Origin of the sequence: Streptomyces sp. P17 (assembly GCF_032436805.1) — a bacterium.
In the GTDB taxonomy this organism is placed as follows: domain Bacteria; phylum Actinomycetota; class Actinomycetes; order Streptomycetales; family Streptomycetaceae; genus Streptomyces.
The window spans coordinates 1-112949 of sequence record NZ_JAVRBF010000013.1; the positions used below are offsets into that span (position 1 = coordinate 1).

Genomic DNA, 112949 nt, shown 5'->3' on the forward strand with positions numbered 1-112949 from the left:
GGCCCGGCTCTCGGACGCCGCGGGCCGATCCGTACGGGTGGCCGAGATCTACGGCCACCGCACCCTGGCGGAGCAGGCGACGCTGCTGCGACATGCCCGCGAGCGGGCCGCAGGACAGGCCCGTCCCGCCGACGCCTCCGTCGCCGACACGCTCCACGAGTCCGCCCGGGGCCACGGTGTGCCGGGCGCGGGAGTCGCGGTGTACGTGAACGGCACGCTGGAGCTGCTGCACCACGGTGTCACCGACACCAACTCCCGTATCCCGTACGGCCCCCGGACCCGTCAGCGTGTCACGTGCATCACCAAGGCCATGCTGGCCTTCGTCGCCCTCCGTCTCGTCGACCGGGGCGTTGTCGGCCTCGACGAGCCGCTCCACGAGCTGCTGCCCCAGGCATTCCGCCGCCGCGACGGCCGTACCGTCGAGGTCACCCTGCGGCAGCTGCTGTCGCACACCAGCGGCATCGACGACTCCTACGAGGTCTGGCACGACACCGACCTGCCCGACCTGGACGCCTACCTGGACACCTTGGGCGGCTACGGCCAACTCTTCGAGCCCGGTGAGGTGTTCGCGTACTCGGCGGTCGGCACCTCGATCGTCGCCGCGCTGATCGAGAAGCTCCTCGGGATCCCCTGGCGCCGCGCCGTCAACCAGCTCATGCTCACCCCGCTCGGCATCAAGGAGATCCCGGAGACCCGCACCGAGGACGGGCACTACGGGCGCGCCATCTCCACCGGCTACGTTTGGACCGAACAGGTCAAGCGGTACGTCCGCCACGACCCGCCGCCGCAGACCATCGCCGACGACGCCGCGGGCTCCTTCTCCGTCTGCCTCACTCTGGAGGAACTGGCGAAGATCGCCCTGCTCGCCCTCGACGACGGCGTCACCGAGGACGGCGAGCGGCTGCTCTCCGCCGAGCTCGCCCGGCAGATGCGCACCCCGCAGATCCCCGTCCCCGGCCACCACTTCATGCACGCCTGGGGCCTGGGCTGGCTGATGTTCGGCCCGACCGCCTTCGGCTTCAACTCCAACGGCAGCGGCCACCACAACTTCATCCAGATCTTCCCCGAGGAGCGCTCCTTCCTGCTCCTGCTCGCCAACGCCTACCCGTCGTTCGGCCTGTACGAGGACCTGCTGGGGGCCTTCACCGGCGAGGGACTCATCCGCACCGGGCGCCCGTTCGAGATGGACCTCGACGACTGCCCCGGGCTCTACGCCTCCGACGGCTACCGGCTCCAGGTGGAGCGCGGCGCCGGGCACCTGCGCTACGCCTACTCCGAACGGCAGCCGGACGGCGCGTGGCGGTGCCTCGACGAAGGGGACCTCGTCCTGTCCGGCGCGGGCGGATTCAGCTCCATGTCCGAGAAGAACATCCTCGCCGGCTCCATCTCCTTCATTCCCACACCCGGTACCGCCACCCCGGGCTGCGTCCGGATCGGCCAGCGGTTCGCGAGGAGGACCCGATGACAGACCCGCACCACCCCAGCGAACGGCACGTGGTCTTCGTGACCTGGAAGGCCGGCAACGCCCCGGCGTTCGAGGCGGCCAAGCGGCTCGGCCACCAGGTGACGCTCATCCGCTCCCTGCTCATGGAGCAGTCCCAGAACATCGACTTCGACACCTGTCCCTACGCCCGGTTCGTCGACCGGGTCCACGTCCTGAAGGACGCCACCGATCCCGACGCCCTGCGTGCCTGCGTCCGGGCCGTGCACCGGGAACGGCCGGTCGACGGGTTCATCGCCAGCGTCGACGCGCTGGTGGTCCCCGTCGCACGGATCGCCGAGGAGCTCGGGGTGCCGTTCACCGACGCCGCCGCGGCGGAGGCCGCCAAGCAGAAGGACCGCTGCCGGGATCTCCTCGCCGAGGCAGGCGTCGACAGCACCCGGCCCGCCGTCGTCGACGGCTTGGGAGAGGCCGCGGCCTTCGCGGACGCCACCGGCTACCCGGTCGTCGTCAAACCGGCCCGGGGCTCCGGCAGCGAGGGCGCCCATGTCGTCGCCGACGAGCGGCAGTTGGCCGACGTCCTCGGGCGGGCACAGGAGGGCGTCTACGCGGCGGGCATCCTCGTCGAGGAGTACCTGAGCGGGCGCTTCCTCTCCGCCGAGATCGGCCGCGCCCACGGCCGGTTCCTGCGGCTGGCCGTCAGCGAGCGCTCCACCTGGCACCGCCACGAGGCACTGGAGACCGGCACGACGATCCCCGCGGGCATCACGGCCGACGAACACGACCGCGTCATGGAGTTCGCCGAGGCCGTCGTCGGCGCGCTCGGACTGCGGCTCGGCATCTTCCACGTCGAGATCATGCTCGGCGCGGACGGCACGCCCCGGCTCATCGAGGTCAACCCGCGCATCATGGGTTCCTGCCTGCCGAACCTCTTCCGGCTCGCCGGCGGCGGGGACATCTTCGAACTCCTCGTGCGCATCCACCTGAACGAGCCGGTCGAGCGCGGCCCGAGCGCCTTCACCCACTACGCGACCGTCCGCTGGTTCGGCGCCGCCGACGCCGTGCCGAGGCCCGACCAGGTACCGGACCTCGGCTGGGCCGCCGCCGAGTACGGCGACAGTCTGCACTCGCTCACCGTCCGCTTCCCCGACGGCGACACGCTCCTGCCCTGCCGGGGCAACCTCGGCAACTTCGGCGAGGTCCAGGTTGTGCACGCCGACCGCGCGACCTCGATCCGCATCGCCGAGGACATCGTCGCCGGCATGGCCGGCCGACTCGGTTTCGAGGTGACCAGGTGATGGCCCCGACCACCTTCTACGACCAGACCCGCAGACAACTCGCCCGGCTGGGCCTGCCCCTGGGGGACCTGGACCGCATTCCCCGCTCGGACCGGACGTTCCCCGACGGAGGCCACTTCCGTATCGAGGTGCCCACCGTGAACTCCGTCCAGGCCGCGGAGACCCTGCTCCGCGAGAGCCGCCGCCGGGGCTTCACCATCAACCGGATCACCGAGACCCGCGGCATGTACCGGCACACGGCCCGCGAGATCGGCGAGTACGTCGCGCTCGGCACGGAGTACGCGACCGAGATCCTCATGTCGGTCGGGCCCCGCGCCACCTACGACATCGGCGGCGGCGTGCAGACCCCGGAGGGATCACGCATCGGCTACCGGCTGCGCGGCCAGGACCAGATCGTGCGGGCCGTCGAGGACGTCAAGCGCGGCATCGGCCTCGGCGTACGCGGCTTCGTCGTCTACGACGAGGGACTGCTGTGGGTGCTCGGGCGGCTGCGTTCCGCCGGTGAACTCCCGGACGACATCCATCTGAAGGTCTCCGCGCACTGCGGACAGGGCAACCCGGCCTCGGCGCAGATGCTGGAGATGCTCGGCGCGAACAGCTTCAACCCGGTGCGCGACCTGACCCTTCCCATGATCGCGGCCCTCCGGCAGGCGGTCGCCCTCCCACTGGACTGCCACGTGGACAACCCCCGGACCTCCGGCGGGTTCATCCGCACCTACGAGGCCCCCGACATCGTCCGCGCCGCCGCGCCCGTGCACCTCAAGACGGGCAACAGCGCCCTCGAAGGCCACGGTGTCAGCCCCACCCCCGCGCAACTCGACGACATCCTGCGGCAGGTCGAGATCGTCACCGAGTTCCTCGCCCGGCACTATCCCGAGGCCCGTCAGAGCGGCACCCGGTCCGCCGACTTCGCAGGTGCCGTCTCCGGGAAGGAGGCCTGACGCATGTGCCGGATCTACGGCTCCTTCGGGGACGAACGCGCCGACCTCGACGTACTCCACGCGGTCGCGGCGGCGATGTACCCGGGCGGGCCGGACGAACAGACCCTGCGGCGCCGCCACGGATGGGCGCTCGGCACCAACCGGCTGGCGATCCAGGGCATCGACTCCGGCCACCAGCCCTTCGTGCGCGGCGCGTTGTGCTGTGTGTTCAACGGCGAGATCTACAACCACCGGCAGCTGCGCGCCGAGTTGGCCGCCCGCGGGTACAGCTTCGACGGCGACTGCGACGGGGACGTCCTGCTGCCGCTGTACGAGCTGTACGGGGACGCGTTCACCTCCCGTCTGGAAGGGATGTTCGCCATCGCGCTCGTCGACGAGCGCGAGGAGCCCGCCCTGAAGCTGTTCACCGACCACGCCGGCATGAAGTCCCTCTACTACTACCTCTCCGCCGACGGCCGCCGACTGCGCTTCGCCTCCGAACTGCGGGCCCTGAGCCGGTTCCCCGACTTCCCCGACGAGCTCGACCCGCTCGCTGTCGACCGCTACCTCGGCGGCAAGGCCGTCTGGGGGCCGGGCACCGTCTACACCCGGGTCCGCACCCTGAAGCCCGGCTCGACCCTGCGCTTCGCGGGCGGACGTACGACCGTCACGCACACCGCACTGGAACCCGCCGAACCCCACTGGCCCGGCGGCGAACCGACCGTAGGGACGGCGGCGGAGCTGCTCGACGAGCTGCCCTTGAGCTGTCGGGCAGCGGAGGCGAGGCCGAACCCACCGTCGAGTCCGTTCCGCAAGGCCCGACCGACCTGGACCGCAGGATCCTCGCGTTGCTCCTGGCCGGTCTGACGGACCTGACGGCGGCGACCCAACTCGGTCTGTCCCCGCGCACGCTGCACCGGCGCCTGCGTCACCTCATGGACCTGGCCGGAGTCCGGACCCGGATGCAGCTCGGCGCCCACGCCGTGCGGCACGGCTGGGCGGAGCCGCTGTGAACGGGACCGTGACGTGGCCTAGACCTCGGGGCACTGCACGGTCGTTCCCTCGACGCGGCGGCCGTCCGCGCCCGTGACCGATACCGGTGCCGGTTCGGTCCCGGGTGTGGCGACGCGCTGCGCCGCGGTGGCCGTGCAGATGATCTGGGCCGCCGCGAGATCGGTCAACTCGCCTGCCGCCGGGGAGAGTTGCACGGAGACTTCGCCGTTGCGCTCGGTCACCGTCATGACGTCGGCCGGGCGGGACCTCTGTGGTGCGTCCGTGGCCGCGGCGGTCGGGGGCGGGGTGGGGACGCCCGGGAGCAGCGGCAGCTGAGTGGTGATCCGCTTGCTCTGCTCCAGATCGGTCGGGCCCACGAACAGCACCCGCAGCGCCTTCTCCACGTCGACCGGCGCGGCGGTCCGGCGGGGGACGCCGAGCAGGGCGTCGTCCACCACGAAGTAGACCCGGATCGTCGGCACGACCCCGCTCGCCGGACCGCCCGCCTCCACCACCCCGGTCGTGGGGATGCCGCAGGAGGTGAGCGCGCACAGGGTCGCGAGGAACCGCAGGGGTCTCATGACGGCCTCTCCGGGGCCGACTCGTCGTCGGGCAGGGGGAGTCGTACGGTGAAGACGGCGCCCCCTTCGGGCCGGCTCGCGGCGCTGACCGTGCCGCCGTGCATGCGGACGTTCTCCGCGGTGATGGCGAGGCCCAGGCCGCTGCCCTCGGTGCGGGTGCGGGCGGCGTCGGACTTGTAGAACCGTTCGAAGACATGCGGCAGCACGGTGTCGGGGATGCCGGACCCGCTGTCCAGCACCTCGATCACCGCGAGCCGATCCCCGCCCGCGTAGAGCCGCAGCCGGACGGGACGTGCGCCGTGCCGCAGGGCGTTGCCGACCAGGTTGGCGACGACGACGTCCAGGCGGCGCGGGTCGACACGGCCGCGCAGGGCGCCGGGTGGCGGCAGGTCACAGTCGACGAGGTCGGTCCAGGCACGCGCGGAGAGGGTGCGCCGGAGTGATTCGGCGAGGTCGATCTCGTCCAGGTGCAGGGTCGCGGCGCCCGCGTCGAAGCGTGAGATCTCCATCAGGTCGTCCACCAGGCGGGTCAGCTTCACGGTCTCCTCGCTGATCAGCCGGACCGCGGTGGCGGTGTCCGGGTCCAGCCGGGCGGCTTCCTCGTCGAGGACGTCGGTCACCGCGGACATGGCGGCCAGCGGGGTGCGCAGTTCGTGCGACACATCCGCGGCGAACCGGCGGGCCCGCGCCTCCATGCCGCGCAGTTCGGCGACCGACTCCTCCAGCGCGGCGGCCGTCTCGTTGAACGTGTGCGACAGATCGGCGAGTTCGTCGGACCCGTTGACGGCGAGCCGCGTGTCGAGGCGGCCCTCGGCGATGCTCCGGGTGGCGCGGCGCAGCGCCCGCACCGGCCGCAGCACCCCGCGCGCGGCGAGCAGCGCCAGCAGCACGGCGAGCGCCAGGGCGGGCACGGTGGCCCGCTCGACCGCGGAGACCAGGGCGTCGACATAGGCCTGTTCCGTGGTCTGCGGCACCGTCAGGAAGACCCTGACCCCGGAGTGGTAGGCGCCCCCGTCGGACGAGGTGAACATGACCGACATGCCGACGACCAGGGAGGTGTGGTCGCCGCTGTCCACCCGCTGGAAGACGGTGGCCATGCTGGAGCGCACGGCCTCGCGCAGGGCGGGGGTCGGTTCCTCGAAGGGGTCGTCCGTGGCGGAGGTGGCGCTGAGGTCGTCGTAGGTCGCCAGGACCCGCCATGTCCCGGAGGGGTCGGCGCGGGCCACGTCCGTCGCGAACCGCCGCAGTTCGTCCTCGTCCGGAGGGAAGGCGAGGTCCTCGGCGAGCCGGCCGACGTGGGTGCGCAGCAGCTGGATCACGGTGTCCTGGCTCTGCTGCAGCACGCCGGTGCGTGCCTCGCGGAACGTCAGGGCGCCGGTCGTGGCGGCGGTGAGGGCGGTGACCAGCGCGAAGGCCACCACCAACCGCATCCGCAGACCGCGCAGTTGCGGGAGCCGGGGCCGCCTCACCGCGCCGTGAACCGGTAGCCGAAGCCGCGCACGGTCTGGATGTAGCGCGGCTCGCGGGGCGGCTCGCCCATCTTGGCGCGCAGCCGCTTGACGCAGGCGTCCACCAGCCGCGCGTCCCCGTGATAGCTGTGCTCCCAGACCGCCTCCAGCAGCTGCTGCCGGCTGAACACCTGGCCGGGCGAGGCGGACAGGGTCAGCAGCAGCCGCAGTTCGGACGGGGCGAGCGCGATCGGCACGCCGCCCCGGGCGACCGAGAGCCCGGCCCGGTCGACGGCCAGATCCCCGTACGTGTCGATCTTCGGTATGCCGGTCTCGACGGGTGCTCCGGCCGCCCGGCGCAGGACGGCACGGATGCGTGCCTGAAGCACCCGGGCCTGCACGGGCTTGACCACGTAGTCGTCGGCTCCCGCCTCAAGGCCTACGACGATGTCCTCGTCGTCGCCCCGTGCGGTCGCCATGATGATCGGCAGGGTCTGGTCGAGGGCGCGTATCTCGCCGCACACGTCCAGGCCGGGCATACCGGGCAGCATCAGGTCCAGCACCACGACGTCCGGCCGGAACGACCGCACCCGTCCGAGCCCGTCCTCCCCGGTCTCCACGGCGGCGACCTCATGGCCCTGGCGGCGCAGGGCGAGTGCGACTCCCTCCCGCACGGCTCGGTCGTCTTCGATCAGCAGAACGCGTGGCATGCGCTCAGTATCCGTAAGACGTCCGGCCGCCTGGGAGTTTGTTACGGGATGATCACACAAACCTGCGGTGGATCATGCGTTATCGGTTCGTTATCGCTTGAGCCAGGTTCGATCACACAGCGATCACAACCTGGCCAACATGACCACGCGTAAACCTCGTTCCACCCGTGGCCGTCGGCGGGGCGGCCCGTCACATGCCTCTCCGAGCGGGCGGAAGGGAGCGCTGTGGGGAGGCCTGGTCGGACTGGCTGTTCTGGGGGCCGCCGGGTTCGCCGCGATGGGCGGCGGGAGCGGAGCGCACGCGGGCCGGGTCGAGCCCGCCGAGCCCCCCGGCCCGACGCGCGGCAGCACGCAGCCCTCGCCGTCGCCCTCGCCCGATCCGTCCACCAACTCGCCCGCATCCGACATCCCGTCCACGGGACCGGGCACCTTCACCACCGCGGCCGGCTCCGGTGAGAAGGCCGGGTCGGGCACGGCCCTGCGCTACCGGGTCGAGGTCGAGGACGGCATCGACCTCTCCGCCGCTGATGTGGCCCGGCGGGTGGAGCGCGTCCTGGCCGACCCGCGCGGCTGGACCGCGGACGGCCACTCGGCGTTCCAGCGAGTGCCGAGCGGTCCGGCCGACTTCGTCGTGAAGGTCGCGACACCCGGCACCGTGGACGAGATCTGCGGACAGTACGGCCTGGACACCGGCGGCGAGTACAACTGCAACGTGGCGCAGAACGTGATGGTGAACCTCGAACGCTGGCTGCTGGCGACTCCCGTCTACGCCAAGGACGTCACGGCCTACCGCGCGCTGATCATCAACCACGAGGTCGGTCACTTCCTGGGCCATGGCCACGTGGGCTGCCCGGGTCCCGGACAGCCCGCGCCCGCGATGATGCAGCAGATCAAGGGCATGCACGGGTGCAAGCCCAATGTCTGGCCGTACGACGACAAGGGGCGGTTCCTCACCGGGCCGGCCGCCCCCTGACCTCAGCAGTAGAGGTTGCCGCCGGGGCTGACGCCGAGGATGGAGGTGAACCGGTTGTACGCGTCCACCCGGCTCTGGACCTGCGCCGGGTTGCTTCCGTCGCACTCCAGTGAGCCGTTGATGGAGCGGATGGTCTGGCCGAAGCCGGCCTGGCTGACCATGGCGTTGTGCGGGGTCATGGTGCCGGGGCCGGTCTGGGTGTTCCAGTACCACAGGCCGGTCTTCCAGGCGACGGAGGCGTCGTTCTGCACCAGCCAGGGGTTGTTCAGCAGGTCCAGGCCGAGCGCGTCACCGGCGGCCTTGTAGTTGTAAGTCGGTTGAGGACACAGTGACGCGGCCGAGTGACGTGCCCCTCCCCCGAAGGTCACGTCACTCGGCCACTCCCCCGGCGCCGGACTTGTGGTCCGTCCGCCCGCGTGCGGCTGTACCCGTGCCGTTACCAGCACATCACCGCGGTTTCCCCCGATCCCCAGCTGGAGTACAGGCGCACACGGACGAAGTAGCGGCGGCCCTTGACGAGATGGGCCCTGATCGTGGCGTTGCCGGCCGTGCCCCCGTCGTCCTGGCCGGTGAGGTAGCGGGGTTCGCCGTCCCGCTCCTCGAAGACGACCACGACGGTGTCGCTGTCGCCGAAGGTGCCCACCGTGTACTCGCGGGTCTCCGGCGGCTCGACGACGAAGTCGGCCTGTTCACCCGGGCCGAGACCGATCGGCACCGAGCGGAACGGCACCAGCGCGGGCGGCCGCGGAGGGCCGGCCGGCGGGTACCAGCGCAGGACGTACTCCTTGTCGGCGGGCGAGAGCGTGCCGGGCGGGTTCAGACCCGCGCGGAACTGCTCCGGCTCCAGGATGAGCCCCGCCTCGAAGGGATACTCCATGATCGACTGCGGGTCCCACGCGGAGCCGTTGACCTCGTCCGGGTCCAGCTTGCGCAGGATGTTGAAGAACGTCGTCTCCCGGCTCCAGAAGTTCGGCGGGCCGGCGAGGTCCGCGAAGACGGCCTCGTCGTCCCAGTGGATGCCGGCGAACGGGCTCTGGTGCTCGTGCAGCATGCCGAGCGCGTGCCCGATCTCGTGCAGGGCCGTCCCGCGCTCCGAAGGCACGGTCAGGTCCCAGCCGAAGTTCATGGTGCGTTCGTTCAGACCGACCTGGAGCGCGTCCTTGCCCACGGTCGACCACGAACCGTCACCCAGCTGGAACCCGATCCGCAACTCGGCTTCCGAGCGGTCCGAGACCTCGGTGAACGACACCCCGATGCCGAGACCCTGCCACTCCTGGAAGCACTCGCGCACCACATCCTGCTGCTCCTTCGGGCCGACCCACGACACCCGCCGGGACCCCCCGGTCCCCGGTACGGGAATCACGGACGCGTCGCTGTCGCCGTCGAAGAAGTAGTAGTGCAGGACCGTGTGGTTGACCCACATCCGGCGTCCGCCGGTGAGCGCGCGCTGCCGCTCGGCGGTCAGCCCCGGTGCCAGAACGGGGGCCGACTGCTGCGCGAGGGAGCAGTAGCGAGCGGTCATGCGCCAAGGTTGCCGTCGGCGGCGGCCGGACGCCTGAGTCGGGGGCTACTCAAGTCCCGGTGTATCAGGTCTGAGTAACGGTGCTCCTGTAGGTGTGATGACATTCGAACGGGATGCGAAGACCCTGGAGCTGCCCTGGCCGTTCACCGGACGGGACAGCGAAGTCGAGCTGATCCGCCGGTCCCTGGCCGCCGGCCGGCACGGCATCGTGGTGACCGGACCCGCGGGCTGCGGCAAGAGCCGGCTCGTCGTGGAGGCCACCCGGGGCACCGAATGCGCCAAGGTGGCCGGCACGCCCGAGGCCCGCACCATCCCCTTCGCCGCCTTCGCGCACCTGCTGCCCGAGGCGGTCACCCTGCACCGGGCCGTACAACTCCTCTCCTCCGTAAGGCTGTTGCTCGTCGACGACGCACACCACCTCGACGACGCCTCCGCCGCGCTCGTCCATCAGCTGGCCGTACAGGGCCGCACCCGTCTCCTGGTCGTCGCCACCGACGGTGTCCCCGCGCCCGGCGCGATCTCCCGGCTGTGGACCGGCGAACTGCTGCCGCGCCTCGCCCTGGACGCGCTGCCCCCGGAGGAGACGGCGCACCTGCTCGGCGGCGGACTCGACCCCCTCACCGTGAACCGGCTGCACCGTCTGTGCCAGGGCGATCTACGGCTGCTGCGCGACCTGTTGGGCGCGGTGCGCGAGCGCGGACTGCTCACCCGGGTCCCGGACACGGACACCTGGGCCTGGCGGGGCCCGCTGCCGCTGACGGCGACCGTACGCGAGCGCACCGCGCACGTCCTGGACCGCGCCCACCCGGAGGAGCGCGAGACCCTCGAACGCCTCGCCTTCGGCGAACCCCTCGCCCTGGACATGGACCTCTTCGACCTGTGGGCCCTCGAACGCCTGGAAGCCGACGGCCTGATCCGCATCGACGACCAGGGCACCGTCCGCCTCGCCCACGCCCTGCACGGCGCGGTGCTGCGGGCCGCGGCCGGCCGGCTCCGGGCGAGGCGGCTGGCCCGCACCCCGGACCAGTGCGCGGCGGCCCTCGCCGCCGAGGCGGCCGTACTGGCACGCAGTGTCCGACTGGCCGACGTACGGGCGGTGTCGGCGCCCGTGGGGGAGTGGCTGGTGGACGAAGGGGCGCGGATCCCGGCCGGATACGCGGCCCTGCGCGCCCGGTTCGCGCGGATCGGCGGACGGCTGCGTGAGGCCGAGGCGTGGGCCAGGGAGGGTCTGCGGGACGCGCCGGAGGACCGGTACTGCCGCGATGAACTCGCCCTGGCCGCGGCGCAGTCGGGCGAGGTGACGGCCGTGGCCGGCGACGTCAGGAACGGCTGGCCCGCGGTCGCACGCGGTGACCTCGACGCCGCCCTGGCGACCGTGGAGCCGTACGACGCCGTACGCCTCGGCGCTCCCGAACGCGCCGCCGGACGCCTCGACGGCGTGTTCGCCCAGCACGCCGAGGCGCTCGCCCGGGGCGACGGGCCCGCCCTCGACCGGGCCGCCGAGGCGCTCCAGGAGCGCGGGCTGCTGCTGTACGCGGCCGAGGCGCACGCCCAGGCGGTACGGGCCCACCGCGACCCCCGGGCCGCCCGTACCTCCCGCACCCGCGCGGTCGCCCTCGCCCGCCGTTGCCAGGGCGCCCGCACCCCGGCCCTGTCCGGCCTGGTTCTCGGCGAACTCACCGCCCGTCAACGGCAGATCGTCACGCTGGCCGCCGCGGGCCTCAGCAACCGCCAGATCGCCGAACGCCTCACCCTGTCCGTCCGCACGGTCGGCAACCACCTCTACAGCGCCTACGCCCGCCTCGGTGCGAGCGACCGGGGCGCCCTGCCATGGCTGGTGGACCTGCCAACCGCACAACCGGCGTGACCGGCGAGGGGGGCGAACTGCTCCGGCGCGCGGATCTGCCGGCGGTGAGGGTCCATGCCGCTCCGGCGCGCGGAGCATCCGCCGCGGCCCGGGAGCGTGGTGGAGGGTCTGGGCGTGCCGGGGTCCCGCGCGCTTGCCTTGCCCGGGCGCGGGAGGCCGGCGCGGAGTGCCCGTTGTGGACCGGGTGGCGATGAGGGGGTGCTCGGTGTGCGGAGCATGGGCCGGGAGCCGGGAGCCGGGAGCGTGGTGGAGGGTCTGGGCGTGCCGGGGTCCCGCGCGTTCGCGGTGCCCGGGCGGCGGGGGGTCGGCGCCGAGCGCCCGTTGTGGACCGGGTGGCCGGGGGTCGGGGCGCCGTGCGGTCGCGGCACGTCTGAGCCACCGGTCGGGGCAGGCTGAGTGACCGTCGTCAGGCCGCCCCGAACGCCGAGAACGCCCACCCCGTCGCCTGGTGCACCGCGTCGCCGGGCAGGGCGGCGCGGGCGTCACGCAGGGCCTCGGCCAGGGACAGTCCGGCGCCCAGGCCCTTGTGCAGCGCGACCATCAGTGGCACCACGGCGGCGTCGTTGACGGGTGCGCTGCACGCCACCACGCCGGCCGTGCCCAGCGGGAGCAACGCGGTGACCAGGCCAAGGAGTTCGTCGGCGCCCACGGAGGCGAAGCGGGCCGTGTCGCAGCAGGAGAGGATGATGCGGTAGGGGCTGCGGTCGAGGCGTTCGAAGTCGTGCACGATCAGCGGGCCGTCGGCCATCCGCAGCGCGGAGAACAGCGGGCTGTCCGCCCGGAAGGTGCCGTGCGCGGCGATGTGCGCCAGCGCGGCCCCGTCCAGCCCCTCCAGCACGCGCGGCACACTCGCGTCGTCGTCCTCCAGCAGCGTCGGCGTGCCGTACCGTCCGGCCAGTTCGGGCACCTCCGCGCCCCCGGTGGCAAGACCGGGGCCGCGCACCAGCACCTGGCGGCCGCCCGGCGGCGGCTCGGTCTGGCGGGCGCGCAGCCAACTGCTCGCCGAGGGCGACACGCTGACCACCCGCTCCCGCAGCGACGGCAACAGCGCCCATGGCACACGGTGCAGCCGGCCGGGCGGTACGACGACGACAGGGCCGTTGCCCAGGTGTTCAGCCGCCGGGCCCAGCAGCAGCTCCTCAAGGCGTCGGCCCGCCGCCTCCACCACCGGGAGCCGCCCCTCGGCGCCCGGATGGGCCAGCCGCCGCAGCCCGGCCTGCACATGCTCGGCCTCGGTCTCCGCGTCGGCGAGCAGCCCGCCCTCGTACCGCCGTACCCGCCCCTGCCCGCACAGCAGCACCTGCACCCGCCCGTCGACCACGACCAGTTCGACGAGACGGATGTCGTCGCCCAGCTGTGTCAGCAGCCGCGCCGGATCGAAGCGGTCGCCGTCGTCGGGCGCCTCCCCGCGCATGTGCAGGGTCCGCGAGCGTATCTCCCGTTCCAGACGGCGCTGTTCGCGCTCCAGGGCGGGCACCGGACGGCCCTCCATACGGGCGGCCTCCGCGCGGGCCGCGATCTCCCGGAAGGCGGTGAGCCCGCTCTGCAGCGCGGGATCGGCGGGCGGCCGGGTCGGCGGTGCCGTGAGCACGGTGGCCCGCCATCGCTCGCTCCACACCAGCAGCCGCCGCGGCCCCCCGGAGTCGAGGCTCACCCGCTGCGCCAGCGCGGCGAGTTCGGCGCCCTGCGCGGTGGCCCGGGCCCTGAGCTCGGAGGCGCCCAGCGTCGTACGGTGATCGTCGAGCACGTCCAGGCCGCGCCGGCACGCCTCCAGGACGCCGCGCCCGGAACCCGCGGCCCGCGCCCGCAGCGCCTGCGCCGCCCAGCCCGTCATCCGCGCCAGCGGCGGCCCCGCGTGCCTGCTGCGGGCCGCGATGCCCAAATGCCGTTCGGCGTCCGCCCGCCAGCCCAGCGCGAGTGCGATCCGGCCCGCGAGCAGCGAGGCCTCGGGCGCGGCCGGAGCGCCGAAGGAGGCCAGCCGCTCGGCGACGGCGGCGGCGTCCGCGACCATACGCCCCGAGGCGCGTCCGGTGACGAGCCGTGCCTCGATCAGCACCAGCCGGGCGTGCGTCTCCCACCAGGTGCGCCGCTGCCCGGCGAACAGCCGGACCGCGAGCGCCGCGCGCGCGATGGCGGTGTGCGGATCGCCCGCGAGCCGGGCCGCCCGCGCGGCGACCAGCAGCAGCTCCGCCTTGCGCGTGGACTGGCCGCCGATCTCGTCGAGCACCCCGATCGCCGCGTCCGCCTCGGCGAGCGCCTCCAGGGCGAGCCCGGCGGCCATCAGCACCTCGCAGCGCCGGATGTCGAGCATGAAGGTCGGCGTACCGAGCTTGGCGTACCGCTCCTCGGCCTCGTCCAGCAGCCGCAGCGCCGCCGGGATGTCCCCGGACCGGTACGCGGCAAGGCCCCGGCTCTCCACGGCGTCCGCCTTGTCGTGCTCCTGGCCCGTGGTGTCCCACAGCACCTCGGCCGCCGTGAAGTCCGCGTCCGCCCGCTCCACCGCGCCGAGCGCCAGATGAACGGTGGCGCGCAGGGTCAGCGCCCGCGCCGTCCAGATCACGTCGTCCGCCTGCCGCAGCACCGGGATCGCCCGCCGGACGTCCTCCAGCGCCTCGCGGTGACGCCCGAGCACCCACCACACGTACGCCCGCCGGTAGAGCACCCGCGCGCGGGTGTGCCCGGTGCCGCGCTCGACGCCCCGCTCGAACGCGTCGAGCCCCTGCCGGGTACGGCCCGCGTGCACCAGCGCCACGCCGAGCGTGCCCAGCACGTCCGCCTCCCGGTCCGCCGACTCCGCGCGCGCCGCGAGATCGCGGGCCCGCCGCAGATGGTCCAGCGCGAGCCGCAGATCGCCGAAGTCCCGCTGCCAGATACCGATCACCTGATGGGCGACGGAGGCGTGCAGCGGCGAGGGATCGGCGCCGAGCACCTCTTCCGCCCCGGCCAGAGCCTCACCGGGCGCGGCGAACACCTTCGGCAGCAATTCGAGAACCGAGTCGCTTCCCGCTGTCACTTGACGGATGGTAGTGGTCCGACTTGCCGGCCACACAGGTTTGGCGCTGTATCAATCGACGGCTCCGAGGCTCTGACTGACGACTGTCGCCTCAGGGGGAGGACACGCCATGGCACCTCAGCGATTCCACGAGCAGTTCGACCAGATCCAACGCTCCATGCCCGACATCCCGTTGGCGATGGGGCCGGACGACTCCGCCGAGTTCCTCTACGAGAAGGGCGTCGTGCTGGCCAGGGACGGTGAGGAGGCCCGGGTCGTCGAGGACGCCGTGCGGGAGCACTTCACCGAGTTCACCGGCCTCACCGCCGACCGTGTGCGCCGGGCGAGCCCGGAGACCAACCGCTCCGGCATCACCCGGATCCAGGTCGGCGACCCCGGCCACGGCGACCGGCGCGGCGACCGGGCCGTCGCGGGCGCGCTCAGGGCCCTGCGCTCGGCGGAGGGCCGGGCCGGACGCCGCCTGGTCAGCCGTAACCATGTCGTGTCCATCGCCGTCAACGCCTGCCCGGGCGACGAGCCCGTACCGGCACCGCTCACCCAGCCGCCCAACCCGTCGGCGGCCGAAGGGCTGTACGACGCGGACACCGCCATCGGCGTCCTCGTCATCGACACCGGTCTGATGAAGGACTACCGCTCCTACCCGCTGCTCGCCCACACCGACGGCGACCTGCAGATCAAGGAGTGCGACGACAACGGGATACTCCAGCAGTACGTCGGACACGGCACGTTCATCGCCGGACTCGTCGCGGCCGTTTCGCCCAACACCGAGATCACCGTCCGCAACACCCTCAACGACGCCGGCGCGATCCTGGAGTCCGAGTTCGGCGACAAGCTCTTCGAGGCCGTCGACCGCGGTGGCTGGCCGGACCTCCTCAGCCTGTCCGCCGGCACCTCCAACGGCCGTACCGACGGACTGCTCGGACTCGACGCCTTCATGGAGGAACTGCGCGCCCAGCGCACCCTGTTGGTCGCCGCCGCCGGCAACAACGCCAGCGCCACGCCCTTCTGGCCCGCGGCCTACGCCGACCTCCCCGACTACGCCGACTCCGTGCTCTCGATCGGCGCGCTGCGCGGGGACGGCGAGTACGGCGCCTGCTTCAGCAACCACGGCGCCTGGGTGAAGGCCTACGCCCCCGGAGAGCGCCTCACCAGCTCGCTGACCGGCTTCGACGTGCCGGTTCCGTACGTGTACCAGCACTCCACGTACGACTCCTGCCGCTACGGCTTCGCCTATGTGTGCACCTGCCAGTCGCCGCGGCACACCGGCCTGTTGAGCGAGGAGCGGGCCGCGACCACCACCGGCAAGCCGGACCAGGTGATGTTCGAAGGGTTCGCGCACTGGAGCGGCACCTCGTTCGCCACTCCCGTGGTCGCCGGCATGGTCGCCGCGCACATGACCGCGCACAAGGAGACCGACCCCCGCGCCGCCCGCACCCAACTGCTCGCCGCGAACACCGAGTACGCCGAGGTGCGCGGGGCGCATGTGCCGGCGCTGCGCCCGCCCACCTGGCGCCCGGTCCCCGTCGTGCCGCTCACTCCTCCGGCATGAGGGTCAAAGCCGCCCCCTCCGCGGCGTACGATGACTTGCCGTACACGAGGGGTGGGGCCGTGGATCGTGCAGAGGTCGGCGCGCTCGTCCAGTCCGCCGTCGACGGTGAGGCGGCGGCCTGGAAGGCGCTGGTGGAAGGGCTGAGTCCGCTGGTGTGGTCGGTGGTGCGCTCCCACCGGCTCTCCGACGCCGACGCGCACGAGGTGTACCAGACCGTCTGGTTCCGCTTCGCCCAGCATCTGGGCCGTATCCGTGAGCCGGAGAAGGCCGGGTCGTGGCTCGCCAGCACCGCCCGGCACGAGAGCCTGAAGGTCCTGAAGAACCTGCGGCGGCTCACGCCGACCGACGATCCGCAACTGCTGGACCGGGTCAGCGAGGACCGTACGCCCGAGGAGTCGCTCCTGGACTCCGAGGAGGCGGCCGCGCAGAGCGAGCGCGTCCGGCGGCTGTGGCAGGAGTTCGAGGAACTCGGCGACCGCTGCCGTCAGTTGCTGCGCGTGCTGATGTCCACGCCGCCGCCCAGCTACCAGGAGGTGTCCGCCGCACTGGGCATCGCCGTGGGCAGCATCGGACCGCTGCGCCAGCGCTGTCTGCGCCGCCTTCGGGCCCGACTCGACGCACGGGGAGCGCTGTGAACGACGACGACATGAACGACGAGTTCGGGGAGTTCGACGAAGACGGCTTCGACGGCGCCCTGCTGGAGGAGGAACTCCGGCGGGCCGCCGCCATCCTGGACCCGGTACCGGCGGAACTGAGCCGCATCGCCGTCGACGCCTACGCGCTGCACGACCTCGACGCCCGGATCGCCGAGCTGACCTTCGACTCGGTGGTGGACGCCATTCCGGTGCGGGGAGCCACGGACGTGCCGCGGATGCTGACCTTCCGCGCGGGCGAGGTCACCGTCGACGTCGAGGTGACCGGTCAGGGCCTGATGGGGCAGGTACTGCCACCCCAGCCGGCCCGGATCGAAGTGCTCAGCGGCCCCCAGTCGGCGGCGCCCCTCACGGCGGACGCCATGGGCCGCTTCACCAGCGACGCCCCGCCCGCCGGCCCGTTCGCGCTACGGCTGCGGACCGGCGGGGAGGTGGTCGTCACGGAGTGGCTGCGCGCCTAGAAGTGTCCTGAAGATCTTGCTTGGGCCGCCCCGATCGCCCAGGTTCGCCCGCAAAAGTCGATTGGGGCAATCCGGTGCAAGTCGGGCGGGTTTTCAAGATTCTCAGTGGTCTCCTAGGGCCTGGTCACCAGGCGCAGGGCAGGGACTGCGGACCACGGATCATGGTCCTGCGGCGCCAGACGACCTCGTCGGGGGCCACCGCGAGCCGCAGTCCCGGCAGCCGGTCCAGCAGGGTGTCGAGCAGCAGCTCGGTCTGGAGGCGGGCGAGCACCGCGCCCGTGCAGTAGTGCGGGCCGTTGCCGAAGGCCAGGTGCGGATTGTCCGCGCGGTCCGGATCGATCCGGTCCGGATCGGCGAAGACCTCCGGGTCGCGGTTGGCGGCCAGGTAGGAGACGTACACCGGGTCCCCGGCCCGGATGCGCATACCGTGCAGGTCGACGTCCTCCAGGGCGATCCGGGCCAGGCCCACACTGCTGCGGTGCGGGATGAAGCGCAGCAGCTCGTCCAGGACGGCGCCCCGCTCCTCGGGCCGCGTCCGCATCCGCTCCATCAGCTCGGGGCGGGTGAGCAGCAGATACAGCATCTGCCCGCAGTTGTGGGTGACGGCCTCGCCGCCGATCTGCAGCGGTCCGGCGAGTCCGACGGCCTCGGTCTCGCTGATGTCACCGCGGTGCACGGCGGCCCCGAGCAGCGAGTACACGTCGTCGCCGGTGCTGTGGGCCCGGGCCCGGATGGTGTCGGTGATCCACCCGTACATGCCGTTCTTGGCGCGCTCGGCGGCCTCGGCGCCGCCGGAGGTGGAGATGATCTGCCGGGTCCAGGAGTGCACCCGGGCCCGGTCGGCGGCGGGCACGCCCATGACCTCGCTGACCACGGCGATGGGGAAGGGTTCCAGGACCCGCTCGATGAGATCGGCGGGCGGCCCCTCTCGTACGACACCCTCGACCAGCTCGTCCAGGATGCGCTGCGCGCGGGGGCGCAGGCGCTTCATCGCGCCGACGGTGAAGGCGCCGGCGACGGGCTTGCGCAGCCGGTTGTGGTCGGGCTGGTCGGCGAAGGCGAGCGAGCCGGGGCGGGGCTTGAAGTGCGGGGCCATCCGGGTCACCTGACGTGTGGTGACCTTCGCCCGGCCGAACCGGGGGTCGTTGGTGATCGCCTTCACGTCCTCGTACCGGGTCGCCAGCCACGCCCAGCCCTCGCCGTGCGGCAGCCGGATGCGGGTGAGCGGGCCCTCGCGCATGAGCTCGGCGAGAACAGGGTCGAAGTCCGTGCCGTCGAGGTCCAGCGCGGGCCAGTCCCGGACCGGGGGCGGGGCCTGCCCGGTGAGCGTGGTGGTCTCCTCAGTCATGCCCCCACCCTCACCGCTCCCCGCCCCGCTGTCGCCCGGGAGTGCTCCAGGCGGTGGTCACCCGGGCAGAGCGTCGACCAGCCGCGCGAGCGCCGACGCGAGCCGGGTGAGCCCCGGTCCGGCGGGCCCGCCGGGCTCGGTCATGTACGTGTCCCGCCGGATCTCCACCATCAGCGCACCGACCCGCGGATCGGTCCCGTGGAACTCCAGCGGCACATACGTCCCGCTGAAGGGGCTGTCGAGCCCGACGTCCCCCCACTCCGCGAAGGCCTCGCGCGCCGCGGCGAGCACCCCCGGCGGTGTGTGAAAGGAGTCGGTACCCAGGCAGACGGCCGGCCGGGGCCCGTCCCCGTGCAGCTCATAGGGCTGAGCCCGGCTCGGGTAGGAGTGCACATCGACGATGACGGCCCGCCCGGTGGCCGCGAGCCGTCCCGCGACGGCGTCGGTCATGGCCCGCGCGTAGGGCCGGAAGTACTGCGCGAGCAGCGGCTCGGGATCGCCGTCCCCCTCCCGCAGTACGTCCTTGTGCGTCGTCCGCGTGTATACGGCGCCCATGCCGACGGCGAGCATCTCCTCCCGCTCGTCGGGGAATCGCTCCGGGTCGACGACGAGCCGGGACAGCCCGTTGGCGAACACCCAGGGCCTGAGGGCACAGGCCGCGGCGGCCTCAGCGGCGATCCGGGCGGTGTGCGAGTCGGTGATGTGATCGAGCTCGCGGTCGAGCGCCACGTCGTCCAGCACGATGCCGGCCCGGACATCGTCGGGTATCTCCCGCGCGGAGTGCGGGACATGCAGGATCACGGGGGAGTGCTCGGCACCGGGTGTGAGGGCGAAGTTCATGGGTCGGTTCTACTGCCCCACCCGGCCGTCCACGCACTCGCGCAGGAGGTCGGCGTGGCCGCAGTGCCGGGCGTACTCCGTGCCGGCGGCGGCGCTGTCGAGCGGCAGCCGGGCCAGCTCGCGTCCGTCCCGGGCGTCCAGGACGACCCAGCACTCCTGCCAGGCTCCCTCTTCCGGCTCCAGCACGACATGCGCCCATACGAGCCGGCCGTCGTCGGAGACCCGGCACGACCCGTGTGCGAGGCCGCGGCACACCTCCTGCTCGTCCCCGCTGTGCGGATGTCCGGTCTCGGGCCCCCAGCAGCCGTGCCGGTACTCCCACAGCGTCCTCCCGCCGACGCCCACCGCCCGCACGGCACGTTGCCCCGAGAACACCGCGAACTCCCCACCGGGGCTCACGGAATGAACGCCGCGGTCCCAGCCGGGCCAGGGCAGCGGAAAGGCGGCGGCCGGTGCCAACTCCCCGTCGAAGACCTCGTACAGGTCGTAGACCTCCAGCTCGTGCCCGTGGGGCAGCAGCGCGCGCGGGGCCCTGCCCTCGCGGCTGTCCAGGGCGAAGCCGTTGACCAGTGCTCTCCCGCCCGGAAGTCTCACCGAGGCGCGCAGGTGTGCGGTGATCGCCATGGCTCCGAAAGTAGCGGACGGCACTGACAACGCGGCCGGGAGCGCCGACCCGGCCCCTTGAGGACGGAAACAGGCCCAATTCGTCTCTATGGTCGGCGTAGACACCCGAGTTCACCGGGAGGACGAGGAAGACCGAGCAGACCAGCGCCGCGCCCGAGGGCTACACCACCGTCGCCCCTTGGGTCGTCACCGACGACACGGGGGCCTTTCTCGACTTCGTCAGACAGGTGTTCGGGGGTGAGGAGCTCGCTCGGGTGGCCACCGAGGACGGACTGATCGGGCACGGTGAGATCCGCGCCGGCGACACCGTCGTACTCGCCTTCGACCGACGCGCCGACTGGCCCCGCATGCCGAGCCTGCTGCGCGTGTTCGTCGCCGACGCCGACGAGACGTTCTCGCGGGCCGTCGCGGCCGGCGGGCAGATCGTCACCGACCTGGGGGACAACGCCTTCGGACAGCGCGGAGGACGGATCAAGGACCCCTTCGGCGCAACGATCGTCTGGACATGCTGGACAAGGTCCCCTCCTACGCGAGCCGTACGGGTGTCTCCCGGGGCCGCGGCCCGATCGTAAGCATGATCGACGGCCGCGCAGGGCTGAACGAGATCGTCCGGTACACGGCGCACACGCGGACATGCCGAAGGGCCGGCACCCTCGTGGTGCCGGCCCTTCGGTCAGTCACTGCGAGCGTCAGCTCAGGGACGCCAGCGCCTCGTTCCACGTCGCCGACGGGCGCATGACCGCCGCCGCCTTCGCCGGGTCCGGCTGGTAGTAGCCGCCGATCTCGGCCGGGGAACCCTGCACCGCGTTCAGCTCCTCGACGATCTTCTGCTCGTTCGTCGAGAGCGTCTCGGCGAGCGGGGCGAAGGCCTTGGCCAGCTCCGCGTCGTCGGTCTGCTGGGCGAGCTCCTGCGCCCAGTACAGGGACAGGTAGAAGTGGCTGCCGCGGTTGTCGATGCCGCCGACGCGACGGGTCGGCGACTTGTCCTCGTTGAGGAAGGTCGCCGTGGCGCGGTCGAGGGTGTCGGCGAGGACCTGGGCGCGGGCGTTGCCCGTGGTCTTCGCCAGCTGCTCGAAGGAGGGGACCAGCGCGAAGAACTCACCCAGCGAGTCCCAGCGCAGGTAATTCTCCTTGACCAGCTGCTGGACGTGCTTGGGCGCGCTGCCGCCGGCGCCCGTCTCGAACAGACCGCCGCCCGCCATCAGGGGGACCACCGACAGCATCTTGGCGCTGGTGCCCAGCTCCAGGATGGGGAAGAGGTCGGTCAGGTAGTCGCGCAGGACGTTGCCCGTCACCGAGATGGTGTTCTCGCCGCGGCGGATGCGCTCCACCGACAGCTTGGTGGCCTCGACCGGAGCCAGGATGCGGATGTCCAGGCCCTCGGTGTCGTGCTCCGGCAGGTACTGCTTGACCTTGGCGATCAGGTTGGCGTCGTGCGCGCGGGTCTCGTCCAGCCAGAAGACGGCCGGGTCGCCGGTGGCGCGGGCACGGGTGACGGCCAGCTTCACCCAGTCCTTGATCGGCGCGTCCTTGGTCTGGCAGGCGCGGAAGATGTCGCCCGCGGAGACCGCCTGCTCGATGACGGCGTTGCCGTTCTGGTCGACAAGACGGACCGTGCCGGTGACCGGGATCTCGAAGGTCTTGTCGTGGGAGCCGTACTCCTCGGCCTTCTGCGCCATGAGGCCGACGTTCGGGACCGAGCCCATGGTCGACGGGTCGTAGGCGCCGTTGGCGCGGCAGTCGTCGATCACGGCCTGGTAGACACCGGAGTACGACGAGTCGGGCAGCACCGCGAGGGTGTCCGCCTCCTGGCCGTCCGGGCCCCACATGTGGCCGGAGGTGCGGATCATGGCCGGCATGGAGGCGTCGACGATGACGTCGGAGGGCACGTGCAGGTTGGTGATGCCCTTGTCGGAGTCGACCATGGCCAGCGCCGGGCCCTCGGCGAGCTCGGCGTCGAAGGAGGCCTTGATCTCGGCGCCCTCGGGCAGGCCCTCCAGGCCCTTGTAGATACCGCCCAGACCGTCGTTCGGGGTCAGGCCGGCGGCGGCGAGCTGCTCGCCGTAGCGGGCGAACGTCTTCGGGAAGAAGGCGCGTACGACATGGCCGAAGATGATCGGGTCGGAGACCTTCATCATCGTGGCCTTCAGGTGCACGGAGAACAGCACGCCCTCGGCCTTGGCCTTGGCGACCTGCGCGGTCAGGAACTCGCGCAGCGCGGCGACGCGCATCACGGAGGCGTCGACGACCTCGCCCGCGAGGACCGGCACCGACTCGCGCAGCACGGTGGTGGAGCCGTCGTCGCCCTTGAGCTCGATCCGCAGCGAGCCGGCCTCGGAGATCACGGCCGACTTCTCGGTGGAGCGGAAGTCGTCCACGCCCATGGTCGCCACGTTCGTCTTGGAGTCGGAGCTCCAGGCGCCCATGCGGTGCGGGTGGGTCTTGGCGTAGTTCTTGACCGAGGCGGGGGCGCGGCGGTCGGAGTTGCCCTCACGCAGGACCGGGTTGACCGCGGAGCCCTTGATCTTGTCGTAGCGGGCCTGGATCTCCCGCTCCTCGTCGGTCTTCGGGTCGTCCGGGTAGTTCGGCAGCGCGTAGCCCTGGCCCTGCAGCTCGGCGACGGCGGCCTTGAGCTGCGGGATCGACGCCGAGATGTTCGGCAGCTTGATGATGTTGGCCTCGGGCGTCTTCGCGAGCTCACCGAGCTCGGCGAGGGCGTCCGGGATGCGCTGGTCCTCGGCCAGGTACTCCGGGAACACCGCGATGATGCGGCCGGCCAGCGAGATGTCCCGCGTCTGGACGGCGACACCCGCCTGCGAGGCGTACGCCTGGACCACCGGCAGGAAGGAATACGTCGCCAGGGCCGGGGCCTCGTCAGTGTGCGTATAGATGATGGTCGAGTCAGTCACCGGGTGCTCCGCTCCACGTCTGCAACATTGCTCGACATCAAGATATCTCGTGACCGCCCCCGACTCGACAGGGGTCCGCACACGGGCGGGAGAGGCGGGACACAAGTTCCGGCCGGAAGTGCAACCTCCACTGCCGTTCCTGCGGTCATCCAGGTGGATCACTCATCCGAGGCGTTGGCCGGACCTGACCAGCCGGCCGCCCGAGCGAAAGCAGACCATGAGATATCGCACCAGAGTGACAGCCCCGGCCGCCCTCATAGGCACGGCTGCGGCCCTGACCCTGGCACCTTCGGCCCACGCCGCTGGGGGGAAGAGCGGCACCCCGGGCCCCGAGACCCTCGGTGACCCCGTCTACCCGGCCCTCGGGAACGACGGCTACCGCGTCTCGGCGTACCACCTCGACCTCGCCTACGACGCGACCACTCGGCTCGTCGACGCCACCGCCACCCTGCGCATCCGCACCACCCAGGCCCTGACCCGCTTCTCGCTGGACGCCCTCGGCCTGGACATCCGCGCCGTCCGGGTCGGCGGGCGGGCCGCGACCTTCGAGCAGGCCGGCGAGAAGCTGCGGATCACACCGGCCGCCACCCTGCCGGACAAGGCCAGGACCACGGTCTGCGTGGAGTACTCCGCCGACCCGCGCCGGGGCCTCCCGCACACCGGCTGGGTCCCCACCCCGGACGGGTTCGCCGTGGCCTGCCAGCCGGACTCCGCGCACACCGTGTTCCCCTGCAACGACCACCCGGTCGACAAGGCCGACTTCACCTTCCGGCTCACCGTCCCGGCGGGGCTGCGCGGTGTCGCGAGCGGACAGCTCGTGCGCATCGAGAACCTCGACGGCGGCCGGACCGCGTACACCTACCGCTCCCGCTCCCCGATCGCCACGGAGATCGTGCAGATCACCGTCGGCGACTACGTCATCAAGGAACGGCAGGGTCCGCACGGACTGCCGCTCAGGGATGTCGTACCGACCGCGCGGGCCGCCGCGCTGGAGCCGGCGCTCGCGCTCACCCCGGCCCTGGTCGAGTGGGTCGAGCGGCGCCTCGGGGCCTACCCGTTCGAGACGTACGGCCTGCTGCCGTGCAACTCCGATCTCGCGGAGCCCTTCGGCTTCACCGGCCTGGAGACCCAGACGCTCACCATCTACCGGCCGAAGTACCTCCTCCAGGAGGAGCAGAAGATCGGCTCGCACATGGTGCACGAGGTGGTCCACTCCTACTTCGGCAACAGCGTCAGCCCCGCCACCTGGGCCGACCTCTGGCTGAACGAGGGCCATGCCGACTTCTACGGGCTGCTGTACCGCTACGAGCGCGGCTGGCCCGACTCGCTCGGCATGACCACCATGGAAGCGCGGATGAAGGACACCTACGCCAAGGGCGACCAGTGGCGCAGTACGTCAGGGCCGGTGGCCGCGCCGAACGCCGTCAACCTCTTCGACTCCCAGCGCTATCTGGGCGGCGTCCTCGTCCTGTACGCCCTGCGGCAGGCCGTCGGCGAGGACGCCTTCAACGCGCTGGAGCGCGCCTTCCTGGAGCGGTACCGGGACTCGTCGGCGTCGACCGGGGACTACATGGCCGTCGCCTCCGAGGTGTCCGGGCAGGACCTGTCTGGCTTCCTGCGGGACTGGCTCTACGGCACCAGGACCCCGCGGATGCCCGGCCACCCGGACTGGACGGTCAACCCGGTGACGTCGTCGCCGAAGGCCAGTCCTCGCAGGCGGGACCGCCACCACGACAACTCGGCGACCCTGTAGGACGTCAGTCGAGCCGGGCGGAGGGGAGTTCGCCCGGCTCGTTCTCCGGGCCGCGCTGCTGCGGGATCGCCACGGAGCCCTGCTGGAGCGCCACCGTCCGCGCGGGCGCCGGGATGCGGATGCCCTCGCGGCGGTAGCGCTTGTGCAGGCGCTTGATGAACTCGTGCTTGATCCGGTACTGGTCGCTGAACTCGCCGACGCCCAGGATGACCGTGAAGCCGATCCGGGAGTCGCCGAAGGTGTGGAAGCGGATGATCGGCTCGTGGTCCGGGAGGGCGCCCTCGACCTCGGTCATCACCTCGGCGATGACCTCGTTGGTCACCCGTTCGACATGCCCCAGGTCGCTGTCGTAGGCGACGCCGACCTGGAGCAGGATCGTCAGCTCCTGCTCGGGGCGCATGAAGTTGGTCATGTTCGTCTTCGCGAGCTCCCCGTTGGGGATCACGACCAGGTTGTTGGAGAGGTTGCGGACGGTCGTCTGGCGCCAGTTGATGTCCTCGACGTAGCCCTCCTCGCCGCTGCTCAGCCGGATGTAGTCACCGGGCTGGACGGTCTTGGAGGCGAGGATGTGGATGCCCGCGAAGAGGTTGGCGAGCGTGTCCTGCAGGGCGAGCGCGACCGCGAGACCGCCGACGCCCAGGGCGGTGAGCAGGGGCGCTATGGAGATGCCCAGGGTCTGGAGCACGACGAGGAAGCCGATGGCCAGGACCAGGATCCGGGTGATGTTGACGAAGATCGTGGCCGAGCCGGCGACACCCGGCCGGGACTGGGTGACCGTCCGCATCACCCCGGCGATCCCGCGGGCCGCCGCCAGCGTCACGACGAAGATCAGCAGCACGGTCAGGATCTGATTGACGTTGTGCTGGACCGTCTTCGTCAGCGGCAGCGCTGCGCCCGCGGAGGCCGCACCGCCGAGGAACGCCGCCCACGGCACCACGGTCCGCAGCACGTCCACGATCAGATCGTCCCCGCTCCAGCGGGTCCGGTCGGCATGCTTGCCCAGCCACCGCAGCAGCATCCGCAGCAAGAACGCCGCCAGCAGACCCGCGGCCACGGCGATTCCGGCGATGAGCAGATCGTCCATGGTGAGATCCCGCTTCACCGGTCACCTCCGGGGCACGAAGCGGCGGCGAAATACTCCGCCGACGACCGGATGTGAAGTTTCGTCACGTTGTCACCTGCTCGAATTCCGGGCTGCACAGTCGCACGCCGAACGGGCGCGACGGCTCATCCTGCCGTATGCCGCACAGCAGTTCGTACCAGGTGCGGGGTCTTCGGCCGCCCGCGCCGGGAGGCGGGTGCTGAATCTGGCGGAGCGCGGACGGGGGACGGCCGTGCGCCCGCGTGCGTCCTGGTCCTACAGGTCTCCGAAGGCCCCGTGCCGCCCCGCCCCCGCAGCGAACCGCCCCGCCCCCTCCAGGCTCTCCGCCAACACCCCCACCCCGTGCCGGAGTTCCGCCCGCAACGCGGCCGTCTCGTCCAGGCCCTCCTGGTCGAGGACGGACGCCCGGTCCGCGCGCAAGCAGGACTGCGGGAAGCGCGCGATCCCGGCGGCCAGGGCCTCCGCCTCCGCGCGGGCCATGCCCGTGGGGACCACCCGATTGACCAACCCCATCTCGTACGCCTCCTGCGCCGCCACCGGCCGTCCCGTAAGGATCATGTCCAGCGCCCGGCTCGTGCCGATCAGGCGGGGCAGCCGTACCGTGCCGCCGTCGATCAGCGGGACGCCCCAGCGGCGGCAGAACACGCCGAAGACGGCGTCCTCCTCGGCGACCCGCAGATCGCACCAGAGCGCCAGTTCCAGGCCCCCGGCCACGGCGTGCCCGGCGACCGCCGCGATCACCGGCTTGGACAGCCGCATCCGGGTCGGGCCCATCGGGCCGTCGCCGTCCTCGGTGACCCGGTTGCTCCGCTCGGTGCCGGGCGCCTTCAGGTCCGCGCCCGCGCAGAACGTCCCGCCCTCACCCCACAGCACCGCCACCCGCGCCTCCTCGTCCGCCTCGAACTGCCGGAAGGCGCCGGCCAGTTCGGCGGCGGTCGGGCCGTCGACTGCGTTGCGGGCATCGGGGCGGGACAGGACGACCGTGGTGACGGGTCCCTGGCGTTCGACGCGGACGGGCATGGTGGAATCCCCTTCGGCGGGCGACAACCAGGGGAGTGTTCCATGGCGGTACGGGGTACGGACGCGTCGGTCGCGGTGGTGACCGGTGGCAACCGCGGCATCGGGCTCGAAGTCGTCCGGCAGCTCGCGGAGCGCGGATACCGGGTCGTCCTCGGGGCGCGGGACGAGGACAAGGGGCGGGCCGCTGCCGCGTGGGCCGATCCCGGCGGGGAGCGGGTGAGCGCCGTGCGGCTCGATGTCTCCGACGACGCGAGCGTCACGGCCATGGCCGCCCGGGTGACCGAGCATCTCGGGCGTACCGATGTCGTCGTCAACAACGCCGCGATCCTCTACGACACGTGGGCACGGGCCCGCTCCGCCGACCTCGACGAGGTCCGGCGGGCCCTGGACACCAATCTGTTCGGCGCCTGGCGGGTCACCCAGGCCCTGCTCCCGCTGCTGGAGCGCAGCCCGCATCCCCGGGTGGTCAACGTCAGCAGCGAGGAGGGCTCACTGGCCGGGATGCGTGGGGGCACCCCCGCGTACAGCGTCTCCAAGGCCGCGCTGAACGCCCTCACCCGGCTGCTCGCCGGTGAACTCGGGCCTCGGCGGGTGCTGGTGAACGCCGTCTGCCCCGGCTGGACCGACACCGACATGGGCCGCGGCGGGCGTCCGGTGTCCGAGGGCGCCGCCGGTGTCGTATGGGCGGCCACGCTGCCGGACGACGGACCGACCGGCGGCTTCTTCCGGGACGGCAAGCCGATTCCCTGGTGAGCGTCGGGTGCCTCACATGTCGGGGGCTCTCAGCCGTCGGCGCGCCTCAGATCACCTTCCAGCGCACCAGCACCCCCAGTGTCAGCGCCCCCGGCAGAATCGGCAGCCACACCGTGATGATCCGGTACGCCAGCACCACCGCCGTCGCCACGGCCGCCGACCCGCCCGCCGCCACCAGCGCCACGATCAGCGCCGCCTCGACGGAGCCGAGACCACCCGGGGTGGGGATCAGCGCGACCGCGACCGTGGCGGCGAGATAGGCGACCGCCATGTGCAGGGGCGGCACGTCGAGGCCGAGTGCCTCGCCCACCGCGACCAGCCCGGCCGCCTGGAGAGCCGGGAACGCGAAGGCCCCGCCCCACAGCGCCAGCGCCCGGGACGCGCGCGTGTGCACCGAGCGGGCCTCGCCGAGCGCGGTGCGCAGGAAGGAGAGCACGGCGGTGCGCACCCGGCGGATCAGCGCCAGGATGCCCGCCGTCACCAGTACGGCAGCCGCCACGCCCAGCAGCAGGGGGACCACCGCCCCCTCCGGCAGCAGGCTGCTGAGCCGCAGCGCGTCGGGGAACGCCAGGAGCAGCGCCGCCAGCAGGGCGACCCGGCCTATGGACTCGGCGAGGAGGTAGAGCGCGATGGCCGCCGAGGAGCGGGCCAGCGGCAGCCCGCACACCGTCATGAACCGCAGGTTGACCGCGCTCGCGCCGAGCCCCGTGGGCAGCAGATGGTTGGCGGCGCCCGCCGCGAACTGCGTGGCGAGCAGCCGGGCCGAGGGCAGCCGCTCGACCACGGCACCCTGCCGGCAGCAGGCCGCGGCCACCCAGGTCAGACAAGTGGCGCCGGCCGCCGCCAGCAGCCAGGGCCACTCGGCGGTGCCCAGATGCGTGAAGCCCTCGGCGAGCACGGCGCGGTGCTGCATCGCCACCACCGCGACCAGCACGAGCGGAAGCAGACACAGGATCTGCCGGACGGGGACGCGACGGGGGAGTCGTCCCTTGGGCGAGTCGGGGAGTTGTACGGCTGTCACACTCGGAGAGGTTTTCCGCGCCGCGCCAACGGCGGGTTGCGGAATCGGGGCTTCCGGCTTACGTCCGGTCATCGGGACCCTCGGCCCGGTCGGCGTCTTGACCTCAACGAAGCTTGAGGTTCTACGTTCTCTCCCATGAGCATGGAGACCACAGCGTGGACACAGCTGCACACCGTCATGAACGCCGAGCAGGAGCGCCGCCCGTTCGCCCGCGACACGCTGCGCCGCATCGGCGCCTTCGCCCGCCCCCACCGCAGACGCATCGCGCGGTTCGTGGTGCTCGGCGTGGTCACCGCGCTGCTCGCCGTGGCGACTCCGGTCCTCGCCGGCGGGGTCGTCAACGCGATCGTGGCGGGCGACGACGAGGGCAGAGTCGTACGGCTCGCCCTGCTGATCGCCTTCATCGCGGTCGTGGAGGCGGCGCTCGGCATCCTCGCCCGGCGGCTGTCGGCGACGCTCGGGGAGGGACTCATCCTCGATCTGCGGACGGCCGTGTTCGATCATGTGCAGCGCATGCCGGTCGCGTTCTTCACACGTACCCGTACGGGAGCGCTCGTCTCCCGTCTCAACAACGACGTCATCGGCGCCCAGCGGGCCTTCAGCAACACCCTCTCCGGAGTGGTGAGCAACCTCGTCACGCTGCTGCTCACCCTCGTCGTCATGCTCACCCTGTCCTGGCAGATCACCCTGCTCGCGCTGGTGCTGCTCCCGGTGTTCGTGATCCCGGCCCGCCGCATGGGCCGCAGGATGGCCCGGATGCAGCGGGAGGCGGCCACCCTCAACGCGGCGATGGGCACCCGGATGACCGAGCGGTTCTCCGCCCCCGGCGCCACCCTCGTCAAGCTCTTCGGCCGCCCCGAGCAGGAGTCCGAGGAGTTCGCGGCCCGGGCCCGCCGCGTCGCCGACATCGGGATCCGCACCGCCACCGCCCAGTCGGCGTTCATCACCGCCCTGACCCTGGTCTCCGCCCTCGCGCTCGCCCTGGTCTACGGCCTCGGCGGCTGGTTCGCCCTGCGCGGCAGCCTCGACCCCGGCGCCGTCGTCGCGCTGGCCCTGCTCCTGACCCGGCTGTACGCCCCGCTGACCGCCCTCGCCGGAGCGCGTGTCGAGGTGATGAGCGCCCTCGTCAGCTTCGAGCGCGTCTTCGAGGTGCTCGACCTCGAACCCCTCATCCAGGACAGGCCCGACGCCAAGGACATCCCCGAGGGGCCGGTCTCCGTGGAATTCACCGACGTCCGCTTCGGCTACCCGTCCGCCGACAAGGTCTCCCTCGCCTCCCTGGAGGAGGTCGCCTCCCTGGACACCCGCAGCGGCTCCGAGGTCCTGCGCGGCCTCTCCTTCCGTGCCGAGCCGGGACAGACGGTCGCGCTCGTCGGCTCCTCCGGCGCGGGCAAGTCGACGATCGCGAGCCTGCTGCCGCGGCTGTACGACGTCGACGGCGGCGCCGTACGTCTCGGCGGCGTCGACGTCCGCGAGGTGAGCGCCCGTTCCCTGCGCGCGACCCTCGGCATGGTCACCCAGGACGGCCATCTGTTCCACGACACGGTCCGTGCCAACCTGCTGCTGGCCCGCCCCGCCGCGAGCGACGGGGAACTGTGGGACGCCCTGCGCCGCGCCCGCCTCGACCACCTCGTGCACGCCCTGCCCGACGGCCTGGACACGGTGGTCGGTGAGCGTGGCTACCGCCTCTCCGGCGGCGAGCGCCAGCGGATGACCATCGCCCGGCTGCTGCTGGCCCGGCAGCGCGTCGTCATACTCGACGAGGCCACCGCCCACCTCGACAACACCTCCGAGGCCGCCGTCCAGGAGGCCCTCGCCGAGGCCCTGGAGGGCAGGACCGCGATCGTCATCGCACACCGCCTGTCGACGGTACGGGCGGCCGACCAGATCCTGGTGGTCGAGGACGGCCGGATCGTGGAACGCGGCACCCACGACGAACTGCTGGCGGCGGAAGGCCGTTACGCCGAGCTGTACCGGACGCAGTTCGAGGAGCGGTCCGGCGCGGCGACGGAGATCGAGGCGGCGGCGTAGACACACGGGACGGCAGCGGAGCGCTGCATTCGGCCAAGAACGGCCAACTCGCCACTCGGGAACACACAAAGACCGACAGCATCGTTGCTTCCCTTGGGTTCTCATCCTAGGGTTCGTTCGGTTTGCCAACAGCACCGAACAAGATCTGACGCTCCCTCACGCATTGCAGAGCCGCACTGTCGTCCCGAGGAAGGCCACGGTCATGCCGCACTCTCCCGAGTCTCCCGCCGGCCACCCGATCCGTCCCCTGTCCGTGAGTCGCCGCCGTCTGCTGGAGGGCGGAGCCGCCGTCCTCGGCGCGCTGGCCCTGTCCGGCCTGCCCGCCCCGGCGCGAGCGGCCGACGGAGCCGGGGCGGCTGCCGACTCCCCGGAGTGGAACGGCAACATCAGCCTCTTCGAGGTGGGCGCCGAACCGCCCCACACCACGCTCATGCCGTACGCGGACGTCAAGCAGGCCCTCACCGCCGACCGCACCAAGTCGCCGTACCGCCTGAGCCTGGACGGCACCTGGAAGTTCGCCTACGCCGACCGCCCCGACGACCGGGACACCGACTTCCACCGCGCCGACGTCGACGACAGCGACTGGGACACCATCCCGGTCCCCTCGGTGTGGCAGACGCACGGCTACGACCGCCCGATCTACGTCAACATCACCTACCCCTACTGGGGCCCCAACGGTCTGGGCGAGGAACCGCAACCGCCCGCCGCGCCGACCCGCTACAACCCGGTCGGCCAGTACAGAAGAACCTTCACCGTCCCCCGCGACTGGGCGGGACGGCGCACGTTCCTGCACTTCGAGGGTGTGAAGTCCGCCCACTACGTGTGGATCAACGGCGAACTCGTCGGCTACCGCGAGGACTCCTACACCCCGGCCGAGTACGACATCACCAAGTTCCTGAAGCCCGGCAGCAACCAGATCGCGGTCGAGGTCTACCGCTACTCCGACGGTGACTGGCTGGAGGACCAGGACATGATCCGGCTGAGCGGCATCTTCCGCTCGGTCTATGTGTACTCCACGCCGGCCGTGCACCTGCGCGACTTCAAGCTGGACACCCCGCTGAGCGGTGACTACAAGTCCGCCCAGCTGTCGGTGACGGCGAGCGTGCGCGCTTACGAGAGCGGCGCCTCCGGCTCGTACACCGTCGAGACCCAGCTGTACGACTCCGGCGCAAACGCCGTCTGGTCCCGGCCCCTTCAGCAGACCGCCGCCGTCGGACCGGCCGGCGAGGACACGACCGTACGGGCGACCAAGTCCGTGCCCGCGCCCAAGCTGTGGTCGGCCGAGCACCCGTACCTGTACACCGCCGTGCTGCGCCTGCGCGACCCGGCCGGCAAGGTGATCGAGACCCTGTCCCACCGGGTCGGGCTGCGCGAGTTCGCGCTGAAGGACGGACTGATGCGCATCAACGGGCAACCGGTGTCCCTGCGCGGCACCAACCGCCACGAGATGCATCCCGACCGCGGCACCGCGCTCACCCGCGCCGACATGGTTCAGGACATCGGGATCATCAAGCGGCTGAACATGAACACGGTCCGCACCTCGCACTACCCGAACAACACGGTGTGGTACGAACTCGCCGACGAGTACGGCCTCTACCTGGTCGACGAGACGAACCTCGAAACCCATGGCATCCGCGGCCAGTACCCTGGCGACCACGCCGACTGGACCAAGGCCTGCGTGGCCCGCGCCCGCAACATGGTCCACCGCGACAAGAACCACGCCTCGGTCGTCATCTGGTCCCTCGGCAACGAGGCCGGCACCGGCACCGCGTTCAACGCCATGTACGACTGGATCAAGTCGTACGACACCACCCGCGTCGTCCAGTACGAGGGCGACGACCGGCCCGGCGTCAGCGACATCCGCTCCGAGATGTACGACAGCCCCGCCCGTGTCGAGGACCGCGCGAAGGACACGGCGGACACCCGGCCGTACGTCATGATCGAGTACTCCCACGCGATGGGGAACTCCAACGGCAACTTCAAGAAGTACTGGGACCTCGTCCGCCGCTACGACGTCCTGCAGGGCGGCTGGATCTGGGACTTCGTCGACCAGTCCCTCAGCTGGCCGACACCGACCCGCAAGCTGCTGACCGAGACCGGCCCCGCCGCCCTGCGCGGCGAGATCCTCGCCCCCTCCGGCACCTTCGACCGCGCCAAAGGCGTCTACGGCGGCACCGTCTTCGCCCGCGACCCGCGCCTGGATCTCACCGGCTCGCTGACCCTGGAGGCCTGGGTCACCCCGCATGTGACCGGCTACCACCAGCCGATCATCGCCAAGGGTGACACCCAGTACGCGCTGAAGCAGACCACCAGGAACCTGGAGTTCTTCATCCACGGCGGCGGTCAGTGGATCACCGCCACCTGGCCCCTGCCGGCGGCCGGCTGGACCGGCACCGAGCACCACATCGCGGGCGTCTTCGACGCGGACGCGGGCACGCTCACCCTCTACGTCGACGGCGAGGCCAAGGCGACCCGCACCACCACCCGCAGGCCCGGCAGCAACACCGCGCCGCTCTGCCTCGCCACCGACGTCGACAACTCGACCCGCGAGTTCAGCGGCACGATCCGGCGCGCCCGCGTCTACGCCCGCCCCCTGAGCGCCGCCGAACTCGCCTCCGGCAGCCGGGGACCGGGCGAGGAGGGCGTGCGTTTCTGGTTCGACGCCGCCACCGCCGGCTTCACCGAGAAACAGCCGAAGGACAAGACCTTCTTCGCCTACGGCGGTGACTGGGGCGACAACCCCAACGACGGGAACTTCGTCGCGAACGGCATCGTCACCGCCGACCGCGGACACACCGGCAAGGCCGCCGAGATCAAGCATGTCTACCAGGCGATCCACGCGGCCCTCGGCGAGGGCGGCGCGATCACCCTCACCAATGAGTACCTGTTCACCAACCTCCGTGAATTCGACGGCGGTTGGACCCTGCGAGCGGACGGCAAGGCGGTCCGGCAGGGCAAGCTCAGCCGGGCCCAGCTCGATGTCCCTTCCCTGTCGAGCAAGGACATCACCGTGCCGGTGGAGCTGTCGGGGGAGGCCGAGTACTTCCTTGAACTCTCCTTCACCACCAAGGAGTCCACGAAGTGGGCCAAGGCGGGCTTCGAGGTGGCCCGGCAGCAACTCGCCCTGGGCTCCGGCAGTCCGGCCGTGACCCCGGTGCGGCTGGACAGCGTGCCTGCGCTCGCGTACGTCGACGGCGAGGAGTCCGTCACCGTCACGGGCAAGAACTTCTCCGTCACCGTCGACAAGAAGAGCGGCGTCATCACGTCGTACGAGGCCGCGGGCGCCCGGCTCATCAGCTCCGGGCCCGCGCCGAACTTCTGGCGCGCGCCGACCGACAACGACAGGGGTAACGGCCAGCACACCCGCAACCAGACCTGGCGGGACGCCGGCACGAACCGCGAGGTGACCGACGTCAGCGTCCGCCCCCTGCGCGACCGGGCCGTCGAGATCAAGGTCAGCGGCACCCTGCCGACGACCACGGAGTCGACGTACACCACCACCTACACCGTCTTCGGCAACGGCGAGATCAAGGTCGACAACACCCTCCACCCGGGGGCGAGTTCACTGCCGTACATCCCCGAGGTCGGCACGCTTCTCTTCCTCCCCGGCCGCCTGGACCGGCTGCACTACTACGGCCGCGGGCCCGAGGAGAACCACTGGGACCGCAACAACGGCACCGACGTCGGCCTGTACTCCGGCACCGTCGCCGAGCAGTGGACCCCGTACATCCGCCCGCAGGAGAACGGCAACAAGACCGACGTCCGCTGGGCCGCCCTCACCGACCGCTCCGGCGCCGGACTGCTGGTCAGCGGCGAGCCGCTGCTGGAGATCAACGCCTCGCACTTCACCCCGGAGGACCTGTCGGCGGGCGCGCGCCACGACTACCAGCTCACCCCGCGAGAGGAGGTCGTCCTGCGGGTGAACCACCGCCAGATGGGCGTGGGCGGTGACAACAGCTGGGGCGCGCACACCCACGACGAGTACAAGCTGTTCGCCGACCGGGACTACGCCTACACCTACCGGCTGCGCCCTCTGACCGACCTCGCCGAGGCGACCCGGGCCTCGCGGCGGCCCACGTCGACGGAGTGAATTCAGACGCGGCGGCCGGGTGCGGCCGTACGACCGACCGCCGCGGCCAGTTTGCGCAACCGGCGCCAGTCCAGGCTTGGTTCGCGTCCGGCGCGCCCCGGCCGCTTGCGCGGTACGCGGACACTCAGCGCGCCGGGCGCGACTCGGCAGCGGACCGGCGAAGGGAGCACCAGCGCCTCGCCGTCGAGGCCGACCTCGACCTCCGCCCGGTCGGACTCGACGACGACCTCGGGGGCGGTGTGGACGGTGAGCGCGGCCGGGGCGGGGTCGAGGATCAGCGCGGCGGCCTCGGCCGCGCTCTCCACCCGTATCCCGAGGACGCCGAGCACGCCCGTGTCGAGCCGGTCGCGGCGGCCGAAGCCGAAGGGATCGCCGGTCCGATACGGGTTGTTGCTCACCAGCACCGCCTGCGGGGCATCCAGGGCGACCTCTCCCGCGCGGGCGGTGAGCCGCGGCCCCTGCCGGCCGGTGAGCAGGTCGGGCAGCAGCTCCAGACTGGTGCCGAGCTTGTCGTCGCGGTACGAGGGGCTCTGCACGATCGCCGCGTACGCGCCGAAGGAGGCGTTGTTCACGAACGGCCGGTCACCGGCGAAGCCGAGGTCCACGCGGAGTTCGACGCCGTCGGTCAGCGCGTCGAGGCAGGCGGCGGGGTCGTCGCGGTCCAGGCCCAGGTCCAGCGCGAAGTGGTTGCGGGTACCGGCGCTGATGACCAGGAACGGGAGGCCGTGCTCGGCGGCGACGGCCGCGACCAGCGCCTGGGTGCCGTCGCCGCCCGCGGCCCCGAGCAGATCGGCACCGTCCGCGACGGCGGCCCGGGCCAGCGCGGTGACATCCTGCGGCCGCTCGGGATCGAGTACGACGACCCGGGCGCCGAGCTGTTCGGCCCGCTCCCGCAGGCCGTAGCGGACGACCTTCCCGCCGCCGGAGCGCGGGTTCATGATCAGGAACGGTCGCTTCGGCGGCGGGCACCGGCGCTCCTTCACCCGGTTCGACCCGGTGCCGCGCAGCGCGTACCGGCCGCACCAGACGGCGAGACCCCCCAGAGCCAGCGTCAGCGGCAGCGCCCAGAAGACGGTGGCGGCGAACAGGGCGACGAGGCACGCGGGCACGACCAGGGCCACCAGCGCCGCCACCCATCTGAGCGGCCCGCGCAGACTCACCGTCCACCACACCGCGGCCGCGGTCACGACAAGGCCGACAGCACCGGCCATCAGCAGCACCACGCCTTCGAGGCCGCCGTACCAGAGCGGCACGAGCACGGCGAGCCCGGCAGCCGCCAGCGCCGCCCTCGCGGCCCACCGCTGCGTGCGATAGCTCCGTCCGCTCACGTCGTCGATCACGTGGTCATCGTAGGGGTGGACGCCCGGCATACAGCAGGGCTCACGCAGCGGCGCGAAGACCCCGTTGCGACGCCACCGCCGGCTGGCGGGCGATGTTGTTGTCGGACAACCGCATGGCCCCGAACGAGGGATGCCTGCCTCCTCCGTTACGGGCTATGCCCCGGTACCGGCGTGCCACCCGTGTGCGCGGCCGCGTTGCACCGGCATGGACTGCACAGCCACGACCGGCCCGCTCCTCCTGGAGCGCGAGGACCGACCGGCGTCGTACGGCGCACCCGCCCTGATGGGCCGGCACGATCCGCCCATCTATGCCGCGATGGTCAGCGAGTGGCGGGCCGGCGGGCGGACGGTGCCCGGCACGTATGACGCGCAGTGGACCGCCCTCGCCTCCGGTCCGCCCGCCGTGGCCGGAGGTTCCGCGTAGGGGTCAGTTCGGGCTGGCGTTGCCGCGGTGAACGGGCCGGGCGGCCGGCGTCCCGCACATCGGGCACCGCCGCTTCGGGTCGCCCTGGGCGGCGAGCCGGCCGAGGGCGAACTGGAGGGCCAGTTCCACGGCGGCGGGTACGAACAGGGCACCGCTGCCGTCGGGCGGAACGAGCCAGCGCAGCCGCCCCGCGAGCCGGTGCGGCGCGGGCACCGCGATCCACGACCCCTGGCCCGCGTACCGGATGCCCGAGCCGATCCAGCGGCCCTGGGGGTCGGGCGGCAGGAAGAAGGCCACGCGGCGGGCGGCGGCGTCCATCAGCGCGGGACCGGGAGGCTGGGGGATGCACAGCAGCACGTCCAGGGCGAGCACGCCCAGTTCCTCCGGCACGCTCAGCACGTCCCAGAACCGCCCGCAGGCCAGCACCGCGATCCCGTCCACGTCATGCCACTGCCGCTTGCACATCCGTGGGTCGGTGGCGGCGGCGGCGAGCCATTCGACAGCCTGCTTCGTCCCTGTGCGCAAGGTGTCCTCCGGGGTCCATCGGCCCGCGCGAGCGGACCGCACTCTTCCCTCACTGCCAGGGCGGCCGACCAGGCGCTTTTCATGCTGGTAGATATTTCTATCGCGCGGAAGGGGTGGCGAACCGTGGCGAATTCCTGGGGCCGACCGTTCCGCGGCATGGAGCGCTCTGTGTGGCAGAGGATGGTCCTCTACAACCCCGCGAAGATGCGGGTCGAGCGCTACCGCTACCGCGGAGCGCAGATCAGCACGCCATACAACATCGATGAGGTCGATCCGGACGGAGCACGCTTCCGCCGGACCAACCACGACGATATGGCCTTCCTCGGCCGGGGCAGCGAACACCTCACCTGACTCATCGGGTCACGTGGAGAGCCGGATGCCCGGCCAACGGGCACGTCCGGTTCGGCGGGCGGGGACGGGAAGACCGACACCGGCAACGGTGCACGCGTCCCGTCCCCGACCCACCCCTTGGGGATCCGGCCCACCGTCGGCTCCTGCCGGGCGAAGCAGAGCAAGCCCGACCGTCGGCGACCTACCGCCGCCCGCACGGCGTGACCTACTTCCACGGCTGCTACTCCGTGGGCGACGACCGGCTGTGGGGCGTCAACCGGCGCCGCAAGGGCACTGCCAACACGCTGTCCGCGCTGAAGTCGATCAGCGCCGCCCGGCCCGACGGCGCCCCGAAGCACTTGAGTTCGCGGTAACCGCTCAGCTCCTTGGGCCTACTGCCGCGCCGTCTGCTTGCTGCGACTCCACCGCCCTCCCAGGTACCAGGACAGCAAGGGTGCTGCGCGCTTCGCGCCGCAGTGTACGGCGCCGAGCAAAGGTCGCAGTAAGAGCGAGGACCGAGACTGTACCCCCGTAGAACACAGCAGCGATCGTGGAGAGGAGCCCGATCGTCATCGGGCACGCACCTTTCTTCCCCCGTTCGGCTCGCCCGGGTCGTAGCCCAGGGCGAGCGTTGATGCGTTTCCTCTCCACCATACGTGCGCCGTCAACTCCCGTGCGCACCCTGGGCAACCCGGCGAACCTTCGCGGTCACGGCACCAGGTCGGCAGCGCAGCCGGTTGCCGCTCCACCCGGGGCGCCGGCCAGGGCCTGGGTGTACTTGAGTGCGCCCCAGTGCTCCGCCAGCCCCCGGCCCGCACCACGCCACGACAGGGCAGTGGCCCGGGCGAGGGTGTGGAGCACGTCCCAGAGGGTCACTTCGAACTGCCGGGGCAGCTCCGTCGGCAGGATCGGGACGAGGGCGGGCTTCCGGCGGAGCGGCTCGTCCTCATTCTCCTTGCGCTTCTCGTCGTCCGCCGTGATGGCGGCCTTCACCTTCCCGACGAGCGCGTCGTCGGAGTGGACGGAGACGTTCGAGGACTGGGTCAGGTCCTGGAGCACTTCCTCGGCCGGCTTCAACAGCTCTCCTTCACGGTGTGCGAGGGCGGTTCGCCATCGGCTGGACCGTACGGAAGGGACGAGCGGCGCACGCAAGTGCGCAGGGGCGCGTGACTTGGACTTCGGCTTGGGCGGGCCGAAGTCGGCGCCTTGGCCCCGCCTCGCTCGCGAGTCCCGCGCTGCCGAGGGGCCTCCGGCGGGCGGCAGGCAGCGAGCCGGCTTCCGGGGCGGTCGAGCGCCGACCGTCCGACGGCCAAAGGGACCGTGTTCCACGAACCAGAGCGATGTCGGTGCCCGACAGGCCGGTGCGTGGACGCACGTCGTCCGTGTGCAGAGTGGTCTCCCGCACCTTTGATGGCTCATCAGGCAAGTCAGCGTCCGGTCAGCATGAGGCGCCGGGCTCTCCCGGACAATTGCCCGAACAGGCGCCGGTGCGGCGCGAAAGCCCAGGCGTGAAGCTGTCTCGCCCGAGCGCAGCGATGTTCCTCACCATCCTCGGCCGGCGTGTCCCGGTGTACAGTCGAGACCGCCCTTGACCTGCATAAAGCAGGCAGGGAGCCGTCACATAGGAGTCCAAAGTGCTGCGTACTCTGTTCAAGTCCAAGATCCATCGCGCCACTGTCACCCAGGCCGACCTGCACTACGTGGGATCGGTGACCATCGACGCGGACCTGCTCGACGCCGCCGATCTGCTGCCCGGCGAGCTGGTGCACATCGTCGACATCACCAACGGCGCCCGGCTGGAGACGTACGTCATCGAGGGCGAACGCGGCTCCGGCGTGATCGGGATCAACGGTGCCGCCGCCCATCTCGTGCACCCCGGAGACCTGGTGATCATCATCAGTTACGCTCAGGTCTCCGACGCCGAGGCGCGGGCGCTGAAGCCGCGGGTGGTGCATGTGGACGGCGACAACCGGATCGTGGCCCTCGGCGCCGACCCGTCCGAGCCGGTGCCGGGTTCGGACCAGGAACGCAGCCCGCAGGCCGTACCGGCCTGACCGGCGCAGGACCCAGGAGCGTGCCCATGAGCGACATCGAGATCCGCGACGACCGGGCGGCGGGCCGTCTGGAGGCGTTCGCCGGGGCCGAAGTGGTCGGCCACATCGAGTACTTCGTCCTCGAAGCCCCCGGGCACGCCCTGGTCCCCGTGCACACCATCGTCGAGCCCGCCCACGAGGGACAGGGCATCGCCGGCTCCCTCGCCCGCGAGCTGTACGCCATCGCCGAGCGCGAGGGCACGGTCGTCGCACCCCTGTGCCCGTACGTCGTCAAGTGGGCGGAACGCCACCCCGACGAGGCCCCCGCCGCCGACCCCGGACTGCTCCGCGCGGCGAAGGAATGGCTCGTGGCACACCCCGGCCGCTTCTGATGCCCCTCGCCCTGCTGCACACCTCACCGGTCCACGTCCCCGTCTTCGACGCCTTGCGCGACGAGACCCGTCCGGGACTTGAGCTACGGCACTTCGTGGACGAGCGGCTCCTGGAACGGGCCCGTGTCGAGGGACCCGACGCGGTCGCGCACGATGTGTCTGCGGCTCTTCACCGCGCTGTCGCCGACGGCGCGCGTGCGGTGCTGTGCACCTGCTCGACCATCGGAGGCGTGGCGGAGGCCGCGGCCGCCGAGGTCGGGGTGCCCGTCCTCCGTGTCGACCGCCCGATGGCCGCGACCGCGGTCGCGACCGGCCACCGGATCGTCGTCCTCGCCGCCCTGGAGAGCACGCTCCGCCCGACAGCGGACCTGATCGAGGAGGAGGCCGAGCGCGCGGGACGCCGGGTCACCGTGGAGACCCGCCTCGTCGAGGGAGCCTGGCCGCGCTTCGAGGCAGGCGACACGGAGGCGTACGTACGGCTGATCGCGACCGCCGCCGACGAAGTCACCTCCGCCGACGCGATCGTCCTGGCCCAGGCCTCGATGGCCCCGGCCCAGCAGTTGACGACGACCACCGTCCCGGTGCTCTCCAGCCCGCGCCTGGGCCTGGCGGCCGGGGCCCAGGCGGGTGACTGCACCGGCGAGCCGGGGTACGCGGGGCAGTAGTCCAGAGAGCCGCTCTTCATTTCAGGCTGGAGGACACGATGACCAACCCGTACCCGGACCCGGTCCACCCGGACCCGACCCCAGGGCCCGCGCCGACGCCACCCCCCGACCCACACCCGTCCCCGGGCCCGGTCCCCACACCCCCACCGCCCGGCCCCCAACCGGTCCCGGACCCGAACCCGTCGCCGATCCCGCCCGGTCCGGAGCCGGTCCCGAACCCGGAACCGGGCCCACCGCTCAGGTGACAGAGCGGGGTGCGCAAAGTGCAGGGAAGGGGCGCGGGGAACTGCGCGACCAGCCCCACACCCCCACCGCCCGGCCCCCAACCGGTCCCGGACCCGAACCCGTCGCCGATCCCGCCGGGCCCCGAGCCGGTCCCGAACCCGGAACCGGGCCCACCGCTCAGCTGACAGAGCGGGGTGCGCAAAGTGCAGGGAAGGGGCGCGGGGAACTGCGCGACCAGCCCCCACACCCCCGCACCCGCGACACGACCGATCCGCCCGACCTCTCAGGCGGACACCTCGGACCGATCCCCGCCCCACAACGTGTGGAACGAACCGGCCCGGTCGACCCGCCGATACGTGTGCGCCCCGAAGAAGTCCCGCTGCCCCTGCGTAAGCGCCGCAGGCAACCGCTCGGCACGCAGTGCGTCGTAGTACGCGAGGGCCGCGGAGAAGCCGGGCGTCGGTACGCCCTGCCGCGTCGCCGACACGATCACCTCGCGCCAGTCGTCCTGCGCCTCGGCGATCTCCCGTGCGAACGTCTCGTCGGACAACAGGCTCGGCAGATCGGCCCGCGCGTCGTACGCGGAGCGGATCCGGTCCAGGAACGCCGCCCGGATGATGCAGCCGCCGCGCCAGATCGCGGAGACGGCACCCAGGTCGATGTCCCAGTCGTACTCCGCGCGCGCCGCGTCGATCTCGTGGAAGCCCTGCGTGTACGACACGATCTTCGACGCGTACAGCGCCTGCTCCACGCGGTCGGCGAACGCGGCCGCCTCGGACTCGCTCAGCGGAGCGGCCTTCGGCCCCGCGAGACCCCGCGAGGCCTCGCGGAGTGCCGCGTGGCCGGACAGGGAGCGCGCGAAGACCGCCTCGGCGATGCCCGACACCGGCACGCCCAGGTCCAGCGCGATCTGCACGGTCCACCGTCCCGTGCCCTTCTGCTCCGCCTGGTCCACGACGACGTCCACGAACGGCTTCCCGCTCGCCTCGTCCACGTGCGCCAGCACCTCGGCCGTGATCTCGATCAGGTAGGAGTCGAGACGCCCGGTGTTCCACGTCCGGAAGATCTCCGCGATCTGCGCGGGGGAGTAGCCCGCGACATCGCGCAGCAGCTGGTACGCCTCACCGATGAGCTGCATGTCGGCGTACTCGATGCCGTTGTGCACCATCTTGACGAAGTGCCCGGCGCCGTCCGGACCGACGTGGGTCACACAGGGCGCCCCGTCCGCCGCCTTCGCGGAGATCTTCTCCAGCATCGGGCCGAGCGAGTCGTACGACTCCTTCGGGCCGCCCGGCATGATGCTCGGGCCGTTGAGCGCGCCCTCCTCGCCGCCGGAGACGCCCATGCCGACGAAGTGGATGCCCTGCTCGCGCAGTTCGCGCTCGCGGCGCCGGGTGTCGGCGAAGTGCGCGTTGCCGCCGTCGATGATCATGTCCCCGGGCTCCAGGAGGGGGGCGAACTCCTGGATCACCGCGTCGGTGGGCTCGCCCGCCTTCACCATGACGACCAGGCGGCGGGGCCGCTCCAGCGCCGCCACGAAGTCCTTGGCGGTCTCGGCCGCGATGAACTCACCCTCGTCACCGAACTCCGCCACCAGTGCGTGCGTACGCGCCGACGTCCGGTTGTGCACCGCGACCGTGTAGCCGTTGCGGGCGAAGTTGCGGGCGAGATTGCGGCCCATGACCGCGAGTCCCGTGACGCCGATCTGGGCTGAATTGCTCATTCCGTTGGCTCCTAAGGAATCCGGTACCGGTGGTGCCGGTCGTGGCCGCCAGTATTGCCGCAGTGACCATCTTGACGTGCCGGTACTCCGGCCGCACTTCCGGGTCGCTCGATGTTCCGCAGGCTGATACGCACGAAAGGGCCGGGCCGCCTCACCCGTTTCCCAACCGGAGTTCCCGCCTTGCCTCTTGAGCCACATCGCGGCCGATTGCCGTCTTGTCATGGCCTGTTACGGGCGCTTACTTTTGGCCCTCCTGACGCCTGTCGAGGGGGCACCGATATGGCCGTACGCGGCCGGCACCGCCGGTATCAGCCGAACAGGATCAACCGCGCCTCGCTCACCGTGACGGCGGGCAGCGCCGGGATGGCGATCCCGCTCATCGGTACCGGTACCGCGCAGGCGGCGGACGTGGAGACCTGGGACAAGGTCGCCGCGTGCGAGTCGACCAACGACTGGAACATCAACACCGGCAACGGCTACTACGGCGGCCTCCAGTTCGCCCAGTCCACCTGGGAGCAGTACGGCGGCACCCGGTACGCCCCACGGGCCGATCTGGCCACCAAGGACGAGCAGATAGCCGTCGCGGAGAAGGTGCTCGACGGGCAGGGCCCCGGCGCCTGGCCGGTGTGCTCGGTACGGGCCGGGCTCACCCGGGGTGGGGACACCCCCCAGGTCAAGACCTCGGTGCCGGACGTCAAGCCGCAGACCACACCGCAGTCCCGGGCCGGCAAGGCCGAGATGTACACGGTGGTGCGCGGTGACACCCTCTCCACGATCGCCGAGGAACAGGACGTCCGTGGCGGCTGGCAGCGGCTGTACGACGCCAACCGGACAACCGTCGGGGCGGATCCGGACCTGATCGTGCCCGGGCAGCGGATCGCTCTCGGGGGCAAGGCCGTCACGAAGACGACCCCGACGGCCGCCAAGTCCGCGCCCAAGCAGAAGACTTCCGAGAAGTCCGAGAAGTCCGAGAAGTCCACGGCCGAGAAGACCTCGAAGAAGACCATGGTCTCCCCGGTGAGCGCGCCCACCGGCACGCCGTACCACAAGGCGGGCGCTTCCTGGTCCAAGGGCTACCACACCGGCCTCGACTTCCCCGTCGCCACCGGCACGTCCGTGCGGTCCGTGGCCGGGGGCACGGTGGTCGGCGCGGGCTGGGAGGGCTCCTTCGGCTACCAGGTGCTGATCCGGCACTCCGACGGCCGCTACACCCAGTACGCCCATCTCTCGGCGATCTCCGTGAAGAGCGGTCAGCAGGTCGGCGCGGGCTCGCGTATCGGCCGCTCCGGGTCCACGGGCAACAGCACGGGCCCGCATCTGCACTTCGAGGTGCGGACGGGGCCCGGCTTCGGGACGGACATCGACCCGGTGGCCTACCTGAGGGCAGGCGGGGTCAGGATTTGATGCGCAGCCGGTGCCGGTCCAGGACCGGCACCGGGACGTACGGGCCGCCGTAGAACGGGCCGTACAGGTGCGGCGATGCGGCGCTCGGGGTCGCCTCCTGCTGCGCGGGGAGCACGACGACCAGCTCCTCGGCGGGCGCCGGCGTCGCAGGGACCTCCGCTACTGGCTGCGCAGGTGCCGGAGTGCGTTGGATGCGCTCCGTCGTCAGCAGGATCAGGCCGCCCGCCGCGACCACACCGCAGCTCAGCGCGAGCGCCGTGCCGGCGGTGCCGTAGCGGAAGGTTTCGCCGAACAACGTGATGCCGACCGCGGCCGCGATCACCGGGTTCACGACCGTCAGCACCGCCAGCGGCGCCGCGAGTCCGGCGCCGCGGTAGGCGGCCTGCGACAGCAGCAGGCCGGCCGTGGCGAAGACGCCGATGGTGGCCAGGGACGGCAGGTCGCCCGCCGTCACCCCGCCGCTCCAGTCGACCGCGACGATCTTCGTGAACACCGAGGACATACCGAAGGCGATCCCGGACGCGGTCGCGAGCAGCACGCTGCGCACCACCGGGTGCCGGTGGGCCGCCCGGCCCGCGATCATCAGGGCCACCACGGCACCCGCGGTGACCAGGGCCACGCCGGTGCGCTGCGCGGTGTCGAGCGACTGTGACTCGGAGGCACCGACCAGGGAGAGCAGTCCGGCCAGACCGACGGTCGCCATGATCGCGCCGCGCCAGGCGGTCGAGCCGGCCTTGCGGCCCACGAACAGCGCCGCCATCGGCAGCGCGAAGACGATGGTGAGCGCTCCCAGTGGCTGGACCAGGCTCAGTGGTCCGAAGGCGAGGGCCGCCACGTGGAGCAGTCCGCCGAGGCCGTTCAGCGCCACCGCGGCCCACCAGACCGGACGGCGCAGGGGTGCGTACTGCTGTCCGGGCGTGGACACCGCGACCCGCTCCTGCACGATCGCTCCGCCCGCGTAGGCGACGGCGGAGACGAGCGACAGGAGCACGGACAACGCGAGGGCACTCATGAGCGGCTCCTCTGCGTGAGGCGGGGGCTCTTTGTCCCGCGCGGCCAACGGTCGGCTTCCATAGCCAACACGATGCCCCTAAAAGTTCTTCCCGTCGTCGTACCTGAGCAGGCAATGCCTCCTACTGCCGATGGAGTACAAAACGCCCTCCGTCCTCCCCAGGGTGGGTGGCGCCGCGTAGGGCGTGTACGTCCCCGCCTTGGTACTACTGCTCCTCGTGGACCTCGACCCCGAACTCATCGCGCTCCGCCCACTCGGCGGTTTCTTCGTACTACGCACGTCCGGAGCGCCCGCGGGGTCCTTGCCGACCCTGGCCGAGACCTACGGCCGGACATCATCGGATGTTTACGACAATTCTATGACTTTCCGAGTCCGGAAGGTGGCCGAATCCCTGCGCGCCCCCGAGTTGCGGATCGCGGCGTCGGTGGCCCAGCAGGGGCTCGCGGCCCGGCTGTGGTCGGTGGCGCTCGGCTGCGCGGTCCGCTACGGCCGGCTCCCCGACCTCGACCCCCGGCTGCTGCGCTGGGACCCCGACGGCAGCGCCCCCGACGATCTGTGGCTGACCGAGTTGCGCCCGTCGGCCGGGGACGCGGCGGACGCCGTCCTGCACGCGCACCTGGAACCGCTGACTGCGCTGGTGCACGCGCGTTACCGGGTCGCGGAGGGCCTCCTGTGGGGCAACGCCGCTTCCGCGCTGGCCGGCGCCGCCCGGCAGCTGGAGCGGTGGGCGCGGGCGCACGGCCGTACCGAGGACGCCGTACGCACGCGTGCCCTGGCGGCCGGACTGCTCGCGCACCCCCGCCTCGCGGGCACCCTCGACGCGGACCTGCGGCGGCGCAGTTGCTGTCTCTACTACCGGGTGCCCGGCGGCGGTGTGTGCGGCGACTGCTGCTTCACACGGCCCCCGCGCTCTTCCCCGCGCGCCGCATCTGGGTGACCATGGGGGAACCGGCCGAGACAGGGGGTTGCGGGTGCGAGTGGGACTGCTGACCCGGGAGTACCCGCCGGACGTGTACGGCGGCGCCGGCGTCCATGTGGAGTTCCTCGCCCGGGAGTTGAGGTCCCTGGTCGACCTGGAGGTGCACTGCTGGGGCGAGGGCCGCGCCGAGGGCGTGCTGCGCCACCGCCCCTGGTCCGCGCTCGACACCGCCAACGACGCGCTGCGCACCTTCTCCGTGGACCTCGCGATGGCCGCCGCCCTGGAGGGCAGCGAACTGGTCCACTCCCACACCTGGTACGCCAATCTCGGCGGCCACCTCGGGAAGCTGCTGTACGGCGTCCCGCATGTGATGACCGCGCACTCCCTGGAGCCGCTGCGCCCCTGGAAGGCCGAGCAACTCGGCGGCGGATACGCCCTGTCGAGCTGGGCCGAGCGCACCGCGATCGAGACCGCGGACGCGGTGATCGCCGTGTCGGGTGCCATGCGCGAGGACATCCTGGCCTGCTATCCGGCGCTGGACCCGGCACGCGTGCGCGTGGTCCACAACGGCATCGACACCGGCCTGTACCGCCCCGACCACGGCACCGACGTCCTGGACCGGATCGGCATCGACCGCGATCGTCCGTACGTCCTGTTCGTCGGCCGGATCACCCGCCAGAAGGGCGTGCCCCATCTGCTGCGCGCGGTACGGGACATCGACCCGGCCGCGCAGGTCGTGCTGTGCGCCGGCGCCCCCGACACCCCGGAGATCGACCAGGAGTTCCGCGACCTCTTCGAGGAGCTGAGCCGGGTGCGAGCGGGCGTGCACTGGATCCCGCAGATGCTGCCCCGCCCCGAGGTGATCCAACTCCTCACGCACGCCGCCGTGTTCGTCTGCCCTTCGGTGTACGAACCCCTCGGCATCGTCAACCTTGAGGCGATGGCCTGCGGAACTCCCGTGGTGGCGTCCCAGGTCGGCGGTATCCCGGAGGTCGTCGACGACGGCAAGACGGGGCTTCTGGTGCCCCTGGACGACGACTTCGAGGCGGCTCTCACACAGGCCCTGGACTCCGTGCTCGGTGATCCGGAGGGCGCCCGGGCGATGGGCGAGGCCGGACGGGAGCGCGCGGTGGGGGAGTTCGGCTGGGACGCGGTGGCGCGGCGCACGGTCCGCCTCTACGAGGAGATCCTCGAACAGGCGTAGGGGGCCGTGCGCGGGGGCAGGCATGGATCAACCACGGTGAGGGGAGCGGCCATGCGTCGTGGCGGACCTTCGGTGCTCGGAATCGTGCTGGCGGGCGGAGAAGGCAAACGCCTGATGCCCCTGACCGCGGACCGCGCGAAACCAGCGGTCACCTTCGGCGGCACCTACCGCCTCGTCGACTTCGTCCTGTCCAACCTCGTCAACGGCGACATCCTGCGCATCTGCGTGCTCACGCAGTACAAGTCGCACTCGCTGGACCGGCACATCACCACCACCTGGCGGATGTCCAGCCTGCTCGGCAACTACGTCACCCCGGTCCCGGCCCAGCAGCGCCTGGGCCCGCGCTGGTACCTGGGCAGCGCGGACGCGATCCTCCAGTCCCTGAACCTGATCTACGACGAGCGCCCGGAGTACGTCGCCGTGTTCGGCGCCGACCACGTGTACCGCATGGACCCGCGGCAGATGCTCGCCCAGCACATCGAGTCCGGCGCGGGCGTGACCGTGGCCGGGATCCGCGTCCCGCGCGGTGAGTCCCCGTCGTTCGGGGTGATCACTCCCGGCTCCGACGGCCAGACGGTGGAGCGCTTCCTGGAGAAGCCCGCAGACCCGCCGGGGCTCCCGGACGCCCCCGAGCGCGTGTTCGCCTCGATGGGCAACTACATCTTCACCACCAAGGCCCTCGTGGAGGCGCTCCAGCGGGACGCCGAGGACGCCAGATCGGTGCACGACATGGGCGGCTCGATCCTGCCCCAGCTCACCGACCGGGGCGAGGCCCAGCTGTACGACTTCAGCGCCAACCACGTGCCCGGCGAGACGACCCGGGACCAGGGGTACTGGCGGGACGTCGGCACGCTGGACGCGTACTACGACGCCCATATGGACCTGATCGCCGAGCGGCCCGCCTTCAACCTCTACAACCGGCAGTGGCCCATCTACACCCACTCGGGCCAGCTCTCCCCGGCCCGCTTCAACGCGGGCGGCATCGCGGGGGAGTCGATCATCAGCGCCGGCTGTCTGATCCGGGGCCAGGTCACGCGGTCCGTGCTCTCACCGGGGGTGGTGGTCGACCCGGGGGCGGTGGTGCAGGGGTCGGTGCTGCACGACAACGTCCACATAGGGCGGGGCGCGGTCGTGCGCGGGGCGGTCCTCGACAAGAACGTGGAGGTGCCGCCGGGCGCGACGATCGGCGTCAATCCGGAGCGTGACGCGGACCTGTACACCGTCTCCAAGGGCGGGGTCATCGCGCTGGGGAAGGGTCAGCAGGTGTCCTGACCTCTGCTCGCCGTGATCCCTGTTGCTTCTGTGACGGAAGAGGCGTCGGGATGCGGCCAAGGGGTTGGACTTAATCTGCTGTTAACTGTGCGTAGCTTGATCGTACTTGACCGTAATCGCCCAGGCGCGATTGACTGCTGGCCCACCCGTCGTCGACGCGAGGCAAGCCCTTGACTTCAGACCTGCTCGCCCCTCTCGACCTGGCGTTCTGGAACATCGAGTCCGAGCGGCACCCGATGCACCTCGGCGCCCTCGGCGTCTTCTCCGCGCACTCGCCCACGGCCGGGGCCCACGCCGCCGACCTGCTCGCGGCCCGCGCCGCGGCCGTCCCCGGACTGCGGATGCGGATCCGGGACGTCTGGCAGCCGCTCGCCTTCGGCGCCGCCACCCGGGAGCCGGTCGCCGACTTCGATCCCCTGGACCATGTGCGGCTGCACGCCCCGACCGATGACTTCCAGGAGGTCGCCGGACGCCTCATGGAACGCCCGCTGGAGCGCGGCCGGCCGCCCTGGGAGGCCCATGTGCTGCCCGGCGAGGACGGCGTGTCCTTCGCCGTGCTGTTCAAGTTCCACCACGCCCTGGCCGACGGGCTGCGCGCGCTGACGCTCGCCGCGGCCGTCCTCGACCCGATGGACCTGCCCGAGCCCCGGCCCCGCCCGGCCGAGCCCTCGCGCGGCCTGCTCCCGGACGTGCGCAAGCTCCCCGGCCTGGTCCGGGGTGCCCTGTCCGACGTCGGACGGGCCCTCGACATCGGCGCCTCCCTCGCCGTGTCGACCCTGGGCACGACGCTGGCCGCGCGCACCACGGCCGCGCTCACCTCCGAGCCCAGCGGCACCCGGCGCACCGCCGGAGTCGTCATCGACCTCGACGATGTGCACCGGGTGCGCAAGGCCGTCGGCGGCACCGTGAACGACGTACTGATCGCGGTCGTCGCCGGCGCCCTGCGCCGTTGGCTCGACGAACGCGGCGACGGCAGCGAGGGCGTCGCGCCCCGCGCCCTGATCCCGGTCTCCAGGCGCCGCCCGCGCACCGCGCACCCCCAGGGCAACCGGCTCTCCGGATACCTCATGCGCCTGCCCGTCGACGACCCCGACCCGCTGCGCCGCCTGGACACGGTCCGCACCGCCATGGACCGCAACAAGGACGCGGGCCCCAACCGCGGCGCCGGCGCCGTCGCCCTGCTCGCCGACCACGTCCCGGCGCTCGGCCACCGCCTCGGCGGACCCCTGGTCAGCCAGGCCGCCCGGCTCTGGTTCGACATCCTGGTCACCAGCGTCCCGCTGCCGGGCATCGGCCTGAAACTCGGCGGCAACCCGGTCACCGCCGTCTTCCCCTACGCCCCGCTCGCCCGCGGCCAGTCCCTCGCGGTGGCCGTCTCGACGTACCGCGGACGCGTCCACTACGGGCTGGTGGCCGACGCGGCGGCCGTACCGGACCTCGACCTGCTGGCCGCGGCACTGTCAGCGGAGGTGGAGACGCTGATCATGGCCTGCGACCCTTGACCGTCCCGCTTTTTGGTACTGACGCTCGGCGCTCCGTAGAATTCCCCGTTCGAAAGCGGACGCGGTCGGAGCGCCGCACGGGTGAGCAGGGAAACGGCAGCGGCGATGACGGTGACACAGGACGGGTCGGCGACCACGGAAGAGGTCGTGTACGGCCCCGGCATCGACCCCGAGCGGCTGGCCGTCTGCCTCAGCGTGCTGGAGGAGCTCGACAAGCTGGAGGTCGACCACCCCGACGCCATCGCCGTGCGGCGGGCCACCGCCGGTGTCTACCGCACGGTCAAGCAGCGCCGCCGCCAAGAGCGCCGGGCCGCCAAGACCGCGCACGACAGGGCGGTCACCGAGGCCACGGCGACCGGCTCCGCGCAGCGCATCGACGACGAGACGGAGGGACTCCTGCCGTCGTCGGTCACCGACGAAGGCCGGATCGCGGGGATACTCCAGCGCCCGCGCTCCTGCTACACCTGCAAGACGCGGTACGTGGAAGTCGACTACTTCTACCACCAGCTCTGTCCCGAGTGCGCCGCGCTGAACCGCGCCAAGCGGGATGTGCGCGCCGACCTCACCGGCAAGCGCGCGCTGCTCACCGGCGGCCGCGCCAAGATCGGCATGTACATCGCGCTGCGCCTGCTGCGCGACGGCGCGCACACCACCATCACCACGCGGTTCCCGAAGGACGCCATCCGCCGCTTCAAGGCCATGGACGACTCCGCGGACTGGATCCACCGCCTGGAGGTCGTCGGCATCGACCTGCGCGACCCGGCCCAGGCCGTCGCCCTCGCGGACCAGCTGACCGAGCAGGGCCCGCTCGACATCCTCATCAACAACGCGACCCAGACGGTACGGCGCCTGCCGTCGGCGTACGCCGCCCTGGTGGACGGCGAGTCCGCCCCGCTGCCGGCCGGTGAACTCCCCGCCCACCACGTCATCGGAGCCTTCAACTCCGGTGCGGTCGACGGCCTGACCGCGCTGCCCCTCGGGGTCTCCGGCCTCGACGCGCAGAAGGTCGCCGACCTCGCCCTGGTCGCGGGCCACGCCAGTGTGGAGCGGCACCGCGACGGCACCGCCATCGACGCGGGCGGCCTGGTCCCCGATGTCGTCGACACCAACACCTGGGTGCAGACCATCGAGCAGATCTCCCCGGTGGAGCTCCTCGAAACCCAGCTGTGCAACTACACGGCGCCGTTCATCCTGATCAGCAAGCTCCGCCCGGTGATGGCGGAGGCGGCGCGCAAGGCGTCCTCGGGCCGCGCGTACGTCGTCAACGTCTCGGCGATGGAGGGCGTGTTCGGCCGCGGCTACAAGGGCGCGGGGCACCCGAACACCAACGCCGCCAAGGCCGCGATGAACATGGTGACCCGCACCAGCGCCCAGGAGATGTTCCAGACCGACGGCATCCTGATGACCTCGGTCGACACCGGCTGGATCACCGACGAACGCCCCCACTACGACAAACTCCGGCTCGCCGAGGAGGGCTTCCACGCCCCCCTCGACCTGGTCGACGGCGCGGCCCGCGTCTACGACCCGGTGGTGCGCGGCGAGGCGGGCGAGGACGTGTACGGGGTCTTCCTGAAGGACTACGCGCCCGGCAAGTGGTAGGCCGCCGCAGCGGCCACTGACATCGCACGCGCGTGCGGGGAGCGTCTCCCCGTGCGCGCGTGCTTTTCGTGCTCCCGTCTACGGCAGCTCAGTGGGGGTTCGGGTGCGGAGCGCCTCCTGTACGGCGCTTCCCGCTGTCGGCTGGGCCGCCCGTACCCGTGTCCCCCCGTCCACCACCAGATCGGCGCCCGTGACCCACTGGGCCGCGCCCGAGGCCAGCCAGGTGACCGCTCGGGCGATGTCCTCGGGCTCGCCGATGCGGCCCAGTGGCATGGCGTCGGTGATCTGCTGCTCGGCGGACTCCCAGACGAAGCGGGCCAGTTCGGTGCGGATCAGGCCGGGGGAGACCGAGTTGACGCGGACCTTCGGGGCCAGTTCGCCCGCCAGTTGGCGGGTGAGGTGGAGGAGGGCGGACTTGCTGGTGCCGTAGGCGCCGATGTTCGGGCCCACGTGTTCCGCGCCCTCCGTGCAGATGTTGACGACCGTGCCGCCGTGCTCGCGCATCCAGGCTCGCCAGGCGTGCTGGGTCAGCCGGAGGGGCGCCTCCACGTTCACCGTGAACGCCGTGCGCCAGGCGAGCGGGTCGATGTCCATGAGCGGGCCGTAGGGCTGGTTGGTCGCCGCGTTGTTGACCACGATGTCGAGGCGGCCGAGTGCGCGGACGCAGAAGTCCGCCAGCGACCGGAGATGCGCGGGGTCGGCCACGTCTCCCGGCAGTCCCGCGCCGCCCAGCTCCGCCGCCGTGCGCCGTACCTCCTCCGCGTCCCGCGCGGTCACGCACACCCGCGCTCCGGCCTCGGTGAGTGAACGGGCGACGGCGAGCCCGATGCCGCGGGTGGCGCCGGTGACCACGGCGGCCCGGCCCTGGAGTCCGTACGGCGACGTCATCGCCGTACCGTCTCATGACGGCCCGTCAGTCGACAGCCCCGAGGCGGGAGTTCCGGGCGGCGAGCAGTTCCAGTACGGTGCGCCAGTCCTCCAGGACCCCGGCGTCGAAGCCGGCGGTGCGGCTCTCCTCGGCTGCCTGTCGCAGCCGTAGCAGATCGTCGTCGGACGGGTCGCAGGTGCGGCCCTGTACTACAGCCTCAGATCTTGAGATCTGAGGCTGTAGTACCTGGGCGCGGACCAGGCGGGCCACTCGCTCGCCGAGCAGGGGGCGTACGGCGTCGGCGGCGCGGCCGGGCTGGGCCGTTCGGTCGCCGGGCCTGAGCAGCGGGCCGATCGCCTGGACCAGACCGGCCACCTGGAGTTCCTTGTCGGCGGGGCGGCGCCGACGCAGCAGCGCGGCGGTGCGCAGCGCGTGCTGGTGCAGATCGGTTCCGGCGCCGGTGCGGCCGGGGGCGGGCCGTGCGCCCCGGCAGGCGTACAGCAGATCCATCAGCTCTTCGACACTGCGCAGCTCCATGCGCCAGTCCTCCCGCGGGACACGCCGTTGCCTCCGTCAGCAGATCATGGGTGGCTTGCGATTCGGCCAACGGGACCTGAACTGCGTGGCGCTTGGGACGCCCGTTCCCCTCGGTCCCCCGCAGGGGTGAGGGGACGGGGGGAGAAAACAGGGCGACTTCAGACAGTAACCCCGAGTTTTCAGCCCCATCGAGCGGGTACCCGCTCATTTGGTTACTCTGTAGCGGACGGACAGCAGCACGGGGTCCCACCCACACCCACGTGCTCCGTACGAGAAACCGGCGCCACCGCGTCCGAACTGCCTATCGATTCACACCCGAGCGGCCTCAGACGCCGGGCGCAGCGGCCCCGGCGCAGTTGGTCCCGAGGGTGACCCGACACATAAGGAGTGCGCGGTGACACCGGAGAAGACGAAACGCGAACCACGTCCCAAGGAACGTCCGGAACGCGCGGGCCGTCGGCCCGGAGAGCTCGGCAGCCTGGACGTTTGGGCCCGATCCGCCCCGATCCGCCTCGCGGGTTACGAGGACGACCTCGCCGAGCCCCACATCCTGCCCAGCGTGGACTGAAGGCGCCGAGAGCCTTCGACGTAGACGATCGCATGGGCGTGCGAGACTGGCGCCCATGCTGATCAGAGAAGCCGCGGCTGAGGACTGGCCGCGGATCTGGCCTTTCTGGCACCGCATCGTTTCCGCCGGCGAGACGTACGCCTGGGACCCGGACACCTCGCAAGAGGCGGCCCGGGTCCTGTGGATGAACCCGGCGAAGCGCGTGTACGTCGTCGAGGACGAGACCGGCAGGGTGGTCGCCTCCGCGTACATCACCCCCAACTACGGCGGCCCCGCGGCCCGTATCGCCAACGCCGGCTTCATGGTCGACCCCGCCCACGCGGGCCGCGGCATCGGCCGCCTCCTCGCCGAACACGTCCTGACCACCGCCAAGGCCCTCGGCTACCACGGCATGGTCTTCAACGCCGTCGTCGAGACCAATCCGGCCGTCAAGCTGTGGACGTCCCTCGGCTTCACGATCCTCGGCACGGTACCGGACGCCTTCGAGCATCCCCGGCACGGCCTGGTGGGGCTGCACATCATGTACAAAGCCCTGTGACCTCCGTACCGGCTCCGCTCACCGAGGCCGAGGTGGCGGAGGCCGAGCAGGAGTTGGGGATCCGCTTCCCGGCCGAGTACCGCTCGTATCTGCGGCGGGTCAGCGCGGGCGGCGCCGTCTTCGCGCTCCGCCGCACCAGCGGGGGCTGGTGGTGGGACGGCAACACCGACATGCCGCGCGACCTGCTCTCCCTGCCCTTCCCGCACCCCGATGCGTATGACGCGGCCGACGACGAACTGGCCGCACGCGAGCCCCGGTCCGAGGACTTCCCCGACCCCGACGCCCACGCGGCGGCCCGGCGCGCCTGGGACGACGAGGCCGGCGAGTTCGAGTACCGCAAGACGGCCGGTGCCGTCGTCGCCCGGGAGCACGGCTGCGGCTTCGCCACGCTGCTCGCGCTGACCGGACCGCCGGCCGGCACGATGTGGTGGGACGGCCGCGCCACCTGCGACCGCATCCTCCCGCTCTCCCTCGACCACCCCGGCGGGGCCCGTCCGGTCACCTTCGGCGAGTGGCTCGAACGCGACTCCTGGGACCTGTTGCCGCCCGGCTGGGGATGACTCAGTCCAGCGGTGCCGTCCGCTGCCACGGACGTTGCTGCTCCAACTGGGCGGCCAGCTCCAGCAGGTCCGTCTCCATGCCCGGGCGGCCGACCAGTTGGACGGCGCAGGGGGCGCCGGAGGGCAGGGTGCCGGTGGGGAGGGTCAGGGCCGGCCAGCCTGTGAGGTTCCACGGTGGGGTGAAGGGGGAGTAGGTGGTGTTCGCCAGGATGTTGCGCAGCCAGCCCCGCTCGTGCCAGGGGGCGGCCTCGGGGGAGCGGCGGGCCAGGGCGGGGGTGAGCAGGATGTCGTACTGGTCGAAGAACGGGGCGAGGGTGCGTCGCAGCTCCTCGCGGGCCGTGCCCTTCTGAGCCTGACCCACGAAGCGTCTGCCGATCGCCGCGTGGACCCTCGTGCGGCGGGTCAGCAGCCGCGGGTCCAGGCCCTGGGCGTCGACCGAGGTGCCCGCCGTCCAGTGGGCGAGTGAGGTCAGGCTCAGGGAGAGCGGGTAGGGGGGATCCGCTCGGCGTACCTGGTGGCCCGCCTTCATCAGCAGGCCCGCTGCCTCTCGCGCCGCCGCACGGTACGGGGCGCTCACCGCGACCCCGGCTATCGGGCTGCGCAGCGACACCGCGATGCGCCGCGCTCCCCGCGTCGACGCGGGCGGGAGGTCCGTGCCGGCCAGGACCGCCAGCATCAGGCGGGTGTCCTCGACCGTCGTGGCCAGCGGGCCGTTCTCCGACATGCCGAACCAGTCGCCGTCGCCGATGCCCGCCGGGACCACCCCGCGGCCGGGTTTGATGGTGACCAGGCCGCAGTTGGCCGCCGGGATGCGCAGGGAGCCCATGCCGTCGTTGCCCAGGGCGATCGGGACCAGGCCCGCGGCGACCGCGGCCGCGCTGCCGCCCGACGAACCGCCCGCCGAGCGCGAGGTGTCCCACGGGTTGCGGGCCATGCCGTGCACGCCGTCCGTGGTGCCGAAAACGCAGAGTTCCGGGACGTTGGTCAGGCCCACGACCACCGCGCCCGCCGCCCGCAGCCGGGCCACCGTGACATGGTCGTCGGCGGCCGGTGCCTCCGAGGTCGCCGCGGAGCCCATGCGGAGCGACTCGCCGCACACCGCGAGGTTGTCCTTGATGGCCACCGGAACGCCCGCCAACGGCAGTTCGGCCAGATCAGCACGGGTGCCCACGGCGTCTGCCTCGGCGAGCGCCGCCTTCGCCCGCACCGTGCGGAAGGCGCCGATCCGGCCGTCCAGGCGCTCGATCCGTTCGAGGTGCTCGGCGACCACCCCCCGGGGCGTGGCCCGCTTCTCCCGTACGGCGGCGGCGATCTCGGCGGCGCTCCGGCCGACCCAGGTGGTCACAGAAGGCTCCATGAGTAGGGATTACTCGCTGGTACGTCGGGGAGAACTCTGCCCGCCAAGGGCCCCCGCGTCGAGAGTGCGGCTCAGCGCAGATGCCGCTCGAAGAACGCGGTCGTCGCCTCCATCGAGTCCCGCCACTGGGGTCCGAACGTATGTCCCTCGCCCTGGTACTGGCGCAGTTCCACGTCCTTCCCGGCCGCCTCGAACGCCGCGACCGTCCGCTTCGACCAGGCGAGCGGGCAGGTGTCGTCCGCGGTGCCGTGATGGATCAGCAGCGGCTCGGTCGCCCGGTCCACGAAGGCCAGCGGAGAGACGTTCCGCCAGAACTCCGGGTTCTGCGCGGGCGTGCCGTGCGCGGCGTCGATCTCGGCGGCGATCGGGTCGCCCTCGCCCCGCTGGAACCGGTCGATGTTGTCCTGCGGCCTGCCGCTCACCGGCGCGAAGACCACGGCCGCGTCCACCAGCCCCGGCGCCACCACCAGCGTGTTGTACACAACTCCGCCGCCCATCGAGCGCCCGAGCAGCCCGATCCGGTCACCGTCGATCTCCGGCCGGCCGGATCCGCGCAGTGCGAGGACGGCGCCGATGACGTCAGAGGTGCAGCCGAGGAGCAGGTTCACGTCGTTGTCGGGGTCGTCGTCGGAGCGGGCGTGGTTGCGGTAGTCGGTGTGCAGAACGACATAGCCCTCGCGGGCGAGCAGGTCCTGTTCGCGGTCCAGTCCCTGTCCGGTGGTGTAGACGGCCGGGTCGATATAGCCGTGCGCGAGCACCAGCGCCGGGAACGGGCCCTTGCCCTCGGGGATGTTCATCAGCCCAGAGATGGTCAGACCGTCGCTCTCGTACGTCACGGCGTAGGAGGTGTAGGCGTCGGTGCGGGCGAGGACGGTGCCGAGCCGGAGATCGGCTCCGCGGTGGTCGCGCTGGATCAGCGCCTGGCTCGACACGGGACCCACGGGGGAGGGCGAGGCGGACGCCGTACGAGGGCTCGCCGAGGGTGTCTCGCGCGCGCCCTCGTCCCCGCCGCCGGTACAGCTCACCGCCCACAGCAGCGACAGCCCTGCGGCGGCACAGGCCAGTTTCCGCAGCCGTATGCCGCCATTGTCCCCCGGCTCGGCGCCTTGAGGGAGCGGTTCCTCAGGTCCCCCGGGCCACCCCCGTACTGTCCCGCTCGATCAACCGCGCTGGGCCGCGGTGGGCGCCTCGATCAGATCCGCGCGCATCTGCCGCAGCAACTCGGCCCGCACCTGTTCCTCACGGCGCTCGTCGTGCCAGATAACGTCCACCAGGTGCGAGACGAGCTTGACCAAGTCGGTCTTGGTGCACTCGTGCCAGCCAGTCAGATCCCGCAGCTCGCTTCGGTGCCGCTTCGCGGCGCGCGAGGTGAAGTCGTAGAACCCCAGCTCGGACGCGGCGACGCCGACCTGCCGGGCGACGTGCTCGACCGCGTAGGGGCGGCAGCTCCATGCGCATCCGGGGAAACCGGCCGCGCCAGGTCAGGAACTTGAGCTGGACGGCGAAGCCCAATCTCGTCGCCCCGGTCTTGTTGCGTAACCATCCCGCCTCGTCGCCGGACAGGGTGAAGTGGTCCACTACCCCGTCCAGTCCCAGAGCCCGCCCCACGCCACAGCCCCTTTCGTCAACCCCGTACCCGGTAACCGGCTGGACGGTAGAGGCGCCGCTGTTCACCGGGCGCGGGAATCCGGGAACCGCTCCGGCACGGTGGTCGGACCTGGTAGAAGACGCCGGAAGGCTGGGAGATCGACCCGAGGACCTAGCCCAGGTCTCGCCGTACCTGACCGAGCGCATCAACCGGTTCGAGTACCCCACGCACGAACTCGGCATCCAGCCCGAGGCCTACGAGACGAAGCTGGACGTCGCGCCAGTGATGTCGCCGATCAGGTCGAGGGCGGCGGTGAAGTGCACGGTCTCGTGGGGCTTGTGGCGCATCTCGCGCTGGGCGAGCATCACGCCGGGATCGACCTGGTAGACGCCGAGCAGGTGCAGCTGCAGACCGTCGCTGTCGCGGGCGCCGCGCACGGTCTTGCCGTCGGCGGCGAGCTGGAGCAGGGGTGGATCGCCTGCGATGCCGGCCAGAGGATCGCAGGCGTGGGCCTGGACGAAGGAGCCGACGGCCGTATCGAGCGCATCGGCGTCGATCCGGGCGAGGGTGCAGGTGAGTGTGGTGGCTACCGGCAGCCGGTCCGGGGCGCCATCGGGGACCTCGAGCGCGGTCAGGATGCCGGCGCCTTGGCCGTGGGCCCAGCGGATCACGCCTCGCACCGAGCGCGCCCCGCACAACAGGGCGCAGGCGGCCAGGCCGAGCAGCATCGGCAAAGGGTGCGTGACCAGGTGCGGAGCCCGCGGATCGGGCACCGTTACGAACCGCTGCCAGGAGCGCGGGGAGCGTGGCGGGCGTGCACAACTCCTCGCCACTGACGCCCAGTTGATCGGCGAGTTGACGGGAGGTGGGCAGGGTCGGGCAGGATGGCATACGGGCGCGGCCTTCACGATCTTGCGAGTGGAATCACAAGATCATGACGGGCTGCGCCCTTCGACGTTCGCGCATCTTCGTCCAAGATCCGAGCACGCCTCACGCCTGCCACCCCGGGAGACGTGGAACCCCGACGCAGCCGCAGCGACACGCGATGGCCTCGCACCCGCACCACGGGAACAAACCGGCGTGAACCGATCACCAGACGAACGCGAGATCACCGCTGACGGATCGAGGCTAACTATAATCCAGCGATAGCCTATCCTTTCTCCTTCCAGGAAAAGAACCAAGAAGTCGCGAACATCACAGCCGAGCAGGCGAACATTCCGGCACTCGTCCCGGCTTGATTTACCGCCGGGAAAACAACCCCCGCAATGAACGCCAGGACCGCCAGAACCGGAAAGACCCTCGCATTACTCCGGGCCTCGCTCATTTATTTCATCCTCTCGGAAAAGTGAACTGATAGCCTGCGAATGGCGCTACCGGCCGGGAATCCGGCCGGTAGCGCCTATTGATGGGAAACTCAAGGGCTTCCGCCTCGCCTGGCGCGTCGCCGCAGGTCAGCAGCTTGACGGCGAGAACCGCAAGAGTTTCCCATCAATAACTACGCCAGATCGGCGTTTTTTCCTGGATTACCACCATCGAGAGGACCAGCTCCTCTTTCGGTGGGAACGCGGCGTGTACCTGGCGTGCCGTCCGCTGCCCGGCCGCCATCTACGCAGAGCTGACTTGAGGCCCCACCTGCCGACGGAGCCGAGTGCGGCGCCACCGCCGCCGTAACCAGCGGCTCCGGAGATAGCCGCCCACATGATCTGGCTCCTGCTCGACCTCCGGTCTCCGGCCCATTGAGCACCGGCACTCGCCAGGCCTCCGGCGGCTACGGCGCAGACTGCCGCCGCTGTGCCGAAAGTGACGATTCCGCAGCCAGCTCCTGCCAAACCTCCGGCGATCCATACGCGGTTCCGCTTGACCCATCTGCCGACACCACTGCGCTTGACCGCTTGGGGCGGGCCAGCTTCTTGCCGTCGACCGTGACGGTCTCGGAGACGACGGTGGTGGTGGAGTTGGTCAGCCCGTCCAGCAGGGTGCTGGAGACCTGCCAGGTGGTGGCGGCCGCATCCGGCTTGGTGAACTCCGTCACCGTGCCCTCGGTGTCGGACAGGGTGAAGGTTCCGGTCACACTGCCCGTGAGGGAGACCGGCAGGGCGCCGTCGTTGCGCTCGATCCGCGGACCGGCGCCATCCTTGCCCTGGTCTCGACACCGTCGTACGACCCCTCGGTGTTCGTCGGCTCATCGTCAGAGCACGCCGATGCCTGGAAGAAGTTGCAGGCCGACAAGAACGACCCGCTGCTCAACCGGGCGTTGCGGGAGACCTGTCCGCCGGGATCCACGTTGAAGGTGGTCACCGCGGCCGCGGTGCTGGAGAACGACCTGTACACGTCCGTCGAGGACCCGACCGACACCCCGGAACCCTGGACCCTGCCCGAGACCACCACCCGACTGAACAACCAAGGAGACGTCCCCTGCGAGAATGCGTCGCTGAAGGCGGCCCTGCAGCACTCCTGCAACACGGTCTTCGCCAAGATCGGCTCCGACCTCGGCAGCGACAGGACGCTCGCGCAGGCGGAGGAGTTCGGCTTCGGCTCCGAACATCTGGTGCCTCTCCGCGCGAACTCGTCGGTCTACCCCGCGAAGACGAACCGCTCGCAGAACGCCCTCAGCGCGATCGGGCAGTACAACACCCGGGCCACTCCGCTCCAGATGGCGATGGTGGCAGCGGCGGTCGCGAATGACGGCACATTGATGCGCCCGTACTTGGTACGGGCGGCCCCCACCGACAGCCAGGCCACCGAACCGAAGGTGTTGAGCCATCCGATGTCCGAAGCCACCGCTCGCAAGCTGCAGCAGATGATGCGGGCCGTGGTCGACAGCGGTACCGGCACCGATGCCGCGATCACCGACGTCGAGGTCGGGGGCAAACCGGGCGTGGCTCAGACGGGCACTGGCAACAGCGAGAGCCCGTACTCATGGTTCATTTCCTACGCGAAGGCGGAGTCCGCCGAGAGCGCGTCGGTCGCGGTTGCCGCCGTCGTGCAGGACGCCGAGCCCGACCGAGCGGCCGCGCCCATCGCGCGGAAGGTGATGGAAGCGGTTCTGGACGAGTAGGCCGTCGCTAGGAGCCAAGCTGTGACCGCAGCCACTCCTCCACCTCACCGACATGCGCCGCCGCGGCCACCCGCGCCGCCTCCGGATCGCGGGCCGCCAACGCGCGGTGGATCGCCGCGTGTTCGCGGCGCGTGCGTTCGAACGCACCCTCCTCCTGGTAGCCGCGCCAGACGCGGGCCCGGAAGGTGCGTGAGGACAGGCCCTCCAGGATGGCGGCCATCGTGTCGTTGCCCGCGGCCACCGCGATCTCACGGTGGAAGGCCAGATCGTGGGCGAGGATCTCCTCGGGGTCGTCGGTGGCGTTCATCGCCTTCAGATGCTTCTCGACCTCGGCGAGCTGCTCGGGCGTGATCCGCGCGGCGGCCAGCGCGGTCGCCGTCGACTCCAGGATGCGGCGCACCTCCAGCAGTTCCACCAGACGCGGGCCCCGGGACAGATCGGCGACCACACCGAAGGTCTCCAGGAGGTCGCCCGCCTCCAACTGCGTGACGTAGATGCCCGAGCCGTGCCGGGCCTCCAGTACGCCCATCACGGTGAGCGCGCGGATCGCCTCGCGCATCGAGCTGCGGGAGATACCGAGTCGGGCCGCGAGGTCCCGCTCGGTCGGCAGCCGCTGGCCCGGCTCAAGACGCCCGTCCGCGATCAGCGCCTTGATCTGCTCGATGGCGCGCTGTGTCACGGTTCCCTTCTGGGGGGCCGTCTCCTCGTCCACGCCATTCCTCCACTCACCGCATGCGGCGAAGTGTATCCAGCGAAGTGGTCGGACCACTGGGGGCAGAGATCTGGGCAGTCTGCCGCCAGAGGGTGTTCTGCCATGTGAATGGTCTGATAAGTATGCGGACGTCTGCTCGTACACCCTCGACGAGGAGCCGCCAGTCGCACACGCGCCGCGCCCAGGACCGAACCCCGCAAGGCCCCCCGCCATCGACCGAAAGGCCTTCCGTGCCCCCGACCTCTGCCCGCATCACCGCGGTAGACACCTACGACATCCGCTTCCCCACCTCGCGCGAGCTCGACGGCTCCGACGCGATGAACCCGGACCCCGACTACTCGGCGGCCTACGTCGTGCTGCGCACCGACGCACCCGACGGGCACGAGGGGCACGGATTCAGCTTCACCATCGGGCGGGGCAACGAGGTCCAGGTCGCCGCGATCGACGCGCTGCGCGGGCATGTGGTGGGACGGCCCGTCGACGAACTGTGCGCCGATCCGGGGACGTTGAACCGCGACCTGATCGGCGACAGCCAACTGCGCTGGCTGGGCCCCGAGAAGGGCGTGATGCACATGGCGATCGGGGCGGTCGTCAACGCCGTATGGGATCTGGCCGCCAAGCGCGCCGCCAAGCCGCTGTGGCGGCTCCTCGCCGACGCCGAACCCGAGTGGATCGTCCGCCAGATCGACTTCCGGTACCTCACCGACGCGCTGACGCCCGAGGAAGCGCTGGAGATCCTGCGCCGGGGCCGGGCGGGTGCCGAGGAGCGCAGGAGCCATCTGCTACGACGCGGCTACCCCGCCTACACCACCTCCGCCGGCTGGCTCGGCTACGACGACGAGAAGCTCACCCGGCTCGCCGCCGAGGCCGTCGCCGACGGCTTCCGGCAGATCAAGCTGAAGGTGGGCGCCGACCTGGCCGACGACGTACGGCGCTGCCGCGTCGCCCGCGCGGTCGTCGGCCCGGACATCCGCCTCGCGATCGACGCCAACCAGCGCTGGGACGTCGACGAGGCCATCCGCTGGACCCGGGCCCTCGCCGAGTTCGACCCGTACTGGATCGAGGAACCCACCAGCCCCGACGACGTCCTGGGCCACGCGGCGATCCGCAAGCAGGTCGCCCCGGTGAAGGTCGCCACCGGCGAACACGTCCAGAACCGGGTCGTGTTCAAGCAGCTCCTCCAGGCCGGCGCCCTGGACATCGTCCAGATCGACGCGGCCCGCGTCGGAGGCGTCAACGAGAACCTCGCCATCCTGCTGCTGGCGGCCAAGTTCGGCGTGCCGGTCTGCCCGCACGCGGGCGGGGTCGGACTGTGCGAACTCGTCCAGCACCTCTCGATGTTCGACTACGCGGCGGTCACCGGGACCACCGAGAACCGGGTCATCGAATACGTCGACCATCTGCACGACCACTTCCTCGACCCCGTGGTCGTCCGCGAGGGTCACTACACGGCACCCACCGCGCCGGGCTTCTCGGCCGCCATGCGGCCCGAGTCGATCGCGCGGTACACCTTCCCGGACGGCGCCTTCTGGGCGGCGGACCTCCAGACGCAGAAGAAGGGGCACACGGCATGACCGACTTCGAGGGTCTCAAGGCCCTGGTGACGGGGGGCGCCTCCGGAATCGGCCGGGCCACGGCGGAACTTCTCGCGGCGCGCGGCGCCCAGGTCGCCGTCCTCGACCTCGACCCGTCCTCGGTCGGCAAACCACTGCGCGCGTACCGCGCCGACGTCACCGACGACACCGAGGTACGGCAAGCGGTCGCCGCCGCCGTCGCCGACCTCGGCGCTCTGGACGTGCTGATCAACAACGCGGGCATCGGCGCCCAGGGCACCGTCGAGGACAACGACGACACCGAATGGCACCGCGTCCTGGACGTCAACGTCGTCGGCATGGTCCGCACGGCCCGCGCCGCCCTCCCGCACCTGCGCCGGTCGCGGCACGCGGCGATCGTCAACACCTGTTCGATCGCCGCCACCGCGGGTCTGCCGCAGCGGGCGCTGTACAGCGCGACCAAGGGCGCGGTGTATGCGTTGACCCTCGCCATGGCCGCCGACCACGTCCGCGAGGGCATCCGCGTCAACTGCGTCAACCCCGGTACGGCGGACACCCCGTGGATCGGCCGCCTGCTCTCCAAGGCGCCCGACCCGGCCGCCGAACGCGCTGCCCTGGAGGCCCGCCAGCCCTCCGGCCGCCTGGTCTCGGCCGCCGAAGTCGCGGGCGCCATCGCCTACTTGGCGAGCCCGCAGTCCGGCGCCACCACCGGCACCGCCCTTGCGGTCGACGGCGGTATGCAGGGCCTGCGCCTGCGGCCGGTGGAGCGGTGACCCGGCTCGGCTTGGGCGCCGCCGCCCTCGGCAACCTCTACACCGAGGTCACCGAGGAGCAGGCGTACGAGGCGGTCGTCGCCGCCTGGGAGTGCGGCATCCGCGACTTCGACACGGCCCCGCACTACGGCCTCGGCCTCTCCGAGCGCCGCCTGGGCGCCGCCCTGCGCGAGCGGCCGCGCGGGGAGTACACGATCTCGACGAAGGTGGGCCGCCGACTGGAGGCGTCGGACGCGGGCGGCGACGACCTGGCCCACGGCTTCGCCGTCCCCGCCACCCACCGCCGGGTGTGGGACTTCACCGAGGACGGCATACGACGCACCCTGGACGCCAGTCTGGAACGGCTCGGCCTCGACCGCGTGGACATCGTCTACCTCCACGACCCCGACGACCATGCCGAGGTGGCCTTCCGCGAGGGCTATCCGGCGCTGGAGAAGCTCCGCTCCGAGGGCGTGGTCGGCGCGACAGGCGCCGGCATGAACCAGGCGGAGATGCTGACCCGCTTTGTTCGTGACACCGACGTCGACGTGGTGCTGTGCGCCGGCCGCTACACCCTGCTCGACCGGAGCGCGCTCACCGAACTGCTCCCCGTCGCCGAGGAACGGGGCGTATCGGTGGTCATCGGCGGGCCCTTCAACTCCGGGCTCCTGGCGGACCCGGGGCCGGGATCGACGTACAACTACGCCCAAGCGCCTGCGGGGTTGACCGACCGGGCCCTGCGCATGAAGGAGATCGCCGAGCGCCACGGCATCACCCTGCGCGCCGCCGCCCTGGCCTTCTGCGCGGCCCATCCGGCGGTGACCGGCGTCCTGGTGGGCGCCCGTTCGGCCGCCGAAGTCCACGACTGCGCCGCTCAGTTCGCCACCCCGATACCGGCCGCCTTCTGGCGGGATCTCCGGGAGGAGCCGTCATGAGGGTCGCCCTGCACACCAAGGTCCGCGCGGACCGCATCGCCGACTACGAGGCCGCCCACCGCGAGGTCCCGGCCGAGCTCACGGCCGCCATCCGGGCCGCGGGTGCGAGGTCCCGGGCGATCTGGCGCAGCGGTACCGACCTCTTCCATCTCCTGGAGTGCGAGGACTATGCCGCTCTCCTCGCCGAGCTGGAGAAACTCACGGTCAACGTGGCCTGGCAGGCACACATGGCCGAGCTGCTGGACGTCGTGCACGACTACTCCGGCGAGGATGCGGAGGCCGGTCTGCCCGTCGTATGGGAGCTGCCATGACGGTCGACGCACACGTCCATGTCTGGGACCTGTCCGTACGCGACCAGGACTGGATCGGCCGGAACAGCCCGATCCGACGCGACTTCACGGTCGCCGACCTGGCACCCCGGGCGCGCGCGGCCGGGGTCGACCGGGCGGTCCTCGTCCAGACCGTCACCGTGCGGGAGGAGACCCCGGAGTTCCTCGCCCTTGCCGACGAACACGACCTCATCGCCGGGGTGGTGGGCTGGACCGACCTGACCGGCCCGGATGTCGCCGAGGAGCTGGCCCGCCTGCGGGAACTCCCCGGTGGGCGGTACCTCAAGGGCATCCGCCACCAGGTCCAGGGGGAGGCGGATCCGCGGTGGCTGCTGCGGGCGGACGTACGCCGAGGTCTGGCCGCCGTCGCCGAGGCGGGGCTGGTCTACGACCTCGTGGTCCTGCCCCACCAGCTCCCCGCCTGCGCCAAGGCCGCCGCCGCCCTCCCCGAACTCACCTTCGTTCTCGACCACTTGGGCAAGCCGCTCGTCGCTTCCGGCGCCCTGGAGCCCTGGGCCACCGACATCCGCGCCCTGGCCGCGCTGCCCAACACGGTCTGCAAGCTCTCCGGCCTGCTCACCGAGGCCGACCCCGCATCCTGGACCGTCGACGGCCTGCGCCCGTTCGCCGACACCGTGCTCGACGCCTTCGGCCCGGACCGGCTGATGTTCGGCTCGGACTGGCCGGTGTGCACCCAGGTCGCCTCCTACGGCGAAGTCCTCGCCATCACACGGGAGTGGGCAGACGCCGACGAGATCTTCCACGGCACCGCGGTCCGCGTCTACGACCTCTGAGCCACACCCGCCAGCCGCGTCGGCGGCATGTACTCCCGCACATACGTCCGCTCCCAGCACGCGCCCGTCTCCCGCAGCTCGCGCCAGGTCGTGTAGCGGTAGCGGAAGAGGCGGGCGCGGATGTAGCGGGGCGGGGCGTCGGGCGGGAAGGGGGAGTGGCGCAGGAGCTTGAGGGTGGCAGGGTCGTTCTCCAGGAGGCGCTCCACCAGAGCGCCGAACCAGGAACCGGCGTAGGCCGGGGACAGCGCGGCGAACCACATCATCCAGTCCAGCCGCAGGTGGTACGGCGCGAACTGCCGGGGCCAGTGCCGGGGATCGCCGGGCTTGCCCTTGAACTCGTACTCCCGCCAGTCGGAGTCCTCGCGCGGTACGTCCTCGTCCGTGCCCTCGACGACCACCTCGTAGCGGACACGGCTCACGCTGCCGAACGCGCCGTAGGTGTTGACCAGATGGAGCGGGTCGAAGGAGCGGTTCATCACCTGACGGCGGGAGATCATGTTGCGGACCGGGCGGTAGCTGAGGGCGAGGAGCAGGGCGGAGACCGCGAGGACCACGGCCTGGTACCAGACGGGCGCGTCGGGGACCGAGGAGGGTGCCGCGTCCGGGAGGCGGAGCGCCGACACCGCCAGCACGATGGTGATCCAGTTCAGCCAGGAGAAGTTGCCCGACAGCACCAGCCACAGCTGGGTGAGGATCATCAGGGACGCGGCGGCGGTCGCGACGGGCTGCGGGGTGAACAGCAGGAACGGCACGACGAGTTGGGTGAAGTGGTTGGCGGCCACCTCGGCGCGGTGCAGCGGCCGGGGGAGATGGTGGAAGAACCAGCTCAGCGGGCCGGGCATCGGCTGGGTCTCGTGGTGGTGGTCCAGGCAGGTGAGCTTTCGCCAGCACTCGTCGCCCCGCATCTTGATCAGGCCCGCCCCGAACTCGACGCGGAACAGGATCCAGCGCAGCAGGAACAGCACGACGATCGGCGGGGCCACCTCGTCGTTGCCGAGGAGGACGGCGAGGAAGCCCACCTCCAGCAGCAGGGACTCCCAGCCGAAGGAGTACCAGGTCTGACCGACGTTGACGATGGAGAGGTAGAGCACCCAGGGCACCAGCCACAGCACCATGCCGGCCCACAGCGGGAGCAGTCCGTCCAGCCCCGCGAGCAGTGCCGCCGACACCGCGCAGCCCGACCAGGCGCACACCGCGAAGAGACGGTCCGAGTAGCGGAAGTGGAACAGGCTCGGCGCCGCCCTGAACGGCACCCGCGCCAGATAGCGCGGGACGGGCAGCATGCCCCGCTCGCCGATGAGCGCACGGAACTGGAGCGCCGCCGTCAGGAAGGCGACGAGGTACACCCCGGCCAGGGCCCGCTGGAAGACCAGTCGGCTCAGCCAGTACTCGGGTGCGGTGAACCACTCCACGGCCTGCGCTCCTTCGTCCATTGTCCCGCCGACAGCCCTCGCTGCCTGGTCACTCTCTGTATATCTCCGGTTGCGTAACCCATGCGGGTGAAGCAGACAATAGTCACGAACTGCCCCATAAGAGGCGGGAGAACGTGGTGCGAACACCTACCGGAACCCTGGTCACGGCCTGCGCGCTCGCTACGGCGCTCCTGGTCACCGGCTGCGGCTCGGAGAACGACAAGGGCACGGCGGCGAGCGGGGAAGTCTTCCTCCAGCCGGTCGCGGCACAGGGACCCGATCCCTTCACGGACTCCACAGCCACCTCCACGGCTACCCAGCCGCCCGTCACCCGAACGCCGCAGTCCACCCCGACGGCCGACGGTGTGCGCTCCTACCTCGGCTCCACGCCCGGCCTCTACGGCGGTACCGAACGCGTCGGCAGCTGCGATGTGAACCGGCAGATCGGCTACCTGACCGCCGACCAGGGCAAGGCACGCGCCTTCGCCGGGGCCGCCGGCATCTCCCAGGCCGGGATCCCGGACTATCTGCGCGGTCTCGCCCCGGTCGTGCTGCGCGCCGACACCCGGGTCACCAACCACGGGTACCGCGACGGGCGGGCGACCACCTACCAGGCCGTCCTCCAGGCCGGCACCGCCGTCCTCGTCGACAACCGGGGCGTGCCGCGGGTGCGCTGCGCCTGCGGCAACCCCATCGAGCCGCCCGTGGCGACGCAGGGCAGCCCCGCCACCAGCGGCCGCGCGTGGTCCGGCTATCGGCCGGCCCAGGTCATCGTGGTGACTCCGGCGCCCCAGGTGATCACCAGCATCACGATCATCAACATCGTCAACAACACCTGGATCGAACGGCGGATCGGGCACGAGGTCGATTACGACCGGCCCGTGCCCCGTCCGGAACCGCTGAAGCCGACACCCAGCACTCCGAGTCCGGACGACAGCCTGTCCCCGGACGACGAGAGCACCGAGCCCTCCGACGAGCGCACCGGCTCCACCACGCCCGAGGGCACGCCGACGGAGTGTGTGACCCCCACGGTCACGGTCACGCCCGGTGCCACCGAGGACGTACCGACGCAACCGCCGACACCGACGGACTGCCCCACCGCCACCGTCACGGCCACCCCGCCGACGACCGAGCCGGAAAGCCCGCTCGTGCCCACGGAGGAGGACACCGGGACCGAGTCGACGCCGCCCGACTCCGGCGGCACCGTGCCCGACCAGCCGGACACCTCCCTCGACTCCTCGGACGAGATCGGCCCCGGCGCCGTGCCGGACACGCCCGACGTGCCGGACGGCGGCGGGCTGATCCCCGACGATCCCGAGGAGCGGTCCGCCTCGGGCAGCATCTTCGGCAGCCCGACGGATGTCTTCGACAGCTGACGGCGCGCTCCCCGGTCAACCGCCCCCAGTCGAAGAATCGGACAAATCCTGGCAAGGTGGGCCCATGGTTGATCGGGGAGCGAGCGCCCTGTCACTCCCGGACGACTGGCCCGCCCACCCGGATCCGATCCTGGCGCTCAACCGCATGGGCAGCTTCGACTGGGACCTGGACACCGGCCTGTTCCACATGGACGCCCAGGCCCACGAGGTCTTCGACCTGCGCCCCGACGAGTACGACGGCCACCCCGAGAGCCTCGCCGTCCGGGTCCCCCGGCCGGAGGGGTACCGCCTGGACGCCCTGGTTGCCCAGGCGATGAAGGACGGCAGCGAGAACTACGGCGCCTACTTCCGTATCCGCCGCCGCGACGGCTCCCTGCGCTGGACCCACACCCAGGGCTACATCCGGCGCGACGAGACGGGCCGCCCGCGCCGCATCATCGGCATCGTCCGGGACGCCACCGAGGAGCTGAGCGAGAGCGCGGCACGCCGGGACCAGGCCCAGTTGGACGAGGCGCGCCGCCGGCAGACGAACGTCGTCGAGCTGACCACCGCCGCCCTCGCGCACGCCCGCACGGTCCAGGACGTCATCGACGTCCTCAAGGACACCCACGGCCTCACCCATCTGGGCGCCACCAGCCTGGTCATGGGACTGGTCGAGGCCGGCCGTATCCGGCTGATCGCCGAGGGCCCGGCGGGCAGCTTCGTGCCCGGCACCCGGGTCACCCGGATCGACGAGCCGTACCCGATGAGCGAGGTCGTACGGACCCTCACCCCGCGGTTCATCGAGTCACCGGAGGAGTTCGCGGACGGCTACCCCGTGCTGTGGCCGCACATCACCGACCTGGACATCACCTCGGCCGCCTATCTGCCGCTGATCGCCCAGGCCCGCCCGATCGGCGCCATGGGCCTGCTCTACAGCGACCGGCGAGGCTTCTCCGCCGAGGAGCGCAACGTCTTGGTCGCCCTCGGCAGCAGCATCGCGCAGAGCCTGCAACGGGCCATGTTCTACGAGCAGGAGAAGGACCTGGCCACCGGCCTCCAGCAGGCCATGCTGCCGCGCACCATCCCCAGTGTCCCCGGCGCCGACGTCGCCGTCCGCTATCGGGCCGGCACCGCCGCCGGCACCCTCGGCCGGGACATCGGCGGCGACTGGTACGACCTGATCCCGCTGCCCGGCGGCCGGGTCGGCGCGGTCATCGGCGACGTCCAGGGCCATGACACCCACGCCGCCGCCGTCATGGGTCAACTCCGCATCGTGCTGCGCGCCTACGCCGCCGAGGGGCACACCCCCGCCACAGTGATGGCCCGCGCCTCCGTCTTCCTCCACGAGCTGGACACCGACCGCTTCGCGACCTGCCTGTACGCCGAGGCCGACCTGTCCACCGGCGTGGTGCAGGCGGTGCGCGCCGGGCACATCGACCCGCTCGTACGGCAGCCCGACGGCACCTGTCGGCGGGTCGCCATGGAGGGCGGTCTTCCGCTCGGCCTCTCCGCCGAGTTCGGGCGCCTGGAGTACCCGGTGCGCACCCTCGAACTCGACCCCGGGCACACGCTGCTGCTGTGCACCGACGGCCTGGTGGAACAGCCCGGCTTCGACCTCGACGAAGGCATGCAGACGCTCACGGCCCTGGTCGCCGACGGCCCCGACGACGTGCGCAAACTCGCCGACCGGCTGATCGAGGTCGCCGAAGAGCGCGGAGGCGACGACGACGTGGCGCTGCTTCTGCTGCGGCGCCGGGGCCTGGACGCCCCGCAGGCCGGCGGACGGCTCCAGCAGCATGTGGCGCCCGGCGACCCCGAGGCCCTCACCCAGGCCCGGCACATGATCCGGGCCGCCGTGCGCGCCTGGGGCTCCGGCGAGCGGGCCGACGAGATCGAACTGGTCGCCGACGAGCTGATCACCAACGCCCTGATGCACACCGAGGGCTCCGCGATCGTCACCCTGCGGGTCCTGACCGGCGCCGGCCGGCGGCTGCGCGTGGAGGTGGAGGACTCATCCAGCGCCCTGCCCCGGCGCCGCGAGGCGGGCGCCGACGGGGTCTCCGGACGCGGGCTGCTCCTGGTCGAGCTGCTCACCGACGTGTGGGGGGTGGAGGCGCGCGGCGGGGGCAAGGCGGTGTGGTGCGAGTTCATGGTCCCGGGGCGGAACTGAGCCGCCCCCGGTGGCACTCTGGACCTATGCCGGAACTCCCCGAGGTCGAAGCACTCAAGGACTTCCTCACCGAGCACCTGGTCGGCCACGAGATCGTCCGGGTACTGCCCGTCGCGATCAGCGTCCTGAAGACGTACGACCCACCGCCGGCCGCCGTCGAGGGCCGCCAGGTCACCGCGGTGCACCGGCACGGCAAGTTCCTGGACCTCACGACGGCGGACGGCCCCCACCTGATCACGCACCTCGCCCGCGCGGGCTGGCTGCACTGGAAGGACCGCCTCCCCGACGGCCCGCCCAAACCCGGCAAGGGCCCGCTGGCCCTGCGGGTGGCCCTGGAGACCGGCGAGGGCTTCGACCTGACCGAGGCGGGCACCCAGAAACGGCTGGCGGTCTACGTCGTCCAGGACCCGCAGGAGGTCCCCGGCATCGCCCGACTCGGCCCCGACCCGCTGGCCGACGACTTCGACGAAGCCCGCCTCGCGGCCCTCCTGAAGGACGAGCGCCGCCAGATCAAGGGGGCCCTGCGGGACCAGAGCCTGATCGCCGGCGTCGGAAACGCCTACAGCGACGAGATCCTGCACGCGGCGAAGATGTCCCCGTTCAAGCTGGCCGCGAAGCTGACCCCGGAGGAGACCAGCACCCTCTACCAGGCCCTGCGCACCACCCTGACGGAGGCGGTTGAGCGCTCCCGGGGGCTTGCGGCGGGCCGTCTGAAGGCGGAGAAGAAGAGCGGACTGCGTGTCCACGGCCGCACCGGCGAACACTGCCCGGTCTGCGGCGACACCATCCGCGAGGTCTCCTTCAGCGACTCCTCCCTCCAGTACTGCCCGACCTGCCAGACCGGCGGCAAGCCCCTGGCGGACCGGCGGCTGTCCCGGCTGCTCAAGTAGCCCGAGAGGCCCGTCAGTTGGCGCGCGGCCACCACTCGAACATGAGGATCGTCGCATCGTCGCGCAGCCGGTTGCTCGGCGAGTCGATGATCGAGTGGATGAGACGGCGCAGCGTCTCCGGCGCCAGCTCGCCCGCCGCGGTGGCCCGGATGACGTAGTCGGCGAACCGCTCCAGGCCGAACTCGCCGCCGTCCGCGGCACGCGCCTCGGTGACGCCGTCGGTGTACATGAGCACCCGGTCGCCGGGTTCGAGGGCGATCTCGTGGGTCTGGCGCGGCTTCACGGCGAACTGGCCCGGCAGGCCCATCGGCGGATCGGCCTCGTGCTCCATGGCGTCCACGAGCAGCCGCCCGCCACGGATCAACAGCGGTACGGGATGCCCGCAGTTGCTCCAGCGCAGCATGCCGCTCTCCAGGTCGAGCTGGGCGAGGATGCCGGTGCAGAACTGGTCCGGGAGCCACTGCGCCAGCGCGTCGTCCACACACGAGACCAGCTCCGGCAGATCCGCCCCGGTGCGCCGCGCGTTGCGGAAGGCGGCGAGCGAGACGGCGGTGGTCAGCCCGGAGGCGAGGTTGTGGCCCATGGCGTCCAGCACCGCGGTGTGCAGGGTCGTCTCGGTGAGCGAGTGGTCGAAGGCGTCGCCGCCGATCTCGTAGGCGGGCTCCAGCACTCCGGTGGACACCACGTGCGAGGTACCGATCGTGCGCGGCGGCAGGAAGGCGCGGAGCATCTCGGCGGGCAGCTGCATCGGCTCGGAGCGGGTGCGCCGTACGAAGGAGTCCTTGTACGCCCGCTTGGACGTGATCATCATGGCCAGGAGGGCGGCGAGGGTCCGGCCGCGGCGCAGGGTGCGCGGGGTCAGGGACGGCGAGTGCACCGCCAGGACGCCGAGCCGCTCCGCGCCGTCGACCAGGGGAAACCAGACCGTCAGACCGCCGCTCTCGAACTCCTCCACGCGCAGGGACTGCGTCCGGTACGTCCAGCCCGCGAGCGAGCCGTCGATCCGGAGCGCCGAGGCCACATCGGTCAGCGGGACGAGCTGGTGTTGCTGGAGGTCGGCGAGATAGACCACGGAGTGCTGCAGGCCCAGGGCCTTGGAGCAGCGGGCCACGGCGGTGGACAGGTCAAGCGAGGCGTTCGCCGGATCGGCGAGGAACTCCTCCAGCGGACCGTCGCCGGCGTCGGGCGTCCCCACCTGCTCTCTCCCCTCGTCGGGACCGGGCCTGGTCGAGTGCGTCCCCAGCAGTGTCACACCGGTGCCCTGGGCCCGCCCGCCGACAGGGGCGGACGGGTCAGGCGGAGGGAAGGGTCACCAGACGTTCCCCGTCCGAGGTGCGCAGCTCGTAGCGGTCGATCTCGTCGGCGCGGAAGGCGGCGGCGCCCATCATGGTGTTCTCGCGGGCGTCGTGCCGGCCCACCGTCCAGCTGGTGACCATCTGCTCCGAGCCGTCGCGGCCGACGGCGATCAGACGGCAGGAGCGGGGGCCCGCGCCGTCCTTGACCTTCAGTTCGACCTGGGTGCCCCATGGCTCGTTCTCGGCGGTCACCTGGGCCCACACCCCGGAGCGCTCGTCGGTGGCCGAGACCCGTCGCACCGTCGAGTCGCCGTCCGTCGCCATCATCGCGATCCCCGGTGCGGCCAGCGCCACGGCCGCCGACGCGGCCAGCCCGAACAGCAGGCGCCTGCGGCCCGTACGGTTGCGTCCCGCGACCTCGCCCAGCAGGCGGTCCAGCAGACGGGGGCCCGGTTTGGCCATCGGGTGCACGGAGCGGGGAGTTGCCCGCCGGTACAGCATCAACTGCCGGGTCGCGGGCCCGAACTCCGTCACGTGTGCCGCGCAACTGGGGCACTCCATGAGGTGATCCTCGAAGCGGAAGGCGTCCGCCTCGTCCAGCACGCCGAGCGCGTACGCGGCGACGTCGCGATGCCTCTCCAGGGACCTCATGCGAATCCTCGTGCCGTTGGGTGTGGGGTGGGTTACTCCTTGCTCCCACCCGTACGCACCGGACAGCCGAATCACTCAAGGCACACCCAGAATCACCAACCTTGGGATTCGGAGCGGCCAGGGCGGCGGATTGGTCCCGTTCCGGAAAAAGTTTCCGGACGGCGTCGCCTTCGAACCTCCGCCTAGACCCGTACTTAGCAGGTCACCCGATCGTGAAGACCAAGCGGTCGTAGCTGATCGCTCGCCGGTCGGAACCGCAGCAGCGATGGCCGTCTCGGTCCGGCCCGGCCGGGATCGGACGCCGTGAGGCCGATGCGGAGAACCTTTTCGGCGACCTGCGAAGTACGGGCCTAGAACAGGTGGATCGCCAAGTGCCCCAGCGGCAGGCCCAGCTGCCACGCCGGCGTCCACACCTTCGGGCCCTCGTCCTCACCCCCGACCGCGCCGCCGCCCGGCACCGCGTTGAGATCCGGCGCGAGCAGCTCGGTCTCCTCCAGCCAGCGCCAGGCCGCCTCGGCGAGATCCAGGTCGGGCGCGGGGGCGCCGGACTCGATCGCCTCGGCGGCCAGCTTCGCCATGCGTTCGCGCACCCAGTCCTGCCACGGCTGGTCGTACGCCGTCAGCGACAGCCAGGTGTCGAGCTGGGACACGACCCGGATACCGGGGAGCTCACCCCCGGTGTCGGACAGGAAGATCGTCAGCGCGAGCGCGTCCCGCCCGGCGCGGAACTCGAAGGACGTCGGCGGCATCAGATCGCCGGTCCGCAGCAGCTCGTCGGCGATGTACTCGGCGTACAACCACGCCATGGGGACGGTGAGTTCACCACCGCCGGTGCCGTCCGTGCTCTCTTGGCCTCTGTGCAACATCCCTTCCTGCCTTCCTCCGGTGCGTACGCGTCGCCCGACCCGGGGCCCAAGCCAGGACCCCATCCGGAACACGGATGAAGACAGCCGATTACTCAACCATGGTCCACGGCAAGGCGCTTTACGGAGGTTTGACTCGGCTCACGGTTTCACCGCAGGTCGGCCGCGTATCCGGGAAGCACCCGGCGCAGGGCGCGCAGCGCGTAGTACGCGCGGGACTTCACGGTACCGGGCGGGATGCCGAGGGCCTGCGCGGCTTCCGCCACACTGGCCCCCTTGAAGTACACCAGCACCAGGACTTCACGGTGCTCCGGAGTGAGTGTCTTCACAGCCTCGCGCACATCGAGGGTCGCCGCCGCCCGCTCGGCATGATCGGCGCACACCCGGGCGTTCTCCAGGATCGCGTCGCCGACCTCGGCGGGCCGCGCCTGCCGGGCCCGGCGCGCGTCTATGGCGAGCCGCCGGCCGACGGTGAGCAGCCAGGGCCGAACGGAGTCGAAGTCGTCGGCGCGCAGGGCCTCGGGATGCTGCCAGGCGCGTACCAGGGTCTCCTGCACCAGATCCTCGGCGCGCTGCCGGTCTCCGTCGCAGAGCCTGAGCAGCAGCGCGAAGAGAGGCCGGCCGTGCTCGCGCTGCAGCGCGGCGAGCTCGTGCTCGGCGGTCGTCCCGTTGATGAGAGTGGTTCCGGCCGTCATGGCCGTATGGCATCGCAGGGCGCCGTTCGAGGACAGGCCGCGCACACGGATCTGCGGCGGACGGTCGATCGCGTCGACGAACGGTTCGACGAACGGTCCCGGCCACCGTTCCCGCGCGGCCGGACGGGCTAATGGGCGTGTCGGAACCATGTCCCGGTGTGTCGCGATTCTTACCTATTGATGCGTAAATACGACTACATCGGGGTGAGTGATGATCGCACGCAGTCGACAGGTGGCCCTGGCCCTCACGGCCCTCCTCGCCGCGGGCGCGGCCTGCCAGGCCGACCGGCAGGACTCCCCGGGGCATCCCGCCCCGTCCGCCACGGGCCCCCGCGGCTTCACCCTCGTCGCCTCCGGCGACGTCCTCCCGCACAGCTCGATCATCGACCGCGCCCGGTTCGACGCCGGCGGCAGGGGCTATGACTTCCGCCCCATGTTCGCCGGGGTGAAACCCCTCGTCACCCGCGCCGACCTGGCCCTGTGTCACATGGAGACGGTCTACGGGGAGAACGGCGACTACACCGGATACCCCGCCTTCAAATCGCCGCCCGAGGTCGCCGCGGGCCTCGCCGCCACCGGCTACGACGGCTGCTCCACCGCCTCCAACCACAGCCTCGACGACGGCGCCGACGGCATCCGCCGCACCCTGGACGCCCTCGACCGGGCCGGCGTACGGCACGCCGGATCCGCCCGCGCGGAGGCCGAGGCGCGCACGGTCACCGTGCTGCGCGCGGGTCAGGCACAGGTGGCGCACCTCGCCTACACCTACGACACCAACGGCTATCCACTCCCGCCCGGACAGCCCTGGGCCGTCAATCTCATCGACGAGGGCCGGATCCTCGCCGACGCCCGGGCCGCTCGCCGGGCGGGCGCCGACGTGGTCGTCGTATCGCTGCACTGGGGCACCGAATGGCAGGATGAGCCCGACCAGCGGCAGCTGACCCTGGCCCGCTCCCTCACCGCCGCCCGCACCGGCGACCGCCCCGCCGTCGACCTCATCCTCGGCACCCACGCCCACGTCCCGCAGGCCTACGAGAAGGTCAACGGCACCTGGGTCATCTACGGCATGGGGGACCAGATCGCCGGCCAGATGTACAACAACGACGGCAGCCCCGACCCGCGCGGGAACCAGTCCACGATCGGCCGCTTCACCTTCGCCCCGCCGAAGCGCCCCGGCGGACGCTGGGAGGTGGCCAAGGCCGAATTCGTCCCTCAGCTCTTCGACATCGACGCCGGGCGGGTGGTCAACCTCAACCGGGCGCTCGGACAGGGCGCCGACGTCAGGGGTGTGCGGGACCGGATCCGGGACGTGGTGTTCAGCCGGGGCGCGGACAAGGACGGGCTGGTGATGGGGGAGTAGGGGCCCCTTTGGAGCGTCAGTCGACGTCGACGTGGTCGAAGGTTTTGAGGATCTCCGTCAACACCTTGACGCACGCCCGCACGTCGGCATCCGTCAGATCTCCCCCGACCTGCCGGTTCAGCTCGTGCTCACGGGCGAGGACGGCGGTGATGACGTTCCGGCCCCCGTCCGTGAGCCGGATCAGCGAGGAGCGCTGGTGCGCCGGGTTGCCCGTTCTTGCGTTCGAGCCAGACGTACGGTCCGAAGCGCGCGACCACCGGCCGGTCGAGCAGCTCGCTCCAGAAGGCCGCCAGCCGGTCCGGATCGGCGGAGTCGACGATCACACAGTTGATGTCCATGGCCACCAACCTGCCAGCGGGAGCGTTACGGCACCACGGTCACCGGCCAGCGCCCCGCCTTCACCAGCCGGATCGCCACCGAGCCGACGATCCGGTGGCCGGCCTGCTCCGAGGCGCCGACCACCACGGCGTCCGCCTTGAGGTCGTCCGCCGCCTTCACCAGGCCGTTGTACGGGTCGCCGCGGAAGGTGTGGAACTCCCAGCGCACATCGAATATCCCCTTGGTCTGCTCCGTCGCGTGCCGGATCTGGGCCACCAGATCCTCGGCGATCTCGTCGGTCACCTCGGCGACCGGCGCCCCGAGCGCCGCGCCCGCCGACATCACCGGCTGGACGTACACCACGGCGAGCAGAGCGTGCTGGCGCCGGGCGAGACCACCCGCGTAGGCCGCCGCCCGCAGTGAGGAGTCGGAGCCGTCCACCCCGACCACGATGACCTTCGGCCCGTCCGTACCCCGCTCGAACCGGTGCGCGTGCTGTTCCGTCACGGCTGTGAGGCTATCGGAACCCCCAGGTCCGGACGTCGTGCCCGCCCTCGACGGGCGAGGAAGCCGACCCCTTCCTACCCTCGAAACCATGAGTGCCACCGTGGAGGCCGCCCCGGCCAAGGACGCCGCGGGCCCGATACGGCCGCCCGGCACCGTTGTCCCCGGCAGGGCTCGCGAGGGTTTCGCCACGTTCTTCGGCGCCCTTGGACCGCTCTGTTGCGCCACCCGCCGGGTCCGCCGCCACGCCACCCTCACCGACGCGGAGAGGGAACGGATCGTCGAGCGGGCCGACGCCCGGCGCGACTCCGAGACCGACGGCATCTCCCTGGACCTGATACCCCGTGACCGGAGCGCCCCCTACGGCGTGATGGAGCTCATGGCCGCAGAACTGTGCGCCGCCGGCCCCAGGCTGGGCATCCGCCGGTGGTTCGTCTCCGTACCGTCCCAGCGCAAACTCCGGGGAAACGGGCACCCGAAGGGCGGCCCGCGCCCCGCGAGCACCGCGGCGCTGCCCTCGCTGACGGCGCTCGGCCTCGACGGAGGGGACGAGGCCGGGCGCGCCGGGCCGGACGCGGACCTGCCCGAACAGGTCCGCGTCCGGTACCGCGAACGCGAACGGCCGCGCGCCGACGGCGCCGGCCCCTACCTCGTCGGCATCGCCTTCGTCCGGCTGCGCGACCGGTCCGGCGGCCACCAACTCGCGCCGCCGCTGACGTACCCCGGATGTGACCCGGCTGACGGCCCGTCATGGGCCGGGTGGGTGGAATCCTGCCGCCGCTGAGGTGTCGTCGTGGTGCGTCGGTGTCCGGCCGGGCGACTGATGAGTCATGCAGAAGGATCAGTTGCTCCCCCGGCTGCTCACCCGCCGCCGGGCCCTGCTCGCCGGCGCCGCCGCCGTCGGGGCGGCCGGCACCGCCGGGCTGTTCTCGCTGGGCGCGGACGCCGAGCCGGTCAGGCCCGCCGCCGCCCCGGCCGCCGGCCCCCAGGCGCGCCGCGCGCTCAAGCCCTCCGCCTACCGCCTCCAGCCCCTCACCGGCTACGGCCCGCCCCAGGCGGCCCCCCGCCGCACCCTGGCCCGCCGCACCCCGCTGCTGCGGGTGTCCGGCCGCGGCCGGACCATGGTGCTGACCTTCGACGACGGCCCCGACCCCCGCTACACGCCCGCCATCCTGGACACCCTCGCCGAGTACGAGGTGCGGGCGATGTTCTTCGTGTGCGGGGAGATGGCGGCCACCCGACCGGACCTGCTGGAGCGGATGGCGGAGGAGGGCCATGTGGTCGGCAACCACACCTGGTCCCACCCGCTGCTGACCCGGCTGACCCGCGGTCAGATCCGCTCCCAGATGGAACGCACCTGCGACATCATCGAGGAGGCCTACGGCGAACGCCCCCAGTGGTTCCGCGCGCCCTACGGCGCCTGGAACCGCGCCGCCTTCCAGCTCGGCGCCGATCTGGGCATGGAACCGCTGGCCTGGACGGTCGACACCCTCGACTGGACCACCCCCGGCAGCCGGACCATCGTCGGCCGGGTCGAGAAGGGCGCCGCCCCCGGCGTCGTGGTGCTCTCGCACGACGCCGGGGGCGACCGCACCCAGAGCGTCCGCGCGCTGCGGGACTATCTGCCCAAGCTGCTGGACGCCGGCTATCACGTCACCGTTCCCGAACGGCAGTACGTCTGACGGGCCTTCGCCCGCCCGGCCGGGGAACGCTCAGCGGACCTCGACCAGGCGGGCGAAGACCACCACATTGCCGTCGTAGCCGTTCTGCTTGGAGAAACCGCCGCCGCAGGTGATGACCCGCAATTCCGCGGTGCCCTTCGAGCCGTAGACGCGGTCGCCGGGGAAGTTGTTCTTCGCGAACACCTCGATGCCGTAGATCTCGAACACGGCGGTCTTTCCGTCCTTGCGCGCCACCTCGACGCGATTTCCCTTCTTCAGGGCGCCGAGCCCGTAGAACACGGCGGGCCCCTGGCTGTTGTCGACATGGCCCACGACGACCGCGGTGCCCTTCTCACCGGGGGAGACGGCGCCGGTGAACCAGCCCGCCAGGTTCGGGTCGTCCGGCGGCGGGGCGTCCACCCAGCCCTCGGCGTCCAGACCGACGGCCAGCATCGGCGCGTCGACCTGGATCGCGGGGATCCTGACCCGGTCGGGCACGCCGTACGGCAGCGGGGGCGCGGCGCCCACGAAGGTGCCGCCCTGCACCCGGCTGTCCGCCGCGGCGGCCGGCGCGGGCTGCGGAGGGCCCACGTCGAATTCCCCCGAACCATTGCGAATGAGCGCGAGGCCGGTCAGCAGAACAAGCGCTATCACGCCCCAAGGAGCGCGCTTCTTCCGCCGCTCCTCCTCTTCGGCCAGCTCGGACGCAGACATTCGTTTCCCCTCTCGACGCGGCCGTCGCCACGTCATTCGCGCATACGAGAACGCTAAGTGCCGAGCGGGAATCAGGCGACGGGTGCGGATGCGAACGGGTGGCCCTGACTCCTTTCGGCATCCGGTGGTGCGCCATCCGAGTTGCCGTGACCAGGAAATTTCTGACGGTCCGTGACCTGCGGCAATATCCGATTGTGCGGTTTTCCTTCGGCGTGTCCTCTCACCAGGACGGACCATTCCCGAAATGCGGCCTCCTGCCGGGCGTCTGAGGGTCTTTCTGGGAGGCGCTTTCTCGCCGATCGACCGGGGACGGGACCCGGGGCGTCTTCCGCGGAGGATCAGATGCGTAACTCTCGTGCCCTGGCGGTGTCAGCGGCGGCGTTCGCCGCCCTCGGGCTCGCCGCCCCCGAGGCCGTCGCCTGGGACCAGCCGAGCAACATCGTCGCCCTGCCCAGTGTCATCGCCCGCGGGGGCCAGATGACCATCACCGTCGACGGCTGCCGGGACGGCGGCACCGCGACCTCCAACGCGTTCCCCACGACCACGCTGTCGCCGATCAGCGGCGCCAACGAGACCTCGAAGGGCACCGCGACGGTCAACAGCAACGCGAGCCCCGGCACCTACGACATCACCGTCAGCTGCTCCGGCAAGTCGCTGACCCGCCCGGCCGCCTTCACCGTCATCGGCGGTGTGCGCGGCGGTATCGGGGGCAGCTCCTCCTCCGGGGCCACCCCGACCGACATCGCCATCGGCGGCGGTCTGGTGGCCGCGGCCGTCATCGGCGGCGGACTGTTCTGGATGCGCCGCCGCTCCGAGAAGCGGATCTGAGCCCCTTTCACGGCTCTGTTCGGGGATCGCACGTTCACGGCAACAGGCCTTCGCCCCGGCCCCCTTGCGGGGAACCGGGGCGAAGGCCTGTGCGCGTCGCGGCCGCGTCAGCCGCCGTCCTCGGCGGCGCGCTTGCGGGAGAGGCGGTACGCCGCCCCGATGGAGCCCGCGATGAGCGCGGCACCGAGGCCGATCTCCTTCAGGTCGAACCCGGCGATGCTGCCGCCCCCGCCCGCGTTCACGCCCTTCGGGGTGAGCGGCTGGGGCATCGGATTGCCGGTGGGCGTCCGGCCGCCGGCGATGGTCAGATCCGTCGAGCCGCTGACGTTGTCACAGGTGAACGTCACCTTGTACATGGCGCCCGGTTTGGCGTCCCAGTCCACGACGCCCGTCGCCTGGGACTGGCTCGGGTGGATGGTGACCGTGTCGAAGACCGCCGAGGTGACCGTCGCGGGTCCCTTGCAGCCGCCGTTCCGGTCGAGCACCAGGGTGACCTGTCCGCCCGCGGCGATCGTGGAGGGCAGGACGCTGAAGCCGAACGGCGTGATGTTCTCGTCGCCCATGGCCAGGGCGGCCGGCGCGGTGAGGGTCAGGGCGGTCATGCCCAGCAGTGCGGCCGAAGCGACGCGTATCGCGCGCATGGTGGTTCCTCCGGGTCCCCGAGGAGCAGCTGCGGACCTTTTCCGCTTGCGCCAGAAATGCACCTCGATGATCGAAACGCTAGGAAGGTGCGCACACCTGCGCGAACGCAGTCGTGCGAATGGGGCAACGGTGTGGGCCGCTCAGGGGACAGCCGTTCCTGCGGCCGGGGGACGGCGGCGGCGTGGCGCATCCGCCCCCTGGGTTCCGGGCTTCGGGCTTCGGGTGAGCGTCCGTCAGCCCTTGACGTCCGGGAAGAGGTCCAGGAACGGCTCCGCGGACGCCGTGATGCCACGGCTGTAGGGCGCGTCGAAGTCCCAGATGAGGAAGAGCAGGAAGGCGATCAGCGCGGAGAACAGCACGGCGAGGATCAGCTCGCGCGGTGTTCGGCGGATCTGCAGGGCGAGGATCATTCCGATGGTCACGATGGCCCCGGCGATCAGCCCGAACCACACCACCCCCGGCATGGTCTCGCCGGTCGAGCTGGCCCGGGCGTTGCGTGCCTGGTCCGCGGCGGCGACCTGGTCGACCAGCGGCTGGTAGGCCTGGGCCTCGAAGTCGTTGCGCGGCTTGTAGTCGATGACGTCCTCACGGACGCGCTGCAGCAGCTCGGCGCCGCGGTCGGTGACCTCGCCCCGGTCGGCCATTGTCTTCCACTCGGTGGTGACGACGTGTCCGACATAGGCGTTGACATCCTCCCGAATGCGGTCACGCACATCCGGTGGGTACACCCGGACCCGTTCGGAGATCTCGTGCAGGGCGACCGCCTCCGCCTGGACGTGCTCCTGCGCGGCGCTGCGTCCCTCCCACACCCCGGCGATGGCCAGGCCCAGGACGATGGCGTAGACCACGCCGATCCACATCGTCATGTACTCGATGACGTCCGGCGTCTCGGAGGGGTCCTCGTCGTCCGCCGCCGTGCGATGGCGTACGAACGTGATGGCGACCACCACGACGCAGGCGGCCAGCATCGCGAGGGTGAGAACAAGCCATTCCGGCAAGGGGTGCCTCCAGGATCAGCGCGGGCGGAGCGCGGCGACGGCGACGATCGCGGGCGCGGCGATGAGCAGAACGAAGGTGAGGGGCGCGGTGGTGCTGCGGGTGGGCGGCCGCTTGGGCGAGGTGCGGTAGCGCGGGTAGTGCACCGGGGCCGCGGAAGGAGGCGGTGTGGGCTTCGCCGACGGTGTCGGAGTCGGCTTCGGGCTCGGCGTCGGGGTGGGAGCGGGCGCGGGGGGCGGCGGGGTCGGCTGGGGGCGGGGGGCCGCGGGCGCGGGAGCCGGGGGCGGTGGGGGCTTCGGTGTCGGGGTGGGGGTCGGCTTGGGCGGCTTCGGGGTGGGCTTCGGCGGGGGTTCCGCAGTGGGGGTGGGTTTCGGCGGTTTCGGTGGGGGCGTCGGTGTCGGGCAGGGCGTCGGCGGAGGCGGGGGCGGCGTCGGTGTGGGGCACGAAGGGGGAGTGGGCCAGGTGGCGTTCCCGGCGACCGCCACCGCCTCGGTACCGCCCGGTCCGGTCGAGGCGTAGGCGCAGGCGTCGGCCGCGGCGGGACCGGCCGGTGCCCCCACGAGCAGCCAGCTCAGCGCCAGTAGCGCCAACACCCGTGCCGCGAGGGCGGATTGGGTCGATTCGGGTCCATGCACGACACAAGATCCTGGTGCCTGACGGCTGCTCAAGGGCCGTACTGCCCAGGGGATTGCCCCGAAGGAGGGACGGGACGTCGGGCGTCTTGATGGGCGGCCCGCTCGCGTGTCCGTCGGCCCGATCGCCTGTGCGAGTGGCGCCGGGTGTCACAGGTTCCGGAAAGAAAGTTGTGCCGCGGTTGAACACGACCATGGTCCCCGTGCGTACCCAGTGTCGTGCGGCGGCGCAGCAGGGCGCTGCAACACCCGTACAAATATGGGGAGTTGACGATGAAGACCTCGTGGCGGAGCGCCTCGCTCGTGGTGAGCGCCGTGGCGACACTGGCGCTGACGACGGCGTGCGGTCAGGAGACGACCCCGCCGGCGAGCAGCCAGAACGTCGGTGCGACGGCCGCGGCCGGAGACTACGGAACCGCGGGGGCCGGCCTGGGGAACGGCACTGAATCCGGCACCGCCGGGGCCGGCGCGCAGGGCGCCGCGACCCAGACGACCCCCGCGGGCGAGCTGTCCGTGTCCGCCAACGCCGAGCTCGGCCAGGTGCTGACCGACAGCGCCGGGCTCACCCTCTACCGCTTCGACAAGGACACCGCCGAACCGCCCAAGACGAACTGTGAGGGCGACTGCGCCACGACCTGGCCGCCGGTTCCCGCGGACGATGCCAGCGCCGGTGCCGGTGTGGACAAGTCCCAGCTCGGCGAGGTCACCCGGACCGACGGCACCAAGCAGCTGACGATCGGCGGCTGGCCGGCGTACCGCTATGCCAAGGATGTCAACGCGGGCGAGACCAAGGGTCAGGGCGTGGGCGGCACTTGGTACGCGCTGGCCCCCGACGGCAAGAAGGCCAAGGCCGCCGCCGATCTGCCGGGACTGTCCACCCGCAATGACCCGAAGCTCGGCGAGATCGTCGTCGACAAGAACGGCATGACGGTCTACCGCTTCCTGAAGGACACGCAGTGGCCGATGTCGACCGCCTGCGCCGGTGCCTGCCTGGACAAGTGGCCCGTGGTCGCCCCGGTCGACGCCAAGGACACCAAGGGCATCGATCTGCAGGGGTCCACCCCCAACCGGGGCTACGTCGTCTTCGACCGCCCCGACGGCATCAAGCAGCAGTCCATCGACTGTGTGCCGATCTACACCTTCGCCGGTGACAAGAAGCCCGGCGACACCAACGGTCAGGGTGTGGGCGGCACCTGGTACGCCGTCCGCCCCGACGGCAAGGCGGTCGGCGCGCCGAACAAGGAGTAGGAGGCGAACACCCAGCGAGTGCCGGACGAACGGTCAGCGCGCGCGATACGGTCCACCCCCTTCGCCCGCAACGGAGGGGGTGGACCCGTGTGCGTGCCGCGGCCCAACTCTTCGTCCCCTTCAGCATGATTCGGAACTCTGTGGAATACTTCGGATGCATTTCGTAGCGGATTTGCCGTCGGCGAATTCGGCACGTGCCGCAGGCAGTGACCGGGAACGGATGGTCAATTTCCGTTTCGGCTCGCTCCATTGGCAGGCGATCAGTAGCCTCAGCTCGAACACTGGATCGCCTGAGCCTTGGAGAGATAGATGGAGCGTCCCGCCTGGGCACCACGGAGCATCGACATCTCGGTGCCGAGCGTCTCGCGAATCTACGACTACTACCTGGGCGGTTCGCACAACTTCGAGGTCGACCGGGAAGCCGCCCGCAAGGCCATGGGGTTCATGCCGGGACTTCCCAAGATCATGCAGGCGAACCGGGCGTTCATGCGCCGCGCCGTGCGCTACGCGGCCGCCGAGGGGATCACCCAGTTCCTCGACATCGGCTCGGGCATCCCGACCTTCGGCAACGTCCACGAGGTGGCCCAGGCGGCCAGCCCCCGCGCGCACGTGGTCTACGTCGACCATGACCCGGTGGCCGTCGCGCACAGCCAGGCGGTGCTGAACGGCGACGAGCACACCGACGTCGTCGCGGCCGATCTGCGCAAGCCCCAGGACATTCTGGCGAGCCCTCAGGTCGAGCGGCTCATCGACCTGAACCGTCCGGTGGCCCTGCTGCTCGTTGCCATACTGCACTTCGTGGAAGACGCGGACGACCCGTACGCTGCGGTGGCCGAGCTGCGCGACGCGCTCGCGCCCGGCAGCCTGCTGATCCTCACACATGCCTCGTACGAGGGAATCCCGCTCACCGCGGAGCGGGCCGAGGGCACGGTGGGCGTATACAAGGACATTCGCAACCCGCTGATCATGCGCTCGCGCGAGGAGATCGCGCGGTTCTTCGAGGGGTACGACATGGTGGAACCCGGACTGGTGTCGATGCCGCACTGGCGGCCGGACACCGCACCGGAGGAGGAGGATCCCTGGGCCTTCTCCGGTTTCGCGGGCGTGGGGCGTACGGCGTGAGCGCGGAGCCGGACGGGCCGGAGGACAGACTGCGCCGGTTCGCGACCATCTGGAGCCGGGCCGTGTTCCCCGTGACCTCCACGTCGTCGACCCGGCCGGAGTTCGAGGAGCAACTGCTGCCGCTCGCCCGGCGGTTGAGCCATGCGCTGCGGGCCAGGACCTTCGACGCGGACGAGGGCAGGGCGGTGGGCGCCGCCCTGGTGGACGCGCACTGCACCGACCCGGAGGCGCTCAGCCACAGCCTCGACTGCGTCGACGCCTACCTGGTGCTGTACTGCGGTGACGAAGGCCCGCGCGAGGACCAGCGGGCGCGCTCCGCGCGGCTCCAGCACGCCATGGCCGCCGGATACGCCCAGGCGCTGCGGGAACGGACGCTGGCCGAGCAGGAGTCGATCTCCGCGGCCGCCCTGACGGCGCAGGGCGTGGTGGCGCAGGCGCTGCACGCCAGCGAGGCTCGCTTCCGCGCCGTGTTCGAGGGCGCCGCCATAGGGATCGGCATCGCCGACCTCGCGGGCAACATACTGCAGGTCAACGGCGCGCTGGTGCGCATGTTCGGCGGCGCCGAGCAGCTCGTGCGGGGCCGTAACGTCATGCAGTGGACGCACCCCGAGGACGCCCCGCAGGTGTGGAAGCTCTACGAGGAGCTGGTGCGGGGCGAGCGCGAGCACTACCACGTGGAGAAGGCGTTCTACCGCCCCGACGGAACGGTCCTGTGGACCAATCTGACGGTCTCCCTGCTGCGGGACGCCGACGGCAACCCCGAGTACCAGCTCGCCCTCATGGAGGACACCACCGAGCGGCGGCTGCTCAACCTCCGGCTGCGCTACGAGGCCACGCACGACGCGCTCACCGGGCTGCCCAACCGCACGCTGTTCTTCGAACGCCTGGAGAAGGCCCTCACCGCGGGCGAGGGCCAGCGTTTCGGCCTGTGCTATCTCGACCTCGACGGCTTCAAGACCATCAACGACAGCCTCGGCCACGCGGCCGGCGACCGGCTGCTCGTCGAGGTCGCCGACCGGCTGCAGTCCTGCGCGACCGCGCCCGGCGAGATGGTCGCGCGGCTCGGCGGTGACGAGTTCGTGGCGCTGACCACCGGTCCGGACACCGAGCGCGAGGTCGACGAGCTGGCCGCCCGGATCATGAACGTGCTGATCGCCCCGATCAGCGTCGACGGCCGGGAGCTGACCGTGCGCGGCAGCATCGGCATCGTCGAGGGGCCGGCGGGCGAGCGCAGCCCGGCGGAGGTGCTGCGCAGCGCCGACATCACCATGTACCGGGCCAAGTCGGCGGGCGGCAACCGCTTCGAACTGGCGGACCCGGAGGCCGACGCCCGTGCGATCACCCGGCACGGGCTGACCACGTCGCTGCCGACCGCCCTGGACCGGGGCGAGTTCTTCATCGAGTACCAGCCGCTGGTCCACCTCGGCGACGGCAGCGTCCGGGGCGCCGAGGCCCTGGTGCGCTGGCTGCACCCGCAGCACGGCGTGCTCGGCCCCGACCGCTTCATCCCGCTCGCCGAGCACACGGGACTGATCGTTCCGCTCGGCCGCTGGGTGCTGGAACAGTCGGTGCGCCAGGCCCGGGAGTGGCGCGAGCGCCACTCGCACGCCGGCCCGCTGCGCATCAACGTCAACCTCTCCCCGTGCCAGCTCACGCACCCCGGCCTGGTGCAGGACACGGTCGACATCCTGGAGCGCACGGGCGTAGACCCCGACGCGCTCTGCCTGGAGGTCACGGAGTCGGCGCTGATCGGCGCGGACGACGACCTGCTGAAACCGCTGCGCCGCCTGGCCGAGATGGGCGTCGACATCGCCCTGGACGACTTCGGCACCGGCTACTCCAACCTCGCCAACCTGCGCCGCCTGCCGGTGAGCATCCTCAAACTGGACCGCTCCTTCACCCAGAGCATGCAGCAGTTCCCCGCGGACCCCGTCGACCTCAAGATCGTCGAGGGGATCGTTTCCCTGGCCCACAGCCTGAACCTCGCGGTCACCGTCGAGGGCGTGGAAACAGGCGCCCAGGCCGAACAGCTCCGCATACTGGGCTGCGACACGGCCCAGGGCTGGTACTACGCCCGCCCGGGCCCGCCGGAGCGACTGCACGAGCTGGCGCTGGTGGACGCGACGGGCTGAACTTCCTGAACGCCCCTTGGGGGAACTCCCAAGGGGCGCGGGGAACTGCGCGAGCAACCACCGACGACCGGCCCCCCGCAACGGCGAGCCGCCAGGCAGACGCAATCCGGGACCTCACCACACCCACGTCACCGCTCAAGCAACATCCGCTGCAACTCCCGCGCGGCCCGAGGCGGAGCCACATCGCTGCGGTGGGCGAGCGCGATGGTGCGGTGCAGTCCGGGGCTGGCCAGCGGGGTGACCCGCAGTCCCCGTCCCGCCCGCGCCGCCACCATCCGCGGGACCACCGCCACGCCCAACCCCGCCCGTGCGAAGCCCAGGACCGCGTCCATCTCGCCGCCCTCCACCGCGAAATCCGGCTCGAACCCAGCGGAGCGACACGCGGCGACCGTCAGTTCGCGCAGGTCGTAGCCGTGGCGGAACATCACCAGGCGTTCGCCCTCCAGGTCGGCGACACTCACCGCGCGCCGGCCGCCGCCGGGTTTGGGGGCGTCCGGGGAGGAGACGATCACCAGGTCCTCGCGGAGGAGCTCCACTGTGGCGAGGGCGGGCGAGGGGGTCGGGAGGGGGAGGACGACCAACGCCAGGTCCAGGGCGCCGCGCGCCAGTTCGCGCACCAGGTCGTGGGAGCCGCCCTCCTCGATCAGCAGGCGGATGCCGGGATAGCGGTCGTGGAAGGCGCGCAGGACGTCCGGGAGGAGGCCGGTGCACAGGCTCGGTGTCGCGCCGAGCCGTACGCGACCGCTGCGCAACTGGACCAGTTCCTGAACCTCAAGCCGCGCTGTATCCGCGTCGGCCAGGATGCGCCGGGCCAGCGGCAGCAGGGCCTCGCCCGCGTCGGTGAGGGTGATGTTGCCGCGGGCCCGCAGGAACAGGTCCGCGCCGAGCTCCCGCTCCAGGGCCTTGATCTGCTGGGACAGGGACGGCTGCGCCACGTGGACCAGGTCGGCGGCCCGCGTGAAGTGCCGGGTCTCGGCGACCGCCACGAAGTACTGGAGCTGCTGGAACTGCATGGCCCTCACGATAGCCGTTGGCTATGGAAACGAGCCGGAGGATGTCTTGGACCGATCGGGCACTCGCCCCCTAACTTCTAGTGACATGGCTCTGGCAACGCGGACGGACCGACGACCGTCCATGGCACGCACGGTGTGGGACAGCTCCGTCGGCAAGAAGACCGTGATGGCGGTCAGCGGGCTGATCATGCTGTCGTACCTGGTCGTCCACATGATGGGAAACCTGAAGATCTTCTTCGGGGCCGGTGAGTTCAACGAGTACGCGCACTGGCTGCGCACGGTCGGCCAGCCCTTCATGCACTACGAGTGGACGCTCTGGCTCGTCCGCATCGTGCTGGTGGTCGCAGTGATCGCGCACGGTGTCTCCGCGTACCAGCTCAGCCGCCGTGACATCAAGGCGCGGCCCAGCAAGTACGTGCACAAGAAGCCGCGGGCGAGTTACGCCACCCGCACCATGCGCTGGGGCGGGATCATCCTCGCCCTGTTCATCGTCTGGCACATCCTCGACCTGACGACCGGCACCGTGCACTCGGGCGGCTTCGAGGAGGGACGCCCGTACCAGAACGTCATCGACACCTTCTCCACCTGGTACGGCAACGTCATCTACATCGTGGCGATGCTCGCCGTCGGCATGCACATCCGGCACGGCTTCTGGAGCGCGGCCCAGACCCTGGGCGCGGGCAGCCGTACCCGCGACCGCGCCCTGAAGACCGTCGCCAACGTTCTCGCGCTTGTGCTCACGTGCGGCTTCCTCGCCGTGCCCGTGGGCGTCATGACCGGAGTGGTGAGCTGAGATGACCTACACCGACTATCCGACCGGCGAACCGGTCATCGACACGAAGGCGCCGCAGGGCCCGGTCAACGAGCGCTGGGACAAGCGCCGTTTCGAGGCCAAGCTGGTCAACCCGGCCAACCGGCGCAAGCACACGGTGATCGTCGTCGGCACCGGCCTGGCCGGCGGCTCGGCCGGCGCCACGCTCGCCGAACAGGGCTACCACGTCGTCCAGTTCTGCTACCAGGACTCCCCGCGCCGCGCCCACTCCATCGCCGCGCAGGGCGGCATCAACGCCGCGAAGAACTACCGCAACGACGGCGACTCCGTCCACCGGCTGTTCTACGACACCGTCAAGGGCGGCGACTTCCGGGCGCGGGAGTCGAATGTGCACCGGCTGGCGCAGATCTCGGTCGAGATCATCGATCAGTGCGTGGCCCAAGGTGTGCCGTTCGCGCGGGAGTACGGCGGTCTCCTCGACACCCGCTCCTTCGGCGGCGTCCAGGTCTCGCGGACCTTCTACGCCCGTGGCCAGACGGGTCAGCAGCTCCTGCTCGGCGCTTACCAGGCGCTCAGCAGGCAGATCGCCGCGGGAAATGTGGAGATGCACCCGCGGACCGAGATGCTCGACCTGATCGTCGTCGACGGGCGGGCCCGCGGCATCGTCGCCCGGGATCTCATCACCGGCAAGATCGACACGTACTTCGCGGACGCCGTCGTACTCGCCAGTGGCGGTTACGGCAACGTCTTCTACCTGTCGACGAACGCCATGAACTCCAACGCCACCGCCATCTGGCGGGCCCACCGGCGCGGCGCCTACTTCGCCAACCCCTGCTTCACACAGATCCACCCGACCTGCATCCCGCGCACCGGCGACCACCAGTCCAAGCTGACGCTGATGAGCGAGTCGCTGCGCAACGACGGCCGGATCTGGGTGCCGAAGGCCAAGGGCGACGACCGTCCCGCCAACAAGATCCCCGAGGACGAGCGCGACTACTACCTGGAGCGCATCTACCCGTCCTTCGGCAACCTCGTGCCCCGTGACATCGCCTCCCGCGCCGCGAAGAACGTCTGCGACGAGGGCCGGGGCGTCGGCCCCGGCGGGCAGGGCGTCTACCTCGACTTCGCCGACGCCATCAAGCGCATGGGCCGCAAGGCCGTCGAGGCCAAGTACGGCAACCTCTTCGACATGTACCAGCGGATCACCGACGAGGATCCGTACCAGGTGCCGATGCGGATCTACCCCGCCGTGCACTACACGATGGGCGGACTGTGGGTCGACTACGACCTCCAGACCACCGTGCCCGGCCTGTTCGCGATCGGCGAGGCCAACTTCTCCGACCACGGAGCCAACCGCCTCGGCGCCTCCGCGCTGATGCAGGGCCTGGCCGACGGCTACTTCGTGCTGCCGGCGACCATCAACGACTACCTGGCCCGCAACCCGCACCAGGACACGATCACCGCCGAACACCCTGTCGTCCAGGAGGTGTTGGCCGAGACCGAGGACCGGATCAACCTCCTGCTCTCCGTCGACGGAGACCGCACCCCGGACTCCTTCCACCGCGAAGTCGGCGAACTCATGTGGGAGTTCTGCGGCATGGCCCGCACCGACTCCGGGCTGCGCAAGGCACTGGAGCGCATACCGCAGATCCGCGAGGAGTTCTGGCGGCGCATCAAGGTGCCCGGCACCGGCGAGGAGTTCAACCAGTCGCTGGAGAAGGCCAACCGGGTCGTGGACTACCTGGAGCTCGCCGAGCTGATGTGCCTCGACGCGCTGCACCGCGCCGAGTCCTGCGGCGGTCACTTCCGCGAGGAGTCCCAGACCCCCGACGGTGAGGCCGAGCGCCGCGACGACGAGTTCTCCTACGCGGCCGCCTGGGAGTTCGCCGGGACCGGCGAGGCCCCCACCCTGCACAAGGAAGACCTGGTCTTCGAGTACGTCCACCCCACTCAGCGGAGCTACGCATGAAGCTCACCCTGCGCGTCTGGCGCCAGAAGAACGCCGACGCCGACGGCGCCATGTCCACATACGAGGTGGACGGGATCTCCTCCGACATGTCGTTCCTGGAGATGCTCGACACGCTCAACGAAGAGCTCATCCTGCGCGGCGAGGACCCGGTCGCCTTCGACCACGACTGCCGTGAGGGCATCTGCGGCGCGTGCTCCCTCGTCATCAACGGGGATGCGCACGGCCCTGAGCGGACGACCACGTGTCAGCTGCACATGCGGTCCTTCAAGGACGGCGACACGATCGACATCGAGCCGTGGCGGGCCTCCGCCTTCCCAGTGATCAAGGACCTGGTGGTGGACCGGTCCGCCTTCGACCGGATCATCCAGGCCGGCGGCTACATCACCGCGCCGACCGGTGCCGCGCCCGAGGCCCACGCCACTCCGGTGCCCAAGCCGGACGCCGACTTCGCCTTCGAGCACGCCGAGTGCATCGGATGCGGGGCGTGTGTCGCCGCCTGTCCGAACGGTGCGGCGATGCTGTTCACCTCCGCCAAGATCAACCACCTGAACGTGCTGCCTCAGGGTGCTCCCGAGCGGGAGACGCGCGTGCTGGACATGGTCGCGCAGATGGACGACGAGGGCTTCGGCGGCTGCACCCTGACCGGCGAGTGCGCCACGGCCTGCCCGAAGGGCATCCCGCTGGTCTCCATCACGAGCATGAACAAGGAGTGGCTGCGGGCCACCCGCAAGGTGGGCAAGCGGTAAGGCCCACGGCAAGAAGCGTTCGCCGAAGACGTGCGGACGGGCGGGGTCGGGAGGTGCTCCCCGGCCCCGTTTCGCCTGTTCGGGCTCGGTAGGCTGCGCGCATGATCTCCGCAAGTCAGCAGCAGGAGCGGTTCGTTGAGGCCGTCGGCTGTTTCGTGGCGGCGGTGCGCGAGCAGGAACCCGACCGGTCGGAAGCCGCGTTCCACGAGATGTACCGGAACTTCCAGGACGCGGGACCGCAGGAGGCCGCCCAGGCCGCCCCCCGCCTTGCCGCGCTGCTGCCCGAGGTGCCCCCGGGACCCCGCGGCACCATAGCCGTGATCGTCGGCGCCTGCGTGGAGCGCGGTGCCGACCCGGGGCCCTGCGCGCCGTACATCTTCGTGGAGCTGGCCGAGACCCTGGCCGCCGTGGGGGAGTTCTGCGAGCGCTGGGCGGAGACCGGCGGCGGGGACTTCCCCGATCCGGAGCCCGGCGAGGCGGATGAGGCGATCTTCGAACGCGTAGGACCGGAGGCGGCACTGGCCTGGCTGTCGATGCCCCAGTGGGAGATGGCGTCCCTCGCCATGCTCAACCACCCCACCGTGCGCACCGCGCTGGACGGTTCGCTGCGCGCCCGGCTGCTGCGGGCGGTGCGGGCCGTGGCGGAGGCGTCGGGCCACGAATTCAAGTGCCTGACGTACGCCCTGCTCGTCCTCGACGACGAGCCGCTGGTCGTGCTGCACCGCCCCACCGGCACCGGCACCGGCACCGGCTACCGGATGCGGATGAGCGGGATCGGCGACAACTTCCAGCTGCACACCCTGCTCGCGGACCTCCTCGTCGGCGGCGGCCATGTGCCCGGCCGGGCGCCGTCCCCGCAGGAGGCGGCGGTGTGCCGGGACGCGCCGGGGCAGGTGCACACCGTGGGGTCGTTCAACCTGGTCACGCCCAGCGGGGATTGGGTGTGGAACGAAGGCACGCCCACCGACATACCGGTCGTCGACGGTGTACGCCTGCTCGTCCTCGACCCGCCGCCCTACGAGCGCAGCTGGCCCGCGGGCCGGTTCTTCCCCCACATGACGGGGGACCTCGTCCTGGAGCGGGTTCTCGACGCCGCGGAGACGCGCTACTGGCTGGACGGCTGCGCACCACCCAAGTGACGGTGCCCGGACCGTTCAACAGCCCCACATCCGTACTCCTGACGATGGTCACGCGGAGGACGCCCGGCGTCGGAAGAACTGTTCCGGCCGCTCAACCGTCCCCGGCCGTGACCAGGAGTCAGCCATGAACGGCGTTTCCACGCTCGACCGCCCCCCGCAGCCGGCGGCCCCCACCCGCTACACCGTCAGCGTCGCCCGCACCGAGGACGACGTACGGGCCGCCCAGCGGCTGCGGCACGATGTGTTCGCCGGGGAGATGGGCGCGCTGCTGTCCACCCCGCAGCCGGGGCACGACATCGACGCCTTCGACGCGTACTGCGACCACCTGCTGGTCCGTGACACGTTCACCGACCAGGTCGTCGGCACCTACCGGCTGCTGCCCCCGGACCGCGCCGCGGTCGCCGGGCGGCTCTACTCGGAGGGCGAGTTCGACCTCGCCCCCCTCGACCCGATCCGCCCCGGCCTGGTCGAGGTCGGCCGCTCCTGCGTCCACCCCGACCACCGGGACGGCGCGGTCATCGGCCTGATCTGGGCCGGCATCGCGCGGTACATGGTCGCGGGCGGCCACGAGTGGCTGGCCGGCTGCTGCTCCATCCCCCTCGCCGACGGCGGCGCCCTCGCCGCCGGCACCTGGGACCGGGTACGGGAGAAGCACCTGGCGCCCGAGGAGTACCGGGTCCGGCCGCTGCTGCCCTGGAACCCGGAGGGCGTGGCCCGGCCCGAGGGACGCACCGAACTGCCCCCGCTGCTGCGCGGCTACCTCCGCCTCGGCGCCTGGGTCTGCGCGGAGCCCGCACACGACGCGGACTTCGGGGTCGCCGACCTGTACGTCCTGCTGTCGATGCGCCGGGTCAACGCGCGCTATCTGAAGCACTTCCTCTCGCTCGTCCCGGCCTGATGAACATGCTGCGTACGGTGCCGGTGGGCGTCCGGGTCCTGACCCCGCGGCGCGAGCGCCGGGCGGCCACGGAGCCCCGTCCGGTCATCCCCACCAGCGCCTGGCTGCCCACGGCGCCCTGCTCCCCGCAGGTCTGCGTCGCCTCCGCCCGCTCCCTGGCGGACATACCGCGCGCGGTGCTGCGGCTCGCGGCGCTGCTGGTCACGCTGCTGGTGGGTGTCGCGCTGCTGCCGGTGTTCGGGGTCGTCCCCGCGTCCCGGCGGGACACGCTGATCCGCGGGTGGAGCCGGGCCGTGATCCGGGCCTCCGGGGTGCGGCTACGCATCACAGGCGCGGCGCCGCCCACCGGTGGTCTGCTCCTGGTCGCCAACCACGTCTCGTGGCTGGACATCCCGCTGCTCGCCGCCGTACGCCCGGCCCGGATGCTCGCCAAGGCGGAGATCCGGCAGTGGCCGGTGGCGGGCGGGCTCACCGCCGCCAGCGGCGCCCTGTTCATCGAGCGGGACCGGCTGCGGGCGCTGCCGCCGACGGTCGCCCGGATCGCCGAGACCCTGCGCTCCGGCGCCGCGGTCGTCGCCTTCCCGGAGGGCAGCACCTGGTGCGGCCGGGCGCAGGGCCCCTTCCGCCGGGCGGTGTTCCAGGCCGCGCTGGACGCGGGCGTGGCGGTCCAGCCGGTGCGCCTGCACTACCGGTTCGAGGGCGGTCCGGCGAGCACCGCGCCCGCCTTCGTCGGGGAGGACTCCCTGCTCTCCTCGCTGTGGCGGGTGGTCACGGCACGACGCCTGGTCGCCGAGGCCGAGGTACGGCCGCACATCCCGGCGGGCGCCCATCCCGACCGCCGGGCGCTGGCACGGGCGGCCCAGCCGGATCCGACGGGAGGGGAACTGGCATGGGCGCACGCCGCCTTGGCGGCGGAACAGTCGCGTGTGCCGAGGGGGCGTGCGGGACGGTAGGAATGAGCGGCATGCCTGGCGACGGCACGGGCCGGGCACGCCGCTGGTCGCCCAGTGGTGGCCTGGAGCGGACGGAGTCAGCGGCTGGCCGCGAGTGCCGCGAGGACGGCCTGGGTGAGGCGGGTGACGTAGGCGTCGTCGGTGGGGCCGCCCACCGCCAGCATCCTGAAGTAGAGCGGGGCGCCGAAGAGGTCGACGGCCAGGGCCATGTCGATGTCGGCGGGCAGTTCGCCGCGGTCCACCGCCTGGCGCAGCAGGTCCGCCACCGCCGCGCGCCGGGGAGCGAGGACCGCCTCATGGAGCGCGTCGCGCAGGGACGGGTTGCGGGCGGACTCGGCCACCAGGTCGGGGATGATCCGGCCGACGAGCGGGTGGTGGAGGTCGGCCATGGTGTCCCGGACGAAGCGTTCGACGTCGTCGTGGAGGGAACCGGAGCCGGCCGTCTCGGGAAGGTGTGCCGCGGCGGCCTCGGAGACCAGCTCCACCACCATGGCCTCCTTGGCGGGCCAGCGGCGGTAGAGGGCCGCTTTGCCGACGCGGGCCCGGCGGGTGACGGCCTCCATCGACATCCGGGCGTACCCGGTCTCGGCCAGCTCCTCGAACACGGCTCGCCTGATCGTCTCGGTCACGGACTCCCGCAGCACCGCCGAGCCCGTGGGCCCGCGGTCGAACGCACTCCGGCTGGTCGACTCCACTGCGGGAGATTAACACCGGACGGAACGGTTGCGTTCCGTCCGGGCCAGGAGTACGGTCCCGCCGTGACGGAACGGCCCTGTTCCGTTCCGTAGGAGGAAAGGGGGCCCGATGAGGTTCCTCTTCGACGACACGGCGTTCTCCTTCCAGGCACTGCGCACGGCCGGGCATGCCGCGTACGGCGGCGCGGATCTGGGTGAGGTCCTGGCCACCTGCCGGCACATCCCCGACGGTGACGAGGAGGCCTGGTGCGGCGCGTGGACAGCCGTCGCCGAACGCCTGCACCGCATCGGTGACGAGGCGCTCGGCGCGGGCCACCGGGTCAGCGCCCGCGAGGCCTGCCTGCGGGCCTCGAACTACTACCGGACCGCGGACTTCTTCCGCGTCGAGGACCGGGAGTCCGACGCCGAGTCGGACCGTCTCGCCGGCAACTCACGGCAGACGTTCGCCCGGGCGGCCGAGCTGTTCGACACACCCGTGCTGCCCTTGGAGATCCCTTACGAGGACACCACCCTGCCGGGGTACCTGTTCCTCGCGGACGGCACGGGCAGTCCGCTGCCCACCGTCATCCACCACGGTGGCTACGACTCGACCCTGGAAGAGCTCTACTTCATGGTGGGCGGCGGGGCGCTGCGCCGCGGTTACCACGTGCTCGCCTTCGAAGGACCTGGCCAGCAGTCCGTCCGGCGGGAGCAGGGACTGATCTTCCGCCCGGACTGGGAACACGTGGTCGCGCCGGTCGTGGACCACGCCCTGTCCCGTCCGGATGTGGACCCTGGGAAGCTGGTGCTCTTCGGCACCGGCTTCGGCGGACTGCTGGCCGCCCGGGCCGCCGCCTTCGAGGACCGGATCGCCGCGTGCGTCCTGCACAACGGCATCTACGACTTCTGCGAACTCCCGCTGCGGGCCATCCCGCCCTTCCTCGGCGAGTGGGTGACGGACGGCCGGGACGACGTGGCAGGGCCCGCGCTCGCCGTCAGCATGGCCCAGAGCACCCGGGTGCGCTGGTTCCTGCGGCACGGCATGTGGGTCTTCGGAACCAAGACAGCGGCGGAGGCGCTGCGCGCCTGCGCGCCGTACAACCTCGACCACGTCGCCGAGCACATCACCTGCGCCACGCTCGTCCTCGACGCCGAGAACGACGTGATCTGCTGCGGCGAGGCCCAGCGGGTGCACGACGCGCTGCGCTGCGAGAAGGACCTGATGGTGTTCACCGCCGACGAAGGGGCCGGCGAACACTGCCAGGAAGGCGCGGCGCTCCGCTTTCACCAGCGGGTCTTCGACTGGCTCGACGAACGGCTGGGCCGCTGATGACCCTGGAGGCCGAAAGCCGGCCGGCCGAGGCGGACGGTACCCGGCGCCGGGCCCGCGCCGTCCTGGCCGTGCTGGCGCTCTTCATCGTGATCAACGCCGCCGACAAGGCCGTACTCGGTCTGACGGCGGGCCCCATCAAGGACGAACTCGGTCTGACGGCCACCGAGTTCGGGACCATCGCCAGCAGCTTCTATCTGCTGTTCAGTCTTTCCGCCGTCTCGGTCGGCTTTCTCGGCGACCGCATCCGCCCCCGGCCCCTGCTCGCCGTGCTCGCCCTGGTCTGGGCGGCGGCGCAACTGCCGGTCCTCCTCCCCGCCGCCGGGTTCGGCGCGCTCGTCGCGACCCGGGTGATGTTGGGCGCGGGTGAGGGGCCGGGCTATCCGCTGGCCAACTACACCGCCTTCACCTGGTACCCGGAGAAGCGGCGCGCGCTGCCCTCGGCCGTCGTGGTCGCGGGCGGCGCGGGCGGCAGCGTCCTGGCCGCCCCGCTGGTCATCCTGGTCAGTGAAACCCTCGGCTGGCGGGCCGCGTTCGGCCTGCTCGGAGCGGCGGGCCTGCTCTGGACCGCGCTGTGGCTACGGCTGGGCGGCGGGGGCCCGTACACCGCCCGTCTCGGTCCCGGGGACGAGCCGTCAGGAGCGGCCCACGACACGGTGCCCTTCTGGCGCGTCGTCACCACCGGTACCTGGCTGGGCGCCACCCTCTCCACCTTCGCGGTCATGTGGACGCTCGCGCTCGGGTTCGCCTGGGTGCCGCTGTACCTGGAGGAGCAGGCCGGGTTCAGCGACGCGGAGATCAGCGGGATCGTCGGCCTGCCCGCGCTGTCGATGGCCGTGCTGGTGCTCACCGCCGGGGCTGTCGCGCACCGGTTGCTGCGACGCGGGGTGAGTGCCCGCCTCGCCCAGGGACTGCTGGGCGCGCTGCTGCCGCTGCTCGCCGGGGTGTGCATGCTCGGCATGACCCGGGCCGCCCCCGCCGTCCTGCTGCTGGCACTGCTGGTGGTGGCGTTCTCCGCGGGCAACGGCCAGACCCCGCTGACCAACGCGGCGATCGCGGACATCTGCCCGCCGGGCCGGCGCAGCGCGGCCCTCGGACTTTCGTACGCGCTCGCCGCCCTCTCCAGCCTGGTCGCCCCCTATGCCACCGGGCGGATCATCGACGCGGCGCCCACCGAGGCCATCGGCTACGGCCGGGCCTTCGACCTGGCCGCCTGGCTGCTGATCACCGGGGCCGCGCTCTCGGTGCTCCTGATCCGGCCCGACCGGGACGCCCGGGTCCTGCTCGGGCACAGCGCCCCGAAGCCGACCGCGTCCGCCGCGAACGCAGAGCCCTCAGCGAAGGAGTGACCCCCGATGCCCGTAGACATCGCCGTCGTCCAGGGGGCACGTACCCCGATCGGCCGGTACAACGGCGCGTTGCGCTTCATCCCCGCCCACCGCCTCGGCGCCCTCGTGATCCAGGAGACGGTCGTCCGCGGCGGGACCGAACTCGCCGCCGTGGACGAGGTCGTCCTGGGCTGTGTGGGCCAGGTCGGCCCCGATGCCTTCAACGCCCGGCGCGCGGCCCTGGCCGCCGGGCTGCCCGTGCGGACCACCGCGTACAACGTCAACCGACTGTGCGGATCCGGTCTCCAGGCCGTCTGGTCGGCCGCGCAGAGCCTCACGCTCGGCGAGGCGGACCTCGTCGTGGCCGGCGGCAACGAGTCGATGACCCGTCAGCCCCTGCTCGACTACAGCGAGCGCGCCCCCGACGAAGTGCCCGGAGCGTCCACCGTCGACGGCACCCTGTCCCTGGTCACCGACCCCTTCGGGCACTACCCGATGGGCATGACGGGCGAAGTGGTGGCGGGCCGGTACGGCATCTCCCGGCAGCGCCAGGACCGGTGGGCCGCCGAGAGCCAGCGCCGGGCCGAAGTCGCCGTCCACGAGGGGCGGTTCCTGGACCAGATCATCCCGGTCGAGACCCCGGACGGCATCGTCGGGCGGGACGAACACCCCCGGCCCGGCACGACCGCGGAGAAACTGGCGGGCCTGCCCGCCGTGTTCACGCAGAACGGCACGATCACCGCCGGGAACTCGGCCGGCATCAACGACGGCGCCGCCGCTGTGCTCCTGATGCGCAGGGCCGACCTCGCCCCCGGGACCACGCCGCTGTGCCGGCTGCGGGACACGGTGGTCACCGCTCTCGAACCGGAGATCATGGGCGTCGCCCCCGCCGAGGCGATCCGCGCCCTGCTGCAGCGCAGCGATCTCACCCTCGACGACATCGACGTGATCGAGCTCAACGAGGCGTTCGCGGCCCAGGTCCTCGCCGTCATGGACGGTCTCAAGCTCGATCCGGACCGGGTCAACCCGAACGGCGGCGCGATCGCCCTCGGCCATCCCGTCGGCGCCACCGGAGCGGTGCTGCTGCTCAAGGCGGCGCACGAACTGCGCCGCACCGGTGGCCGGTTCGCCGTGATCGCCCTGTGCATCGGCGGCGGCCAGGGCATCGCCGCACTGATCGAGAACCCGGGCGCCGTCCGGTGAGCGCCCACGCCTGGTACCCGGCCCGCGAGCACACCGAGCACAGCAACATCGCGGCCTTCTGCCGCGAGCACGGCGTCGACGGCGGCTACCGCGCCCTGCAGGCCAGGTCCGTCGCCGACCCCGAATGGTTCTGGGAGCGGGCCGTACGGGACATCGGCATCGTCTGGCACGAGCCGCCCAGGCGCGTCCGCGACGACACGGGAGGCATCGCGTTCACCCGCTGGTTCCCGGGCGGGCGCACCAACCTCGTGGACTCCTGCCTCGACCGTCACGTGCGGCAGGGGCGCGGCGGCGCCCCCGCCCTGCGCTGGGAACGGGAGGACGGCACGCGCGGAGCGCTCACGTACAAGGAGGCGGCCACGCACAGCGCCCGGGTGGCGGGCGGGCTGCGCGAACTCGGGGTCACCGTCGGGGACCGGGTGGCCGCGTATCTGCCGCCGGGGCCCGAGGCCTTCGTCCTGCTGTTCGCGTGCGCGCGCATCGGCGCGGTCCTGGTCCCGCTGTTCTCCGGTTTCGGAGCCGAGGCGATCGCGGTGCGGCTCGCCGACGCCGAGCCCCGGGTCCTGGTCACGGCGGCAGCCTCCGTCCGGCACGGACGCCGGTACGACATGGAGAGCGCCGCCCGCAAGGCGCTGGAGCAGGTCTCCTGCGTACGGCATCTCGTGGTCCTGCCGGAGCAGCCGGGCGCCTCGCCCCTCTGGGCTGCCGCCGAGCCCACCGGAACCGTCTCGCTCGCCGCCGACACCCCCTTCCTCCTGCTGCACACCTCCGGCACAACCGGCAGGCCCAAGGGCGCCGTCCACACCCACGGCGGCTTCCCGGCACAGGTGGGCAGTGAGACGCGGTACAACCTGGACCTGCGGCCGGACGATGTCGTCTTCTGGGTGACCGACCCCGGCTGGATCATGTTCCCGCTCATCGCCGTCGGCGCCACCCTCGCCGGTGCCTGCGTCCTGACGTACGAGGGCGCGATAGACCATCCGGACGCCACCCGCCTGTGGCGGCTGCTCGACGACCACGAGGTCACCGTGTTCGGCAGCTCGCCCAGCCTGTCCCGCATGCTGATGGCCCGTGACCTGCCGCATCCGCAGGCACCCGGCCGGCTGCGGATCCTCGGATCCACCGGGGAGCCGTGGACCGAGGAGGCGTGGCACTGGTACTTCGCCGAGTTCGGCGGCAAACGCTGCCCGGTGATCAACATCTGTGGCGGCACCGAGGTCGGCGGCTCCCTGCTCGCCTCCGCGCCCACCCTGCCCCAGTCGCCCTGCGGCTTCGCGGGCCCCTGCCTGGGCATCGACGCGGCCGTCGAGGACGCCTCGGGCGCCGAGGTGCCCGAGGGGCAGATCGGCGAGCTGGTCGTGCGGCAGTCGTGGCCCGGCATGACGCTGGGGCTGTGGCGGTCACGCCAACGGTTCGCCCAGGCCTACTTCGGCCGCAGGCAGGGGCGTTGGTCGCACGGGGACCTCGTCTCCCGCAGCGGCGAGGAGTGGTTCGTGCACGGCCGGCTCGACGACGTCATCAAGGTGGCCGGCAAACGCCTCGGCCCCGCCGAGGTGGAGGAGGCGGTCCTCGGTGACCCGGCCGTCCAGGAGGCGGCCGCGGTCGGCATACCGCACCCCGTCAAGGGCGAGGCCCTGTGGTGCTTCGCGGTCCCCGCTGCCGAGGTGCCGCTCGGCGCACCCGAGTGCGAGCGGATCCGCGCACGGGTCGCAGACGCCCTCGGCTCCGCGTTCCGGCCCAGCCGGGTGCTCGCCGTGCCCGAGCTGCCCAGGACCCGCAACGGCAAGGTGATGCGGCGCCTGATCCGCGACGTGGTCACCGGCGAGGAGCCCGGCGACCTGTCCACCCTCGTCAACCCCGAGAGCCTCGACGCCCTGCGTACGGCCGTACAGCAGGACACCTGATGACGGGCAACCCGCCCCTGGACCAAGGGAGTTCCATGCCGACCGTCGACATCCTCCTGCCCGGCTTCGCCCTCGATACCGATCAGGGCTATCCCGCCTTCTGCGGAGTCTTCCTGGTGCGTGGCCCGGATGCCGCCGGACGGCCCCGGAACATCCTCGTCGACGCCGCCCACGTCGGGCGCCGCCCCTTCCTGTGGACCGCGCTCGCCGAGCACGGCCTGTCCGCCGCCGACATCGACACCGTCGTCCTCACCCACGCCCACTGGGACCACGTACAGAACATCGACCTGTTCCCTTCGGCGACCCTGGTCCTCCACCCCGACGAGCGCCGCTATGCCCACACCCCGCACGCCAACGACTGGGCCACGCCCGCCTGGACGGGGCTGCTGCTCGAACAGCTCCCCGTCCGCGAGGTGGTGGACGGGGAGGAGCTCATCCCCGGCGTCGCCGTCCTCGGCCTGCCCGGACACTCGCCCGGCAGCATCGGCCTGGTCGTGGACACCGAGGCGGGGCGCGCCACGATCACCGGCGACGCCCTGCACTTCGCGTACGTCGCCACCACCGGGCGCAACCCCCTCGTCTTCTGGGACGCCGACCAGGCCGAGCACAGCATCGGGCGGATCCTGGACGCGTCCGACGTGATCTACCCGGGCCACGACCGCCCGTTCCGGCTCGCCCCGGACGGCGCCATCGACTACCTGGCGCCCTTCGCGCTCACCCTGACCGGGATAGGGCCCGACACGACGGGGCTCGCCTTCGCCGACTCCTCGGCGCGGCCGTCGTGGGTCATGCCGGGCATCCAGGAACAGCGCGCGCTGTACGAGAAGAACGCCGACGACAGCCGGCGCCGGATCAGCCGGGTGCCGAGGGTGGTCCGGCCGGTTCCGGCTCCCCGAGCAGCCGGGCCAGGGAGCGGTTGAGCCGGGCGAAGAACGGACCGGGCTCCTCGCGCGGAAAGAAGTGACCGCCGGGGACGAGGGACATACGGAAGTCGCGTACGTACCGCTCCCACGCGCGCACCCTCGCCGGGTCCACCAACGGGTCGTCGACGCCTGCGAAGGCCTCGACGGCCAGGGGCAGCCGGGCCCGTTCGTCGTCCGGGTCCGGCAGCCCCGCCCGGGCATGGCTCGCGCAGACGCGCAAGTCGTCCCGGACGATGGGCAACAGCACCCGCAGCCAGTCCTCGCGCTCCAGGAACTGCGGGTCCATGCCGCCGAAGTCGACCAGCAGACGGGCCAGTTCCCGGTCCTCGTACCGGTCGGGCAGCGGCAGCGTGGGCGTCAGATGCGGGGCCGCGTACGCGCCGAGGAACAGCGCCTCCGGCCCCCGGCCTCCCTGGCGCAGCCGGGCCGCGGACAGGGCGACGGCCACCAGGGCGCCCATGCTGTGGCCGTACGCGGCCCAGGGGCGCTCGTCGAGGCAGGGGGCGAGATCCCGCCCGAGCGTCTCGACGAGCTCCCCGGCGTCCTGGAAGCGGCGTTCCCGGTAGCGCGCCTCGCGCCCGGGCAGCTGGACCGGCAGGACGTCGACGCCGGCCGGGACTCGGGCGGCCCAGGAGCTGAAGAACGAGGCCCCGCCGCCCGCGTGATGGAAGCAGAACAGCCGGAGCCGGGCGTCCGTACGGGGCGCCCGGCTGAGGCAGGACACGGCCGCGGTGGTCATGCGGGGGCTCCGGCCGACGTACCGTTCAGGCGGCGGCGGGCGCGCAGGACGCGGGCTCGGGCCGAGGCCGCCCTGCGCACCGCGCCCGCTGTGCCCGCCATCCGCAGCGCCTGCGCCAGCAGCCACAGCCGGGTCTCCGCGGCCTGTTCGGGCCGGCCGCCGAGCGTGTCGTTCTCGACCAGCCGCAGGCGTGGCACGGTCCGTTCGAGCAGCTGGGCGTCGGAGTAGGGCACGAGCTCGTCGTCGCGGCCGGCCACGCAGGCGACCGGGATGCGCAGGTGGGTCAGCCGTTCCTCGTCCATGCCCCAGTCGGCCAGCTCGGCCGGGAGCCGGTCCACCGGCGTGCGCATCACGTGGGACAGGGTGAGGTTCACCAGGCGCGGCAGCGGTGTGTGGTCCGCGGCCCGGACGAAGAAGTCCCGTACCGGCGCCCCGACGGTGGCCAGGCCCCGGATGCGGTCGTCCTCCAGTGCGTGACGCAGGGCCAGATGGCCGCCGAAGCCGAGGCCGACGACGCAGGTGCGGGAGGTGTCGGCGGCGCGGCCGAGCAGATCGAGGAGGTAGGTGAGCATGCGCACGCTGTCCGTTCCGTAGGTGAGGGAGTTCTCGCCGGCCCCCGGCAGCTCGGTGACCACGACGGCCGCGCCGAGCCGGTCGGACTCGGCGAGCACAGGGGCCCACTGCTCCTTGATGCCGGCGATACCGCCGACGACGAGGATCAGCGGGAGCCTGTTGCGGATGGACAGGCCGGTGGCCCAGCAGCCGAATCCCGTGTCCGCGTAGGGCAGATCGAGCCGGGAGATGCCGCGGACGCGTTTGCGCCAGCGGTCGAAGGCCGCCACACAGGCCTGCTGGGCGGCGAGCCGGTCCGGGCCGTCGGCGTACGGGAAGCGGGCCATCGCGTAGTAGCGGACCGCGTCCAGGTCGCGGCCGCGGGTCTCGGCCGCCATCGCGAGGGACGACCACGTGTGGGTCCAGGCGCCCTCGTCCTCTTTCTCGTCGAGGCTTTGCATGACGCGGTGGATGACATCGCCGGGGATGCCCTGGGCGTACGCGTGCGGGAGGGCGAACCGGCGCAGCTCCGCTGTGGGGATCATCGGGCGGCTCCTTTCTCTTCCGGGGTGCGTGCCGGGACATCGGGCATGGCGGGGGGTGTCGGCGCGCCGCCGGGGACGAGCCGGGCGAGGCCGGTTCGTATCCGCCTGCCGAGGCCGGGGGACCAGACCACGTCCAGTTGGGTGTCGAGGAACAGGGCGTGGAAGTGCAGGCAGGCTTCGGGTTCTTGGGGTGCGGGAGCGGTCATCGGTCCGTCACCACCTGGTGCATCTGCCGGAACGTCCTGGCCTGCAGCAGATCGGCCACCGGGATCCGCCCCCCGACGACGCCCTCCACCACGGTCACCAGACGCAGCAGCAGTACGGAGTCCCAGTCGGGGAAGTCGTCCAGGGGCCGGTCGAGGTCCTCCTCCTCCAGGTACAGGCCTAGTTCCTCCTCCAGGAGCGTGCGGAATTCCGTCGTGTCGGCGAGGGTGGTGGTCATGTGCGGTCTCCGTCGTCGGGCCCGAACGCGGCACGCAGCCGCAGATGAGCGGGGGCGGGGGCGATGTCGCCGAGGTCGTGCCGGAAGAAGACGGCGTCGGGATCGTCCGGGTCGGTGCCGATGGGGGTGAAGCCCTGGTCGGCGTAGAACGCGGCGAAGGCGGTGTTGCGCGGCGACGGCAGATAGCGGCCGGCCACGGCCTGCGCCGCGGTGTCGCGGGCGAACTCCAGCACCGCGGCCACGCAGGCGCTCTCGATGCCCCGGGCGAACACGCGGCAGCTCAGGGCGAAGTTGTCGATGCGCAGCAGCTGCTCGTCGCGGCGCAGGAACAGCACGCCGACCAGTCCGTGGTCGCCGAAGCGGTCACGCGCGTGCACCGCGATCACGTGACGTCCCGGCTGCCGCGTCCGGTCGGCCACCTGCGGGACGTCGAGTCGTTCGGTGGCCAGGTGGAACTGGTTTGTGCGCAGGGTGAGTTGAGAGACGCGGGCCAGCTCCGGCTCGTCCGGGGGGCGGAGGGTGACCTCAAGACCGAGCCCGTTGAGATAGTCCTGGTAGGAGGCGACGTCCTCGCGGAACTCCTGCCGCCGTGCCTCGGTGCGGTAGCGGTCGGCCCGTTCCAGGTCGGCCTCGGTGAGTTCGAACAGGTCGAACCAGCCGTCGGCCAGCAGCGCGGACGGGTGCAGGGCGGGTTCGTCGTCGACGCGGACCACGGCGACCTCGGGCAACTGCTCGCCGATCAGCCCGCATTCGAAGAGGCTGTCGTCGGCGAAGACGAAGCTGTCCAGGCCGAGTCCGAGCCGTTCGGCGATGTCCCGGAGATTGTCGTGCTTGGCCTTCCAGTTGGCGCCCACGTGGACGAAGTCGTCCTCGCGCAGCAGCATCGCCGGATGCGTTCGCAGCGCCTGGCTCACGGCGTCCGCGTCGTTCTTGCTGCTGATCGCGAGCAGCACCCCCTGGGAGCCGAGCTGCCGGATGACCCGTTGAAACTCCACGAAGGCCTCGCCGCGCAGCCCCGCCCCGAGCTCGATACCGCCGGGCCCGTCCTCGCCGAGCACCCCGCCCCACAGCGTCCCGTCCAGGTCCAGCACCAGGACCTTGCGGGTGCGGCCCAGGCGGGCGCGGACGATGTGCGCGGCCTCCCGGGCGTAGGCGGCCAGCAGCGCTTCGGACAGCCGGGCCCGGGCGTACTGGGCGGCGCGCGGCTCACCCGCGGGCACGCCCTCGCCGATCAGCGGATCGAGGTCCACGACGACCACGCCCGGGTGTTCGGCGGCGAGCGACAGCAGCCCGCTGTTGAACTCCCGCCACACCGCGCCGAGCCGGGCGCGGCAGCGCAGATCGACCAGCTGGTGGGTCAGACGGCGGTGCAGCGGGACCGTGTTGAGCACGAGCAGTCCGCGACCGGCCTGCTGATGGGCGCGTACGGCGGCGGAGACCAGAGCGAGTCTGCTGCGCGCCGCGTCCTCGACGTCCTCGGCCCGCCAGGGCACGGTGAGATCGCCGAGGACCGTGTGCGCGTCGAGCAGACACAGCGTCAGGTCCGCGTCCTGCGCCGTGTCGGCCGGCCGCATCAGGTCCTGCAGATACGACCCGTACGGCGAGACCTTCGCGTCCAGCAGCAGCCCGTGGCGGGCCAGTTCGGCGGTGAGCGGTCCCACCACCGGTGCCACCGTGGACTCGCCGGTCACGGCCACGGAGACCACCGCCGCGTCAGGGACGTTGCGGCGCACCTCCTCCAGGTCGAGCCGGGCCAGCAACTGGCCCGCGGCCGGGAGATCGGCCCGGGGCATACGGGACAGCAGCGCCCGCACCGAGCCGTACTCCGCGGCCAGCTTCCCGGCGCGGTACAGCCCGCGCAGGGTGGCCAGGGCCCCCTGGTCGTGCCAGCCGGCCGTGGGTGCCGGACTCGGGATCCGTTCCTGGGCCTGGGTCATGAGCGCTCCAGCGCGATGCCGGACTTGATCCACTTGCTGGACTCGACGGCCACCGCGACGGCGCGTCCGGGCCCGTCCCACTGCTCCAGGAGCTCGGCGAGCTGCAGGAAGGGCAGGGCGTTGCCGTTGTTGCCGACGGTGCGCACCACGTTGATCCGGCGGGCGCCCGGGGCGGGCATGGCCGCCGAGATACGGTCGCTCATCCGGCCGGAGAGCTGCGGGGGCAACAGGAAGTCCACCTGGTCGGCGCCCCAGCCCAGATCGCCGAGGAGTTCCCAGAACATCTGCTGGGCCAGGGACGGCACCGTCTCCTCGATCGCCTTGTAGTCCTCCGAGACCGCCGGACGGTCGCTGTGCCGGTCGCCGAGTCCGAACCAGTCGATGATCTGGCCGGGTTCCCGGCCCAGGCCCACCAGCCGGTTGAGGACCTGACGGATGGCGATCCCCGGGCCCAGCGGTTCGGTGCTGATGACGGCCGCGCCGGCGCCGTCGCCGAAGAGGGCGTAGTTGACGAGCTCGGCGGAGGTGCGGGTACCGGGGTCGAAGTCCCGCTCCAGGTGCTTGGCGCACACGTCGCCGCCGATCACCAGCACGGTGGCGCAGCGCCCGGCCAGCAGCAGGGTGCGGGCCACGTCGAGGGCCTGTACGGCACCGGCACAGCCGGACTGGAGCTGATAGGTGGGGACGTTGTCGATGCCGAGCCGGTCCGCGACCAGGTTCACGGTGGCGGGCATCAGATGGTCCGGGGTCGCGGTGCCCATGACGACGCAGTCGATGTCGCGCGGATCGAGGCCTGCCTGCGCCAGCGCCCGGTCGGCGGCGGTCGCCGCGATGTCGGCCAGGCTGTGCCGGACCTGACCGGTCGCCAGGTCGACGGCGAAGTACCGGCTGGTGTTGCCGATGAACATCTCGGCCCAGGTCTCGTCGACGCCGACGAGCTTGGCCAGGGTCGCGTTGTCCACGGGTTCCCCGGGCAGGCAGGTGCCGACCGAGGCCAGGTGTGCGGTGGGAGCGGTCATCGGCCGGTTCCTTCCGGGGTCAGGGTCACGGCGGCGTCGGCGAGGCCGCGGCCTTGCAGATAGCGGACGAGGTCGCCGACGGTGCGCATGCTCTCCAGCAGTTCCTCGACCGGGAGCGTGCCGAGCTGTGGCAGCTCCCTCTCGATGCGGGTCTTCAGCTCCACGGCCTGGATCGAGTCGAAGCCCAGGTCCTCGTGGAGCCGGGTGGTGTCGTGCACCAGGTCCGGGTCGTGTCCGCCGACCCGGCACACCAGACGGCGGGCCAGCGCGGCGAGGGAGTCCGGCAGGTCCTCCGCCGGGGTCGGCGGACACGATTCCCCGCGGCCCGTGAGGGGCGGTGCCGCGGCGTCCGCGCCGGTGGGGGGCACGGACGGTTCCGGGTGGATGGGGGCGGAGCCGGAGCGCCAGGCGCGGAACGACTCGTCGAACAGATAGGGCGGCAGCCGTCGGGGCAGCCGGTCCGACTCGGTGTACAGCACGTCCCAGTCGGGTGTCAGGCCCGCGCACCACAGCTCGCCGAACAGCTGCTGGGGCCGGTGGCCGGGGGCCTGCTCGCCCGGGTGCGCGGCGTGCAGGTTCGCCGTGGAGCCGTCGGCCGACCGCAGCCGGGCCAGCAGCGGAGTGAGCACCGCGGCCGGGCCGATCTCCACCACGTGGGTGACGTCGGTGGCGAGCAGGGCGCGGGCGGCCTCGGCGAACCGCACCGGTGCGGTGATCTGCCGTGCCCAGTACCCGGCGTCCAGGGTTTCCTCGTCGGTCAGCTGCCGGCCGTGCACCGTCGAGAAGAACGCAAGGTTCGGGCGCGGGTCGGAGACGTCCGCGCAGGCGCGGCGGAACTCCTCGACCACGGGCAGCATCAGCGGCGAGTGGAAGGCGTGGGAGACCGCGAGCGGCCGGGCCGCCACCTTGCGTTCGGTCAACTCCTCGGTGAGCGTGGCGAGTTCGCCGAGGTCTCCGGCGACCACCGTGCGGCGGGGGCCGTTGACGGCGGCCAGGCCGAGCCGCTGCCGCCCCGCCAGCAGCGGCTCGACCTCCGCGGCGTCCAGGGCCACCGCGAGCATTCCGCCGTCCTCGGGCAGTGTCTCCATCAGCTCCCCGCGCCGGGCGACCAGCCGGGCGGCGTCCGCCGGGTCGAGCGCCCCGGCCACGCAGGCGGCGGCGAACTCGCCGATGCTGTGCCCGATGACGTACGCAGGCACGATCCCGGCCTCGGTCAGGGTGGCGGCCATCGCGTACCCGACCGCGAACAGCGCGGGCTGGGTCAGGCGCGGGCGGTGGATCTCCGGGTCGCCGTCGAGGATCAGGTCGCGCACGGACTGCCCGGTGTGCGGGGCGAGCAGCTTGTCCACCTCGTCGAAGTGCCGTGCGTAGGCGGGGCACGACCGGTACCAGGAAGCGGCCATCCCAGGGTGCTGTGCGCCCTGCCCGGTGAAGGCGAACGCCACGGAGGGGGCCGCACCGCGCCTGACCTCCGTCCCCTCGCCGTGTTCGGCGGCCTCGCGCAGCCCCGCCACCAGAGTGGGCAGGTCGGTGGCGGCGACGGCCACCCGTTGCGGAAGCCGGGACTTGACCCGGTTGCTGCTCCAGCACAGCTGCGCCAGCTGATCGCCGGGACGGCGGGACAGCGCGTCGGCCTGGGCCAGCAGATTGGCGCGCAGCCGCTCCGCGCTGCGGGCGGAGACGGTGAACACGCCCGGTGCCCCGGGGCGGGTCCGGTGCACGACCCGGGGTGCGGAGGCCAGCACCGCGTGGGCGTTGCTGCCGCCCATCCCGAAACTGCTCACCGCGGCGTGCACCGTGCCGGAGGGCAGCCTGAGCGGCGACTTCAGCAGGGACAGCCGCTGTCCGGACAGGTTCAGCCGGGGGTTCTCGTCGTGGGCGTACCTGCTCGGCGGCACCGTGCGGTGGTGCAGCGCGAGGACGGCCTTGATGAGCCCGGCGATGCCCGCCGCGCCCTCGGCGTGCCCGAAGTTGCTCTTCACGGAACCCAGCGCCACGCTGCCGCCGCTGCGGCCACTGGTGAGCCGGCCGAGCGCCTGCGCCTCGATGAAGTCGCCGAGCAGGGTGCCGGTGCCGTGCGCCTCGACGAACCCGATGTCGTCGGCGGTGATCCCGGCCCGCTGCCACACGGACTCGATCAGCTGCTCCTGCGCCCAGCGGTTGGGCGCGGTGATGCCGTTGCTACGGCCGTCCTGGTTGCTGCCGGTCTCCTTCAGGACGGCGTACACCGGCTGACGGTCCGCCAGGGCGTCGCTCAGCCGGCGCAGCATCAGCACCGCCACCCCTTCGGCCCGCCCGATCCCGTCCGCCTGGGCGCTGAACGGCTTGCACCGGCCGTCGGGCGCCGAGAGGCCGGCCTGGGTGTAGAAGATGTTGATGACCGGCGTCATGATCAGGTTGGTGCCGCCCACCAGGGCGTGGTCGCACTCGCCCCAGCGCAGCGAGTTCATGGCGAGGTGGACGGCGACGAGCGAGGAGGAGCAGGCCGTGTCCACGGCCAGGCTGGGGCCCTTGAGGTCGAGGTGGTACGAGACGCGGTTCGCGCCCATGAAGTAGCCGTTGCCGGAGCCGTGGCGGGCGGTGATCCGGTCGTAGTCCTTGAGGGCCAGAAACGCCCACTCGTTGGCCATCACTCCGACGAACACGCCGGTCGCCGTGCCGGCCAGGTCCTGGGGCGCGATCGCGGCGTCCTCGATGGCCCGCCAGGAGCACTGCAGCAGCAGCCGCTGCTGCGGGTCCATCGCGGCGGCCTCGCGCGGTGCGATCCCGAAGAAGACGGGATCGAAGGCGTCGGGGTCGCGGATGAACCCGCCGCGCACGGTGTTGCTGCGGCCGGGCGGCCGGGCCTCGTGGGCGCTGTCCGGGGCGGACGGGGGAACGGCGTGATAGCGCTCGGCGTCCCAGCGCTGCTCGGGCACCCGGCCCGTGCCGTCGCGTCCGTCCATGAGGAGCGCCCAGTACTCCTGGGCGTCACGGGCGCCGGGGAAACGGCAGTCGAGACCGACGACCGCGATGGGCTCGCGCACGCTCATGACCGGTCCTTGCCGTCCGTCGCCCGGTCGGCCAGGAGTTCGGCGAGATGGGAGGCGATCGCGTGGACGGTCGGGAAGTCGTACGCGATCGTGGGGGAGACCGCGATCCGGAACTCCTCCTCGATCTCGCCGCAGATGCTGATCGCCGCGACGGAGTCGATGCCGTAGTCGGCGAGCGGGGTGTCCGGGTCGATGTCCTCGGCGGGCTTGCGCAGATGGAAGGCGACCCGCTCGGTCAGCCACGGAACGAGGCCGGGTGCCTTCCCGCGGGGCGAGGGCTCGGCGTGACGGGCGTCGCGGGTTTCGGGGGCGATGCTCATGGTGTTTCTCTCTCTCCGGAGCTCGGGCCTTCGGATCTCAACGGCGGGTGGCGGCGGGCTCGGGTGCCGCGGCCGTGGGGGTGACCAGGGCGGCGACCGCGGGCTGCAGGCGCTGGTGCAGCGCCGGCAGGCTGCCGTCGAGGAAGAGCCGCCGCATGAGGGTGCGCTGCGTCTTGCCGCTGGTGGTCTTGCGGATCGCGCCGGGTCGCACCAGCACCACGCTCACGGCGGGCAGCTGGAACTGACGGCTGATCAGGGACTGGACGGAGGCGCCGAGTTGGGGAAGGTCCAGGTCCTCGGGGGCCCGCCCTCGCAGCTCCTGCACCACGACCACGTGCGAGCGCTCGGACGCCTCGTCGGTGACGGTGAACACCGCGCCGCCGCCGCGCCGGTACGCCTCCCCGGACTCCTGTACGGCCTGCTCGATGTCCTGTGGGTAGAGGTTGCGGCCGTGCTGGATCAGCATTTCCTTGATCCGCCCGGTGACGTAGAGCTCCTCGTCGAGCAGGGCGCCTAGATCGCCGGTGCGGAACCAGCCCGCGCGGCCGTCCGCCGTTTCCGCCCGGAAGGTCTCGGCGGTCATCTCCTTGCGGTTCCAGTAGCCGCCTGCCACCGAGGGGCCGCGCAGCCAGATCTCGCCGACCCGGCCGCCGGGCAGTACCCGCAGGGTCACCGGGTCCACGATGAGCACCTCGGTGTCCTTCGGACGGCCGCAGCCGACCAGAGTGCGGGCGGGCCGGTCGCTGCGGGCGGGCCGCAGTTCGTCCTGCTCCAGGGCGCGGGCGTCCACGGTGAGTTCGAGGTGGGCGGCCTCGGTGTCCCCGCTGGAGACCAGCAGGGTGTTCTCGGCCAGGCCGTAGCAGGGCAGGAGGGCCCCTGGGCGCAGCCCGTTGGCGGCGAAGCGGCTCGCGAAGGCGCGCAGGGTCTCGGCGCGTACCGGCTCGGCTCCGTTGAGGGCGACCCGCAGGCTGGACAGGTCCAGGTCCGCGGACTGTTCCTCGGTGACGCGGCGGGTGCACAGCTCGTAGCCGAAGTTGGGGGAGGCGGTGCCCTCGACCCGGTAGTCGTGGATCATGCGCAGCCAGCGGTGCGGCTGCTTGATGAAGGCGATCGGTGACATCTGCACGCTGGTGCCGCCCATCCACAGCGGGTGCAGGGTCATGCCGATGAGCCCCATGTCGTGGTAGAGCGGCAGCCAACTGCCGGCCACCACACCCTCCGGGGTCACCATGGCGGTGCGGATGGCGTCCTCGTTGGCGGCGAGGTTGGCGTGCGTGACCATGACGCCCTTCGGCTCGCTGGTGGAGCCGGAGCTGTACTGGAGGAAGGCCACATCCGTGTCGCGCACGCGGGGCGGGGACCACAGGTCCGGGTCGGCCGACTCGTCGTCGTCCCCGCCGGTCGCCATGCACAGCACATCCTGCTCTCCCGCGGCGACCAGCCAGGCCCCGATGGCCTGCCGGTACTCCGGGAGCGTCAGCACCGCACCCACCTTGGCGTCCCGCAGGATGCCGTGGACCCGGGCGAGCCGTTCGCCCGGCTCGTCGGGCAGCGGCGCGGGGATGGCGGTACGGCCCGCGTAGAAGCAGCCCAGGAAGGCCGTGACGAAGTCCAGGGTCGGCGGGTAGAGCAGCAGGACCGGACGCGAGGGGTCTTTGGACGCGTGCTGCAGTCGGGTTGCCACCAGGCGGGCCCGGCGGTCCAGTTCGGCGTAGCTGAGCTGCTCGGGCCGCATGACCGGCCCGTCCTCGTGCAGGTACACGAACGCGGCACGCTCGGGGTGGCGGTCCACGCCGGTGCGTACGGCGTCCGTCAACGTCCGGTGCTGAAGCTGGTGTGGCACGGGCTGTCCTCTCCCAGGGCGATCCTTGCGACGGCACCGAGTGCCATCGGTGCCCTCAGCCTTGAGGTGCCGTGAAAAGGCGGCGTAAAGCGAAAATTGGTGCGCACGTCAAGGGTTTGGGGTTTCACCTATGGTCGAGTGCAACGGTGGGTGCCCGTGGGGCCACGTACTGTGCTGGCACGCGGTGCCGAAAGCGGCCGGTGCAAGGAGGACTTGATGACCGGACCGGACGTACGCGTCGAAGCGCAATCGCTCGACCCCCTGCCGCCCGGCGGACATGCCGTCTGCCTCGGCCGGCTGGACGAGTGGGCGGTGGCGTCCGCGCGTGAACCCGTCGTCCGGGCACGGTCGTCGGGCTCCCGGTTGCTGCTGCGCCATGCGGTGGCCGCGGCCGACGGCACGCACCCCCACCGAGTCGTCGTGGGCCGCGACGGCCATGGGCGGCCGGTCCTGCATGCTCCCCAGGGGCTGGACGTCAGCATCAGTCACACGGCCGACGTGCTCGTGGTCGGCGTGGCCCGCGGCCGCCGTATCGGGGT

102 protein-coding genes and 7 pseudogenes (1 of these 109 running past the window's edge) are annotated in these 112949 nt (G+C 71.8%); 59 read left to right on the forward strand and 50 right to left on the reverse strand.

The genetic code is table 11. The features are described from left to right. From RMT89_RS10645 to RMT89_RS10665, 5 genes are all read left to right on the forward strand, one after another. Positions 1-1465: serine hydrolase domain-containing protein (locus RMT89_RS10645; RefSeq protein ID WP_315883574.1), on the forward strand; the 1465-nt coding region annotated here is incomplete at its 5' end. Continuing rightward, positions 1462-2739, forward strand: a complete 1278-nt coding sequence (locus tag RMT89_RS10650; protein WP_315883575.1) for an ATP-grasp domain-containing protein — start codon at positions 1462-1464, stop codon at positions 2737-2739. The genes RMT89_RS10645 and RMT89_RS10650, both read left to right, overlap by 4 nt. Next, a complete protein-coding gene (locus RMT89_RS10655) occupies positions 2739-3680 on the forward strand; it encodes a peptidase (protein ID WP_315883576.1) in 942 nt (313 codons plus the stop codon). The genes RMT89_RS10650 and RMT89_RS10655 overlap by 1 nt, the downstream gene beginning before the upstream one ends. Before the next feature lie 3 nt (positions 3681-3683). Further along, a complete protein-coding gene (locus tag RMT89_RS10660) occupies positions 3684-4526 on the forward strand; it encodes an asparagine synthetase B family protein (RefSeq protein WP_399497910.1) in 843 nt (280 codons plus the stop codon). Further along, positions 4508-4672 (forward strand): hypothetical protein, encoded by a 165-nt coding sequence (locus RMT89_RS10665; RefSeq protein WP_399497911.1) that lies wholly within the window; start codon positions 4508-4510, stop codon positions 4670-4672. The genes RMT89_RS10660 and RMT89_RS10665 overlap by 19 nt, the downstream gene beginning before the upstream one ends. Before the next feature lie 18 nt (positions 4673-4690). On the opposite strand, the gene RMT89_RS10670 is transcribed toward RMT89_RS10665, so the two are convergent. From RMT89_RS10670 to RMT89_RS10680, 3 genes are read right to left on the reverse strand one after another with little or no spacing between them, the layout of a single operon-like run. Then, positions 4691-5233: a hypothetical protein gene (locus RMT89_RS10670; RefSeq protein ID WP_315883577.1), complete on the reverse strand. Its 543-nt coding sequence runs from the start codon at positions 5231-5233 to the stop codon at positions 4691-4693. Then, positions 5230-6663 carry a HAMP domain-containing sensor histidine kinase gene (locus RMT89_RS10675; protein WP_315883696.1) on the reverse strand — a complete coding sequence of 478 codons (1434 nt, stop codon included), beginning with the start codon at positions 6661-6663 and terminating at the stop codon, positions 5230-5232. Before RMT89_RS10675 ends, RMT89_RS10670 begins: the two co-directional genes overlap by 4 nt. Before the next feature lie 35 nt (positions 6664-6698). Further along, the gene (locus RMT89_RS10680) at positions 6699-7391 is read right to left on the reverse strand and encodes a response regulator transcription factor (RefSeq protein ID WP_315883578.1); all 693 of its coding nucleotides are present in this window, start codon (positions 7389-7391) and stop codon (positions 6699-6701) included. Between the two features lie 139 nt (positions 7392-7530). Between RMT89_RS10680 and RMT89_RS10685 the strand changes: the two genes are divergently transcribed. Next, positions 7531-8364: a DUF3152 domain-containing protein gene (locus RMT89_RS10685; RefSeq protein WP_315883579.1), complete on the forward strand. Its 834-nt coding sequence runs from the start codon at positions 7531-7533 to the stop codon at positions 8362-8364. Positions 8365-8366: 2 nt separating this feature from the next. Here RMT89_RS10685 and RMT89_RS10690 read toward each other — a convergent pair. Together RMT89_RS10690 and RMT89_RS10695 are read right to left on the reverse strand one after the other, a co-directional pair. After that, positions 8367-8675: pseudogene (locus RMT89_RS10690) on the reverse strand (chitinase); the annotation flags it as partial. A gap of 125 nt (positions 8676-8800) precedes the next feature. After that, complete coding sequence (locus tag RMT89_RS10695; protein WP_315883580.1) at positions 8801-9886, reverse strand: M12 family metallopeptidase; 1086 nt, start codon at positions 9884-9886, stop codon at positions 8801-8803. A gap of 97 nt (positions 9887-9983) precedes the next feature. Here RMT89_RS10695 and RMT89_RS10700 point away from each other — a divergent pair, with 97 nt between their 5' ends. After that, complete coding sequence (locus RMT89_RS10700) at positions 9984-11753, forward strand: LuxR C-terminal-related transcriptional regulator (RefSeq protein WP_315883581.1); 1770 nt, start codon at positions 9984-9986, stop codon at positions 11751-11753. A 406-nt stretch (positions 11754-12159) separates the two neighbouring features. Here the strand turns inward: RMT89_RS10700 and RMT89_RS10705 are convergent, their stop codons facing one another. After that, on the reverse strand, positions 12160-14766 hold the full coding sequence (locus RMT89_RS10705; protein ID WP_315883582.1) for a CHAT domain-containing tetratricopeptide repeat protein: 2607 nt from the start codon (positions 14764-14766) through the stop codon (positions 12160-12162). Positions 14767-14875: 109 nt separating this feature from the next. Here RMT89_RS10705 and RMT89_RS10710 point away from each other — a divergent pair, with 109 nt between their 5' ends. The 3 genes from RMT89_RS10710 to RMT89_RS10720 are packed head-to-tail and all read left to right on the forward strand — an operon-like array spanning position 14876 to position 17429. Further along, on the forward strand, positions 14876-16315 hold the full coding sequence (locus tag RMT89_RS10710) for a S8/S53 family peptidase (RefSeq protein WP_315883583.1): 1440 nt from the start codon (positions 14876-14878) through the stop codon (positions 16313-16315). Further along, entirely contained in the window at positions 16312-16950 is a 639-nt protein-coding gene (locus RMT89_RS10715) for a sigma-70 family RNA polymerase sigma factor (protein WP_315883584.1), read from the forward strand. The genes RMT89_RS10710 and RMT89_RS10715 overlap by 4 nt, the downstream gene beginning before the upstream one ends. An 11-nt stretch (positions 16951-16961) precedes the next feature. Next, positions 16962-17429 (forward strand): hypothetical protein, encoded by a 468-nt coding sequence (locus RMT89_RS10720; protein ID WP_315883697.1) that lies wholly within the window; start codon positions 16962-16964, stop codon positions 17427-17429. Positions 17430-17553: 124 nt separating this feature from the next. Here RMT89_RS10720 and RMT89_RS10725 read toward each other — a convergent pair whose 3' ends face one another. The 3 genes from RMT89_RS10725 to RMT89_RS10735 are packed head-to-tail and all read right to left on the reverse strand — an operon-like array spanning position 17554 to position 20241. Then, on the reverse strand, positions 17554-18777 hold the full coding sequence (locus RMT89_RS10725) for a cytochrome P450 (protein WP_315883585.1): 1224 nt from the start codon (positions 18775-18777) through the stop codon (positions 17554-17556). A 57-nt stretch (positions 18778-18834) separates the two neighbouring features. Then, positions 18835-19617: an N-formylglutamate amidohydrolase gene (locus RMT89_RS10730; RefSeq protein ID WP_315883586.1), complete on the reverse strand. Its 783-nt coding sequence runs from the start codon at positions 19615-19617 to the stop codon at positions 18835-18837. 9 nt (positions 19618-19626) lie between these two features. Further along, the gene (locus RMT89_RS10735; RefSeq protein ID WP_315883587.1) at positions 19627-20241 is read right to left on the reverse strand and encodes a hypothetical protein; all 615 of its coding nucleotides are present in this window, start codon (positions 20239-20241) and stop codon (positions 19627-19629) included. Positions 20242-20375: 134 nt separating this feature from the next. On the opposite strand from RMT89_RS10735, the pseudogene RMT89_RS10740 reads away from it, so the two are divergent. Next, positions 20376-20729 (forward strand): annotated as a pseudogene (locus RMT89_RS10740) (VOC family protein); the annotation flags it as partial. Between the two features lie 201 nt (positions 20730-20930). Here RMT89_RS10740 and RMT89_RS10745 read toward each other — a convergent pair. Further along, a complete protein-coding gene (locus tag RMT89_RS10745) occupies positions 20931-23150 on the reverse strand; it encodes an NADP-dependent isocitrate dehydrogenase (protein WP_315883588.1) in 2220 nt (739 codons plus the stop codon). A gap of 217 nt (positions 23151-23367) precedes the next feature. Between RMT89_RS10745 and RMT89_RS10750 the strand changes: the two genes are divergently transcribed. Beyond that, complete coding sequence (locus RMT89_RS10750; protein WP_315883589.1) at positions 23368-24903, forward strand: M1 family metallopeptidase; 1536 nt, start codon at positions 23368-23370, stop codon at positions 24901-24903. Between the two features lie 4 nt (positions 24904-24907). On the opposite strand, the gene RMT89_RS10755 is transcribed toward RMT89_RS10750, so the two are convergent. Then, complete coding sequence (locus RMT89_RS10755) at positions 24908-26005, reverse strand: mechanosensitive ion channel family protein (protein ID WP_315883590.1); 1098 nt, start codon at positions 26003-26005, stop codon at positions 24908-24910. A 255-nt stretch (positions 26006-26260) separates the two neighbouring features. After that, complete coding sequence (locus tag RMT89_RS10760; RefSeq protein WP_315883591.1) at positions 26261-27025, reverse strand: crotonase/enoyl-CoA hydratase family protein; 765 nt, start codon at positions 27023-27025, stop codon at positions 26261-26263. A 42-nt stretch (positions 27026-27067) separates the two neighbouring features. Between RMT89_RS10760 and RMT89_RS10765 the strand changes: the two genes are divergently transcribed. Then, entirely contained in the window at positions 27068-27778 is a 711-nt protein-coding gene (locus RMT89_RS10765) for an SDR family oxidoreductase (RefSeq protein WP_315883592.1), read from the forward strand. 46 nt (positions 27779-27824) lie between these two features. Here RMT89_RS10765 and RMT89_RS10770 read toward each other — a convergent pair whose 3' ends face one another. Next, complete coding sequence (locus RMT89_RS10770; RefSeq protein WP_315883593.1) at positions 27825-28799, reverse strand: lysylphosphatidylglycerol synthase transmembrane domain-containing protein; 975 nt, start codon at positions 28797-28799, stop codon at positions 27825-27827. A gap of 135 nt (positions 28800-28934) precedes the next feature. Between RMT89_RS10770 and RMT89_RS10775 the strand changes: the two genes are divergently transcribed. Both RMT89_RS10775 and RMT89_RS10780 read left to right on the forward strand, forming a co-directional pair. Continuing rightward, positions 28935-30830 carry an ABC transporter ATP-binding protein gene (locus tag RMT89_RS10775; protein WP_315883594.1) on the forward strand — a complete coding sequence of 632 codons (1896 nt, stop codon included), beginning with the start codon at positions 28935-28937 and terminating at the stop codon, positions 30828-30830. 202 nt (positions 30831-31032) lie between these two features. Beyond that, positions 31033-34920, forward strand: a complete 3888-nt coding sequence (locus RMT89_RS10780; protein ID WP_315883595.1) for a glycoside hydrolase family 2 TIM barrel-domain containing protein — start codon at positions 31033-31035, stop codon at positions 34918-34920. A gap of 2 nt (positions 34921-34922) precedes the next feature. On the opposite strand, the gene RMT89_RS10785 is transcribed toward RMT89_RS10780, so the two are convergent. Then, positions 34923-36260 carry a diacylglycerol kinase family protein gene (locus RMT89_RS10785; RefSeq protein WP_315883596.1) on the reverse strand — a complete coding sequence of 446 codons (1338 nt, stop codon included), beginning with the start codon at positions 36258-36260 and terminating at the stop codon, positions 34923-34925. A gap of 205 nt (positions 36261-36465) precedes the next feature. Between RMT89_RS10785 and RMT89_RS10790 the strand changes: the two genes are divergently transcribed. Next, the gene (locus RMT89_RS10790) at positions 36466-36684 is read left to right on the forward strand and encodes a hypothetical protein (protein ID WP_315883597.1); all 219 of its coding nucleotides are present in this window, start codon (positions 36466-36468) and stop codon (positions 36682-36684) included. 3 nt (positions 36685-36687) lie between these two features. Here the strand turns inward: RMT89_RS10790 and RMT89_RS10795 are convergent, their stop codons facing one another. Further along, on the reverse strand, positions 36688-37149 hold the full coding sequence (locus tag RMT89_RS10795) for a hypothetical protein (RefSeq protein WP_399497942.1): 462 nt from the start codon (positions 37147-37149) through the stop codon (positions 36688-36690). Between the two features lie 216 nt (positions 37150-37365). Between RMT89_RS10795 and RMT89_RS10800 the strand changes: the two genes are divergently transcribed. Continuing rightward, positions 37366-37560, forward strand: a complete 195-nt coding sequence (locus RMT89_RS10800; RefSeq protein WP_315883599.1) for a hypothetical protein — start codon at positions 37366-37368, stop codon at positions 37558-37560. Between the two features lie 114 nt (positions 37561-37674). After that, a pseudogene (locus RMT89_RS10805) lies at positions 37675-37892 on the forward strand (IS630 family transposase); the annotation flags it as partial. Between the two features lie 355 nt (positions 37893-38247). On the opposite strand, the gene RMT89_RS10810 reads toward RMT89_RS10805, so the two are convergent. Beyond that, positions 38248-38616 carry a hypothetical protein gene (locus RMT89_RS10810; RefSeq protein ID WP_315883600.1) on the reverse strand — a complete coding sequence of 123 codons (369 nt, stop codon included), beginning with the start codon at positions 38614-38616 and terminating at the stop codon, positions 38248-38250. Positions 38617-39173: 557 nt separating this feature from the next. On the opposite strand from RMT89_RS10810, the gene panD reads away from it, so the two are divergent. The 3 genes from panD to RMT89_RS10825 are packed head-to-tail and all read left to right on the forward strand — an operon-like array spanning position 39174 to position 40629. Beyond that, positions 39174-39593 (forward strand): aspartate 1-decarboxylase, encoded by a 420-nt coding sequence (panD, locus tag RMT89_RS10815; RefSeq protein ID WP_315883601.1) that lies wholly within the window; start codon positions 39174-39176, stop codon positions 39591-39593. 26 nt (positions 39594-39619) lie between these two features. Beyond that, complete coding sequence (locus RMT89_RS10820; RefSeq protein WP_315883602.1) at positions 39620-39964, forward strand: GNAT family N-acetyltransferase; 345 nt, start codon at positions 39620-39622, stop codon at positions 39962-39964. Further along, positions 39964-40629, forward strand: a complete 666-nt coding sequence (locus RMT89_RS10825) for an aspartate/glutamate racemase family protein (RefSeq protein WP_315883603.1) — start codon at positions 39964-39966, stop codon at positions 40627-40629. Before RMT89_RS10820 ends, RMT89_RS10825 begins: the two co-directional genes overlap by 1 nt. Before the next feature lie 508 nt (positions 40630-41137). On the opposite strand, the gene gndA is transcribed toward RMT89_RS10825, so the two are convergent. Continuing rightward, positions 41138-42577, reverse strand: coding sequence for an NADP-dependent phosphogluconate dehydrogenase (gene gndA, locus RMT89_RS10830; protein WP_315883604.1), 1440 nt, complete (start codon positions 42575-42577; stop codon positions 41138-41140). Between the two features lie 279 nt (positions 42578-42856). Between gndA and RMT89_RS10835 the strand changes: the two genes are divergently transcribed. After that, positions 42857-43981 (forward strand): transglycosylase family protein, encoded by a 1125-nt coding sequence (locus RMT89_RS10835; RefSeq protein WP_315883605.1) that lies wholly within the window; start codon positions 42857-42859, stop codon positions 43979-43981. On the opposite strand, the gene RMT89_RS10840 is transcribed toward RMT89_RS10835, so the two are convergent. Continuing rightward, a complete protein-coding gene (locus tag RMT89_RS10840; RefSeq protein ID WP_315883606.1) occupies positions 43971-44993 on the reverse strand; it encodes a DMT family transporter in 1023 nt (340 codons plus the stop codon). The two genes, RMT89_RS10835 and RMT89_RS10840, sit on opposite strands and share 11 nt — an antisense overlap. Positions 44994-45192: 199 nt before the next feature. Here RMT89_RS10840 and RMT89_RS10845 point away from each other — a divergent pair, with 199 nt between their 5' ends. From RMT89_RS10845 to RMT89_RS10865, 5 genes are all read left to right on the forward strand, one after another. Beyond that, positions 45193-45930, forward strand: coding sequence for a (2Fe-2S)-binding protein (locus RMT89_RS10845; protein ID WP_315883698.1), 738 nt, complete (start codon positions 45193-45195; stop codon positions 45928-45930). Between the two features lie 34 nt (positions 45931-45964). After that, a complete protein-coding gene (gene glgA, locus RMT89_RS10850; protein WP_315883607.1) occupies positions 45965-47116 on the forward strand; it encodes a glycogen synthase in 1152 nt (383 codons plus the stop codon). Between the two features lie 51 nt (positions 47117-47167). Continuing rightward, entirely contained in the window at positions 47168-48388 is a 1221-nt protein-coding gene (glgC, locus tag RMT89_RS10855) for a glucose-1-phosphate adenylyltransferase (RefSeq protein ID WP_315883608.1), read from the forward strand. Positions 48389-48558: 170 nt separating this feature from the next. Further along, a complete protein-coding gene (locus RMT89_RS10860; RefSeq protein ID WP_315883609.1) occupies positions 48559-49890 on the forward strand; it encodes a wax ester/triacylglycerol synthase family O-acyltransferase in 1332 nt (443 codons plus the stop codon). 105 nt (positions 49891-49995) lie between these two features. Continuing rightward, the gene (locus tag RMT89_RS10865; protein ID WP_315883610.1) at positions 49996-51489 is read left to right on the forward strand and encodes an SDR family NAD(P)-dependent oxidoreductase; all 1494 of its coding nucleotides are present in this window, start codon (positions 49996-49998) and stop codon (positions 51487-51489) included. Between the two features lie 78 nt (positions 51490-51567). Here the strand turns inward: RMT89_RS10865 and RMT89_RS10870 are convergent, their stop codons facing one another. Further along, on the reverse strand, positions 51568-52377 hold the full coding sequence (locus RMT89_RS10870) for an SDR family oxidoreductase (protein ID WP_315883611.1): 810 nt from the start codon (positions 52375-52377) through the stop codon (positions 51568-51570). 25 nt (positions 52378-52402) lie between these two features. Then, positions 52403-52894, reverse strand: coding sequence for a hypothetical protein (locus RMT89_RS10875; protein WP_315883612.1), 492 nt, complete (start codon positions 52892-52894; stop codon positions 52403-52405). Positions 52895-53288: 394 nt separating this feature from the next. On the opposite strand from RMT89_RS10875, the gene RMT89_RS10880 reads away from it, so the two are divergent. From RMT89_RS10880 to RMT89_RS10890, 3 genes are read left to right on the forward strand one after another with little or no spacing between them, the layout of a single operon-like run. Next, entirely contained in the window at positions 53289-53462 is a 174-nt protein-coding gene (locus tag RMT89_RS10880) for a hypothetical protein (RefSeq protein WP_315883613.1), read from the forward strand. A gap of 55 nt (positions 53463-53517) precedes the next feature. After that, positions 53518-54000, forward strand: coding sequence for a GNAT family N-acetyltransferase (locus RMT89_RS10885; RefSeq protein WP_315883614.1), 483 nt, complete (start codon positions 53518-53520; stop codon positions 53998-54000). Next, positions 53997-54560 carry an SMI1/KNR4 family protein gene (locus RMT89_RS10890; protein WP_315883615.1) on the forward strand — a complete coding sequence of 188 codons (564 nt, stop codon included), beginning with the start codon at positions 53997-53999 and terminating at the stop codon, positions 54558-54560. The genes RMT89_RS10885 and RMT89_RS10890 overlap by 4 nt, the downstream gene beginning before the upstream one ends. 1 nt (position 54561) lies before the next feature. Here the strand turns inward: RMT89_RS10890 and RMT89_RS10895 are convergent, their stop codons facing one another. From RMT89_RS10895 to RMT89_RS10915, 6 genes and pseudogenes are all read right to left on the reverse strand, one after another. Beyond that, entirely contained in the window at positions 54562-55905 is a 1344-nt protein-coding gene (locus tag RMT89_RS10895) for an amidase family protein (protein WP_315883616.1), read from the reverse strand. Between the two features lie 83 nt (positions 55906-55988). After that, positions 55989-56942 carry an alpha/beta fold hydrolase gene (locus RMT89_RS10900; protein ID WP_315883617.1) on the reverse strand — a complete coding sequence of 318 codons (954 nt, stop codon included), beginning with the start codon at positions 56940-56942 and terminating at the stop codon, positions 55989-55991. 135 nt (positions 56943-57077) lie between these two features. Continuing rightward, positions 57078-57341: pseudogene (locus RMT89_RS10905) on the reverse strand (DUF4158 domain-containing protein); the annotation flags it as partial. A 28-nt stretch (positions 57342-57369) separates the two neighbouring features. Beyond that, a pseudogene (locus RMT89_RS45910) lies at positions 57370-57747 on the reverse strand (DUF4158 domain-containing protein); the annotation flags it as partial. Between the two features lie 12 nt (positions 57748-57759). Beyond that, positions 57760-58413, reverse strand: coding sequence for a transposase family protein (locus RMT89_RS10910; RefSeq protein WP_315883618.1), 654 nt, complete (start codon positions 58411-58413; stop codon positions 57760-57762). 959 nt (positions 58414-59372) lie between these two features. Next, positions 59373-59588: pseudogene (locus RMT89_RS10915) on the reverse strand (hypothetical protein); the annotation flags it as partial. A gap of 57 nt (positions 59589-59645) precedes the next feature. On the opposite strand from RMT89_RS10915, the gene RMT89_RS10920 reads away from it, so the two are divergent. Further along, entirely contained in the window at positions 59646-60563 is a 918-nt protein-coding gene (locus RMT89_RS10920; protein ID WP_399497945.1) for a penicillin-binding transpeptidase domain-containing protein, read from the forward strand. A 7-nt stretch (positions 60564-60570) separates the two neighbouring features. On the opposite strand, the gene RMT89_RS10925 is transcribed toward RMT89_RS10920, so the two are convergent. Beyond that, positions 60571-61275 (reverse strand): FadR/GntR family transcriptional regulator, encoded by a 705-nt coding sequence (locus tag RMT89_RS10925; protein ID WP_315883620.1) that lies wholly within the window; start codon positions 61273-61275, stop codon positions 60571-60573. Between the two features lie 230 nt (positions 61276-61505). Between RMT89_RS10925 and RMT89_RS10930 the strand changes: the two genes are divergently transcribed. The 5 genes from RMT89_RS10930 to RMT89_RS10950 are packed head-to-tail and all read left to right on the forward strand — an operon-like array spanning position 61506 to position 65638. Next, the gene (locus RMT89_RS10930; protein ID WP_315883621.1) at positions 61506-62849 is read left to right on the forward strand and encodes an L-fuconate dehydratase; all 1344 of its coding nucleotides are present in this window, start codon (positions 61506-61508) and stop codon (positions 62847-62849) included. Then, a complete protein-coding gene (locus RMT89_RS10935; protein ID WP_315883622.1) occupies positions 62846-63601 on the forward strand; it encodes an SDR family oxidoreductase in 756 nt (251 codons plus the stop codon). Before RMT89_RS10930 ends, RMT89_RS10935 begins: the two co-directional genes overlap by 4 nt. Then, complete coding sequence (locus RMT89_RS10940; protein ID WP_315883623.1) at positions 63598-64515, forward strand: aldo/keto reductase; 918 nt, start codon at positions 63598-63600, stop codon at positions 64513-64515. The genes RMT89_RS10935 and RMT89_RS10940 overlap by 4 nt, the downstream gene beginning before the upstream one ends. Beyond that, the gene (locus tag RMT89_RS10945) at positions 64512-64826 is read left to right on the forward strand and encodes an L-rhamnose mutarotase (RefSeq protein WP_315883624.1); all 315 of its coding nucleotides are present in this window, start codon (positions 64512-64514) and stop codon (positions 64824-64826) included. The genes RMT89_RS10940 and RMT89_RS10945 overlap by 4 nt, the downstream gene beginning before the upstream one ends. Then, complete coding sequence (locus RMT89_RS10950) at positions 64823-65638, forward strand: amidohydrolase family protein (protein ID WP_315883625.1); 816 nt, start codon at positions 64823-64825, stop codon at positions 65636-65638. Before RMT89_RS10945 ends, RMT89_RS10950 begins: the two co-directional genes overlap by 4 nt. On the opposite strand, the gene RMT89_RS10955 is transcribed toward RMT89_RS10950, so the two are convergent. After that, complete coding sequence (locus RMT89_RS10955) at positions 65626-67050, reverse strand: lipase maturation factor family protein (RefSeq protein WP_315883626.1); 1425 nt, start codon at positions 67048-67050, stop codon at positions 65626-65628. The two genes, RMT89_RS10950 and RMT89_RS10955, sit on opposite strands and share 13 nt — an antisense overlap. A gap of 134 nt (positions 67051-67184) precedes the next feature. Here RMT89_RS10955 and RMT89_RS10960 point away from each other — a divergent pair, with 134 nt between their 5' ends. The 3 genes from RMT89_RS10960 (at position 67185) to RMT89_RS10970 (ending at position 71468) form a co-directional block, all read left to right on the forward strand. Further along, entirely contained in the window at positions 67185-68426 is a 1242-nt protein-coding gene (locus tag RMT89_RS10960; RefSeq protein WP_315883627.1) for a DUF6777 domain-containing protein, read from the forward strand. Positions 68427-68490: 64 nt separating this feature from the next. Further along, complete coding sequence (locus tag RMT89_RS10965; RefSeq protein ID WP_315883628.1) at positions 68491-70578, forward strand: SpoIIE family protein phosphatase; 2088 nt, start codon at positions 68491-68493, stop codon at positions 70576-70578. Positions 70579-70604: 26 nt separating this feature from the next. Beyond that, positions 70605-71468, forward strand: a complete 864-nt coding sequence (locus tag RMT89_RS10970) for a DNA-formamidopyrimidine glycosylase family protein (protein ID WP_315883629.1) — start codon at positions 70605-70607, stop codon at positions 71466-71468. 13 nt (positions 71469-71481) lie between these two features. Here RMT89_RS10970 and RMT89_RS10975 read toward each other — a convergent pair whose 3' ends face one another. The 4 genes from RMT89_RS10975 to RMT89_RS10990 form a co-directional block, all read right to left on the reverse strand. Beyond that, positions 71482-72663, reverse strand: a complete 1182-nt coding sequence (locus RMT89_RS10975) for a SpoIIE family protein phosphatase (RefSeq protein ID WP_315883630.1) — start codon at positions 72661-72663, stop codon at positions 71482-71484. A gap of 97 nt (positions 72664-72760) precedes the next feature. Then, complete coding sequence (locus RMT89_RS10980; protein ID WP_315883631.1) at positions 72761-73414, reverse strand: zf-HC2 domain-containing protein; 654 nt, start codon at positions 73412-73414, stop codon at positions 72761-72763. Between the two features lie 350 nt (positions 73415-73764). After that, complete coding sequence (locus RMT89_RS10985; RefSeq protein ID WP_315883632.1) at positions 73765-74280, reverse strand: hypothetical protein; 516 nt, start codon at positions 74278-74280, stop codon at positions 73765-73767. A gap of 146 nt (positions 74281-74426) precedes the next feature. Beyond that, positions 74427-74972 carry a sigma-70 family RNA polymerase sigma factor gene (locus tag RMT89_RS10990; protein ID WP_315883700.1) on the reverse strand — a complete coding sequence of 182 codons (546 nt, stop codon included), beginning with the start codon at positions 74970-74972 and terminating at the stop codon, positions 74427-74429. Positions 74973-75183: 211 nt separating this feature from the next. On the opposite strand from RMT89_RS10990, the gene RMT89_RS10995 reads away from it, so the two are divergent. Further along, positions 75184-76332: a CapA family protein gene (locus RMT89_RS10995; protein ID WP_315883633.1), complete on the forward strand. Its 1149-nt coding sequence runs from the start codon at positions 75184-75186 to the stop codon at positions 76330-76332. A 16-nt stretch (positions 76333-76348) separates the two neighbouring features. Here RMT89_RS10995 and RMT89_RS11000 read toward each other — a convergent pair. The 3 genes and pseudogenes from RMT89_RS11000 to RMT89_RS11010 form a co-directional block, all read right to left on the reverse strand. After that, positions 76349-76546: pseudogene (locus tag RMT89_RS11000) on the reverse strand (MarR family transcriptional regulator); the annotation flags it as partial. Continuing rightward, positions 76461-76670, reverse strand: coding sequence for a VOC family protein (locus RMT89_RS11005; protein ID WP_315883634.1), 210 nt, complete (start codon positions 76668-76670; stop codon positions 76461-76463). The gene RMT89_RS11005 and the pseudogene RMT89_RS11000, both read right to left, overlap by 86 nt. 25 nt (positions 76671-76695) lie before the next feature. Further along, entirely contained in the window at positions 76696-77157 is a 462-nt protein-coding gene (locus tag RMT89_RS11010) for a universal stress protein (RefSeq protein WP_315883635.1), read from the reverse strand. A gap of 88 nt (positions 77158-77245) precedes the next feature. Between RMT89_RS11010 and RMT89_RS45915 the strand changes: the two genes are divergently transcribed. After that, the gene (locus tag RMT89_RS45915; RefSeq protein ID WP_399497926.1) at positions 77246-77938 is read left to right on the forward strand and encodes a hypothetical protein; all 693 of its coding nucleotides are present in this window, start codon (positions 77246-77248) and stop codon (positions 77936-77938) included. Positions 77939-77984: 46 nt separating this feature from the next. After that, the gene (locus RMT89_RS11020) at positions 77985-78836 is read left to right on the forward strand and encodes a polysaccharide deacetylase family protein (protein ID WP_315883636.1); all 852 of its coding nucleotides are present in this window, start codon (positions 77985-77987) and stop codon (positions 78834-78836) included. A gap of 30 nt (positions 78837-78866) precedes the next feature. Here the strand turns inward: RMT89_RS11020 and RMT89_RS11025 are convergent, their stop codons facing one another. After that, entirely contained in the window at positions 78867-79529 is a 663-nt protein-coding gene (locus tag RMT89_RS11025) for a class F sortase (RefSeq protein WP_315883637.1), read from the reverse strand. A gap of 342 nt (positions 79530-79871) precedes the next feature. Here RMT89_RS11025 and RMT89_RS11030 point away from each other — a divergent pair, with 342 nt between their 5' ends. After that, positions 79872-80357, forward strand: coding sequence for a hypothetical protein (locus RMT89_RS11030; protein ID WP_315883638.1), 486 nt, complete (start codon positions 79872-79874; stop codon positions 80355-80357). Positions 80358-80464: 107 nt separating this feature from the next. Here the strand turns inward: RMT89_RS11030 and RMT89_RS11035 are convergent, their stop codons facing one another. From RMT89_RS11035 to RMT89_RS11045, 3 genes are all read right to left on the reverse strand, one after another. Then, positions 80465-80998 carry a hypothetical protein gene (locus RMT89_RS11035; RefSeq protein WP_315883639.1) on the reverse strand — a complete coding sequence of 178 codons (534 nt, stop codon included), beginning with the start codon at positions 80996-80998 and terminating at the stop codon, positions 80465-80467. A gap of 234 nt (positions 80999-81232) precedes the next feature. Continuing rightward, positions 81233-81997: a DUF4239 domain-containing protein gene (locus tag RMT89_RS11040; RefSeq protein WP_315883640.1), complete on the reverse strand. Its 765-nt coding sequence runs from the start codon at positions 81995-81997 to the stop codon at positions 81233-81235. A 15-nt stretch (positions 81998-82012) separates the two neighbouring features. Further along, positions 82013-82141: a hypothetical protein gene (locus RMT89_RS11045; protein ID WP_315883641.1), complete on the reverse strand. Its 129-nt coding sequence runs from the start codon at positions 82139-82141 to the stop codon at positions 82013-82015. 22 nt (positions 82142-82163) lie between these two features. On the opposite strand from RMT89_RS11045, the gene RMT89_RS11050 reads away from it, so the two are divergent. The 4 genes from RMT89_RS11050 to RMT89_RS11065 all read left to right on the forward strand — a co-directional run bounded on the left by RMT89_RS11050 (position 82164) and on the right by RMT89_RS11065 (position 87129). Beyond that, entirely contained in the window at positions 82164-82514 is a 351-nt protein-coding gene (locus RMT89_RS11050) for a hypothetical protein (RefSeq protein ID WP_315883642.1), read from the forward strand. Between the two features lie 386 nt (positions 82515-82900). Further along, positions 82901-83875 carry an SCO0930 family lipoprotein gene (locus RMT89_RS11055; protein WP_315883643.1) on the forward strand — a complete coding sequence of 325 codons (975 nt, stop codon included), beginning with the start codon at positions 82901-82903 and terminating at the stop codon, positions 83873-83875. 309 nt (positions 83876-84184) lie between these two features. After that, entirely contained in the window at positions 84185-84997 is an 813-nt protein-coding gene (locus RMT89_RS11060) for an SAM-dependent methyltransferase (RefSeq protein WP_315883644.1), read from the forward strand. Next, positions 84994-87129: an EAL domain-containing protein gene (locus RMT89_RS11065; RefSeq protein WP_315883645.1), complete on the forward strand. Its 2136-nt coding sequence runs from the start codon at positions 84994-84996 to the stop codon at positions 87127-87129. The genes RMT89_RS11060 and RMT89_RS11065 overlap by 4 nt, the downstream gene beginning before the upstream one ends. A 128-nt stretch (positions 87130-87257) precedes the next feature. Here RMT89_RS11065 and RMT89_RS11070 read toward each other — a convergent pair whose 3' ends face one another. Beyond that, complete coding sequence (locus RMT89_RS11070; protein ID WP_315883646.1) at positions 87258-88142, reverse strand: LysR substrate-binding domain-containing protein; 885 nt, start codon at positions 88140-88142, stop codon at positions 87258-87260. 121 nt (positions 88143-88263) lie between these two features. Here RMT89_RS11070 and RMT89_RS11075 point away from each other — a divergent pair, with 121 nt between their 5' ends. The 6 genes from RMT89_RS11075 (at position 88264) to RMT89_RS11100 (ending at position 94619) form a co-directional block, all read left to right on the forward strand. Continuing rightward, entirely contained in the window at positions 88264-88935 is a 672-nt protein-coding gene (locus RMT89_RS11075; protein WP_315883647.1) for a succinate dehydrogenase, read from the forward strand. Between the two features lies 1 nt (position 88936). Beyond that, positions 88937-90883 carry a fumarate reductase/succinate dehydrogenase flavoprotein subunit gene (locus tag RMT89_RS11080; RefSeq protein ID WP_315883648.1) on the forward strand — a complete coding sequence of 649 codons (1947 nt, stop codon included), beginning with the start codon at positions 88937-88939 and terminating at the stop codon, positions 90881-90883. Next, positions 90880-91629: a succinate dehydrogenase/fumarate reductase iron-sulfur subunit gene (locus RMT89_RS11085; RefSeq protein WP_315883649.1), complete on the forward strand. Its 750-nt coding sequence runs from the start codon at positions 90880-90882 to the stop codon at positions 91627-91629. The genes RMT89_RS11080 and RMT89_RS11085 overlap by 4 nt, the downstream gene beginning before the upstream one ends. A gap of 101 nt (positions 91630-91730) precedes the next feature. Beyond that, the gene (locus tag RMT89_RS11090; protein ID WP_315883650.1) at positions 91731-92768 is read left to right on the forward strand and encodes a hypothetical protein; all 1038 of its coding nucleotides are present in this window, start codon (positions 91731-91733) and stop codon (positions 92766-92768) included. Between the two features lie 124 nt (positions 92769-92892). Continuing rightward, complete coding sequence (locus tag RMT89_RS11095) at positions 92893-93666, forward strand: GNAT family N-acyltransferase (protein WP_315883651.1); 774 nt, start codon at positions 92893-92895, stop codon at positions 93664-93666. After that, positions 93666-94619: a lysophospholipid acyltransferase family protein gene (locus RMT89_RS11100; RefSeq protein ID WP_315883652.1), complete on the forward strand. Its 954-nt coding sequence runs from the start codon at positions 93666-93668 to the stop codon at positions 94617-94619. Before RMT89_RS11095 ends, RMT89_RS11100 begins: the two co-directional genes overlap by 1 nt. Before the next feature lie 77 nt (positions 94620-94696). Here RMT89_RS11100 and RMT89_RS11105 read toward each other — a convergent pair whose 3' ends face one another. Beyond that, positions 94697-95314, reverse strand: coding sequence for a TetR/AcrR family transcriptional regulator (locus RMT89_RS11105; RefSeq protein ID WP_315883653.1), 618 nt, complete (start codon positions 95312-95314; stop codon positions 94697-94699). 109 nt (positions 95315-95423) lie between these two features. Between RMT89_RS11105 and RMT89_RS11110 the strand changes: the two genes are divergently transcribed. Genes RMT89_RS11110 through RMT89_RS11130 form a run of 5 tightly spaced genes read left to right on the forward strand, consistent with a single transcriptional unit; the run spans position 95424 to position 101978 of the window. Continuing rightward, a complete protein-coding gene (locus RMT89_RS11110; RefSeq protein WP_315883654.1) occupies positions 95424-96623 on the forward strand; it encodes an alpha/beta fold hydrolase in 1200 nt (399 codons plus the stop codon). Next, on the forward strand, positions 96623-97972 hold the full coding sequence (locus RMT89_RS11115) for an MFS transporter (protein WP_315883655.1): 1350 nt from the start codon (positions 96623-96625) through the stop codon (positions 97970-97972). The genes RMT89_RS11110 and RMT89_RS11115 overlap by 1 nt, the downstream gene beginning before the upstream one ends. A 6-nt stretch (positions 97973-97978) precedes the next feature. Beyond that, a complete protein-coding gene (locus RMT89_RS11120; protein WP_315883656.1) occupies positions 97979-99154 on the forward strand; it encodes a thiolase family protein in 1176 nt (391 codons plus the stop codon). Further along, the gene (locus RMT89_RS11125; protein WP_315883657.1) at positions 99151-101058 is read left to right on the forward strand and encodes an AMP-binding protein; all 1908 of its coding nucleotides are present in this window, start codon (positions 99151-99153) and stop codon (positions 101056-101058) included. Before RMT89_RS11120 ends, RMT89_RS11125 begins: the two co-directional genes overlap by 4 nt. Next, the gene (locus tag RMT89_RS11130) at positions 101058-101978 is read left to right on the forward strand and encodes an MBL fold metallo-hydrolase (protein WP_315883658.1); all 921 of its coding nucleotides are present in this window, start codon (positions 101058-101060) and stop codon (positions 101976-101978) included. Before RMT89_RS11125 ends, RMT89_RS11130 begins: the two co-directional genes overlap by 1 nt. On the opposite strand, the gene RMT89_RS11135 is transcribed toward RMT89_RS11130, so the two are convergent. The 9 genes from RMT89_RS11135 to RMT89_RS11175 are packed head-to-tail and all read right to left on the reverse strand — an operon-like array spanning position 101911 to position 112410. Beyond that, a complete protein-coding gene (locus RMT89_RS11135; RefSeq protein WP_315883659.1) occupies positions 101911-102720 on the reverse strand; it encodes a thioesterase domain-containing protein in 810 nt (269 codons plus the stop codon). The genes RMT89_RS11130 and RMT89_RS11135 overlap by 68 nt on opposite strands. Next, entirely contained in the window at positions 102717-103817 is a 1101-nt protein-coding gene (locus RMT89_RS11140) for an alpha/beta fold hydrolase (RefSeq protein ID WP_315883660.1), read from the reverse strand. The genes RMT89_RS11135 and RMT89_RS11140 overlap by 4 nt, the downstream gene beginning before the upstream one ends. Next, complete coding sequence (locus RMT89_RS11145) at positions 103814-104023, reverse strand: hypothetical protein (RefSeq protein WP_315883661.1); 210 nt, start codon at positions 104021-104023, stop codon at positions 103814-103816. The genes RMT89_RS11140 and RMT89_RS11145 overlap by 4 nt, the downstream gene beginning before the upstream one ends. Next, complete coding sequence (locus tag RMT89_RS11150; protein ID WP_315883662.1) at positions 104020-104259, reverse strand: phosphopantetheine-binding protein; 240 nt, start codon at positions 104257-104259, stop codon at positions 104020-104022. The genes RMT89_RS11145 and RMT89_RS11150 overlap by 4 nt, the downstream gene beginning before the upstream one ends. Then, positions 104256-106196, reverse strand: a complete 1941-nt coding sequence (locus RMT89_RS11155; protein ID WP_315883663.1) for an HAD-IIIC family phosphatase — start codon at positions 106194-106196, stop codon at positions 104256-104258. Before RMT89_RS11155 ends, RMT89_RS11150 begins: the two co-directional genes overlap by 4 nt. Further along, positions 106193-107215, reverse strand: coding sequence for a 3-oxoacyl-ACP synthase III family protein (locus RMT89_RS11160; protein ID WP_315883664.1), 1023 nt, complete (start codon positions 107213-107215; stop codon positions 106193-106195). Before RMT89_RS11160 ends, RMT89_RS11155 begins: the two co-directional genes overlap by 4 nt. Next, on the reverse strand, positions 107212-110247 hold the full coding sequence (locus RMT89_RS11165) for a beta-ketoacyl synthase N-terminal-like domain-containing protein (RefSeq protein ID WP_315883665.1): 3036 nt from the start codon (positions 110245-110247) through the stop codon (positions 107212-107214). Before RMT89_RS11165 ends, RMT89_RS11160 begins: the two co-directional genes overlap by 4 nt. Then, positions 110244-110567, reverse strand: a complete 324-nt coding sequence (locus RMT89_RS11170; RefSeq protein WP_315883666.1) for an acyl carrier protein — start codon at positions 110565-110567, stop codon at positions 110244-110246. Before RMT89_RS11170 ends, RMT89_RS11165 begins: the two co-directional genes overlap by 4 nt. A 37-nt stretch (positions 110568-110604) precedes the next feature. Continuing rightward, a complete protein-coding gene (locus RMT89_RS11175) occupies positions 110605-112410 on the reverse strand; it encodes a fatty acyl-AMP ligase (protein WP_315883667.1) in 1806 nt (601 codons plus the stop codon). Positions 112411-112626: 216 nt separating this feature from the next. Between RMT89_RS11175 and RMT89_RS11180 the strand changes: the two genes are divergently transcribed. Beyond that, positions 112627-112949, forward strand: the 5' portion of a protein-coding gene (locus RMT89_RS11180) for a 4'-phosphopantetheinyl transferase superfamily protein (RefSeq protein ID WP_315883668.1). 319 nt of this gene lie beyond the right edge of the window; only the first 323 of its 642 coding nucleotides appear in the window; the start codon lies at positions 112627-112629; the stop codon falls past the right edge of the window.

Excerpts from the sequence above, each read along its gene's own strand:
- RMT89_RS10795 (WP_399497942.1), bottom strand. The coding sequence starts at position 37,149 with ATGTGCAAGCGGCAGTGGCATGACGTGGACGGGATCGCGGTGCTGGCC.
- RMT89_RS11095 (WP_315883651.1), top strand. The coding sequence starts at position 92,893 with ATGAACGGCGTTTCCACGCTCGACCGCCCCCCGCAGCCGGCGGCCCCC.
- RMT89_RS10735 (WP_315883587.1), bottom strand. The coding sequence starts at position 20,241 with ATGGCGATCACCGCACACCTGCGCGCCTCGGTGAGACTTCCGGGCGGG.
- RMT89_RS11055 (WP_315883643.1), top strand. The coding sequence starts at position 82,901 with ATGAAGACCTCGTGGCGGAGCGCCTCGCTCGTGGTGAGCGCCGTGGCG.
- RMT89_RS10870 (WP_315883611.1), bottom strand. The coding sequence starts at position 52,377 with ATGACGTCGCCGTACGGACTCCAGGGCCGGGCCGCCGTGGTCACCGGC.
- RMT89_RS10660 (WP_399497910.1), top strand. The coding sequence starts at position 3,684 with ATGTGCCGGATCTACGGCTCCTTCGGGGACGAACGCGCCGACCTCGAC.
- RMT89_RS11085 (WP_315883649.1), top strand. The coding sequence starts at position 90,880 with ATGAAGCTCACCCTGCGCGTCTGGCGCCAGAAGAACGCCGACGCCGAC.
- RMT89_RS10765 (WP_315883592.1), top strand. The coding sequence starts at position 27,068 with ATGGCGGTACGGGGTACGGACGCGTCGGTCGCGGTGGTGACCGGTGGC.
- RMT89_RS11060 (WP_315883644.1), top strand. The coding sequence starts at position 84,185 with ATGGAGCGTCCCGCCTGGGCACCACGGAGCATCGACATCTCGGTGCCG.
- RMT89_RS10980 (WP_315883631.1), bottom strand. The coding sequence starts at position 73,414 with ATGAGGTCCCTGGAGAGGCATCGCGACGTCGCCGCGTACGCGCTCGGC.
- RMT89_RS10820 (WP_315883602.1), top strand. The coding sequence starts at position 39,620 with ATGAGCGACATCGAGATCCGCGACGACCGGGCGGCGGGCCGTCTGGAG.
- RMT89_RS45915 (WP_399497926.1), top strand. The coding sequence starts at position 77,246 with ATGAGTGCCACCGTGGAGGCCGCCCCGGCCAAGGACGCCGCGGGCCCG.
- RMT89_RS11150 (WP_315883662.1), bottom strand. The coding sequence starts at position 104,259 with ATGACCACCACCCTCGCCGACACGACGGAATTCCGCACGCTCCTGGAG.
- RMT89_RS11160 (WP_315883664.1), bottom strand. The coding sequence starts at position 107,215 with ATGACCGCTCCCACCGCACACCTGGCCTCGGTCGGCACCTGCCTGCCC.
- RMT89_RS10950 (WP_315883625.1), top strand. The coding sequence starts at position 64,823 with ATGACGGTCGACGCACACGTCCATGTCTGGGACCTGTCCGTACGCGAC.
- RMT89_RS10825 (WP_315883603.1), top strand. The coding sequence starts at position 39,964 with ATGCCCCTCGCCCTGCTGCACACCTCACCGGTCCACGTCCCCGTCTTC.
- RMT89_RS10790 (WP_315883597.1), top strand. The coding sequence starts at position 36,466 with ATGGACTGCACAGCCACGACCGGCCCGCTCCTCCTGGAGCGCGAGGAC.
- RMT89_RS10965 (WP_315883628.1), top strand. The coding sequence starts at position 68,491 with ATGGTTGATCGGGGAGCGAGCGCCCTGTCACTCCCGGACGACTGGCCC.
- RMT89_RS11140 (WP_315883660.1), bottom strand. The coding sequence starts at position 103,817 with ATGATCCCCACAGCGGAGCTGCGCCGGTTCGCCCTCCCGCACGCGTAC.
- RMT89_RS11025 (WP_315883637.1), bottom strand. The coding sequence starts at position 79,529 with ATGTCTGCGTCCGAGCTGGCCGAAGAGGAGGAGCGGCGGAAGAAGCGC.
- RMT89_RS10700 (WP_315883581.1), top strand. The coding sequence starts at position 9,984 with ATGACATTCGAACGGGATGCGAAGACCCTGGAGCTGCCCTGGCCGTTC.
- glgC (WP_315883608.1), top strand. The coding sequence starts at position 47,168 with ATGCGTCGTGGCGGACCTTCGGTGCTCGGAATCGTGCTGGCGGGCGGA.
- RMT89_RS11005 (WP_315883634.1), bottom strand. The coding sequence starts at position 76,670 with ATGGACATCAACTGTGTGATCGTCGACTCCGCCGATCCGGACCGGCTG.
- RMT89_RS10655 (WP_315883576.1), top strand. The coding sequence starts at position 2,739 with ATGGCCCCGACCACCTTCTACGACCAGACCCGCAGACAACTCGCCCGG.
- RMT89_RS10715 (WP_315883584.1), top strand. The coding sequence starts at position 16,312 with ATGAGGGTCAAAGCCGCCCCCTCCGCGGCGTACGATGACTTGCCGTAC.
- RMT89_RS10970 (WP_315883629.1), top strand. The coding sequence starts at position 70,605 with ATGCCGGAACTCCCCGAGGTCGAAGCACTCAAGGACTTCCTCACCGAG.
- RMT89_RS10990 (WP_315883700.1), bottom strand. The coding sequence starts at position 74,972 with ATGACGGCCGGAACCACTCTCATCAACGGGACGACCGCCGAGCACGAG.
- RMT89_RS10875 (WP_315883612.1), bottom strand. The coding sequence starts at position 52,894 with ATGGAGCTGCGCAGTGTCGAAGAGCTGATGGATCTGCTGTACGCCTGC.
- RMT89_RS11130 (WP_315883658.1), top strand. The coding sequence starts at position 101,058 with ATGACGGGCAACCCGCCCCTGGACCAAGGGAGTTCCATGCCGACCGTC.
- RMT89_RS11020 (WP_315883636.1), top strand. The coding sequence starts at position 77,985 with ATGCAGAAGGATCAGTTGCTCCCCCGGCTGCTCACCCGCCGCCGGGCC.
- RMT89_RS11100 (WP_315883652.1), top strand. The coding sequence starts at position 93,666 with ATGAACATGCTGCGTACGGTGCCGGTGGGCGTCCGGGTCCTGACCCCG.
- RMT89_RS10775 (WP_315883594.1), top strand. The coding sequence starts at position 28,935 with ATGAGCATGGAGACCACAGCGTGGACACAGCTGCACACCGTCATGAAC.
- RMT89_RS10885 (WP_315883614.1), top strand. The coding sequence starts at position 53,518 with ATGCTGATCAGAGAAGCCGCGGCTGAGGACTGGCCGCGGATCTGGCCT.
- RMT89_RS11145 (WP_315883661.1), bottom strand. The coding sequence starts at position 104,023 with ATGACCGCTCCCGCACCCCAAGAACCCGAAGCCTGCCTGCACTTCCAC.
- gndA (WP_315883604.1), bottom strand. The coding sequence starts at position 42,577 with ATGAGCAATTCAGCCCAGATCGGCGTCACGGGACTCGCGGTCATGGGC.
- RMT89_RS10760 (WP_315883591.1), bottom strand. The coding sequence starts at position 27,025 with ATGCCCGTCCGCGTCGAACGCCAGGGACCCGTCACCACGGTCGTCCTG.
- RMT89_RS10720 (WP_315883697.1), top strand. The coding sequence starts at position 16,962 with ATGAACGACGAGTTCGGGGAGTTCGACGAAGACGGCTTCGACGGCGCC.
- RMT89_RS11120 (WP_315883656.1), top strand. The coding sequence starts at position 97,979 with ATGCCCGTAGACATCGCCGTCGTCCAGGGGGCACGTACCCCGATCGGC.
- RMT89_RS10995 (WP_315883633.1), top strand. The coding sequence starts at position 75,184 with ATGATCGCACGCAGTCGACAGGTGGCCCTGGCCCTCACGGCCCTCCTC.
- RMT89_RS10800 (WP_315883599.1), top strand. The coding sequence starts at position 37,366 with ATGGAGCGCTCTGTGTGGCAGAGGATGGTCCTCTACAACCCCGCGAAG.
- RMT89_RS10685 (WP_315883579.1), top strand. The coding sequence starts at position 7,531 with ATGACCACGCGTAAACCTCGTTCCACCCGTGGCCGTCGGCGGGGCGGC.
- RMT89_RS10670 (WP_315883577.1), bottom strand. The coding sequence starts at position 5,233 with ATGAGACCCCTGCGGTTCCTCGCGACCCTGTGCGCGCTCACCTCCTGC.
- RMT89_RS11070 (WP_315883646.1), bottom strand. The coding sequence starts at position 88,142 with ATGCAGTTCCAGCAGCTCCAGTACTTCGTGGCGGTCGCCGAGACCCGG.
- RMT89_RS11165 (WP_315883665.1), bottom strand. The coding sequence starts at position 110,247 with ATGAGCGTGCGCGAGCCCATCGCGGTCGTCGGTCTCGACTGCCGTTTC.
- RMT89_RS11080 (WP_315883648.1), top strand. The coding sequence starts at position 88,937 with ATGACCTACACCGACTATCCGACCGGCGAACCGGTCATCGACACGAAG.
- RMT89_RS11155 (WP_315883663.1), bottom strand. The coding sequence starts at position 106,196 with ATGACCCAGGCCCAGGAACGGATCCCGAGTCCGGCACCCACGGCCGGC.
- RMT89_RS10650 (WP_315883575.1), top strand. The coding sequence starts at position 1,462 with ATGACAGACCCGCACCACCCCAGCGAACGGCACGTGGTCTTCGTGACC.
- RMT89_RS11135 (WP_315883659.1), bottom strand. The coding sequence starts at position 102,720 with ATGACCACCGCGGCCGTGTCCTGCCTCAGCCGGGCGCCCCGTACGGAC.
- RMT89_RS10985 (WP_315883632.1), bottom strand. The coding sequence starts at position 74,280 with ATGTTGCACAGAGGCCAAGAGAGCACGGACGGCACCGGCGGTGGTGAA.
- RMT89_RS10725 (WP_315883585.1), bottom strand. The coding sequence starts at position 18,777 with ATGACTGAGGAGACCACCACGCTCACCGGGCAGGCCCCGCCCCCGGTC.
- RMT89_RS10835 (WP_315883605.1), top strand. The coding sequence starts at position 42,857 with ATGGCCGTACGCGGCCGGCACCGCCGGTATCAGCCGAACAGGATCAAC.
- RMT89_RS10935 (WP_315883622.1), top strand. The coding sequence starts at position 62,846 with ATGACCGACTTCGAGGGTCTCAAGGCCCTGGTGACGGGGGGCGCCTCC.
- RMT89_RS10780 (WP_315883595.1), top strand. The coding sequence starts at position 31,033 with ATGCCGCACTCTCCCGAGTCTCCCGCCGGCCACCCGATCCGTCCCCTG.
- RMT89_RS10695 (WP_315883580.1), bottom strand. The coding sequence starts at position 9,886 with ATGACCGCTCGCTACTGCTCCCTCGCGCAGCAGTCGGCCCCCGTTCTG.
- RMT89_RS10710 (WP_315883583.1), top strand. The coding sequence starts at position 14,876 with ATGGCACCTCAGCGATTCCACGAGCAGTTCGACCAGATCCAACGCTCC.
- RMT89_RS11075 (WP_315883647.1), top strand. The coding sequence starts at position 88,264 with ATGGCACGCACGGTGTGGGACAGCTCCGTCGGCAAGAAGACCGTGATG.
- RMT89_RS10840 (WP_315883606.1), bottom strand. The coding sequence starts at position 44,993 with ATGAGTGCCCTCGCGTTGTCCGTGCTCCTGTCGCTCGTCTCCGCCGTC.
- RMT89_RS11110 (WP_315883654.1), top strand. The coding sequence starts at position 95,424 with ATGAGGTTCCTCTTCGACGACACGGCGTTCTCCTTCCAGGCACTGCGC.
- RMT89_RS11170 (WP_315883666.1), bottom strand. The coding sequence starts at position 110,567 with ATGAGCATCGCCCCCGAAACCCGCGACGCCCGTCACGCCGAGCCCTCG.
- RMT89_RS10680 (WP_315883578.1), bottom strand. The coding sequence starts at position 7,391 with ATGCCACGCGTTCTGCTGATCGAAGACGACCGAGCCGTGCGGGAGGGA.
- RMT89_RS10750 (WP_315883589.1), top strand. The coding sequence starts at position 23,368 with ATGAGATATCGCACCAGAGTGACAGCCCCGGCCGCCCTCATAGGCACG.
- RMT89_RS10945 (WP_315883624.1), top strand. The coding sequence starts at position 64,512 with ATGAGGGTCGCCCTGCACACCAAGGTCCGCGCGGACCGCATCGCCGAC.
- RMT89_RS10865 (WP_315883610.1), top strand. The coding sequence starts at position 49,996 with ATGACGGTGACACAGGACGGGTCGGCGACCACGGAAGAGGTCGTGTAC.
- RMT89_RS10730 (WP_315883586.1), bottom strand. The coding sequence starts at position 19,617 with ATGAACTTCGCCCTCACACCCGGTGCCGAGCACTCCCCCGTGATCCTG.
- RMT89_RS11090 (WP_315883650.1), top strand. The coding sequence starts at position 91,731 with ATGATCTCCGCAAGTCAGCAGCAGGAGCGGTTCGTTGAGGCCGTCGGC.
- RMT89_RS11030 (WP_315883638.1), top strand. The coding sequence starts at position 79,872 with ATGCGTAACTCTCGTGCCCTGGCGGTGTCAGCGGCGGCGTTCGCCGCC.
- RMT89_RS11115 (WP_315883655.1), top strand. The coding sequence starts at position 96,623 with ATGACCCTGGAGGCCGAAAGCCGGCCGGCCGAGGCGGACGGTACCCGG.
- RMT89_RS11035 (WP_315883639.1), bottom strand. The coding sequence starts at position 80,998 with ATGCGCGCGATACGCGTCGCTTCGGCCGCACTGCTGGGCATGACCGCC.
- RMT89_RS10675 (WP_315883696.1), bottom strand. The coding sequence starts at position 6,663 with ATGCGGTTGGTGGTGGCCTTCGCGCTGGTCACCGCCCTCACCGCCGCC.